Raw genomic sequence first — 102,234 nt, 5'->3', positions numbered from 1 at the left:
CAATCGATGGCTTCCTATGAATCATCCTTCTACGGCGAAGGCTACACGCTTATGCCAGCTCCGCTGTCAACCAGCGCTTCAAGCGATTGCCCTGCTGCTTGACCTGCCTCATTGGCCGCCAACCGGTGGCGATGTAAAGTGCGGCCCCTGATTCTTCCCCTCCTGACCTGGTGACGACGCCTTGGCCGAGCCGAACTTTTTCCTGAACGACATCTGGTACTACGCCATGCCCGGCCGCACCCTGGCCGTGGGCGCCATGCGGGCGCAGACGCTGCTGGGCCAGCCGGTGCTGTTCGGCCGCACCAAGGAGGGCGCCGTCTTCGCCCTGCGCGACATTTGCCCCCACCGCGGCATACCGCTGTCCTGCGGCCGATTCGACGGCAAGGAGGTGGAGTGCTGCTACCACGGCTGGCGCTTCGACCGGGAGGGCAAGTGCACCGACATCCCCTCGCTGGTGAAGGGACAGGAGTTCGACCTGAACCGCATCCGCGTGCGCAACTATCCGGTGCGGGAGATCAGCGGCAACGTCTGGATCTGGATGGGCGCCGGGGAGCCCGACCAGGAACCGCCGCAGCCGCCCGGCCTGCCCGCCGACAAGCAGCCGGACATGGTCATGTCCATGGACTTCCCCTGCCACCTGGACCACGCGGTGGTGGGCCTGATGGACCCGGCCCACGGGCCTTTCGTCCACCAGTCCTGGTTCTGGCGCTCCACCAAGTCCATTCATGCCAAGGAGAAGGCCTTCGGCCCCGGCCCCTACGGCTTCGTCATGAAGAAGCACCGGCCGTCCAGCAACTCCCGCGCCTACACCATCCTGGGCGGCGTGCCGGAGACGGAGATTGCCTTCCGCCTGCCCGGCATCCGGACGGAGACCATCTCCACCGGCAAGCACAATGTCTGGAACCTCACGGCGGTGACGCCGGTGGATGAAGGCAACACCCGCATCACCAACCTGTTCTACTGGACCCTGCCCTGGGCCAACCTGCTGAAACCGGTGCTGCGCCCCATCGCGGAGCGTTTCCTGGGCCAGGACCGCGACGTGGTGGTGATGCAGCAGCAGGGGCTGCGCCACGACCCGACCCTGATGCTGATCAAGGACGCCGACACCCAGGCGCGCTGGTATTACCAGCTGAAGAACGAGTTCCGCCGCGCCCGGGAGGAGAAGCGCCCCTTCGAAAATCCCGTGCGCGATACCGTCCTGCGCTGGCGCAGCTGAGGGGTCGATCCGCTATAGTCATGTCCGACCCGCTCGCTGACGAGAGACCGGACATGACCGCGACCGCTGAAACCACCATCGACCTCGGGACCCTGCCCAACTGGGACCTGTCCGACCTGTACAGCGGGCCGGACAGCCCACGGCTGCGGGCGGACCTGGAGCGGGTGGAGCGCGAGGCCCAGGCCTTCCACGGCCGCTATTCAGGCAAGCTACCCGGTTTGTCGGGCAAGGAACTGGGCCAGGCCGTCGCCACATACGAGGCGCTGGATGAGACGCTGACGCGGATCATGAGCTATGCCGGCCTGCTCTACGCCGGCGACCAGAGCGATGGCGCCATCGCCCGCTTCCACCAGTCCATGCAGGAGAAGGTGACCGCAATCTCGGTCCACCTGCTGTTCTTCACGCTGGAGCTGAACCAGCTGCCCGACAAGGACATCGATGCCAAGCTGAAGGCGCCGGAACTGCGGCGCTACGCCGCCTGGCTGCGCGACGTGCGCATCTTCCGCCCCCACCAGCTGTCGGATGAGCTGGAGCGCTTCCTGCATGAGAAGGCGGTGGTGGGCCGCAATGCCTGGACCCGCCTGTTCGATGAGACCATGGCATCGTTACGCTTCCGTATCGATGGCCAGGATCTGACCTCGGCGGAGGCCTTGAACCTGCTGTCAGCGCCGGACGCCGCCACGCGCAAGGCGGCGGCCATCGAAATCGGCGCCGTGCTGGGCCGCAACATCGAGCTGTTCGCCCTGATCACCAACACGCTCGCCAAGGACAAGGAGATCGAGGACAAGTGGCGCCGCTATGACCAGCCCTGGTCGTCGCGCAACCTGTCCAACCGCGTCGAAGACGCGGTGGTGGAGGCGCTGGTGGGCGCCGTGAAGGACAGCTACCCCGCCCTGTCGCACCGCTATTACAAGCTGAAGGCCAAGTGGTTCGGCGGCGACACCCTGGACTATTGGGACCGCAACGCCCCCCTGCCGGACGTCGCGGAGCGCACCATCCCCTGGGAGGAGGCGCGGGAGATCGTACTGTCTTCCTACGCGCGCTTCAGCCCCGACCTGGCCGGCGTGGGCCGCCGCTTCTTCGACAACGCCTGGATCGACGCCCCGGTGCGACCGGGGAAGAACCCCGGCGCCTTCGCCCACCCCACGGTGCCCAGCGCCCATCCCTATCTGCTGGTCAACTACATGGGCAAGACGCGGGATGTCATGACGCTGGCCCACGAGTTGGGCCACGGCGTGCACCAGGTGCTGGCGGGCGGCCAGGGCCATTTGCAGTCCGACACGCCCCTGACCCTGGCGGAGACGGCCAGCGTGTTCGGGGAGATGCTGACCTTCCGTGGCCTATTGGCCGCCGAGACCGACCCCGCCCGCCGCCGCGCCCTGCTGGCCGGCAAGGTGGAGGACATGCTGAACACCGTGGTGCGCCAGACGGCGTTCTACGATTTCGAGCGCCGCGTCCACAGCGAACGGCGCCAGGGCGAACTGTCCGAGGAGCGGCTTGGCGAAATCTGGCAGGCGGTGCAGACGGAAAGCCTGGGCCCTGCGCTGCGATTCGACGCGGGCTATGCCACCTACTGGTCCTACATCCCCCACTTCATCCATTCGCCCTTCTACGTCTACGCCTACGCCTTCGGCGACTGCCTGGTGAACAGCCTCTATGCCGCGTTCGAGGAAGCGTCGGCCCATAACGGGTCCGAGGCGTTCGCGCGCCGCTATCTGGAGATGCTGGCGGCGGGCGGCACCAAGCGGCATAAGGAACTGCTGGCGCCCTTCGGCCTGGACGCCACCGACCCGGCCTTCTGGCACAAGGGCCTGGGCATGCTGAAGGGCTTCATCGATGAGCTGGAGGCGCTGGGCTGAGCGCCCGCCGGCTTGTCCATTTCCGATTCGGGGCATTCCTCGTGTTACGAAGAACAACAACCATGAACCATCGCATTTCCCGCCTGGGCGTTGGCCTGTTGGCGGCCTTGGCCTTCAGCGCGGTCGCGGGCACAGCGCTGGCGGCCGCCCACCCCAAGCACGAGACGGCCAAGAAGCCGCCCGCCAAGGCCAAGGACCTGAACGGCTGGGGCCAGGTCACCTGGGGCATGACCCACAAGCAGATCCTGGCCGCCTACCCCAAGGCACGCGAGTTCGAAATCGGGAACGGCCCCCATGTCCGCTACCTGTTCGGCCTGGAAAGCGTGCGCCTGGGCGGCTGCGTCTATGCCGTGGATTTCGAGATGAAGAAGAACGCGCTGCGCCGCGTTACCCTCTACGGTCTGGAAGCGTCCAAGGAGTGCGGTGACGGTGCCGACGCGCAATTGGTGAAGCAGCTGGGCGCCCCCGCCGGCCGGCAAAAGGACGCCGAATCGGCCAGTGCCGAATGGAAGGCCGGCCACACCAAGGTCACCCTGCGCCGGAGCATCGGCAAGGCCGTCCGCAAGGTGGCGCCGGTGGTGGAATACCAGCCGAAGTAAGGGCCCGAAGTAGTGGAATATTGAGATTCAGGCCGGTTCGCTGGCCTGAGTTCGCAGGGCAATGATCCCATGCCGCGTCGCCGCCCATTCGTTCCCAGGATAGACGTCAACTGTTATGCGGCGTGCTCGCCCCATAAGTCGTGAGAACCAACCTGTCGGTCGTACCCATTCTTCGCGATTCGAGCGGCCTCTTATGGCTCGCTCAAGCCACACACGATCAAAACCCGCCCACTCTCCCGCCACGTCAAACATGTTGGAGATGCAGACAGGATGGATTTCATCGCAGAGGATGGCGTCCAGTTCGTCGAGGCTGTAAGGCGATTCCGCAAGGATCTTGATCCGCCATTCGCGGGATAGCGAGACATCCGTATCGAGATACATATCCGACAGGGCGCTCCAGACGGGGCGCCGCGCCTGCAGTTGAGCTTCGGAAAACCAGTCGTCTTCTTCGCCCATCAGATTCGCCTGAGCTACGTACGATGCGACAGCGTATAGCCAATCATTCTTAACGCAAAAGGGCGGCCCGATGGGACCGCCCTTTTTCTACTCGGCTGTGTCTTCTGATCAGTGGATCAGTGCAGCTTGCCGGGCAGCTCCTCGATGGCCGAGGCCACCATGGCGTCGCTGCGCGACTGGTCGATGGTCTGGGTCAGCAGCGATTCGGTGGCGGCCAGGGCCACGTCCACGGCCAGGCTGCGCACCTGCTGCAGGGCGGCGGCCTCGGCCTGGGCGATCTTCTCCAGGGCCTGGGCCTCGCGGCGCTTCAGGGTCGCCTCCAGGTCCGCTTCCGCGTGCTGGCGGATGCGGTCGGCCTCTTCGCGGGCGGCGGCGATGATGGCGTCAGCCTCCTTCATCGCGTCGCGCTGCTTCTTCTGATAGGCGGTCAGGGCCGCCTCGGCGTCCTGGCGCAGCTTCTGTGCGGTCTCGATCTCCAGGCGGATCTTCTCGGCGCGAGCGTCCAGGCTCTTGCCCAGAGCGCCGAAGCCGCCCTTCCAGATCACCAGGGCGAAAAAGACGACGAAGGCGACGCCAACCCAGAAAGTGGGATTCTGCAGATCGAACATCACGCACGCTCCTTCAGGGCGGCATCGACGGCGCCATCGACGCCGGCCTGATCGGGCTCGACACCCGCCAGCTTGGCGACGGCAGCGGCAGCAGCCTCGGCGGCCACGGCGCGGACGTTGGCGAGAGCGGTCTGCTTCTGGCCCTCGATGCGGGCCTCGGCTTCCTTCTGCTTGGCGGCCAGACCGGCGACGACATCGGCCGTGCGCTTGGCGGCCGCGGCGTCGGCCGTGGCGGCGGTGTCGTTCAGCAGCTTGTGGGCGCCGGCGCGGGCCTCGGCCACCGCCTTCTCATAGGCGGCGACGATGGCGTCGGTCTCAGCCTTCAGCTGCGTGGCCTTGTCCAGGTCGCCGGAAATCTTGGCCTCGCGGGCCTCCAGAACGGCACCGACGCGCGGCAGGCCGACCTTGGTCACCAGCACGTAGAGCGTGCCGAAGGTGATGGCCAGCCAGAAAATCTGAGACGCGAACGTCTTGGTGTTCAGCTGGGGCAGACCCTTTTCGTCATGCACGCCAGCCTCGTGCTCCACGCTGTCCGTCGCGTGGGCGGTTTCTTCACCCGTCTGCGCGAACGACGGCGTGCCGCCCAGGGCCACCGTCAGGACGGCGGCGGCGGCAAGGCCCTTCAGCCACACCATGAGCCTTGGATTCACCATGAAGATCACCTTGTTTGCGAGATCGCCCGGAAAAGGCTGGCGCTGAAATCGCATCACGGGTGTTGGCCCATGAGGCATCCCGCACCGGGCCATCGCCGGAAATCGGATCGGAACCTGTGAAGCGGGTTGACGATACGGCCGGCCGCATTGGCCCCGAACATGGGCTCAGGGGCGGCGACCGGCATAATACCGGCCCCGCCCCTTCAACCTACTTCAAACGCGGGCGGTCTTCCCCTAAGGGCTGGCCGCCGCGGCCGTTCCATCAAGCCCAGGGTCAGGCTTAGGCGAACAGGATCAGGAAGGCGATCAGCAGCGCGAACAGCGCCACGGCTTCGGTCAGCGCGAAGCCCAGAATGCCGATCGGGAACACGGAGGCGCGGGCGGCCGGGTTGCGGCCCACGGAGGCGATCAGATTGGCGAAGATGTTGCCGATGCCGATGCCGACACCAGCCAGGGCGAACATGGCCAGACCGGCGCCGATGAACTTAGCGGCTTGCGGATCCATTATAGACTTCCTCTGTGTGATGGAACGGTTGAAGGGTGAAGACAGGCCCTACGGTCGGACGATCGCGGCTTAGTGCAGCTCGATGGCGTCGCGGATGTAGAGGCAGGTCAGGATGGTGAAGACGTAAGCCTGCAGGAAGGCGACCATGATCTCGAAGCCGATCAGGGCCACGTTGATCGCCACCGGCACGGCGCCGGCCAGCCAGCCGACGGCGCCCAGGGCCCCGATCATCGTGATCGTGAAGCCGGCGAAGACCTTCAGCATGGTGTGGCCCGCCATCATGTTGGCGAACAGTCGGATGGACAGGCTGACCGGCCGCATCAGATACGAAATGATCTCGATGGGGATCAGGATGGGCGCCAGCGCGATGGGCGCGCCCGAGGGGAAGAAAAAGCTGAAGAAGTGGAAACCGTGGCGGATCAGCGCCACCAGGGTCACGAACACGAACACCAGGGCCGCCAGCGTGAAGGTCACGATGATGTGGCTGGTGAAGGTGAAGGTGCCGGGGATCATCCCGATCATGTTGCCGAACAGCACGAAGGCGAAGATCGAGAACACCAGCGGGAAGTAGGGGCGCGCCTGGGCGCCGGCGTTGTCCCGCACCATGCCCGATACGAATTCGTAGAGCAGCTCCGCCACCGACTGCAGCCGGCCGGGGACCAGGGCGCGCGACGCGGTGCCGGCGACCAGCAGGCCCGTGACAAGCACGGCCGCGACCACCATGTAGAGGGAGGAGTTGGTGAAGGAGACGTCGTGCCCGGCGAGATGCAGAGGAACGATCTGCTCGATGCGAAACTGATGCAGCGGATCAGTGGCCACGATTCCCCTCACCTTCATCCTTGTTGGGGGTGGAGTTGGTTCCGCCCCCTGAGTTGGCGCCCGTGTCCGGTCGCCGATATCCCACCGCGTATCCCATGCCGTTGACGGCCCGGTATACATTCAACATCGCGGCAGCCGACCCGAGGACGAACATCACGATCAGTCCCCAGGGCGACGTGCCCAGCCAGCGATCGATGACCAAACCGCCACCGACGCCGACCACCATCGCCGCGACCAACTCGGCACCGACACGAAACGCGACGCCCAGCATGCCGTTTCCCGCCTCATCCTTCCGCTGTGTGGGGGAGGAAGAGGAAGACTCGGCACCGCGTCGCGCATCCCGCAATCGGGCCTCAAGCTCATCCAAGGAAGGCGGGGGTGTCTGGTCCGTCAAGGTCTAAACCCCTGGAGGTATGCCCCTTCCGCCGCAATGGAGTCGTCGCCATGCGAAAGCGGCGGCACCATACGGGGCGGTACACCCCCTGTCAAGTCGCAAAAGTACAGGGCCAAGCCCATGATTCTAAAGGACTATTTTGGCGCCCCGCGTGGCATGCAAGGGGGTGATGCCACAAGCTCAGCCGCCGCCGCGCGCGCCACCCTGCGTAGCACCGCCAGCCATGCCCGGCTCAGCCCCCGGCGCCAGCACCGTCGCCTCCACCGCCAACGGCGCCGCGGCCTTGAAGCGCAGGGTCAAATGGACGCGCTGCCCAACTTGTAGGGGCTGGGTCAGGCCCATCAGCATGATGTGCGGCCCTTCGGGCTTCAGCGTCACCGTGCCCCCCGCCGGCAGCGCCACGCCATCGGCCAGGGGCCGCATGCGGGCAATTCCGTCCACCACCTCCGCCATGTGGATCTGGGCCACCTTGCCCACATCGGCCTCCACCCCCACCAGCCGGTCGGCCGGCCCCTTGTTGTGCAGGGTGAGGAAGGCGACGCCGGCCCTGGCACCCCGGATGGTGGGCCGCGACCAGGCGGCGGTGGCCTCGATGGCGGGCGCGGGCGCCTCCTGGGCAACGGCCGGCGCGACGGTCATCACCGGCGCGGCGGCGATCATCAGCGACGCGAGAAGGGAGCGGATGCGGACCATGGTTTGCCCCTATTGAGGATGCGACGGGCCCCCTCTGCCCGAACGGGGCCGGATGCCGCAATTGGACAGAAGCGCCCAGCGGCGCCCTACTTCCCAGCCCCTACTTCCCGGCCGCCCCCTTGGCCATGGCCTCGCGGATGCCCTTCACCATGTCCTCCGCCGTGGTGCCCCGGGCGAAGATGGTGGCCAGGCGGTTGTCCGGATCCATGAGGTAGACGTAGGTGGAATGGTCCATGAGGTAGTTTTCCGGATCGTCGCCGGCCACCTTGGCGGCATAGACCCGCCAGGCGCGCGTGGCGGCGGAGACCTGGGCGGCCGTGCCGGTCAGCCCCACCAGGCGGGGATGGAACTGGGCGACGTAATCCGACAGCTGCTGCGGCGTGTCGCGGCCGGGATCGACGCTGATGAAGATGGGCTGCACCTTGTCGCCCTCCGCCCCCAGCTGGTCCATGGCCTGGGCCATGACCTGCAGCTCGGTGGGGCAGATGTCCGGGCAGAAGGTGTAGCCGAAGAACATCAGCCGCCAGGAACCGGCGTAGCTTTTCTCCGTCACCGTCTTGCCGGACTGGTCCACCAGAGTGAAGGGGCCGCCCACGGCTACCCCCGGCACGATCTGGCCGCCGCCGCCCGAGGCCGGGGCAGCACCCGTGCTGCTGGCGCTGGAGGCGGGGCGGGAGGACGGCGGCGCCCCCAGCCACCATGCCACCAGGGCCGCGAAGGCGAGCGCCGGCACCAGGGTGACCAGCAGGCGGATCAGACGTTTCTTGGCCATGGGATGTGCGGCGCCCGTGCGACGGGAAGATGGGTCCCCTTTACCCTAGCGCGCCCCGGCCCTGAAAACAAAGGCGGGCGGCACCCATCGGCACCGCCCGCCCCTGGTTCTAAAGTCTAGGCCACCCGCTTAAAGGACGCCCAGCATGCTGGCCACCAGCGGGTGGCGCACGATGTCGCGGTCGTTCAGGCGGACCACGGCGATGCCTTCCACCGCCTCCAGCCGGCGGGCGATGTCGGCCAGGCCGGACAGCCCGTTCAGCAGGTCGGACTGGTCCGGGTCGCCGGTCAGCACCATGGTGGAGTGCCAACCCAGACGGGTCAGCAGCATCTTGATCTGGCCATAGGTGCAGTTCTGCGCCTCGTCGATCACGACGAAGGCGTTGTTCAGGGTGCGGCCACGCATGAAACCCACCGGCGCGATCTCGATCGTGCCTTCCGCCATCAGGGTGCGCAGCCGCTTGCCGCCCAGGCGGTCGTTCAGCGCGTCATAGAGCGGGCGCAGGAAGGGGGCCATCTTCTCCCCCATATCGCCCGGCAGGTAACCGATGCTCTCACCCGCCTCGATGGCCGGGCGGGAGAGGATGATGCGGTCCACCCGGTTGGCCTCCAGTGCTTCCACGGCACTGGAAATGGCCAGGTAGGTCTTGCCCGTGCCCGCCGGGCCCAGCGCCAGCGCCAGGTTATGGCTGGCGATGGCCTCCATCAGGACCTTCTGGTTGGGGCTTTGCGGTTTGACCTTGCGCACATAGCTCTGATCCCGCCGCTCCTCGATGGGGTCCCAGCTGCCGCTGACGGGGCCGCCAGCGGCCCCATTGGCGGCCCGGGCGGGCATCGCATCGGGGAAAAGCGGGCGCACCTTGTCGGAGCTGGAGCCGCCGGAAGTCACCTTCACTGGACGCTTGGCCATGTCTGTCTCCTCAGTCACACCGAATTGAGCCGCGGGAACGCCCGCGGCCAGGTTACTAGGCAGGCAGGAACCGCGTGCCGGGCGACCCCGGGGGTTGGGACCCCGGGCGCCGGAGACCGGGCACGAAAAAACCGCATCCCCAGGTCAGCGGGGCATGCGGTTTGGAGAGGGCCATCGTGGGGCGCCGGATGGGGCGATCCGCATCCCCTCGCGGGGCCGGATGCCGCGGACCGTGCGATGCGGCGGGACGATGGCGGCCGATTGCGGGTGGCCTCAAGGGTCAACGGCGGCGGGGGCATCGGGGGAAGTCCGTTCCCCCGGCAGGCACACGACAGCACAGGCAGCGGCGCACAGTTTGGCAATACCCCGACCCGTCATTCTTGAGTGACGACCCTGGTATGCACTCTACCGCACCTGCGAGCATCTGTCAGCAGGCCTTGGGGCATACATCAAATATTCATACCACATGTGGTGACCAGAAGACCCCGAGTCGCCGCACCCAGCCAACCGCGAAGACATTCCCGAGTCGGGCCGCCCTTGCCCTTTCGGGATAAGGTGGCGTGAGCCGGTGCGGCCGGCCGGTTTCGGCACCGCGGCGAAAACGCCCCCGCGATTCAAGAGGCTGCCCCTTGGCCGCCCCCCGCCACCCAGGTTCGCACCGGAGGTGCAGGCACCCGAAGGTGCACTAAGACTCAATAAATATTGTGTGGGCTGGCGCTTTCCGCTCAAAATGTGGATCTGAGGATTCCCTTGACGCCTGCGCCCATCTGGTCTTGAAACGCGCCTTCGATGGGTCCGGCCTGGGGCGCCGTCCTGCCGTTCGGCAAGGACGTGCCGTCGCATTTCGAGGACCCTCTGCCCCCCGCGGGCGATCGGACGCAGGCCCCTGCCCCCGGCTGGGGCGCCAAGGGACGTTCCGGCCACGCGCGGACGGGTGATGGTCAGGCAGATTAGGGACTAAGGGGTCAGGGGCGAGATGAGCAACCAGGTGGCATTCCGGGACGCGCCGTTCCAATTGCGCGGCAGCAATTTCACCATGATGGTGCTGAAGGTCTCGGACCCGCATGCCCAGAATTTTTTCTTCGCCCTGTCGGACAAGGTGCGCCAGGCGCCCAATTTTTTCCGCAATGCGCCGGTAGTGCTGGACCTGGATGATCTTCCCCCGGGGCAAGGCTTTGATTTCGAGAATTTCTGCGATCTGCTGCGCACGCTGGGCCTGATCGCCGTGGGTCTGCAGGGCGGCACCCGTGAACAGCAGGAGGCGGCGCTGGCCGTGGGCCTGGCCGTGTTCCCGCAGGGCCGTGCCACGGCGGACGCCCAGCCGGCGACGCCCCGCCCTGTGGCGGTGGCCGACGCACCGGTCGCCGCAGCACCCGTTCCGGCGCCCGCGCACGACCTGCCCTACCAGAAGGCAACCCTGCTGGTGCGGGAGAACGTGCGGTCCGGCCGGCAGCTGTATGCCCAAGGCGGCGACCTGGTGGTCATCGGGTCGGTGTCGCCGGGCGCCGAGCTGGTGGCCGACGGCAACATCCATGTCTATGGCGCCTTGCGCGGCCGCGCGCTGGCGGGCATGGCGGGGGACCACAACGCCCGCATCTTCTGCCAAAGCCTGGAGGCGGAGATGGTCTCCATCGCCGGGCTGTACCGGGTGAGCGAGGATCTGGAGAAATCCGTCCTGCGCCGCCAGGTCCAGATCTACCTGGACCAGGGTTTCCTGCACATCGATCCGGTCACCGTCTGACGCACGGCCGGTTTTCCCAGTAACCTTCTTTTCCAAGGGAGACGTTCTTGGCCAAGATCATCGTCATGACATCGGGCAAGGGCGGCGTCGGCAAGACCACCTCATCCGCCGCCTTCGGCACCGGCCTGGCCTTGCGGGGGTTCAAGACCTGCATCATCGATTTCGACGTGGGCCTGCGCAACCTGGACCTGATCATGGGGTGCGAGCGCCGCGTGGTTTTCGACTTCATCAACGTCATCAATGGCGAGGCGCGCCTCAGCCAGGCGTTGATCAAGGACAAGCGGGTGGAGAACCTGTACATCCTCCCCACCTCGCAGACCCGCGACAAGGACGCGCTGACCGAGCAGGGCGTCGAGAAGATCCTGAACGAGCTCAAGAAAGAGTTCGACTACATCATCTGCGACAGCCCGGCCGGCATCGAACGCGGCGCCCTGATGGCGCTGTACTTCGCCGACCACGCCATCATCGTCACCAACCCCGAGGTCTCCTCGGTGCGTGACAGCGACCGCATCCTGGGAGTCATCCAGGCCAAGTCGCGCCGCGCCGAGAAGGGCGAGGCCCCGGTGCAGGAACACCTGCTGGTCACCCGCTACGACCCGGAGCGGGTGGAAAAGGGTGAAATGCTGAAGGTCGAGGACGTGCTGGAGATCCTGGCCATCCCGCTGCTGGGCATCATTCCGGAAAGCCCCGCCGTGCTGCGCGCCAGCAACGTCGGCATGCCCGTGGTGCTGGACGACAAGTCCAACGCCGGCCAGGCCTATTCCGACGCCGTGGGCCGCTTCCTGGGCGAGAAGATCGAGCACCGCTTCGTCAAAGTGGAGAAGAAGGGCTTCTTCGACCGGCTGCTGCGGAGGACCGCATGAGCATCTTCGATTTCTTCCGCACGCCCAAGAAGGCGTCCGCGGCCGACCAGGCCAAGGAACGCCTGCAGATCGTCCTGGCCCATGAGCGGGCCGGCCGCGACAGTCCCGACTTCCTGCCCCAGCTGCAGAAAGAGCTGCTGGACGTCATCAAGAAGTACGTCTCCATCGACGACGACAAGGTGGCGGTGAAGCTGGACCGGGCCAGCGGCTATTCCACGCTGGAGGTCAACGTGGAACTGCCCGCGCCGGCCAAGGGGGCGGCCCGCGCCGCCGCCGGCGGCAAGGTCGCGGCAGCCGGGAACGCTTGAGTTTTTGTTCCTCAGGCGCCGGCGGCCGCGTCCGCGGCCTTGGCTATCCTCGTTCCGCCCTGCGGTGCTCACTCCGGGGCCAGCGGTCACTGGTCTGAGGAGAGCTGGGCGGATATGAACTCGGCAGAGGCCGGTCCCCGGGGGCCGGCCTTTGTCGTTTCAGGCAGCGTCCGCCTGCACCGCTTGCTGACGCAACTTGGCGGCCAGCGCCGTGGCCTGGGCGTCGTCGAAGCCGTCCAGCGCCTCCAGCACCACCTCGCGCAGGTCGGCATGGCGGGCGGCGCGACGCAAGGCTACCAGGCTGTCGGCATCTACGCCGACATGATCCATGACCGAGGCCAGGGCGGCCACCGTCTCCCGCGTCGGCGCCGCCGTCACCAGTTGCGCCAAGTCGGCGCGCACGGTGGGCCGGCCCAGCCGGCCCAGGGCGCAAACGGCGCCGGTCGCCACCGACCGGTCGGGATCGGCCCGCAACCTTTCCAGCGCGTCGATGACGGGGAATTCCGCCTGGCGCACACACCGGCAGGCCGCCGCCCGGGCGGCGGCGTCCGCCGTGCCCAGCAGGCGCAACAGCACCTTGCGGTCCAGCGCCACCTCCAGCCGCACGGCGGCGGTGAGGGCCGCCACCTCCACCGGGCCGGCCAGCCCCACGCCACCCAGCAGGCCGGCGACGATGGCCGTCGCCTGCGGCCCGCCGATAGCGGCCAGCGCCTCCAGCACCGCCACCGGTTCCCGGCCGCTGAGACCATAGCCGGCCAGCCGCCGCAGGCGCAGGCCCAGCAGAGGCACGGCAGCGGTCAGGCGGCGGCGCCCAGCCTCTGCGATCAGGAGCAGGGCCTTGCTGAGCGGTGCGTCCGGCAGCCGGGCCAGCAGCGCGGCGTCATCCAGGTCGGCTGGCGCCGGTTCGGCGGGTGGGCGGGGACGTAGGGGCGTGGGCGCGTTCACCGCGACCGGGGGCGGCGCACCAAACAAATCCATCTGGTTCACGGCCCCATCCGCCGTCTTGGGCTTGCGCGCCTTCGCCATGATCTTTCCCACCCAGATCGAACAATACAGGAACATACTAGGCACGCCTGTTCCCATTCGTCAATCTCCGGCGGCGTGTCCCATCGCCTTTCGGTAGCCGGCTTTTGCTGACTTATCCCCTTCCGGCGGTCGTGATAAGAGGGATGACCTGCAATGTATGGGAGCGCATCGTGGCCGGCCTGTCCTGGATCAACATGTTCGCGGGGGTCCACCGCCCCATCGTCAGGGGCGCCGCGCTTCTGACCCTGTCCCTGGGCATAGTGCTGCATCCGGGCGCCACCCGCGCCGCCAATTGCGACCAGCCGGCTTCGGAGGAGGAGCAGGTGCAGTGCCTGGGCGCCGACCTGCGCCGTACCGACGCCGAGATCAACCGCGTCTATGGCGAAGTGCGCAGCAAGCTGGACGATGCCGGCAAGCTGGCCCTGCGCAATGAGCAGCGCGCCTGGCTGAAGCGGCGGGATGAGACCTGCGGCCTGGACAACAAGGAAAGCGACCGCGAGAAGTGGTTCCAGGCAATCCTGGCCAACCGTGCCAAGACCGTCTGCGTCGTCCGCTTCACCAATGAACGCTCGGCCCAGCTGGCGGCGGAACAGGCGGGCAAGGCCCCGGCACCGGAGGTACCGGCCGCCACCGCGTCCGGCGACCTTTATGAAATCTGGGGCAAGCCGGTCAGCACCGGCAAGTGGTATGTCGAGGCCACCATCGACATGGGCGCGGTGGCCAAGCGGGCGGAAACCGCCTTGTTCTTCGGCGCGGAAAGCCAGGAGGGCAGCTACGGCCCGCTGATGCAGCTACGCCACAACCGCGCCAATGAACCCAAGCACGTGCTGGGCCTGGCGGTGGATCTGGACGGCGGCTGGCTGTATACGCGCGTGGACGGCAGCTGGGGGAAAAGCGCGCCCGGACAGACGGGCGGCCTGCAGATCCCGGTTCGCCTGCCCACCGTGATGGGGCTGACCTCCAGCGTCTCCATGGCCGGTTTGATCAAGGATGGGCTGGTCAGCGTGAACTTCGGCGAGCGGCCCTTCGTCTACGCCGTCCCGGACGGATACAAGCCCCTGAAGTAAATAAAATATCCTAGGCCTTCGGCCGCTTCTCGGCGAAGGTATGTTCGGGCCCGGGGAAGCGCCGGGCCCGGACGTCGTCGGCATAGGCCTGGGCGGCGGCGCCCACCTGCGTGGCCAGATCGGCGTAGCGCTTCACGAACTTGGGCGTGAAATCGGCGAACAGGCCCAGCATGTCGTCCGACACCAGCACCTGGCCGTCGCAGGCGGCACTGGCCCCGATGCCGATGGTGACCACGGGCACCAGTTCCGTCACCTGGCGGGCCAGCGGCTCCACCACCCCCTCGATCACCAGGGCAAAGGCCCCGGCCTCGGCCACGGCCCGGGCATCCCCCAGGATCTTGGCCTGTTCCGCGTCATTCCGCCCGCGGGCGCGGTAGCCGCCCAGCACGTTCACCGCCTGGGGCGTCAGCCCGACGTGGCCCATGACGGGTATGCCCCGGCGCACCAGGAAGTCAATGGTGGTCGCCATTTCCTCCCCGCCTTCCAGCTTCACGGCGGTGGCGCCGGTCTCGGCCAGGATGCGGGCGGCGACGCGGAAGGCCTGCTCGGGGCTTTCTTGATAACTGCCGAAGGGCAGATCCACCACCACGGCGGCGTGATTGGAGCCGCGCACCACGGCGGCGCCATGGGCCACCATCATGTCGACCGTGACGCCCAGGGTGCTGGGCAGGCCGTACAGCACCATGCCCAGGCTATCCCCCACCAGCAGCACGTCGCAATGCGGGTCCAGCAGGCCGGCCATGGGGGCTGTGTAGGCCGTGAGGCACACCACGGGGGTAGCCCCTTTGCGGGCGGAAATGTCAGGAACGCTCAAGCGTTTCACGGCGGTGGTGGCGCTCATCCCGGTGGCGATCCTCAAGGGAAGGACGTTTTGCGCCGCATCCCTACACCAAAGCGGCGCGCCGCGCCAATGAATGGCGACGCGTCGCAGCCGGCGCACCACTCCCGCCCTCGTTCCGTCACCAGAACTTCGCTATGTTAATCTTTTAGCCCGCCCTCTACGGATGGCGGGCCCGGACCAGAGCCAGGACCAGAAAAGGCGGCGCATGCAGTCGGCGGTGGACGCGAGCAAGGACAAATGGCCCGGCCCCTCGGCGGAGCCCACGGCCGGCGTACCCGTCTCCGGGGGGTTCTGGCGCAAGCTGCTGGCCTTTTCCGGCCCCGGCTATCTGGTGGCCGTGGGCTATATGGATCCCGGCAACTGGGCGACCGACATCGCCGGCGGTTCCCGCTTCGGCTACACGCTGTTGTCCGTGGTGCTGCTGTCCAGCCTGATGGCCATGCTGCTGCAGGCCCTGTCGGTGCGCCTGGGCATCGCCAGCGGCCGCGACCTGGCCCAGCTGTGCCGGGAACGGTATGGCCCCCGCACCGCCGTCCTGCTGTGGATATTGTGCGAAATCGCCATCATCGCCTGCGACGTCGCGGAGGTCATTGGCTCCGCCATCGCGCTGAAGCTGCTGTTCGGCCTGCCCTTGATCGTGGGCGCCCTCATCACCGCGTTCGACAGCCTGCTGATCCTGGCCCTGCAGAACCGGGGCGTGCGCCGGCTGGAGGCCTTCATCCTGGGCCTCATCACCCTGATCGGCCTCTGCTTCCTGGCGGAGGTGGCGTTGAGCCGGCCGGGTGTGGGCGCCGTGCTGGCGGGCTTTCTGCCCACGGCCGACCTGCTGGGCGACCCGGCCAAGCTGTACGTGGCGGTGGGCATCCTGGGCGCCACCGTCATGCCCCACAACCTCTATCTCCACTCCGCCGTGGTGCGCACCCGCGCCTTCCCCCGGGATGAGGAGGGCCGGCGCGAGGCCATCCGCTTCGCCACGCTGGACAGCACGGTGGCCCTGTTCATCGCCTTCTTCATCAACGCCGGCATCCTGATCCTGGCGGCGGCCGCCTTCCACGGCCAGGCGTTGGTGGAGGACATTGAGGAGGCCTACCGCTTGCTGGCCCCCATGCTAGGCGCGCCGCTGGCCAGCCTGCTGTTCGCGGTGGCGCTGCTGGCCGCAGGCCAGAACTCCACCGTCACCGCCACCCTGGCCGGCCAGGTGGTGATGGAGGGCTTCGTCTCCCTGCGGCTGAAGCCGGTGTGGCGCCGGCTGATCACCCGCCTGCTGGCGCTGGTGCCCACCCTGCTGGTGCTGGCCATCGCCGGCGACGCGGCGGCCACCACCCTGCTGATCTTCACCCAGGTGGTGCTGAGCCTGCAGCTGCCTTTCGCCGTCATTCCCCTCGTCCGCTTCTGCGGCGACCGGAGCGTCATGGGACGCCTGGCGGCGCCCCGCTGGCTGCTGGCCCCCGCCTGGGCGGTGGCGGGCGTCATAGTCATCCTGAACGGCGTGCTGATCGTCCAGACGGTCACAGGGTAAGGGCGGCGGCGGAAGGGGCTAAAGCCCGAACAGGCGGCGGAACGCCACCTCCTGCGCCGCTGGCACGCTATGCCGGGCCGCCAGCTCGGCCAAGGCCGCCGCCATGGCCGCCATCGGGCCGGACCAGTCGTTCATGCGCGTCTGGCGGAACAGCCGGGCGGTGGGGTACCAGGGGCTGTCCGTCCGATCGCGCATCCACCGCCAATCCGGCCGGTTGGAAATGAGCAGCCAGACCGGCTTGCCCAAGGCGCCCGCCAAATGGGCGACCGACGTGTCGACGGCGATCACCAGGTCCAGGTTGGCGATGGCCGCCGCGGTCTCGCCGTAGTCGCTCAGGCGTGTGGACAGGTCTGTTATCCGCCCGGCCGGCATCTGCCCCACGTCGGCCGCGCGCGGTCCCACCTGCAGGCTGTACCAGCGCACGCCGGGCACCATCCACAGGGGGATCAACGCCGCCAGCTGATGGATGGACCGATGACGGTCGCCCCGGTGGCCGGGATTGCCGGCCCAGACCAGCCCCACCCGCAGGCCGGGCGCGCGGGTGTCCGCATCCTCCGCCGCGAACCAGGCACGCCAGCGGGCCAAGGCCGCGGCGGGCGGTGTCATATAGGGAACCGCCGCCGGCACCGTCGCCAGCGTGGTGCCCAGCAGGTAGGGCAGGCTGAGCAAGGGGGCATGCACATCACAGGTCGTCGGCACCTCGTCGCCCACCAGCAGCGCGTCGATGCCCGGCACGCTGGCCACCAAATCCGCCAGGCTGCGCGGCGTGCGCAGCACGATGCGGGCCGGTGGGCCCGAGCGTCCCGGTCCGCCCCACCAGCGCCGGTCGGCATAGCGGCTGAACTGGATCAGGTCGCCCATGCCCTGTTCGGTATGCAGCGTCAGGGTGCGCCCGGTCAGGTCCTGGCCCGGGCGCCAAGCCCGTTCGGGCATCACGTCCCACAGCCGGGTCTCGTGCCCATCGCGCAGGCGCCACTCATATTCCGCCCAGCCTTCCTCCAACTGGCCCATCTGCAGGCAGGCCATGCCCAGGTTGACATGGGCGGTGACGAAATCGGGCTTGAGGGCGATGGCCCGGCGCAGCGAGGTCTGCGCCTCAGCCACCCGCCCGGCGTCCAGCAGCACGATTCCCAAGGTGTTGTGCATGTCCGCGTTACGGGGTGCCACCGCCAGGCCGCGGGCGGCGGCGGCGAGCGCCTCTCCGCTACGGTCCAATCCGTGGAGGGTGGCGGCCATCACGCCCAGCGCCAGCTCACTGTCCGGCTGCAGCACCAGCGCCCGCCGGGCCATGTCCAGCGCCTCCTCCAGGCGGTTCTGGCCCTGCAAGGCGACGGCCAGGCAAACATGGGCATCGATCGACTGCGGGTCGCGGGCCAGCGCGCCGCGCCCCAACGCCTCCACTTCCTCCCAGCGCTGCCGCTCCACCAGGCAGCCCGACAGCGCGTGGATGGCGTCGGACTGCCCGGGGTCCAGCGCCACGGCCTGCCGGAGCGAGTCGATGGCGGCGTCCAGCTCCTTCATGTCGCGCAGGGCCACGCCCAGGCAGGTATGGGCCAGGGCCAAATCCGGCCGCAGGGCAAGGGCACGGCGCGCCATGTCCGCCGCCTCCGCCAACGCGCCATCAGCCTGCAGCGCAATGCCAAGGTTGCACCAGTGCCCGGCGTCCTCGGGCGCCAGCTCCACCGCGCGCCGATAGGCGGCGATGGCGTCCCCCACGCGCCCAAGGCCACGCAGGGCGTTCCCCAGGTTGCCCTGGGCGTCGGCATAGTCGGGCGAGAGAGCCAGGGCCTGGGCGTAGGCGTCCAGCGCGGCCTGGGCGTGGCCCGCCGCGAGGTGGGCGTTGCCGATGGCATTCAGCTCGATCGCCTGGTCCCGCCGTCCGTCCGTCTCAGGCGGGCGTGGCTCCTCCTCGGCCGGCGGCGAGGGCGCCTGCAATTCCGCGGCCTGGCGGCGGACGGCCATGGCCTCGTCCTCGCGGCCCGCATCGGCCAGGGCGTTCCCCAGATTGACGAGCAGTTGGGGATTGCCCGGCTGGACGGCCACGGCGGCGCAGTAGACCTCGATGGCCTCGACCAGCTGCCCCTGGCGGTGCAAGGCCACCCCCAGATTGGCCAGCGCGGGCATGAAGTCCGCCCGCACGGCCAGGGCCCGCCGGAAGGCATCCACCGCCGCCTCGGCATAGCCCAGCTGCAGCAGCGCCACGCCCAGGTGGGTCCAGGCCGCGGCGTCATCCGGCGCCGCCGTCACGACCGCGCTATAGTGGGCTGCCGCTTCGGCCCACTGGCCCGCCAGCATCAATTTCCGGCCGTCGTCACTCACGCCCCGCCCCACCCCTAAAGCCGCCCCATCGGACGGCATCCTAAAACGAAAAAGGGCGCCGATGTCACCACCGGCGCCTTCTTACCCCCGAATGAACCGCGCCCGCATGCCGGGCGGGTCAGTCGAACGCCTCGTCCCAGCTGCCGCCGGTGGCGGCCTTGCTGTATTCCGTGGCGCGGTTTTCGAAGAAATTGGCATGTTCCACGCCGTTCAGCATGACGTCCATCCACGGCAGCGGATTTTTTTCCACGCGATAGATGGGCTGCAGCTCCAGCTGCACCAGGCGGCGGTCGGCGATCCAGCGGATGTATTGCTTCACATCCTCGGCCGTCAGGCCCTGCACGCCGCCCATCTCGAACGCCAGGTCGATGAAGGCATCCTCATGCGCCACGATGGTGGAGCAGGCGACGTAGAGATCCTTCTGGAAGGCTTCCGTCCAGATGTCCGGGTTCTCGGCCACGAAGGTGCGGAACAGGCGGATGGCGGACTGGGTGTGCAGCGTCTCGTCGCGCACCGACCAGGTCACGATCTGCCCCATGCCCTTCATCTTGTTGAAGCGCGGGAAGTTCATGAGGATGGCGAAGGAGGCGAAGAGCTGCAGGCCTTCGGTGAAGGCGCCGAACACCGCCAGCGTCTTGGCGATGTTGGCCGGATTGTCCACCGTGAATTCCTGCATGTAGTCGTACTTGTCCTTCATCTCCTTGTAATGGAGGAAGGCGGAATACTCGACCTCGGGCATGCCGATGGTATCCAGCAGGTGGCTGTAGGCCGCGATGTGGATGGTCTCGATGTTGGAGAAGGCCGAGAGCATCATCTGCACCTCGGTCGGCTGGAACACCGCCGCGTACTTCTTCATGTAGCAGTTGTTCACCTCGACGTCGGCCTGGGTGAAAAACCGGAAAATCTGGGTCAGCAGGTTGCGCTCGCCGTCCGACAGCTTCTGGCGCCAGTCCTTCACGTCGTCGGCCAGCGGCACCTCCTCCGGCATCCAGTGCAGGCGCTGCTGCGTCAGCCAGGCCTCATAGGCCCAAGGATAGCGGAAGGGCTTGTAGACGGGGTTCGGGGTCAAAAGCTGGCTGGGCACGGGCGAAATCCGTTCGTCTATACGTCGTTGGTGAAATAATCAGAACCAGCCTGACGACTTGGTCAGCGCCTCGAAGGGCGCCATCATCGCCGCCAGGAATTCATCGGCGGTCACTTTGCCGTCGTGATCGGCGTCCCACTTGTCGAACTTGCGCAGCGACTGGGCGCGCAACTCCTCGCGGGTCACCCGGAAATCGCTGTCGGTGTCGGCCGACATCACCGGATCCAGGCCCACCTGCAGGCGCACGCGGGAGCCCTGGTAGCTGGCGCCATCGGGTAACGCCTCCACCGAATCCGGCTGCACCGCGCGCTCCTGGGCGCCCAACAGGGGCGTCACCGGATGCGGCTGCGCCCGGAAGGGCTGGGTCAGGCGGTACTTCTCCAGCTCGGCCGAGGTGATGCTGCCATCGTGGTCCAGGTCGAACAGGTCGAAACTCCGGTCCGCGTCGGCAATCACCTCATCCCGGGTCAGCACACCGTCGTGATTGGCGTCCGTCTGGTGGAACCAGAGCATCAGCACCGCCTTGTACTGCAGCTGGCTGCCCGAGGGCGGCCCCAGGATCTGCCCCGACGGGCTGACCGGCACCAGCTGCAGGTAGGGATTCACCGGCAGGTCATGCCCCCCGCACCCCGCCAGGCCGAACCCCAGGGCGCCCGTCAAGGCCACCCTGGCCAGTGCCTTCACAACCCGCATGCGACTTCCCCGCCAGCATCAATGGACCGATCGAGGAAGACCGGCCCCTGGAGCCATCGATCGTCGATCAACGGCTCACTGGCAAGCCAGGCATTCCTCATAGTTGTTGGTTTCCACGGCCGCCGGGGCGCTGGCTTTCGCTTCCGTCTTCTTGGCCACGACGGCACCGATGTCGGCCTCCGCGCGCTGGATGGACATGGAGCGTAGATAGTAGAGGCTCTTCACGCCCTTCTTCCAGGCCTGGAAATGGATCTGGTGCAGGTCGCGCTTATGCACGTCGGCCGGCAGGAAGATGTTCAGGCTCTGCGACTGGCAGATGAAGGGCGTGCGATCGGCCGCATGCTCGATCAGCCAGCGCTGGTCCAGCTCGAACGCCGTCTTGAAGACATCACGCTCCAGATCCGACAGGAAGTCCAGATGCTGGACGGACCCACCGTTCAGGGTGATGGACGACCAGGTGTCCTCGTCGTTGCGGCCATAGGTCGCCAGCACCTGCTCCAGATGCTTGTTGCGCACCGAGAACGATCCCGAGAGCGTCTTGTGGTTGAAGGCGTTGGCCGCCGCCGGCTCGATGCCCGGCGAGGCGCCGCCGCAGATGATGGAGATGCTGGCGGTGGGCGCGATGGCGATCTTGTTGGAGAAGCGCTCCTCATAGCCGTAGTCGGCGGCGTCCGGGCAGGCGCCGCGCTCCCGGCCCAGCTTCAGCGATGCCTCGTCGGCCTGGCGCTTGATGTGGGCGAACATGCGCTTGTTCCACACCTTGGCCATCACGCCCTCGATGGGCAGGCCCTGGCTCTGCAGGAAGCTGTGGTAGCCCATGACGCCCAGGCCCACCGAGCGCTCGCGCATGGCGGAATAGCGGGCGCGCTCCATATCGTCCGGCGCCTTCGCGATGAAGTCGCTCATGACGTTGTCGAGGAAGCGCAGCGTGTCCTCGATGAAGGTGGGATGGTCCTGCCACTCCAGGAAATATTCCAGGTTCAGGGACGACAGGCAGCAGACGGCCGTGCGCTCCTTGCCCAGCTGGTCCAGCCCGGTAGGCAGCGTGATCTCGCTGCACAGGTTGGACATCTTCACCGACAGGCCGGCCAGCTTGTGGTGTTCCGGCATGGCGCGGTTCACATGGTCGATGAACAGCAGGTAGGGCTCGCCCGTCTCGATGCGGGCGGTCAGGATGCGGATCCACAAGGACCGCGCAGAGATGCGGCGGATGACCGAGCCGTCCTTGGGGCTGGTCAACGCCCATTCCTCGTCGGCCTCCACCGCGCGCATGAAGGCGTCGGGGATGACCACGCCGTGGTGCAGGTTCAACGCCTTGCGGTTCGGGTCGCCGCCGGTGGGGCGGCGCATCTCGATGAATTCCTCGATCTCCGGGTGCGAGACCGGCAGGTAGGTCGCGGCGGAGCCACGGCGCAAGGATCCCTGGCTGATGGCCAGGGTCAGGCTGTCCATGACGCGGATGAAGGGCACCACGCCGGAGGTCTTGCCGTTGCCGCCGACCTTCTCACCGATGGAGCGCAGGTTGCCCCAATAGCTGCCGATACCGCCGCCGCGCGAGGCCAGCCAGACGTTCTCGTTCCACAGGTCGACGATGCCCTTCAGGCTGTCGTTGCACTCGTTGAGGAAGCAGCTGATGGGCAGGCCGCGCGAGGTGCCGCCGTTGGACAGCACGGGCGTGGCCGGCATGAACCACAGCTTGGAGATATAGTCGTACAGCCGCTGGGCGTGGGCCGCGTCGTCAGCGTAGTAGCTGGCCACACGCGCGAACAGATCCTGGAAACTTTCACCGGGCAGCAGGTAGCGGTCGGTCAAGGTGGCCTTGCCGAAAGCCGTCAGCAGATCATCCCGGGAATGATCCACAACGACCGCCGGACGGTTAGCAACTTGAATCCTGCCGAAAACGTCTCCGTCCCGCATGACTTATCCCCAGGCTGTGTATGAATTGCGCTGTGGATAACCGAGGACCGGATACCACATCTAGCGGCAACGAGCGCTGATCCTACCAAATCGTGACAGTACGCCAACGGATTTTTTGTATCTCCGAAGGGCATTTTTCCGTTGCGTCGGAAAAGCCCAGGGATACTGCGGCCAGCATGGGGTATCCTGCCCGCCAGCCATGGTTAATGAGGGTGCGGACCTGCCCGAAAGGGGGCCGCCCGATGCCCTGGAGGGTCGCCTGATGTTCATCGCGTGCTCCAACCTCATCGTTCCCAACCCCCCTATATCTTGTGCCGGCATCGCGGTGGGGGACATAGATGGTGATGGGCGCTTCGATTTCGTCGTCACCTGCGCCGATGCGCCCAACCGCGTGCTGAGCTGGGACGGCGGCGCCCTGGTGGAGCATCCGGCGGGCCCCCTGGCCGATGCCAGCGCCTGCGCCCGGGCGGCCCTGTTCGCCGACATGGATGGCGACGGCCGGGAAGAGCTCTACATATTGAACGAACCCGTCGCGGCCGGCGCGCTGCCCACGCCGGACCGGCTGTTCGCCTGCTTCGGCAACCGCTGGGTCGACTTGGCCGCCCTGCCGGAGAACTTCGCCGCCGCCAACCGCGCGGCCGGCACGTCGCTGGCCTGCCTGGACCGCCACGGCACCGGCCGCTACAGCATCGTGGTCGGGGGCGAGGGCGTGCCCCTGCAGCTGTTCGAACTGGACCGCCGCGGCCGCCTGCACGAGGTGGCGGAGGAGGCGGGGCTGGACATCGAGGCCGACGCCCGGCTGTTGCTCGGATCCTGCCTCACCGGTTCACTGCCCGATCTGTTCGTCGGCTGCGCCAACGGCCCCAACCTGTTGTTCCGCAACCTGGGCGGCGGCCAGTATGAGGAGATCGCGGACGAGGTGGGGCTGGACGACCCCTTCGCCAACGCCAGCGCCGCCACCATCCTGGACGCCGACGGCGACGGGCTGGTCGATCTGCTGCTGGGCAACGTTCAGGGGCCGCAGCGCCTGTTCCAGCATCGCGCCGGCGGCGGCTTCGTCGACGTGGCGCCGGCGGAGATGGCGCAGCCGGGTCCGGTGCGCGCCGTCATCGCCGCCGATTTCGACAACGACGGCTATGAAGAGCTGTTCTTCCACATGCATGGCCAGCCCAACCGCCTGTTCGCCTGGCGGGAGGATCGATGGGTGTCCATCGACGTGGGCGACGCCGCCGAACCGGAGGGCCTGGGCACCGCCGCGGTGGTGGCCGATATCGACGGTGACGGCCAGTTGGAACTGCTGCTGGGGCATGGCGATGGTGAAGCCCAGCCCCTGTCGCTGTTCCTGGCATCCCCCACCGGCAACAACTGGCTGCGCGTCCTGCCCCTGACGGCCGGCGGCGCGCCGGCGCGGGGCGCCACCGTCTGCCTGACCGCCGGCGGCCGGCGGCAGCTGCGCAGCATCACCGGCGGGTCCGGGGGCCCCTATCAGCGCGAGCCCGTGGCCCATTTCGGCCTGGGTGACCTGACACTGGTCGATCTGCTCGACATCACTTGGCCGGACGGCGCCACACTGCGGGTGGAACAGCCCGACCTCTGCCGCCTGCTGGTGGTCCACCATCCCAGCCTGGGGCAGCAGCCGACGTGCTAGCTTTCGTTGCTCTCAAGCGCCAGCGGCCCCTTCCGGGGCCTTGGCTGATCGCTCACTTTTCAGAAAGTTCCGGCGCCCACCGTCCCGTGATTGTCGCTTCGCTCGGGAAAGCGGGCGCCGGTGACCTCTCCCAGGCCTAGGCCTGGTTGAGCAGCGAGGGGGCGACGCCCTTGGTCTGGCTGGCGGCGCCAGCGAGATCGCTCATCAAGGACTGGACGGCCTCCATCATGGCATCCATGGCGGTGGGGTTGTTCTCACCCTCAGGTCCGCCATGGCGGACCTCGATGGAGGTGCCGTCGGGCAGGTCGGCATGGAAGGTGTCGAGCGTGCGGGACTGTTGTGCGCCACCACCCGAGGCCGGATCGGCGGACGCCTGCTTCGACGGCTGCGCGCCGTCCTGGATGTCCACCTTGCTGAACGCCTTCACCATGTCTTCCAGCGAACTGAGCATTTGGGCGCTGAACCCGCTGAAACCGCCGCCGATATGCGCGATTCCGACAGAGAAGCCGTTGGGAAGGCTCACGCTCAGGGAATCGGTCTCGGTCTTCCCGTCGCCGAGCAGGCCGCTGAAGCTGGCCGACGGGTCGGCCGGGGCCCCGGCCGGGCCGCTCGCGCCGGGCTGGGTGGGCGTGAGGGGGGAATTGCTGATGTTGCTGATGGACATGGGTGACGCACTCCCAAGAAGAAGGTGTGCGCACGAACGCAACCATCGTGCCGATGATTGCAGAACTGCCAAACCCAGGCGTTTCGAGCAGAATTTTCCCGCAATAGGAAATTTATGCCCGGCATTTTCTACCTATAGGAAATACCGCCCCGGCAGAAACCGCCCCTTAGGATGAGGACACCATGACGGTGTGCCGGCGGGTGCGGCCCAAGGTCAGACCGTAGAAACGGGCCAGCATGACAGCGTAGGCCCCCCAGCCCACGCCATAAAGGCCGACGCTGACGACATAGCTGGCGGCGATCTCCACCGGATCGGTCAGGCGGCTGAACAGGGGGGTGACGAAGGCGGGCACCACCGTCAGCAGGCTAAGTGCCGTCAGCCGCACGGACAGGCCGCGCGTGGCGATCCAACCCAGGCGGAAAGAGGCGGCACCACCCACCGCCAGCGGCACCACCCCCACCATGAGGCGGCCGAAAATGCCCATCATGATCAGCACCAGCGGCAGGGCCACCAGCACGAACAGGCCGCCCGCCACCGATTCCGGCATCTCCATGCCCAGCGCCACCAGGGCGCCATCCAGCAGACGCAAGGAGGGCAGCAGGAAGACCAGCACCGGCAGGGCACTGACCATGGCCGCCAGCATCCACCCCAGATAAGCCAGTTCCCGCCGGCCCAGGCTGGGGCTGAGGAAGCCGACACCGTCATCGGCCTGCAACACCCAACGCGCCCACCAAACCTGCATGCGGATGAAGAACCAGGCGTTGAAGGCCATGGGAATGAGATGGAAGGGCAGGACCTCCGCCTCCCACGCCTCCTCCAGCGCAGGGTCCACCGGCCGGGGGTGGGTCAGCGCCAGGATGATATAGAGCACCATCATCACCAGGGCCGGCATGCCGGCGAAACGCACGGTGCGCCCGGGATCGGACAGCACCTCGCGGAACGCGGCCGCCGCCTCGTGCCACACCATCGGCTTGCGCCGCACATCCTCCATAACCAGCCAACCCTCGACTACCGTCCCGCCGCCCGGAGAATGCCGGATCGCGCCGGTCGTGGCGAAGCGTTATGTTGCCGCGCCCCGCCTGTGGCGGCGCCTTTTCCTCAAGGTCTATCCCAATGCCCTCTTCCCCAATGCCCTCGTTGCTAACCGTCCGTGCCGAGACCTTCCCCATCCGCGGCACCTTCCGCATCTCGCGCGGCGCCAAGACCGAGGCGTACGTGGTAGTGGCGGAGGTGACGGACGGGGCGGCCACCGGCCGGGGCGAATGCGTGCCCTATGCCCGCTACGGCGAAACGGTGGCCGGCGTGGTAACGGACCTGGAAGCGCTGGCGCCCGCCGTGGCCGCTGGCCTGACCCGGACGGAGTTGCAGCGCCGGCTGCCGCCGGGGGCGGCACGCAACGCCCTGGACTGTGCCCTGTGGGATCTGGAAGCCAAGCGCACGGGCGTCCCCGCCTGGCGCCTGGCCGGTCTGGCGGCAGCTCCCAGGCCGCTCGCCACCGCCTTCACCCTGTCGGTGGACACGCCGGAAGCCATGGCCGCCGCCGCCCGCGCCGCCGCCCATTGCCCCTTGCTGAAGCTGAAGCTGACCGGCGAGGGCGACCTGGACAGGGTAGCCGCGGTTCGGGAGAACGCGCCCCATGCCCGCCTGATCGTGGATGCCAACGAGGGCTGGAGCCTGGAGCAGCTGGATCGCTACGCCCCGGCGCTGGCGGCGCTGGGGGTGGAACTGCTGGAACAGCCCTTGCCGGCCGGCCGCGACGCCGACCTGGCGGGGTATCAATGCCCCATCCCGCTGGGTGCCGATGAGTCGGTGCACGGGCTGGATAGCCTGGAGGCCCTGGTCGGCCGCTATCAGGTGGCCAACATCAAGCTGGACAAGACCGGCGGCCTGACAGAGGCGCTCGCCCTGAAGGCGGCGTGCGAAGCGGCGGGCCTGCGCGTCATGGTGGGGTGCATGGTCGCGACCTCGCTGTCCATGGCTCCCGCCCACCTGCTGGCCCAAGGCGCGGCCTTCGTCGATCTGGACGGGCCCCTGCTTCTGGCCCGCGACCGAACGCCCGGCCTTCGCTACGAGGGCGCCACCGCGAACCCGCCGGCCCCTGCCTTATGGGGATAGGGAAAGCGATGCGCACCAATGGCTTATGAGGGATACCTTCCCCTTTGGCGTCGCCCCCGCCCCTCTGTCGAACGGCCTCCCCCTGGGGGCCTACGCCCAAGGGCGCACTTCGCTTTTGGCCTAAAAGAGGATTAACTCGGGGCCTGCCAAGTAAAACGTCTGGTTGGGGCCATGTTAAATCGAATTCTGGGCCGGGAACAGGGAGAGCAGCGGGAAGAATTGGCCCGTCTGCGCGCGGAAAACGCCGCCCTGAAGGCGGAAAACGCCTTGCTGAACCGCCTGTCGGCCCCCGCCCCCCTGCTGGCGTTCGTGCAGGACGACGATCTCCGCTACGTCTGGGCCAAGGGGCCCGTGGCGGCCTTCGGCCCCGGCGTGCTGGGCCTGACCGATCTGGACATCCGCAATGGCCGCGGCAAGAGCGCGGAGGGTTTCACCACCCTGCACGCCATCAAAGGCCGCATCCTGGAAACCGGCCGGGGTGAGCGGCACATGTTCCGCCTGGAAATCCCGGGGGAGACCGAAAGCCGGCTGTACGACCTGGTGCTGGAACCCCACCGCGAGCCGGATGGCAGAATCACCGGCGTCGTCGGCCTGGGCCTGGATATCACGGTGGAAACGGCGCGCCGTGGCGCCGTGGCCTTGGCCGAGGCGCAGGCGGTGAAGGCGGAAGCGGAACGGGCCAACCGCGCCAAATCGCGCTTCCTGGCCGCCGCCAGCCACGATCTGCGCCAGCCCTTCCAGGCCATGCGCCTGTTCCTGCATCTGCTGGAAACCCGCCTGACCGACGATCCCCAGCGCGACCTGGCGACCAAGCTGACGGAGTCGCTGGATGCCACTGAGGATTTGCTGAACGCTCTCGTGCAGATCTCCGCGCTGGAGGCCGCGACCGTCACGCCCACACCCACGCGCTTCGCCCTATCAACGGTCATGGAACGGCTGGCGGGTGAATTCCGTCCGCTGGCGGCCGCCAATGGCGTCAACCTGCGCTACATCCCCACCACCGCCCAGGTCAACAGCGACCCCGTCCTGCTGGACCGCATGGTGCGCAACCTGATCGTCAACGCCGTGCGCCACACCCGCAAAGGCGGGATCCTCATCGGCTGCCGGCGGCGGGGCACGACGGTGCAGCTGCAGATATGGGACACCGGCTGCGGCATCCCGGCCGACCAGCTGCCCTTCATCTTCGATGAGTTCTACCGCGGCGAGACCGCCGCCGGCACGCCCACGGCCCAGGGCGGGCAAGCCAAACGCGACGCGCAGCACGGCCTGGGCCTGGGTCTGGCCATCGTCAAGAAGACCGCCACCCTGCTGGGCCTGACGGTCACCGTCGTCTCCACCCCCAACCGGGGGTCCGGCTTCACCATCACGCTGCCGCTGGCCGAGACGGTGCGGGCGCCGGCACCCCGCCCGGTCCTGGTGACCGAGGTGCGGCCGGCGGCGGCCGCCCCCCCCGCGACCGAACCGGTCAAGGAGCCCACCCCCGGCCCGGCCCAGCATCCGGACGTGAAGGAGCCCGGCACCGCGGAACCGCCGGTGAAGGAGCCGTCGAAGGACCAGCCGCCCAGCGGTGTGCTGGTGGCCCTGCTGGAGGATGACCCGCTGCAGTTGGCGGCGCTGGAGGCCATGGTGGAGGATTGGGGCTGCGTTCCCCTGGCGGCATCCACGCCCGAGGCGCTTTTCGAGGGGCTGGACAAGACGGACGCGATCCCGCGCCTGGTCATTTCCGACAACCGCCTACCGGGCAACCGGCGCGGTATGGATGTCATCGCCGAGATCCGCAAGCGCTATGGCGGGGATGTCGGCGGCATGCTGGTGACCGGCGACACCGATCCCCAGCTGATGGAGCAAGCCACCGCCGCCGGCGTCGTGGTGGTGCACAAGCCCATCGCCCCACCCCGCCTGCAGCGCCTGGTGGTGGATGCCCTTCAGAACGGCACCGGGCAGGACGGCACGGGCGCCGGCCAAGGCCGCGCCCCCGCCCCGCCGTCCCCCGGGATCAGTCCCGGAAGTTCTCGTATTGCAGCGGCTGCTCGATCTTGAGGCCCTTCACCAGACGGATGGCGTCCTGAAGGTCATCGATCTTCTTGCCGGTGACACGCAGCTCATCGCCCTGGATGGCGGCCTGAACCTTCATCTTGCTGTCCTTGATGGCCTTGACGATGGTCTTGGCCAGTTCCTTGTCGATGCCCTGCTTCACCTTGACCTCCTGGCGGCGGGCGTCGCCGGCGGCGCGCTGGTCGTCGCTCCAGTCCAGGCAGCCCACGTCCAGCTTGCGCCGGGTCAGGTGCACCTTCAGCATTTCCTGCATCTGGGACAGCTTGGGCGCGTCATCGGCCACGATGGTGATGACGTCGTCCTTGTGCTCGATGGTGCACTTGGCGCCCTTGAAGTCGAAGCGCTGGCCCAGTTCCCGCACCACGCCCGCCACGGCGTTGTCCACCTCGGCTTTGTCGGTCTTGGAAACGATGTCGAAGGACGGCATGGCAGTCAGGCTCCCGCATGAACGATGATGGAATGGCGCCGCGATGGCGGCGCGCCTTCCCCGGTTCTAGCACGCCCCTTTGACGGGGCACACCCCCGGGGCGGCGGCGGGGGCCATGCGGCGGCTTGGGGCCGGCCGGGGCCGTCATCCGGCCGCAACACCTGCCCATGTTTCTCGAGCCTCCCCCCAAGATTTTGTTGCGATACGGCATGGTGCGGGTCAAACATACCGCATGCGGAAAGGTCTGGGCTTTCCGGGCGCGGCGCATGCATCGCATGGTTGCGTCGCGGAACGGCACCGCACGCCAAAGCACGATTCTCAAGCAGTTCATTCGGGCGGATTTAGTCTCATGGATCGCAGGGCCATCCTCCGGCTTGCCGTCGGAATACCGTTCCTGGGCGTCGGCGGTCTTGTCCGCCCAGGACAGGCCGAGCATCTGATCAACGTGGCCGCGCGTCCCACCGCGCTGCGGGCCCCCCGGCTGGTGATGATCGATCCCGGCCACGGCGGCAAGGACCCCGGCGCCATCGGCCACGAAGGCACCTATGAGAAGGACGTGACGCTGGACCTGGCCAAGGAATTGGCCCTGCAACTGCGCAAGACCCAGGGCCTGAACGCCGGCCTGACGCGGGAAGATGATCATTTCCTGGAGTTGGGGGAGCGGGTGGACGTGGCGCGGGAGGCCAAGGCCGACCTGTTCCTGTCCATCCATGCCGACAGCGCCCCCAACGCCAACGCGCGCGGCCTGTCGGCCTATACCCTGTCGGAAAAGGCGTCGGACGCGTTTTCCCAGGCGCTGGCCGACAAGGAAAACTACGCCGACCGCCTGGGCCTGGACCTGAAGCACACCAAGCCGGTGGTGGCCGACATCCTGATGGACCTGGCCACCCGCCACACCAAGGCGGCGTCGCTGGCGGCGCGCCAAGGCATCGTGCACGGGGCGGGACGCGACCTGCGTCTATTGGAAAACCCCATGCGTTCCGCCAACTTCGTGGTGCTGAAGGCGCCGGACATCCCGTCCGTGCTGGTGGAGACCGGATTCCTGTCCAACCGCCAGGACGAGGCGCTGCTGCGCGACCCTGCCCAGCGCAGACGCATCGCCGGCATCCTCGCGCGGGAATTGGCGACGCTGCTCGCCTCCCCTACTTTCGCCTGATTTCCGCCATAGCCTGCCGCCGCGAATTTCTGAAAAACAGGGACCAGGGCACCGTTCATGACCTCCGCGACCATCATCGGCCAGCGCCGCCCCGTCACCGGCCCCCTCCTTCTGCTACTGGCGGGCATGGGCGCGCTTCTGGCCGGGTGCCAGTCCCCGGGCCGCGAATCACCGGAGCTGGCGCGCCAGCGGGCGGAGGCCGCCGCCGAGGCGCCCGCCGTGCCCGATGGCCAGATCGATGAGCAGATTCACCGGCTTTGGAAGGAAAAAAGCCCGGAGATGAACAGCCGCCTGAACGTCACGGTCGACCGGGGCGAGGTGCTGCTGACCGGCAACGCCCGCGACCCTGATATGCGGGTGGATGCGGTGCGCCTGGCCTGGCAGGCCGATGGCGTGCGCAAAGTTCTGAATGAAATCAAGATCGCGGACGAAAGCAGCCTGTCCGACAGCGCCACCGACGCCTGGATCAGCACCAAGCTGTGGGCGGCCCTGCTGCTGGACGGGCAGGTCAGGTCCAGCAACTACAGCATCGAAACCGTCAACCAGGTGGTCTACATCATGGGCGTCGCCCGTAGTGGGGTGGAGCTTGAGGCCGTGCTGCAGCACGCCCGCGAACTGCCCCGCGTCCGCCAGGTTGTGAATTATGTCCGTCGTTGAGCGTGTTGCCGTGGGTGTTGTTGGTCCTCTGGGTCGTTTCCTGGCTCTTTCTGTCCTGGCCGTGACGCTGGCCCTGACGCCGGGGGCGCCGGCCGGTGCCCAGCCCATTCCCGGGCTGGCCGGCAACCAGACGCTGCCCGACGCCCAGGCCATGGCCAATCGCCAGTTCGTCCAGGCGATGGAGTCCATCAAGAAGGCCGACCAGAGCTATGATTTGCAGGAGCAGACCAAGCTGCTGCTGCAGGCGGACAAGCTCCTGTCCAACATCCTGGTGCAAAGCCCGGAAAGCCCCCTGGCGGTGCAGCTGTCCACCAATCAGTTCGTGGGCGACTTCGACTACAATGACTTCAAGTCCCGCATCCGCAGCCTGGCCTGTAACGATGCCCAGTCCACGGGCTGCTTCCTCTACCGTATCGAAGGGCTGATCCAGCCGGTGGACTATCCCATCACCGCCCCGCGCTGGGATTGGCTGTCGCTGGCGGTCGCCCATTACCACCTGGGCGACAAGGAACGCACCAAGCAGATCATCGCCCCCTTCATCGCCGCCTTCCGCCGCGCCCCGCCGGTGACGGACACCGGCCGTGACCTGTTCCTGGGCCGCGCCCTGTCGCTGACGGGCGAGGTGGACATGGCCTTGGACATCACCCGGCGCATCAACGACTGCTCCACCCGCATCTACAACCTGACCGACATCAGCCAGGCGCTGATCTGGAAGGGGGACAAGGGCCAGGCGGGCAAGCTGGTGGAAGAGGCGGCGGAATATGCCCAAGCCAACAACTGCGCCTGGGAACTGGGCCTGGTGGCCGAAGGCTTCTACAAGGCCGGCAACGAGGCCCGCGCCCACACCATGTTCCTGAACACGGTGGAGGAGCAGTTCAGCCGCTTCAAGGACCGCAAGGGCAATTGCTGCGCGCCGGAGCTGGCGGTGGCCGCCGGCGACCTGGGCGACCCCAACCTGGCGCTGGGCCTCTTGCGCACCGTGCAGCAGGAAAGCCCCTGGACCATCCCCGCCGTGCTGGGCCGCCTGGGCGCTCGCGGCGAGATGCAGCTGGCCACCACCTATGCCGAACAGGTTCAGGACACCGACATCAAAGCGGAAACCTTCGTCCAGCTGATGGCCGACGCGCTGAAGACCGGCGACCGCAAGCAGGCGGAGGCCCTGTCCGGCCGCATCGACAAGCTGCTGTCCGCCGGGACCGACCCCAAGCCCCTGATCCTGGCCCAACGGGCCCGCGCCGACAAACTGCTGTTCAAGGACCAGCGCTGGCGCAACACCTACCTGGCCGGCCTGTCGGCGGCGGAACGCAGCAACAGCGGCGACACCCAGCGCAAGGACATCGCCGTGCCCATGCTGGCGGCACTGGTGGAGATCGAGACCGGCACGCCAATGCTGCAGTAACGAAAAAGCCCCCGGAGCACCGCCCCGGGGGCTTTTCCTTAAGCCCACCTCACCCGGCCGTGCGCCGCGCCTCATAGGCCCGCAGATGGGTGGTGGCCAGGGTCAGCAGGGGCAGGTCCAGGCCCAGCTCCCGGCCCCGGCGCAGCATGTCGCCGACGATATGCTCACCCTCCGTGGGGCCGCCCTTCTCGATGTCGCGCATCATCGAGGCGGACAGGCTGCTGTCCTCCTTGGTCAGGTGATAACGGGATTCGGCATCGCGCTCGGCACTGGGCGGATGGCCGGCGGCGGTGGCGACACGAGTGCACTCCTCCAGCAGGCCGGTGATGAAGGCCAGGCCATCCGGCGCCTTAAGGATGGCGCCGATGGGGGCCCGCATCAGGGTGGTGCTGCCCGCCAGCGTGGCCAGGAAATAGAACTTCTCCCACATGTCGTGGACGATGTCCGGGCTGTTGACCACGGTGATGGGGCACTTGGCGTAGGCCTGGGCCAGCGCCTCGGCCAGGGGCGCCTGGACCGGTTGGCGAGCGCCGAAGGTCAGGCGATTGAAGGCGTGCAGGTGGCGGATGGTGCCGTCCGGATCCATGGTGATGGTCAGGTGGCACAGGCCGCCCATCACCCGCTCCGCCCCGAAGGCGGCGTCCAGCCGGTCCAGGTGGTTCAGGCCGTTCAGCACCGGCAGGATGCGCGTCTCCGGCCCCACGGCCGGGCGTATGGTCTCGATGGCCGCGTCCAGGTCGTATGCCTTGCACGACAGCAGCACCAGGTCGAAAGGCTTGCTGACGCGGGTCACCGCCTGCACCGGGCTGATGATGTTGCCCTGGGGGCTGACCACCACCAGGCCGTTTTCCATCAGCTGGGCATGCCGCTTGGGCCGCACCAGGAAGGTGACGTTCTCCCCCGCCTGCATCAGGTGGCCGCCGTAGAAACCGCCGGTGGCACCGGCGCCCAGAACCAGGACACGCATGGTCATCGCTATCATCCCTTCTCGTTCCCCGGCCATCGCCAGGCCTAGTCCTTTTCCGCCAACCAGCCGGCCGCCTTCAGGCGAGGCAGGGCAGTGCGGCTGACCGGCACCACCGTTCCGTCGCTGAGGCGCAATTGCGCCGCCTGGCCACGCACCGTGGCCTCCGCCACCGCCGCGCGCGCCACCCAGAAGGAGCGGTGGACCTGCATCCCCAGCCCTTCCCCCAGTTCGGCGATGGCGTCGCGCAGGCGCATCAGCACAAGCTCGGCCCCGCGATCGGTGTGGATCCGCAGATAGTGGTCCTCCGCCTCCAGCGCCAGAAGCCGTGCGTCGCAAAGACGCGGGCAAGCGCGGGCCAGAAAGGCCGCCGCCACGTCGGGGTCCGGTTCCGGCGCCACCGCAGGCGCCACCGCAGCCAGTGGGAATGCGACCGGCTCGGGCGCCGGTGCCGTGGCCAGGGGCGCCAGCGGGTCCCGGCGGCCCAGGATGACGGCGAAGACCATGCTGGTCACGATCACCTGCGGCCAGGTGCGCCAGAAGTGCAAGGCGCCGAGGGGAACCTTGGCGCACAGGCTGAACAGCAGGATGATCCACAGCGTGGCGGGCAGCGAGGCGATCAGCGCCGACAGCGCGCGCCGCTGCCAGGCGGGCCAGGCGGCCGCGATGGGCCAGCGGCGCAAGCCCGCATGGGCCGTCCGCGCCATGGCCGCGATGCCCAAGGCCGACGCGCACCAGAAGACCACGCGCGACACGCTGTCCATGGACAGGAAGGTGCCGTAGGGCCCGAACATCGCCAGCACCAGGGACAGCGCCACGACGCCGCCCCAACTGCGCACCCAGTCGGGCAGGTCGAAGGCGACGATGCCGGCAAGGCTGCCCGGCGGCCGCTTGTCCGCGACCCCGGCGTCCGCCCCCTGCTGCACCCCGCGTTCCGCCGTCAAGACCGGCCTCATCCGTTCGCGCTTCGTGAACGGCCTTTACCAGCCACTCACGAAATCCGTCAAGCGGACCGCGAAGGGAGCGTTGCCGGGGAAGGGCAGTCCGAGTGAAGGCTAGGCCCATCAATCACTTGGAACACGCCGCCTGGCGCAACATCCCGGAGCCCGCCCCGTCATGGAAATCCTCTCCCGCATCATCAGCCACACCCCCACCTGGATCTTCGCGCTGTTCGCCTTCCTGGTGTTCATGGGGGCGCGGCGCCTGCGGACCACGGTGCAGCAGACCGGCCGCGTCTGGCTGATCCCCGGCGTCTTCATCATCTGGGGCCTGTATGGCCTGGTCACCCGCCCCGGCCCCCTGGGCCCGGTGCTGCTGGACTGGGCCGTAGGCGCCGTCATCGGCCTGGGCCTGGCCAGCCTGACCACCGTCCGGGTGGAGGTGGACCGCGAGCGCGGGCTGGTGCGCCAGCCGGGCAGCTGGGTGCCCCTGGTCCGCAACCTCTTCCTGTTCGGGTCCCACTACGTCCTGAACGTCCTGGCCGCCGCGCGCCCCGACCTGCATGACACCGCCACCGCCCTGGACATCGGCGTGTCGGGCTTCAGCGTCGGCTACTTCGCCGGATGGTCCTGGGGCTTCATCCAGTGCTACCGCCGCGCGCCGGAGGTGGTGCTCGCCGCCAGCTGACGGGCGACCCCAAAACAAAAGCGGCAGGAGGCCTCCCCTCCCGCCGCTTTCGGTTTTTCCAACAGCGGGCCTGAGCCTCACCCCACACTCTTCCCCGTGCAGCTGGCGTACAGGGTTTCCACCACCTGGCGGCTGACGTCGCGGGTGATGAAGACGATGCGGCTGCGGTGGTCGTCGCTGGGCCAGGCGTCCAGCTGCACCGGGGGGTGGAACAGGTGCTGGACGCCGTGGATGACGATGGGCTGGTCGCTCTCCACCACGTTCAGCACACCCTTCACCCGCAGCACGTCGGGGCCGCGCAGGCGGGCCAGCGTCTCCAGGAAGCCCACCAGCTCATCCCACACCAGGGGCTGGGTGAAGGTCAGGCAGAAGGCGCCGATGGCCTCGTCATGGCGGTTGGGGTCGTGATCATGGTCCTCATGCTCGCAATGGCCGTGATCGTGGTCGCAGTCGGCATGGTCATGGCCGTCGTGATCGTGATCATGACCGTGGTGATGGTGATCATGATGGTGCCCGTGGTCGTCATAGGCCTCCGCGCGCAGCCAGCGCTGCACGTCCAGGCTCTTGGTCTCCGGATTATAGAGGCCGGCGTCGAACAGCAGCACGGGCAGCGCCTCGTCCGTCTGGGCGTCCACCACCAAGGCGGCGGGGTTCAGCTCCTTCAGCCGGTGCTTCAGATAATCCACCGCCTCCGGTGTCGCGATGTCGGTCTTGGTCAGCACCAGCCGGTCGGCCACCGCCGCCTGCTTCAGGCTTTCCTCCTGCGCGTCCAGCTGCCCCATGCCGTGGACGGCGTCCACCGTGGTCACCACGCCGTCCAGGCGGAAGCGGGCCGCCACCAGCGGGTCGGTCATCAGGGTGTGCAGGATGGGCGCCGGGTCGGCCAGGCCGGTGGTCTCGATCACCACGCGGTCGAACTCCGGCACCTCGTCGCGCAGGCGGCGCAGGTACAGGTCACGCAGGGTGTCGGCCAGGTCGCTGCGGATGGTGCAGCAGATGCAGCCCGAATCCATCAGCACGGTGTTCTCGTCCGCCTTGGCCACCAGCAGGTGGTCCAGCCCGACCTCGCCGAACTCATTGATGATGACGGCGGTGCGGGCCATGCGCGGGTCGCGGATGATGCGGGACAGCAGCGTGGTCTTGCCGCTGCCCAGGAAACCGGTCAGGACGGAGATGGGCAGGCGGGCGGCTGAGACAGCGGTCACGGCAGGCGTTCCTTGAAGGTCATCGTTGGATCAGGCGGCGATGGTCAGGCCGCCGCTTGGCAGGCCGGGCAAAGGCCGAGGACCTCCACCGTCTGGCGCACGGCGTGGAACCCACGGGCGGCGGCGCCGTTGGTGATGGCGTCGGTCACGGCAGGGTCGTTCAGCTCGGTGGCGTCGCCGCAGCGCTCGCACACCAGGAACTGGCCGGCATGGCTCTGGCCCGGCTCGGGGCAGCCGACATAGGCGTTCAGCGATTCGATGCGGTGGACCAAGCCCTGTTCCACCAGGAAGTCCAGGGCGCGATAGACGGTCAGCGGCGCCACGCGTTTGCCGTCTACCGCCATCTCTTCCAGGATGGCATAGGCGCCCCGCGGCTTGTGGCTGGACCACACCAGTTCCAGCACCCGCTCGCGCAGGGTGGTCAGGCGGGCGCCGCGCGCCTCGCACAGGCTGTGCGCCCGGGTCAGGGCGTCGCCGACGCAGGCCTTGTGGTCATGGGCCTTATGGTCATGACCCTGGGACACTTCGCCACCATGGACATGCGGGCTAGGGCTTTGGGTAGCCACCGGCATTGTTGCTAGCCTTTCTCGAACTGCCATTTCAGGCGAACCATAGCACGGAAGGAAGGGTGTCCGGTTCTTCCGCGTAAACCAAATCATGTTACCGTTCGTATCGGCCCAGAGAACTCGTATCGGCAGAGAATATGGCACCCGGCTGGGCCGAAGCCAGGGCACCACCGCATCGAAGGGAAGCGCGATGCCACATGACACCCTTGCTCCGATCGTCGCCGGACGCGCTCGCCGCGCCGGCGTGGCGTTGGCCCGCGCGGCGCTGATTATTGGCGCCACCTTGATATGGGGCGGCCCACCGGCCCGCGCCAGCACCGCGACACCGCCCGAGCGGGAGGACGCCCCGGCGGCGATGCCGTCGACCCCCGGCACGACGGTGGAACGGTCGCTGGACTTCAGCGCCCATTACGGCCGCGACACGCCCCTGGGCCACCACCGCGTCACGGTGGCCAAGGCGGCCAACGGCGACACGGTCGTGGATGTCGATATCCGTTTCGAGGCCAAGCTGCTGATGATCACGGCCTACCGCTATCATCATGTCAGCCATGAGGTGTGGCATGAAGGCCGTCTCGCCGCGCTGGAGAGCAGCACCGACGACAACGGCGAGAAGGACTGGGTGAAGGGCCATGCGGTGGAAGACGGGTTCGCGGTCGAAAGCTCGCACGGGGCGGTGACGGCGCCGGCCGACATCATCCCCACCAGTTATTGGAACCCGGCCATACTGACGGCGTCGCGCCTGCTGGACACCATCCGGGGCGTGGTCATGGACGTGAAGGTGGAACGCCAGGGGCAGGAGATGATCCGCGCCGACGACGCCACCGTGGCCGCCACGCACTATAGCCTGGGCTTCATCACCAACCCGCCGCCCGCCACCAGCCGGGTGGACTTCTGGTACGACGATTCCGGCCACTGGCTGAAGCTGGCCTTCCATGCCAGGGGGCACGACGTCGCCTATGCCCTGCAGGGACCGTCCAACACCAGCGCGCTGGTCGCCTCCCCCTCAGGGACGGAAGCAGGCCCGCCCGCCCCCGAACGGCGGGACTGACCAGGGACCGAAAGCGCTTGCCCGCCCCCGCCACCCGTCGCTAAATGCCGGGCCATGAGCACGGACACCGCCGCCATGGCCCCGCCCCCCGCCTCTTCTTCCGCTGGCCCCTTGGCCATCGTCCGCACCCCTGCGGACCTGCGCGCCCGCGTCGCCGCCTGGCGCAAAGAGGGGCTGCGAGTCGGCCTGGTGCCCACCATGGGCGCCCTGCATGAGGGGCACCTGACCCTGGTCAAACGCGCGCGCGAACTGGCCGACCGCGTGGTCGCCAGCGTGTTCGTGAACCCCACCCAGTTCGGGCCCAATGAGGACTTCAGCCGCTATCCCCGGGATGAGGCGGGTGACGCCCGCCTGCTGGCCGGCGCCGGCTGCGACCTGCTGTACGCGCCGGGGGTGGAGGCCATCTATCCGCCCGGCTTCACCACCACGGTGGATGTCGGGCCGGTGGCCGTGCCGCTGGAGGGCCACTTCCGCCCCGGCCATTTCCAGGGCGTGGCCACGGTGGTGACCAAGCTGCTGTTGCAGGCCCTGCCTGACGTCGCCTGCTTCGGGCAGAAGGACTACCAGCAGCTGGCCGTCATCCGCCGCCTGGCGGCCGACCTCGACATCCCGGTGCGCATCGAGGGCGTGCCCACGGTGCGCGAGGCCGACGGCTTGGCCCTGTCGTCCCGCAACCGCTATCTCTCGGCGGAGGAACGGCAGCAGGCCATTGCCATCAGCCGTGTCCTGAACCAGTTGCGCGACACCTTGGGTGATGGCAGCCGGCCCGTGGCCCCGGCCATCACCCAGGCGACGGAAACACTGACGGCCGCCGGCTTCACCCGCATCGATTATGTGGCGGTGGTTGACGCCGGGACGCTGGCGCCGCTGGAGCGGGTGGACCGCCCCGCCCGCGCCCTTGTCGCCGCCTTCCTGGGCCGCACCCGCCTGATCGACAACCTGGCGCTGGGGCCGGACACTCCCTGATCGCCCTTTTAAGGCGACAAGCGGCTGGTGGAGGTCGTGACCCAGCCCTGGTCGCGCATGCACGCCAGCACGGCGTCGTGGGCCCGGCCCACGTGCCAGTCGGAAATGGGATAGCCCCGGCCCGAGTCCAGGTCCGCCAGGCGCTCAGGGTCGTTGGCCGCGACGCAGGCGCGCAGGGTCTCAGGAAAATGCTGTTCCTTTTCCCGCACCAGGGCCTGCTGTTGCGCCAGCGAGGGGTGGTCGCGGGTCAGCAGGGCCATGTCCACGTTCCAGCGCCGGTCACCCGTGTAGGCGCATGCGGCCAGCGCCAGGCACATCCCCATCATCACCAGCCGCCGCATCGCCATCCCCTCACACCGCCGCGATATAGCCCATCGCCAGCAGCCACACCGTGGCCAGCAACAGGGATAGCACGGTCATGGGCACGCCGCAGCGGGCATGGTCGCGGAAGCCCAGGGTCACGCCCACCGCCGCCGCCCGCTCCACGGTGATGATGTTGGCCAGGCTGCCGGGCAGCAACAGGTTGCCGGCCAGGGTGGAGAACAGGGCCAGGGCGTACAGCGCCCCCTCCGGCGGGTGGGCCCACACCTTCATCAACAGCACCACCGCCGGCACGTTGCCGATGCTGTTGCTGGCCAGGACAGAGAAGGCGCCCAGGAAGGGCAGCCGGTCCAGCGCCAGGCCAGACGCCGCCAGCTGATCCACCAGCTGGCCGGGAAGCCCGGTGTCGGCCAGGGCGCCCGTCAGGATGAACAGGCCGGCGAACAGGGCCAGCAGGTGCCAGTCGACCAGGCCCAGCATGTCACGGCTGGCGAAGCGGCGGCTGACCAGCATGCAGCCGGCAATGCCCAGCACCGCGACGTCGCGGGGAAAGGGCGTGGTGAAGGCCACCAGCAAGACCACGACCCCGATCAATCCCTTGGACAGCTGCCAGGCCCGGGGCGCGTCCGGGGGTCCTTCTTTACGATCTACAAGGGCCTGGGCCTGGCCGTCCGACAGGCGCCCCCGCCACACCCGCGCCACCACCCAATAGACGATGACCAGCGACAGGAAGGCGGGCACGCCGCAGGCGAACAGGAAGCGCCAGAATCCCAGGTGGCCTAGCTGGCCGATGAGGATGTTCTGCGGGTTGCCGATGACAGTGGCGGCGGACCCGGCGTTGGCGGCCCCCGCCAGGGCGATGAGATAGGGCCGCGCGTCCAGCCCTCGCGCCCGCAGGCCTGCGCACAGCAGCGGCGTCATGGCGAAGACCACCACGTCGTTGGCCAGCAGGGCGGACAGGCCGCCCGCCACCACCACCACGGCGGCCAGCAGCGCCTCGGGCCTCCACGGCACGTTGGCCAGGCGCCACGCGCACCAGTCGTAGAAGCCCGACAGCGCGAACTGCGCCGACAGGATCATGAGCCCCAGCAGGATGAACAGGGTGGGGAAGTCGATGGCCTTGATGGCCGCCCCCTCGGTCACCGCGCCCGCCACCAGCAGTACGATGGCCCCCAGCATGGCGATGCCGGTGCGGTCCACTTTCAGCCGGGGCAGGTGGCCTATGGCCATGCCCAGGTAGACGACGGCGAAGGTGACGATGATCAGCAGAGTCATGGGGCGAAGCGCTACAGCGCGGGCGCCCGAGCGGCAAGCGGGAAATAGGCCTAAGGAATCAGGCAGATGTGTTTAGGCCGCAGCCTCGGCGCCCTTCTTGGGCGTGGCCAGCGCCGCCATGTCCACCTGCATGCCCTCGCGCGCGGCGAAGCACTGCGGCCATTCCTGCTGCGCCTCGGCCTCGATGGCCTTCATGCGGACATCGTCATGGTCGGGATCATGGTGGAACAGGCACAGGCGGCCCACGCCGGCAGCCTGGGCCAGGCGCACGCCTTCGCGCCACGTTGAATGGCCCCAGCCCCGGCGGCCGGCGAATTCCTCATCGGTATAGGAACAGTCGTATGCCACCAGGTCAGCGCCCTGGATCAGGCCCAGGACGTTGGCATCCATGCGGTCGGGGTCGTGCTCGGTATCGGTGACGTAGCAGAAGCTGCGCCCGTCATAGTCGATGCGATAGCCGGTGCCGCCGCCCGGGTGATTCAGGCGGGCGGTGTGGACGGTGATGCCGTCGCCCAGATCCAGGGTGGCGCCGGGGCGGAAATCCTCGAACACCAGCGAGGCGCGCAGTTTCTGCAGCGGCACGGGAAACAGGCAGGAATCCATGGGCTTTTCCATGACGGACTGGATGCAGTGCGCACCCTGGCAGTGGCCCGCCATCACCCGCATGGAAAAGTCAGTGTTGTAGCACGGCTCGAAAAACGGGAAGCCGTTGATGTGGTCTATATGGGTGTGGGTCAGCAGCAACGTGACATCGTTGATGCCGCGTGCGCGCAGGCTCTTGCCCAGCGACCGCAGGCCGGTGCCGGCATCCAGTACGAGCGTCCGGTCGCCCGCTGTCACCTCGATACAGCTGGTGTTGCCACCATACTCAAGATGACTGGCCATCGGACAGGGGACAGTCCCGCGGACGCCCCAGAAGGTAACGGTGAAACCCATAAACCAAAGCCCCGAATTCCATCGCGGCCAAGCTAACCCGTCCTTGAACACCGGTCTGTGACGTCTCGCACAGGAAGGGACGCGCTTGGGCACAAGTGCACAGGGATTGTCAAGTGATGTTCGCCCCGCGAACGCACAACCACACTTTAAGGGGTACCCTTTCCAGCGGGAAAGCCCCCTTGAAATTCAGGCCCTCATCACCGTTTCACCGGCGGCGGGGACGCAGGCGATGGTCCAGCCGCTCATCATCCAGGCCGGCCGGCTCTTGATGGATGGTAACCTCGGCATTGGGAAAGGCAGCGCGCAGGGATGATTCGATCTCATCCGTGATGTCATGCGCCTCTGTCAGCGTCAGATGGCTGTCCAGCTCCAGGTGGAACTCGATGTGCTGGCCCAAGCCGGTGGAGCGCGTGCGCAGATCATGCAGGCCGCGCGACGCCGGATGGGCGTTCACCAGATCGGCAACCCGGGTGCGGTCGACGTCGGGCAGTTCACGGTCCATCAGCACGTCCAGCGCCGTGCGCGAGATGCCGACCGCGCCCCAGACGAGGAAGGCGGCGATGCCCAGGCCGAACAGGGGGTCCCAGAAGGCCTGGCCCGTCCAGCGGCCCAGCAGCAGCGAGACCATGACGGCGGCGTTCAGCAGCATGTCGCCGCTGTAGTGCAGGCTGTCCGCGCCAATGGCCAGCGAGGCCGTGCGGCGGATGACCCAGCGCTGGAACAGCACCAGCACGAAGGTGAGCGCGATGGCGGCGGCCATGACCCACAGGCCCACGCTGATGTCGCCCACCGGCCTGGGTTCGAACAGCCGGCTCAGCGATTCGTATCCCAGGAACAGGGCCGATCCGACAATGAAGGCGGACTGGAAGAGGGCCGCCAGCGGTTCCGCCTTGCCATGGCCGAAACGGAAGGCGGAATCCGGTGGCTTCAGGGCCCGGGCCACGCTGATGAGGGTGATGACGGAGGCCAGCGCGTCCACGCTACTGTCGATCAGCGAGGACAGGATGCTGACGGAATTGGTGGCCAGATAGGCGCCGAACTTGCCGGCGATGAGGATGGCGGCCACGGTGACGCTGGCATAGGTGGCGCCGCGGCGCCACCGTCCGTCCGCATCGCCCTCCCCCGCACCGTCGGGCGATTCAGCTTGCACCTTGGCCGTCACATTCATGGGTAGAGGCGTTCCGTCGTCCAGCCCTTGTCCTCAGCATCCCGAGTATAGACCAAGCGGTCGTGCAGGCGGAACTCCCGATCCTGCCAGAACTCCATCCGCACCGGGGTGACCCGGTAGCCGGACCAGTGCGGCGGGCGGGGAATGTCGCCCTCGCCGAAGCGCGCCGTCTCTTCCGCCACGCGGCGTTCCAGGGTCGCCCGGCTGTCCAGCGGCTGCGACTGCGCCGACGCCCAGGCGCCGATCTGGCTGCCGCGCGGCCGCACGCGGTAATAGTCGTCGGCCTCCTGAGCCGTCACCGGGCTGACGCGGCCGTCCACCCGCACCTGGCGGCGCAGGCTTTTCCAGTGGAAGCACAGGCCGGCAACGGGATGCGCGGCCAGTTCGCGGCCCTTGCGGCTGAGGGTGTTGGTGTAGAAGACGAAGCCGCCGTCATCCAGGCCCTTCAGCAGCACGATGCGCACCGCCGGGATGCCGTCGGCGCCGATGGTGGCCAGCGACATGGCGTTGGGGTCGTTGGGTTCGGTCCGCGATGCCTCGTCCAGCCAGGACTGGAAAAGCGTGTAAGGATCGGGTGCGACAACAAAATCCATGGTGGTAATCCGTGTCATAGATATGCCGGAATTGCCGCCTACCATACGCCACACTACATCCTTGTCCACGCAGGACGCCGCATGGACGACCCGCACGCCATCTTGTGATTTTGGGGTTGGTTGATTGCCCCAGGTCATTGGCGGATGCCCTGATAAGGGGTAGACGCGGGGTATGGTCAGGGATGCGGGACCGGATTTGCGCAAAGCCAGGCCGCCAGAAAGGCGCGGCCGCAGGAGAGGAAAGAAGGACTAACAACCATGAAGAAAGTCATCATCGCGTTGATGGCGTCCAGCGTCCTGTTGAGCGCGTGCGACACCACCGGGGGCAAGAACCAGACGGTGGGCATGCTGGGCGGCGCGGCCGCCGGCGGCCTGATCGGTTCCCAGTTCGGCCACGGCGGCGGCAAGCTGGCCTTGACCGGCCTGGGCGTCCTGCTGGGCGGTCTGGCGGGCAGCTCCATCGGCAAGCGCATGGACGATGCCGACCGTGCCGCCATGGAACGCAACACGCAGATGGCCTACAGCGCCCCCGTGGGCCAACCCATCGTGTGGAACAACCCCAACAACGACCACCAGGTCATTGTGACGCCGGTGCGCGACGGCACCCGCGGCGACGGCGCCTATTGCCGCGAATTCCAGCAGACCATCGTGGTCGGCGGGGAGAAGCAGCAGGGCTACGGCACCGCCTGCCGCCAGCCGGACGGCAGCTGGAAGATCGTCAGCGAGAACTGATCCCGCCGCCCCGTGCGGGCCTTGATGCGAACCCCTGGCCGCGATCGCGCGGCCAGGGGTTTATGCATGGGCCGCCCCGATCCCCAAAATAGCCGGTCCCCGCATGCTTGAAGCCGCGCGCGCGTTGCGCATATTGTGGGGGCAGACCGGCAATAGATAGTGCGACCATGCGCGATCCCTACCAAATCCTTGGCGTCGGCCGCAGCGCCAGCGCTGAGGACATCAAGCAGGCGTATCGCCGCCTCGCCAAGCAGTACCACCCCGACCTGAACCCGGGCCGGGCCGATATCGAGCTGAAGTTCAAGGAAGCCAACGGCGCCTACAGCCTGTTGTCCGACCCGGACAAGCGCGCCCGCTATGACCGGGGCGAGATCGACGCCAGCGGCGCCGAACGGCCGGACCGATCCTTCCGGCGCGCCTATGCCGGCGCCGGGCGCTCAGGCGACTTCGATTACGAAGACGATCCCTTCGCCGATATCTTCGGCGCCGCCCGCAAGCGCGGCGGCAGCGGCGTGAAGGCGCGCGGCAGCGACGTGGCCTATTCCGTCACCGTGCCGTTCACCGAGGCCTGCCTGGGCGCCAAGCGGCGCCTGAGCCTGTCCACGGGCAAGAGCATCGACATCAACATCCCCCCCGGCACGCAGGACCAGCAGAAGCTGCGCCTGAAGGGCCAGGGGCTGGCGGGACTGGGCGGCGCCGGGGCCGGCGACGCCATCGTCGAGGTGCACGTCACGCCCCACCCCTACTTCGTGCGGCGGGAGGACGACATCCACCTGGATGTCCCCATCACCCTGCAGGAAGCGCTGCTGGGCGCCACCATCAAGGTGCCGACCCTGGATGGCGCTGTGCAAGTGAAGGTGCCCAAGCCCGCCAACTCAGGCACCACCCTGCGCCTGAAGGGCAAGGGTGTCGCCAATCCCGAGCGCGGCACCCAGGGCGACCAGTATGTGAAGCTGACCGTGGTCCTGCCCGACCGGCCGGACGCCGAGCTGCAGGCCTTCATCGAGAAGTGGGGCAAGACCCATGAGTATGACGTGCGCCGCAAGGCCGGCCTGATCTGAGGCCGGCGCCTGGGGGAACAGCGAAAAGGGCGGAGCCTCGCGGCGCCCGCCCTTTTCATGTCACCTCAGCGATCCACCATGGCCATGGCACGCTCGACATAACGGGGGCCGGCCACCTGGTAGGTCTCCAGCGCCGCGTCCAGGCGCGCCACATCTTCCGCCGACAATTTCAATGCGTCGGCCGCCAGGTTCTCTTCCAGGTACTTGCGGCGCTTGGTGCCGGGAATGGGCACGATGTCCGGCCGCTTCTGCAGCAGCCAGGCCAGCGCCACCTGCCCCGCCGTGGCGCCATAACCCTGGGCGACGTCGCGCACGAATTCCGCCAGGCGCATGTTGGCGTCAAAATTGTCGCCCTGCAGCCGGGGATCGTTCTTGGAGCGGTAGTCGTTCTCCGGATACTCCTCCGCCCGCTTGGCGATGCCGGTGAGGAAGCCGCGCCCCAGGGGGCTGAACGGCACCATGCCGATGCCCAGCTCGGTCAGCAGGGGCAGCACGTCCTGCTCCAGGTTCCGTTCCCACAGGGAGTATTCGCTTTGCAGGGCCGTGACCGGCTGCACCGCGTGCGCCCGGCGGATGGTGTCGCACCCGGCCTCCGACAGGCCGAAATACAGCACCTTGCCCTCCTGGATCAGGTCCCGGACCGTGCCGGCCACGTCCTCGATGGGCGTGTTGGGGTCGACGCGGTGCTGGTACAGCAGGTCGATACGGTCGGTGCGCAAGCGCTTCAGCGACGCCTCGACGACCTCGCGGATATGCTCCGGCCGGCTGTCGGTGCCGCTCAGCGGGCCTTTGCCTTCGCCGATGACGAAGCCGAACTTGGTGGCGATCTGCACCTGGTCACGCCGGCCTTCCAGCGCGCGGCCCAGCAGTTCCTCATTAGTGTAGGGGCCGTAGACCTCGGCCGTGTCCAGGAAGGTGCAGCCCAGCTCGATGGCGCGGTGCAGGGTGGCGATGGATTCGGCATCGTCCGGGCTGCCGTAGGCGTGGGTCATGCCCATGCATCCCAGGCCCAGCGATGAAACCTCCAGGCCCTGCCGGCCCAGTTTGCGTCGTGTCAGCATGTCCAACTCCCGTTTGTCTTTTTGTCAGGCCGCCGGTCACCGGCCGGCGTTGCCGCGGAACAGATCCAGCGTGCGCTTGCGGGCCAGCTGCGCGTCCTCGAGGTTCGAGTCCGGCCGGCCGTCGTTGTTGAAGCCATGGCCGGAGTTCTCATAGATGTAGACCGGCACGTCCGGGTGCGCCTTCTGAAGGGTCTCAGCCACCTGGTCGGCCGGGATGTGCTGATCCTTGCGGCCGAAGTGGCAGATGGCCGGGCAGAGCGGTGTCAGGTCCACCAAGCCGGCCACGCCGCCGCCGTAATAGCTGGACACCGCCGCCAGGCCCTGGACCGTGGCGGCCGCGCGCCAGGCGACGGTGCCGCCGTAGCAATAGCCCACCAGGAAGACGGGGCCCTTGTCCTTCAGCGCATCGACGCAGGCCTGGACGTCGGCCACTGGATTTTCGGCGCCATTGGCCTGGGCGTATTGGCGACCGACCGCGAAGCCATGCTCGTCATGCCCGGCGACGAAACCCTTCTCCTGGCGGTCGAACATGGAGGGGGCGATGACTTCGAAGCCCAGGGCGGCCCAGCGGGCCACATCCTCGGCCACATAAGAATCCAGGCCGAAAATCTCCTGGATGACAATGACGCCGCCCTGGCGCTCGCCCTCCGGCTCGGCATGCAGGGCGGTGAACTCGAACCCGTCGATGGCGGAGCGCAACGTGATGGTCGTGGCCATGTCGGCCTCCTGTCTGGTGGAAAGACGTATAGGGACTTAGCGTCCCGGGGGCTGGGCCGCCACCCGCATGCGCTCTTCCGCCGCGAGTTGGGCCACCCCGGGTTGGGCAGTCCCCGGCTGGGTCGTCGCCGGCGGCGCGGCGGGCGTGGCATCGGGGGCCAGCAGGTCGGCCAGGGGTGTTTCCATCGCAGCGCCAGCATCGTGCCGCACCTGCTCGAAAATGCCGTGCACCTTGCGCTGCCAGGGGGCCTGCAGATGGCCCACGGACAGGAGGTCACCCCACATGCCGAAGTCCAGCGCCAGGTACAGGTCGCTGAGGGTGGCGTCGTGCAGGTCGCGGGTGGCGACCCAGGCGCCGTCGGCGGTGCGGATGGTCCAGTTGGCGGCGCACAGCTGTTCCAGCATGCCGTCAACCGCCACCGCGCCCACCGGCACCCGGGCGATGACGTCGGCGCGCTTCAGGGCGTGACCGTCGCGGGCGGCCAGCATCAGTTCCCGCAGGATGGCCAGGGCCACCACCAAGCGCTGGGCCGGGGACAGGCCGGCGGGCCCCATCTCGGTGATGCGGCCTGAGCGCCACTCCGGCAGGGCCGCCGTCACCTCCGCCCCGAACAGGATCAGGCACCACACCAGGTACAGCCACAGCAGCACCGTGGGCAGCACCGACAGGGCACCGTAGATGGTGGTGTAGGTGTGGACCTGGCCGATGTAGAGGGCGAAGCCGACCTTCGCCACCTCCATGGCGACGCCGGCCACCACGCCACCCACCATGGCGTCCTGCCATCGCACCGGCCGGGTGGGGATGGCCAGGTAGGTGAGGCCGAAGAAGGCCGTCTCCAGCAGACCGGGCAGCACGCGGCGCACCAGTTCCACCACCACCGATCCCTCCGCACCCAGGTAAGAGACGGCAACGGAGGACAGCGACAAACTGACGCCCAGCAGCAGGGGCGCCATGGTCAGCACCGCCCAGAAGGACAGCAACCGCACCAGCACCGAATGCCGCTCGCGGCTGCGCCAGATGGCGTTGTATGCCCCCTCGATGGAGAAGAAGAGCAGGATGGAGGTGACCGCCAGGCCCAGCACGCCCACCCCCGTCATGGTGCCGGCGTTGCTGACGAATTCATGCAGGCGGTCGTTCAGGTTCTCCCCCACCTGGGGCACCAGGTTCTCCAGCAGCAGCATCTCCGCCTCGGCCCGCAGCGTCTGGAAGGCGGGGAAGGCCTGGAAAATGGCGAAGCCCACGGTGAACAGCGGCACCACCGCCAAGAGGCTGGTGTAGGTGAGCGAGCCCACCGCCTGCAGGCAGTTGTCGCGATAGAAGCGGCGGACGGCGTAGCTGGTGACCCCGACGAAGGCCAGGATGAAGTGCTGCACCGAATACGGCAATCGGTCGGTCAGCCGGGTCCAGGCCGTGGATTGGGTTCGCATTTCAGTCATGGGACGCCGCCCCCACCCAGGCTTCGAAGCGTAAAACTGCCAAGGGAAGACCTTTCGCGCGTGTATTCTAGGTGTGCGCAGATATAGGGCGCCCAGCCTTTGACCGCAAAACCGCTTCGTGTAGGATGCGCGCCTAATTTTCCGGAGAGAGACGGATGACCATTTCGACGGCAACCCCCGCCCCCGGGCCCACCACTGGGACCCTGATGGCCGGCAAGCGCGGCCTGATCATGGGCGTTGCCAATGACCGGTCCATCGCCTGGGGCATCGCCAAGGCGGTCGCCGCCCAGGGGGCCGAGCTGGCCTTCACCTATATGGGCGACGCGCTGGCCAAGCGCGTGAAGCCCCTGGCCGAACAGCTGGGCGTGCCCCACGTCCTGCCCTGCGACGTCACCGACGAAGCCAGCATGGACGCGGTGTTCGCGACCCTGAAGGAACAGTGGGGAACCCTGGATTTCGTGGTGCATGCGATCGGCTTTTCCGACAAGAACGAGCTGGACGGCCTGTACCTGAACACCTCCCGGTCTAACTTCGCATTGACCATGGATGTTTCCTGCTACTCGTTCACCGCCATCGCCCAGCGGGCGGTGCCGATGATGACCAACGGCGGCAGCCTGCTGACCCTCAGCTATTATGGCGCCGAACGGGTGATGCCGCATTACAATGTGATGGGTGTCGCCAAGGCGGCGCTGGAGGCCAGCGTGCGCTACCTGGCGGCGGACCTGGGGCCCCAGAACATCCGCGTCAACGCCATCTCTGCCGGCCCCATCAAGACCCTGGCGGCCAGCGGCATCGGCGACTTCCGCGCCATCCTGAAGTGGAACGAGCTGAACGCGCCCCTGAAGCGCAACGTCACCATCGGTGAGGTCGGCAACTCCGCCCTTTACCTGCTGAGCGACCTGGGCAGCGGCGTCACCGGCGAAGTCCATCATGTCGACAGCGGCTACCACACCGTGGGCATGCTGGCGGTGGACAGCGCCGCGGAGACCTCGGCCCTGCTGCAGAGCCTGGTCAAGTCGGAAGGGTAAGCGGTCATGGCCGGTAACGGCATCGGAACGCAGTTCCGCTTCACCACCTTCGGCGAAAGCCATGGGGTGGCGCTGGGCTGCGTGGTGGACGGCGTCCCGCCCCTGATGGACCTGGACGAAGCCTGGATCCAGGGCTTCCTGGACCGGCGCAAGCCGGGGCAGTCGCGCTTCACCACCCAGCGGCGCGAGCCGGACACGGTGCGCATCCTGTCGGGCGTGTTCGAGGGCAAGACCACGGGCACGCCCATCTGCCTGATGATCGAGAACGAGGACCAGCGGTCCAAGGACTACGGCGACATCAAGGACAAGTTCCGGCCGGGCCACGCCGACTACACCTATTGGGAGCGCTATGGCATCCGCGACTATCGCGGCGGCGGGCGCTCCTCCGCGCGCGAGACGGCGGCCCGCGTGGCGGCCGGCGCCGTCGCCCGCCGGGTGCTGGAGGCGGTGCCGGGTGGCGTGACCATCCGCGGCGCCCTGGTGCAGGTGGGCCCGCATAAGGTGGACCGCACGCGCTGGGACTGGGATCAGGTGGACCAGAACCCCCTGTTCTGCCCCGATGCCGGGACGGCGGAGGAATGGGCCGCCTACCTGGACGGCATCCGCAAGAACGGTTCGTCCGTGGGCGCGGTGGTCGAGGTGGTGGCGTCCGGTGTGCCGGCTGGCCTGGGTGAGCCCATCTACGACAAGCTGGACAGCGACCTGGCCCGCGCCATGATGACCATCAACGCGGTCAAGGGCGTGGAAATCGGCGCCGGCTTCGCCGCAGCCGAGCTGACGGGCGAGGAGAACGCCGACGAGATGCGGGCGGGCCCGGACGGCAAGCCGGCCTTCCTGTCCAATAACGCCGGCGGCATCCTGGGCGGCCTGTCCACAGGCCAGGACGTGGTCGTCCGCTTCGCCGTGAAGCCCACCAGCAGCATCCTCACGCCCCGTCGCACGCTGGATGTGCACGGGAACGAGACGGACATCCTGACCAAGGGCCGCCACGACCCCTGCGTCGGCATCCGCGCGGTGCCGGTGGGCGAGGCCATGATGGCCTGCGTGCTGGCCGACCATTGGCTGCGCTTCAGGGCTTATAAGTAGCTCCCCCAGGCGCCGGGCGACGACGCTCGCCGCCTGGCTTCGCAAGAACAGCAACGGCCCCGCCTGGACGACAGGCGGGGCCGTTCTGTTTGGGGGCTGGACCCTTGCGGGCTTATTTGCCGGCGATGGTGATGGTCAGGGTGTCGCTGTAGCTGCCGGCGATGGCCTGGGCGTTGGCGGGCACCGTCACGGCGACGGTGGCGGTCTTGCCGAACTGGGCGTTGGAGCGGGTGACGTTCACGGTGCCGGTGCCGGACTGGCCGTCATAGATGGTGGTGTAGCTGACCGGCGGCACGGTGGGGCTGGTGCCGCGCAGGCTGCCGCCGTTGGCGGAGGCGACGGTGATGGTGTAGCCGGCACCGTCGTTGCAGGTCTCGACCACGCTGCCGACCGTGACGTTGTTGGAACCGGCCAGGATGTTCAGCTGGGTCTGGGCATCGGTCACCGCCACGGTGCAGGTCTGGGCCACGGTGCCGCTCAGCTTGATGCTGCCCGAGGTGTCGGCCAGGGCCGGGGCGGCGAACAGAACGGCGGCGATGGCGGCAACGGCGGCGAAGCGGATCATGACGGAAGTTCCTATCGGTTCGGCTGGGCTTGTTGCCCGTTTGCTTGATGCTTCCGTTATAAGCAATTCGAGTGCCAAGTTTGCCGGATGTCCAGGCCGGTTCGTTAACACATTGATATTATTTAGATATATAGGATTAATCCCGATGCGCCCCTTGACCCCAATCGAAGCGTCATTGCGATCTGCAATGCCCCATCTTTCAAATGTTCAGCGGAATCAATGCATTAGAATTTGCAATCCGCCAGCATGTGAATACGAAAAAGGGCGCCCCGGCGTGGGGCGCCCTCTTCCGAACCCGTGGTGACCGTCGCTGGCGGCTTACTTGCCGGCGATGGTGATGGTCAGGGTGTCGGCGTAGCTGCCGGCGATGGCCTGGGCGTTGGCCGGAACCGTCACGGAGACGTTGGAGGTCTTGTTGAACTGGGCGCTGGAGCGGGTGACGGCGAAGCTCTGGCCCGAACCGTTGGTGCCGTCGTAGGTGGTGGTGTAGCTGATGGCCTGGGCGCCGGTGGCGGACGACTTCAGCGTGCCGTTGTTGGAAGAGGCGACGGTAATGGTGTAGCCGGCGCCGTCATTGCAGTTCTCGACCACGCTGCCGACGGCGACGTTGCTGGAGCCGGACAGGATGTTCAGGGTGGCACCGGCATCGGTGACGGCCACGGTGCAGGTCTGGGCGACGGAGCTGTTCAGCTGGATGGTGCCCGACGCGCCGGCGGCGGCGAAGGCGGGGGCGGCGGCGAACAGGGCCCCAGAAAACAGGACAGTGGCAGCGGCGGCGGCGGCGATGCGGATCATGATGGGGTTCCTATCGGTTCGGTGGGGGGCTTCAGCGGCCCCGATTGGTTCATGCCTGGTTATAAGCACCCACCGTGCCAAGGCTGGGCCCGAACTTCCCGCCGATCACGACGATCCAATAATTCCAGTATCTTAAGGAGAATTATCACTTGCACCGGCACCTAGCCCATTGTTGTAAGCCTTGCGAGGTACGCCTTATTGATGCATCCCGCATCGCGCCCTTGGGATAGGGTCGCTCGCAATCATTGCATCATACTATGCAAAATGCGTCATGTGAGCCGTACGGCGGCGGCGGCCATGGCTCCGGGCCGACCATCGCCCACCACCTGGCCATCCAGCGCCACCACCGGCCGCACCATGAGGCTGGAGGTGAAGAACACCTCTGTCGCGCGCCGCAGGTCGGCCGGCGCCAGAGTCCGCTCCTCGCCCCCCAGGGCGGCCAGGACCGCCGCGCGCCGGGTACCCGGCAAGGCGCCCGACGGAAGCGGCGGGGTCACCAGGGCGCCATCCACCATCGCGAACAGCGTGGCGGCGGTGGCGCAGGCCACCTGCCCGGCGGTGTTGAGCAGCACGGCGTCGTCCGCGCCACGGGCCGTCGCCTCATTGCGCGCCAGGATTTGGTCCAGGTAGTTCAGGCATTTGACGCGGCTGAGGGGCGAATGCTCATTGCGGCGGGTGACGGTGGCGGTCACCACCCGTGCGGGCGGCAGCGGGGTGCCGCCGGGCGCGGCCGTGACCAGCAGGGTGGGCACCGGAACGGCCGGACGGGGCAAGCCGCGGGCGCCCGGCCCGGCGCTGACCGTCAACCGCAGCGAGCCGTCCTTGAGGTCGTTGGCGACGGCCGTGTCGGCCAGGGCGGCCGCCAGTGTGGCCAGCGGCGGCAGGGGCAGGCCCAGCACGGTCGCCCCCCGGGCCAGGCGGGCAAGGTGGGCATCCAGCCGCACCACGGCCCCGTCCCGCCAGCACACCGTTTCAAACAACCCATCACCCAGCAGGAAGCCCCGATCGGCCACGCCGATGCCGGCGGACGCAGCCGGCAGCAGGGCACCATTCAGCCAGACCAGGCCGGTCATGCCGCCTCGCTCCCCGGTTCCGGCCCAGCCATCGCCCCAGGCGGCGGCCAAGCCATGGCCGGGTCCAGCGCCGTCAGCAGGGCGCGTGCCTTGACCAGGCTCTCTTCATATTCCGCCGCCGGATCGCTGTCGGCAACGATGCCGCCGCCGGCCTGCACCACCACCTGCCCCGCCGCCATGGCCAGGGTGCGAATGATGATGCTGCTATCCATGGCGCCGTCCCAGCCCAGCCACAGGACGGAGCCGCAATAGGGCCCGCGCCGAGCCGGCTCCAGCTCGTGGATGATCTCCATGGCGCGAATCTTGGGCGCGCCGGTGATGGAGCCGCCAGGGAAGGTGGCGCGCAGCAGGTCGACGGCGCCGACGCCGGGCGCCAGCCGCGCCGTCACGACGCTGACCAGGTGATGCACGGTGCGGTAGCTTTCCAGCCCGCACAGCGTGGGCACGGTGACGGAGCCGACCACGGCCACGCGCGACAGGTCGTTGCGCATCAAATCGACGATCATCAGGTTTTCCGCCCGGTCCTTGGCCGAGGCCAGCAGCTCCACCGCCAGGGCGGCGTCCCGTGCGGGATCGGCGTCGCGCGGCCGCGTGCCCTTGATGGGCCGCGTCTCCACCCACCCCTCCGCATCCACCGCTAGGAAGCGTTCAGGTGACACGGACACCACGGCGCGGGCGTCCCCCCCTTTTGGGCCCAGATCGAGCAGCGCGGAGAAAGGGGCCGCCGCACGGGTGCGGAGACGGACGTAAAGGTCCAACGGCGTTACCCCCGGCGCCAGCGTCCCCAGAAAACGCTGGGTGATGTTGGCCTGGTAGATGTCGCCGGCGGCGATGTAGTCCACCGTGCGGGCCACGGCGGCCTCGTGATCCGCCCGGCTCCAGCCCGCGCGCCAGCCGGGGGTGGCCAACCAGGGCCCTTCCCTCGCCGGCACCGCCGGGCCCACGGCCGCCAACAGCTCCCGCCACTCCTCCGCGTCGGCGCGGCGGGCGGAGAAGATCCAGGCGCGGCCGGCGGCGTGGTCGATGGCGACGACGCGGTCGTATATGCCCACCGCCATGTCCGGCAAGGCGATGCCCTCTGCCCGCGGTGTGGGCAACGCCTCCAGCTGTCCGCCCAGCTCATAACCCAGGAAGCCCACCGCCCCGCCCCGGAAGGGCGGCAACTCACCGGCCGGCGCGGCGCCCAGCCGGTTACGGCCGGCCCGCAGCAGGGCGTCCAGCGTGCCCAGGGCGTCGCCCTCGACCGGCCGACCATCCACGGTGACGAGGCCATCCGCACATTCCACCCAGGTCTGCGGATCGGCACCGACATAGCTGTAGCGGGCGCGGGTGGCGTCGGCGGCGCCACCGTCCAGCAGGAAGGGCCGGGGCAGATGGGCCAGCTGGGCATAGACCGACACCGGGTCGGGCGGCGGGATTTCCAGCGCGACGATGCCGTCAGGCGATGCGGGATGGGGGGGCGTCATGAGCGCGGACCTTACCCCTTCCTTCCTCGCTTCGCCAACGCCGGCCTCGGCCGAAAGGCCGAAAGGGTGGGCATAGACATGAAGGCACAGAAGATCAGGGGTCCGCCTAAGCGGCCCTACCGCCCGGCCGCCTTGGCAAGGCTCACGCGCTGTGGTGGTATGGCAGCCGGATTTTACGGCTTCCAGGAACCGCGTTCATGCGTTTCATCGTCCGGTTGTTCGCCCTTATCGGCCTGTTCGGGGTCCTGCTGACGGCGGGATTGATCCTGTTGGCCATCAAGGCGAAGGACAAGCAACCCACCCTGCCCCAGTCCGTGGTGCTGGAGTTCAACTTCGAACGCCCCCTGGCGGAGGCGCCGGGCGAGGACGGCTGGTCCAGCCTGCTCACCAGCCGTCGCGGCAGCGTGCGCGAGGTGATCGACGCGCTGGAACAGGCCGGCCGCGACCCCAAGGTCAAGGGCCTGGTGGCCAAGGTCGGCAACGCCAGCCAGGGCATCGGCACCACGCAGGAACTGCGTGACGCCATCGCCCGCTTCCGCGCCACCGGCCGCTTCGCCTACATCCATGCCGAAAGCTACGGCGACGCCGGCAGCGGCATGACCCCCTACTACCTCGCCAGCGCCTTCGATCAGGTGTGGCTGCAACCGGTGGGCACGGTGGGCATCACCGGCATCGCCGTCACCCAGACCTTCTTCCGGGGCGCCTTGGACAGCATCGGCGTGCAACCGCAGATCTCCAAGCGCGCCGACTACAAGACGGCGGCCGAGATGTTCGCCGAGAAGCAAGCCACCCCCGCCAACCGCGAGATGACGGAAAGCCTGGCCGGCGACATCTATGACCAGATGGTGCTGGGCATCGCCGATGGCCGCCATCTGAACGCCGACGCGGTGAAGGCCGCCATCGACCACGCCCCCCTGCTGGACAGCGAGGCGCTGGCGTCCAAGCTGGTGGACAAGCTGGGCTATTTCGATGAGGTCGAAGCCGCCGCCAAGGAGCGGGCGGGCGGCAAGGCCGCCGGCGCCGACACGGTCGACCTGCTGACCTACGGCAAGATCGCCGGCAGCGCCTACACCCAGGGCCCCACCGTCGCCCTGATCGTGGGCGAGGGCGAGATCGTGCGCGGTGGCAAGGACGGCGGCGCCTTCAATGACGAGCCGTCGTTCGCCGCCAACCGCATCGCCGACGCCTTCGACACCGCCATCGAACAGTCCAACGTCAAGGCCATCCTGTTCCGGGTTAACAGCCCAGGCGGCAGCCCCGTTGGATCGGAGACCGTGCGCCACGCCGTGGACCGGGCCCGCAAGGCCGGCAAGCCGGTCGTCATCTCCATGGGCGACGTGGCGGGGTCCGGCGGCTATTGGGTCGCCATGGATGCCGACCGCATCGTCGCCCTGCCGGCCACCCTGACCGGGTCCATCGGCGTGCTGGGCGGCAAGTTCGTGGCCAAGGGCCTGGCCGACAAGCTGGGCGTGGGCGTGGACCAGGTGACGCGCGGCGCCAACGCCACGATCTGGAGCCCGGCCAGCCCCTATACCGACAGCGAGGCCGCCCGCCAGGACGCCATGCTGGACGCCATCTACGCCCAGTTCACCGAGGGCGTGGCCAAGGGCCGCAAGCTGGACATTGAGAAGGTGCGCGAGCTGGCCAAGGGCCGCGTCTACACCGGCCGCCAGGCCAAGGACCTGGGCCTGGTGGACGCCCTGGGCGGCTACGACATAGCCCTGCAGCAGGTGCGACAGGTGGCGGGCATTCCCGGCAACGCCGACCTGCACATCGTCCAGTTCCCCCGGCCCAAGAGCGGGTACGAGATGGTGCTGGACCTGTTCAACGGCAAGGCGGCGGCGGAGATGGCCAGCGTGGCCCAGGCCCGCGGAGCGGAGAAGGTGCTGGCCGACTATGGCCCCCTGCTGGACATGGTGCAGCCCATGGTCCGCGCCGCCAAGCGGCAGGAACAGGTGCTGATGATGCCGGACCTGAGCGTCAACGGTCCCGCCCGCTGACGATGATGAGAAGCAAACCCCCGGCCTGGACACCTGGGCCGGGGGTCTTCTTTTGAATTCATGCGACTTGGCCTGGCAGGTGCGACAAATCGTCCCTATCTGACAAGCTCACAACGAACAGGCCCATTGATGGACTTCCTTGCCGATCCCGGCGTCTGGCTCGGGCTCTTGACCCTGGTCTCCCTCGAGGTCGTCCTCGGCATCGACAATCTGGTCTTCATCGCCATCGTGGCCGACAAGCTGCCGGCGGAGCAGCGCAACCGCGTGCGCCTGGTGGGCCTGTCGCTGGCGCTGATCATGCGCCTGCTGCTGCTGTTCTCCATCTCCTGGATCGTGACGCTGACCCAGCCGCTGCTCAGCGTGGCCGGGTTCGCCTTGTCGGGACGCGACCTGATCCTGGTGCTGGGCGGCGCCTTCCTGCTGGCCAAGGGCACGATGGAGCTGCATGAGCGGCTGGAGGGGGCTGCGGGGCACAACGCCCCCAAGCCCAGCGCCGCCGCCAATGCCTTCTGGCGGTCGGTGGTGCAGATCGTGCTGCTGGACGCGGTGTTCTCGCTGGACAGCGTCATCACCGCGGTGGGCATGGTGGATGAGCTGCCCATCATGGTGGCGGCCGTCTGCATCGCCATGGGCGTCATGCTGGTGGCGTCCAAGCCGCTGATGGCCTTCATCTCCCGCCACCCCACCGTCATCATCCTGGGCCTGGGCTTCCTGCTGATGATCGGCTTCAGCCTGGTGGCGGAGGGTCTGGGCCTGCACATCCCCAAGGGCTACCTCTACGCCGCCATCGGCTTCTCCATCCTCATCGAAGCCGCCAATCAGATCGGCCGGCGCAAGCAGGCCAAGCCAGAGGCCGCCGGACGCGAGGCGCTGCTGCGGGGCCTGCGTGACACGCCCGATGGAAGGGTGACCATCACGGATGCCCAGGGCCAGGTGCGGGTCACCGCCTCCACGGCCGACGCGCTGGCGCTTCTCGATCCGCACTGAGCACGTCAGCGATGGCGCGTCAGTCGCGCCGGGCGCCGATCAGGAATTCCTTGTTGCCCTCGGGGCCCAGGATGGGGCTGGGGTCCACGCCCAGGACCGTCCAGCCGGGGCGGGCGGACAGCCAGGCGACCACGGCGTCGCAGACCTCCTGGTGCAGTTCGGGTTCCCGCACCACGCCGCCCTTGCCCACGCGGCCCTTGCCCACCTCGAACTGCGGCTTGATCAGGGCCACCAGCCGGCCACCGGGCCGCACCAGGTCGAGGGCCGCCGGCAGCACGGTGGCCAGACCGATGAAGCTGGCGTCGCACACCACCATGCCGATGGGGTCGGGAATCTCATTGCTGGTCAGGTGCCGGGCGTTGGTCTTTTCCATGACCACCACGCGCGGGTCGGTGCGCAGCTTCCACGCCAGCTGGCCGTGGCCTACGTCCACGGCATAGACCTTGGCCGCCCCGCGCGTCAGCAGCACATCGGTGAAGCCGCCGGTGCTGGCGCCCACATCGATGGCGGTGACACCCGTTGGATCGAATCCGAAATGATCCAGGCCATGCACCAGTTTCAGCCCACCCCGCGACACCCAGGGATGGTCCTGGCCCTTCAGGGTCAGGGGCTTGTCGGCAGGGATGGTCTGGCCAGGCTTGTCGATGCGCAAGGTGTCAGCATAAACCAGGCCGGCCAGCACCAGGGCCTGGGCCCGGGCGCGGCTTTCCACCAGGCCGCGTTCCACCAGGGCCTGGTCCACGCGGATTTTCCCCGGCTTCTGGGCCTTCTGAGGGGTCTCGTCCGACATCAGGCGTTGGGCGTCCGCGCCGCCGCCTGGTTTCCCAGCGCCTTGAGCACGGTATCGACGATGCCGTTGGCGTTGAGGCCGGCCTCGTCATACTGCTTGGCCGGGTTGTCGTGTTCCTGATAGCGGTCGGGCAGCACCATGGGACGGAACTTCAGGCCGCTGTCGAACAGCCCTTCCTCCGCCAGGAACTGCATGACCTGCGCGCCGAAGCCGCCCACCGAGCCTTCCTCGATGGTCACCAGCACCTCGTGCTCAACCGCCAGACGGCGCACCAGTTCCCGGTCGATCGGCTTGGCGAAGCGCGCGTCCGCCACCGTCGTCGACAGGCCCCGCGCCGCCAGATCCTCGGCCGCCTTGCACGCCTCGCCCAGGCGCGTGCCCAGGCTCAGGATGGCCACCGTGTTGCCCTCGCGGACAATCCGGCCCTTGCCGATGGGCAGAACCTCGCCCTTCTCCGGCATCTCCACGCCCACGCCCTCGCCACGCGGATAGCGCAGCGCGATGGGGCCGGCGTCATAGGCAACGCTGGTCGCCACCATGTGCACCAGCTCCGCCTCGTCCGCCGCCGCCATCACCACCATGTTGGGCAGGCAGCACAGGTAGGCCAGGTCGAAGGCGCCGGCGTGCGTCGCCCCGTCCGCCCCCACCAGCCCCGCCCGGTCCATGGCGAAGCGCACGGGCAGGTTCTGGATCGACACGTCGTGCACCAGCTGGTCGTACCCGCGCTGCAGGAAGGTCGAGTAGATCGCCACGAAGGGCTTGTACCCCTCCGTCGCCATGCCGGCCGCGAACGTCACCGCGTGCTGCTCCGCGATGCCCACGTCGAAGGTGCGCGTCGGGAAGGCCTGGCCGAACAGGTCCAGCCCCGTGCCCGACGGCATCGCCGCCGTGATCGCCACCACCTTGTCGTCGGCCTTGGCCTCCTTCATCAGGGCGTCGGCGAACACACGGGTGTAGGTCGGCGCGTTCGCCTTGGCCTTGGCCTGGGCGCCCGTCACCACGTCGAACCGGCCCACCGCGTGCAGCTTGTCGGCCGAGGCCTCGGCCGGCGCGTAGCCCTTGCCCTTCTGCGTCACCGCGTGGATCAGCACCGGGCGGCCGTTCGGCTCATCCCGGATGTTCTCCAGGATGGGCACCAGCTGGTCCAGGTCATGACCGTCGATGGGCCCGACGTAGTAGAAGCCCAGCTCCTCGAACAGCGTCCCGCCCATGACCATGCCCCGGGCGTATTCCTCCACCCGCCGCGCCGCGTTCTGCAGCGGACGGGGCAGGTGTTCCGCCACCTGGCGGCCGATGTCCCGCAGGTGGCGGTACTGGCTGCTGCTGACCAGCTTGGCCAGGTAGCCAGACACGGCACCCACCGGCGGCGCGATCGACATGTCGTTGTCGTTCAGGATCACCACCAGGCGCGAGCCCAGGGCCCCGGCGTTGTTCATGGCCTCATACGCCATGCCGGCCGAGATCGACCCGTCGCCGATCACGGCGATGACGTGGTTGTTCCCGCCCGCCAGGTCGCGCGCCACCGCCATGCCCAGCCCGGCCGAGATGGAAGTGGAGCTGTGCGCCGCACCGAACGGGTCGTACTCGCTCTCCGACCGCCGGGTGAAGCCCGACAGCCCGCCGCCCTGGCGCAGGGTGCGGATGCGGTCACGCCGGCCCGTCAGGATCTTGTGCGGGTAGGCCTGGTGCCCCACGTCCCAGATGATGCGGTCCGCCGGCGTGTCGAACACGTAGTGCAGCGCCACCGTCAGTTCCACCACGCCCAGGCCCGCACCCAGGTGCCCGCCCGTCACCGACACCGCGTCGATGGTCTCGGACCGCAGCTCGTCCGCCACCTGCCGCAGCTGCTCAGGGCGCAGCGCGCGCAGGCGCTCAGGCGTCGGACACTGGTCCAACAACGGGGTCTTCGTCGCCATTCATCGGCTCCCAATCAAACTTTTCTTTTAAGACCGCCGATCCACAACGAAGCGCGCCACCGCCTGCAACATCGACGCCCGGCCCTCGAAAATCTCCAGATGCCGCGTGGCCTGGTCGGCCAGCCGGCCGGCCTGGTCGCGGGCCCGTTCCAACCCCAGGATGGACACGAAGGTTGCCTTGCCCGCCGGCTTGTCGCGGCCCACGGACTTGCCGGTCTCAGCCTCCGTCCCTTCCACGTCCAACAGGTCGTCGGCAATCTGGAAGGCCAGGCCCAAATCGTGGGCGTAGGCCTGCAAGGCATGGAACTGCGGCGGCGAGGCCCGGCCCAGGATGGCGCCGGCCGTGGCGGCGAAGGCGATCAGCTCGCCCGTCTTCATCCGTTGCAGCCGGGTGATGGCGCCGATGTCCAAGGGCTGGGTTTCCGCGATCAGGTCCAGCATCTGGCCGCCCACCATGCCGCGCGGGCCGGAGGCCTTGGCCAGGGCGGAGACCAGGGCGCAGCGCACCCGGGGATCCTCATGCGTCTCCGGGTCGGTCATGACCTCGAACGCGGCGGTCAGCAGCGCGTCGCCCGCCAGGATGGCCGTGGCCTCGTCGAACTGGCGGTGCACCGTGGGCCGGCCGCGCCGCAGGCTGGCGTCGTCCATGGCCGGCAGATCGTCGTGGATCAGGGAATAGCAGTGGACGAATTCCACCGCCGCCGCCACGCGCAGGGCGCAGGCCGGACTGACACCGAACAGGCGGGCGCTTTCCATGACCAGGAAGGGCCGCAGCCGCTTGCCCCCGCCCAGGCAGCCATAGCGCATGGCCTCATACAGCTTGGCCTCCGCCATGCTGCTGCGGGGCAGCAGGATGTCGATGGCGGTTTCCACCTGTTCGACGGTGTCCGCCATGGCGGCGGTAAGGGTTTTGGGCAGGCTGGGCATCAGGGCACACTCGGGCGAAAGGGTACGGGCTTAATCGATGCGGGCCGGTTCCGTGCCCACCGTTCCGTCACCGCCCAGGGTGATGCGGTCGACCTTTTCCTGGGCCTCCCGCAGCTTCCCTTCGCAATGGCGCTTCAGCAGGGTGCCGCGCTCATAAAAACCGATGGCGTCGTCCAGCTTGGCCTTGCCGTCCTCCAGCTGGCGCACGATGCGCTCCAGCTCACCCAAGGCGTCCTCGAAACTCATGGCCTTGATATCGGCCGGCAGGGTCAGTTCAGTCATAGGGTGTCCACATCAACGCTTGGAACGGCAAAACGGCAACGGCGCCAGCGGCGCCGTAAATCACAGGCAGGCGACTGTAGGACCGGGCGGCACCCCGCCGCAAGCATCCTGGCCGGGAGGCTGTCCTATCACGGGTGGGGACTTGGCGTCCCGCCTCCTCACACCTCCATCAGCGTGCCCACATGGGCGGCGACGCAGGACGCCAGCGCCGTCGGATCATAGCCCCCTTCCAGCGAGGAGACCAAGCGGCCCCGGCAACGACGGTCGGCGATGGCCGCGATTTCGGCCGTCGCCCAGGCGAAATCATCCTCGACCAAGGCGAGGTCGGCCAGCGGGTCGGCCCGGTGGGCGTCGAAACCGGCGGAAATGAAGATAAGTTCCGGGGCGAAAGCGTCCAGGGCCGGCAACAGCCGCGACGTCATGCCGGCGCGAAATTCCGCGCCGGTGGAACCCGCGCGCAACAGTACGTTCACCACCGTGCCGTAATCCCCCCGGTCGCCCAGGGCCCCGGTGCCGGGATAGAGGGGCCATTCATGGGTGGAGCCATAGAACAGGTCGGGGTCATGTTCCGCCAGGGTCTGGCTGCCGTTGCCGTGGTGCACGTCGAAATCGACGATGGCGACGCGGCGCAGGCCGTGGGCGAAGCGCGCATGCTCCGCCCCGATGCCGACATTGTTGAACAGGCAGAAGCCCATGGACTGCCCCGGCTCCGCATGGTGCCCCGGCGGGCGGATGGCGCAAAAGGCGTTGCGCACCTCGCCCGCCATCACGGCGTCCACGGCGGCGCAGACGGCCCCGGCCGCATGCAGCGCCGCCTCGAACGAGCCGGGGGACAGGACGGTGTCGCCGTCCAGCGACACGATGCCGGTGATGGGGGTCGCGGCCTGCAGGCGGGCCACCAGGTCGGGGGTGTGCACCCGTTCCACCTGGTCCAGCGTGGCGCGCGGCGCCTGCCGGCGGTCCAGGTATTGGAAACGCTCGGCGTCCAGCGCACGCAGCACGGCCGACAGGCGGCCGGGGTTTTCCGGATGGCCCGGCCCCGTCTCATGTTCCAGGCAGGACCAGTGGGTGAACAACGCCGTCGCCATGGTGACCGTTTCCTCGCATGCCCGCTTATTATTAAGCCGGCATCATCACCGATGCGGCCGGCCGGCCGCCAGTGCCTTACCGGCAGCCGTTACCGAAGAATGATCCAGATCAGGCCGGACCAGCCCGGCGTATCGTGAAGGTCAGCACCCCGTCCACCTCATCGGCGGACAGCAGGGCGTGGCCGGCCGACTGGCAGAAGGCGGGCACGTCGCGCCGGGCGGCCTGGTCGGTCGCAAGCAAGGTCAGGATATCCCCCGGCGCCATGGCCATCAGGGCCTTGCGCGCCCGCAGGACCGGCAGGGGGCAGACCAGGCCCTTGGCGTCCAGGCTGCGATCCCCGCTCATCGCGGCGCCTTCACGGCGGCGGCGGCCAGGAACAGCCAGCCCAGGATGAAACTGAAGCCGCCCAGGGGCGCCACGGCCCCCAGCGCGCTGGGCCCCCACCACCCCAGACCATAGAGCGCGCCGCCGAACAGCACGGCCCCCAGCAGGAACAGCCAGCCGGCGACGGCCGCAAAAGATCGGTGGAGCAGATGCCCGCCCAGCGTGGCGGCCACGGCGGCTGCGACATGCATCAGTTGATACTGGCTGGCGGTCTGCCACAGGCCCACGGCATGGGTGTCGCGCACGGCCGCCAGGCCATGGACGGCATAGGCGCCGGCGGCCACCGCCAGCGCGCCGATGACACCCGCGATCGCCACCCGCAGCCGGGCATCCGCAGTGAGCATTCCCCTATCCCCTTCGCATTCAAGATGGTGGGCAGGATATGAGACGGCGGTGCCGGAACCGCAAGCGATCCTTGAAAAAGCGAACGGGCCGCCCCGGTAAGGGACGGCCCGCCGTTGAATTGAACAGTCTGAGCCAGACCGATCAACCGGCCAGCTTGGCGGCGATGCCAGCCACGTGGGTGCCCTGGAAGCGGGCGCCGGCCAGCTCGTTCTCGCTGGGCTGGCGCGAGCCGTCGCCGTTGGCGATGGTGGTGGCGCCATAGGGGCTGCCGCCCGTCACCTGGGAATTGTCGGTCTGGCCCTGGAAGCTGTAGGGCAGGCCCACGACCACCATGCCCTGGTGCAGCAGCGTGGTGTGGAAGGACAGGATGGTGCTTTCCTGGCCGCCATGCTGGGTGGCGGAGGACACGAACACGCTGCCGACCTTGCCGATCAGGGCGCCCTTGAACCAGAGGCCGCCCGTCTGGTCCAGGAAGCTGCGCATCTGCGAGGACATCATGCCGAAGCGGGTGGGGGTGCCGAAGATGATGGCGTCGTACTGCGGCAGCTCATCCACCGTGGCGATGGGGGCCTCCTGGTCCAGCTTCACGCCCGCCTTCTGCGCCACGTCCAGCGGCATGGTCTCGGGCACGCGCTTCACCACCACCTCGGTGCCGGCCACCGACTTGGCGCCCTCGGCCACGGCCTTGGCCATCGTCTCGATGTGGCCATAGCTGCTGTAGTAGAGAACGAGAACCTTGGCCATTGCCATCTCCATCAATCGGTTGAGCCGGGGGCGGTTGGGCCGGGCGTCCGGTGCGTTTCGGATCGCGCGGCGTTGCGATACAGGAACCATAACCGTGTTCCGAGTTGCGGATAATCCGGTGACTGGGCATAAAATTGTTCCGCGCCCCGCAACAATCCTGGCACCGCCTCCTGAGGACTGACGCATGGACCGCCCCACATGGACCGCCTAGACGACATGGCCCTGTTCGCCCGCGTGGCGGAGACCCGCAGCTTCACCGTGGCGGCGGCGAGGCTGGGCCTGTCCCGTTCCGCAGCCAGCCGGCGCATGACGGAGCTGGAGGCCCGGCTGGGCGCCCGGCTGCTGAACCGCACCACCCGGCGCATCAGCCTGACGGAAGCGGGGGAGACCTATCTGGTCCGGGTGCAACAGATCCTGGCCGACGTGGATGAGGCCGACCGCTCGGTCGCCAGTCTGCAGGCGGCGCCGCGGGGTGTCTTGAAGGTTGCCGCCCCCATGAGCTTCGGCATGCAGCACCTGGGGCCGGCCATCGCCGACTTCCTGTCCGCCTTCCCGGACATCGAGGTGGAGATGGACCTGAATGACCGCTTCGTCGACCTGGTGGACGAGGGGTACGACGTGGCGGTGCGCATCGGGCAGTTGAAGGACAGCTCGCTGGTGGCCAAGCGCATCTGCCCGGCGCGGGTGGTGCATGCCGCCAGCCCGGCCTATCTCACCCGCCGGGGGGTGCCCCGCGCGCCCGAGGATTTGGCCCAGCATGACTGCCTGATCTACACCAACATCCCGCAGGGGGCGCAGTGGCCGTTCCGCGTCACGCCGCTGACCCCCGGGGCGCCGCGGGGCGGCAACCACGACTCCGACGCCGCCACCCGCCTGGTGAAGGTGAACGCCCGCCTGCGTGCCAACAACGGCGACGTGCTGCTGGAGGCCGCCTGCGCCGGCGTCGGCATCGTGGCGCTGCCCACCTTCATCTGCGGCAAGGCACTGGCGGAGGGCCGGGTGGTGCCCATCCTGCAGGAGTGGGCGGTGACGCGCAGCGCCATCAACGCCGTCTTCCCCGCCAACCGCCACCTGTCGTCCAAGGTGCGCGTGTTCGTCGACTTCCTGGCCGACCGCTTCGGCCCCAACCCCTACTGGGATGTGGGTTTGAAGCTGGGTTGAATAAAATTGAGAGCCGCCGGAGCGAAGCGACAAGCCCGCGCCCCGATTTAAACATAAGGGGGGCGCCGGACCTTTTCGGGGAGCGTAGCGGACTGAAAAGGGAGGAGAAGCCAAGCGGGCGGATGCCCGCGCCCGGCGCCTGAGGGGCGCACAAACAAACCCTCAAAATTAAAAACGGCGGATCAGGTTTGGGCCCCTGGGGGCATCCATCCTGGTCCGCCGTTTTTTCTCAGTCGGATGGGCAAAAGCCTCGAAACCGCATCCAGGGCGGCCGCTTTGCCGCGATAGATCCGACCGTGTTTCCGGACGTCCCACCATGCCGGGGGTTTCGTTCGGTTCAAGCGCGGGCTATGCCGCCCGCCTCCTGGAAACAAAGCCTGCGCTTAGGGGCCCACGAGGTCAAACGCCCATCGGTCATGCCGCACAGCAGCGGCCGCCCGCCCAGGACATACCGGGTTAACAGCCACCCGACCGCACCCTTGACCTTACGCCTTCGGGGTACTCCGCCCACGAACCCGCTATTGCTGCAACCCGCCCATCCGGGCGGTTCATATGCCGCAAAACATCCTCGCTTGACATGGAAAGGGGAGTGGCTACTTAAAGGGTACTGATTTGGTCCGGATTGCCCGGGCCAGATTTTCACCCAGGCGCAGGACCCCAAAACACGTGATCCGGCTGAGCAAATTGACGGACTACGCAGTCGTGGTGATGACCGCGATGATCCAGGGCGACGGCGGCCCGCATACCGCCATCTCGCTCGCGGAGCGTACCGGCCTGCCGGCCCCCACCGTGTCCAAGATCCTGAAGCTGCTGGCCCGCGACGGCCTGATGGCCTCGCACCGGGGGGCCACCGGCGGATACCGCCTGGCCCGCGCGCCCGATGCCATCAACGTGGCCCAGATCATCGCCGCCATCGACGGCCCTATCGCCCTGACCGACTGTGTCGAGGGCGCGCCCGGGGCCTGCGGGGTGGAGAGCCTGTGCCCCCGCCGGGGCAATTGGGACCGGGTCAACCGCGCCGTCCGCGGCGCGCTGGAAGGCGTCAGCCTGGCCGACATGGCCCGGCCGTCGTTCCCCGATCCCGTCCTGCCCAAGGCGGCGCCGGCCCTGCCGGCCACCGCCGACGCTATTTGATTTCGAGGAAGAGCGAAAACATGGCCGCCACCGAACAGACCGTCGAACAGGTCCGCGCCGTCACGGAGCAGAAGTACAAGTATGGCTTCACGACCGAGATCGAGTCCGACCTGGCGCCCAAGGGCCTGAACGAGGACATCGTCCGCTTCATCTCCGCCAAGAAGGGGGAGCCGGAGTGGCTGCTGGAATGGCGCCTGCAGGCCTACCGCCACTGGCTGACGATGGAAGAGCCGACCTGGGCCATGGTCGACTTCCCCAAGATCGACTATCAGGACAGCCATTATTATGCCGCGCCCAAGGCCGCCAAGGACAAGCCCAAGTCCCTGGACGAGGTCGATCCCGAACTGCTGGCCACCTATGAGAAGCTGGGCATCCCGCTGAAGGAACAGGCCATCCTGGCCGGCGTCGAGGGGGCGGGCGAGATGCCGGCCGTGGCCGTCGACGCCGTGTTCGACAGCGTGTCGGTCGCCACCACCTTCAAGAAGAAGCTGGAGGAGAAGGGCATCATCTTCTGCTCCATCTCCGAAGCCATCCGCGAGCATCCGGAGCTGGTACGCAAGTACATGGGCTCGGTCGTGCCCTACTCCGACAACTACTACGCCACGCTGAACTGTGCGGTGTTCACCGACGGATCGTTCGTCTACATCCCCAAGGGCGTGCGCTGCCCCATGGAGCTGTCGACCTACTTCCGCATCAACGCCTCCAACACCGGGCAGTTCGAGCGCACGCTGATCATCGCCGACGAGGGCAGCTACGTCAGCTATCTGGAGGGCTGCACCGCCCCCATGCGCGACGAGAACCAGCTGCACGCCGCCGTGGTGGAGCTGGTGGCCATGGATGACGCCACCATCAAGTATTCCACCGTCCAGAACTGGTACCCGGGCGATGAGAACGGCAAGGGCGGCATCTATAACTTCGTGACCAAGCGCGGCGCCTGCCGCGGCAAGAATTCCAAGATCAGCTGGACGCAGGTGGAGACGGGGTCCGCCATCACCTGGAAGTACCCCAGCTGCATCCTGCAGGGCGACAATTCGGTGGGCGAGTTCTACTCCGTCGCCATCACCAACAACTACCAGCAGGCCGACACCGGCACGAAGATGATCCACATCGGGAAGAACACCCGGTCGACCATCGTGGCCAAGGGCATCTCCGCCGGCAAGGCGCAGAGCACCTATCGCGGCCTGGTGCGCATCCTGCCCAAGGCCGAGGGTGCGCGGAACTACACCCAGTGCGACAGCCTGCTGATCGGCGACAAGTGCGGGGCCCACACCGTGCCCTACATCGAGAGCCGCAACCGCACCGCCCGGGTGGAGCATGAGGCCACCACCGCCAAGATCAGCGAGGATCAGCTGTTCTACTGCCGCGCCCGCGGCCTGTCGGAAGAGGACGCCGTGGGCCTGATCGTCAACGGCTTCTGCCGGGAGGTCCTGAAGGAGCTGCCCATGGAGTTCGCGGTCGAGGCGCAGAAGCTGGTCGCCATCAGCCTGGAAGGCAGCGTGGGCTAAGGGCGCCGCAACCGCCCCCACCCACCTAAGCTGCACACGACATTCGGTTTCAAGGAACGTTTCAAGATGCTGGAAATCAAGAACCTGCACGCCACCGTCGACGGCAAGGAAATCCTGAAAGGGATCAACCTGACCATCAACCCGGGCGAGGTGCACGCCATCATGGGCCCGAACGGTTCGGGCAAGAGCACCCTGTCCTACGTGTTGTCGGGCCGCGACGGCTATGAGGTGACCGAGGGTTCCGTGACCTTCCAGGGCAAGGACCTGCTGGCCATGGAGGCTGAGGAGCGGGCGGCGGAGGGCGTGTTCCTGGCCTTCCAGTACCCGGTGGAAATCCCCGGCGTGTCCAACACCACCTTCCTGAAGACGGCGCTGAACGCCGTGCGCAAGCACAAGGGCCTGCCCGAGCTGGACGCCATGCAGTTCCTGAAGCTGATCCGCGCCAAGGCCAAGGCCTTGAACATGAACGACGACATGATCAAGCGCGCCGTCAACGTCGGCTTCTCGGGCGGTGAGAAGAAGCGCAACGACATCCTGCAGATGGCCATGCTGGAGCCCAGCTTCGCCATCCTGGACGAGACCGACAGCGGCCTGGACATCGACGCCCTGAAGCTGGTGGCCGACGGCGTGAACAGCCTGCGCAGCCCCGAGCGCTCCATGCTGGTCATCACCCATTACCAGCGCCTGCTGAGCTACATCGTGCCGGACCACGTGCACGTGCTGGCCTACGGCAAGATCGTGCGCAGCGGCGGCAAGGAGCTGGCGCTGGAGCTGGAAGCCAAGGGCTACGCCGAATTCGGCTCGCCCGAAGCCGCCTGAGGGGAACGCGCGCCATGGCCGCCATCGCCACTCTGAAAGACCTGTACGAGACCCTGAGCCCCGGCCTGCCCGGCGCCGGTGCCGCCGGCCTGGACCGGCTGCGCGCCGACGGCTATGCCCGCTTCCTGGCCGACGGCATCCCCACGCCCAAGGTCGAGGGCTGGAAGTACACCAACCTGCGCGACCTGGCCGGCGTCAGCCTGGCCCCCGCGCAATCGGCCGCCAACACGGACCTCGCCCTGCCCAGCGTGGCTCCGGGCGAGACGCATCGCCTGGTGTTCGTGGACGGCCGGTTCAACGCCGCCCTGTCCGCCGTGGGCACCCTGCCCCCGGGCGTGACCCTGGACAGCCTGCGCGGCCTGATCGAGGCCTCCCCCGCGTACGCGGCCGAGGTGCTGGAGCGGTTCCCGGCGCCCAAGGCCGACACCGGCCTGCGCGTCGGCCCCAACCCCGGCCGTGGCCAGTCCGGCGGCTTGGTGGGCCTGAACGGCGCCTTCCTGGCCGAAGGTGCTGTGCTGACCGTGGGTGAGGGCGTGAAGCTGGCCCAGCCGGTGGAGTTCGTCTTCATCGCCACCGCCGCCGACGGCGCCTGGCACCCCCGCCTACTGATCGACGTGGCCGCCGGCGCCGAGGTGACCGTGGCCGAGCACCATGTGGCCCGGGGTGGCGGCGCCACTTTCGCCAACATCGTCAGCGGTGTGCGCGTCGGCGAAGGCGCCATCCTGCGCCACGCCAAGTTCCAGGAGGAGGCGGAGACGGCCCTGCACCTGGCTAGCGTCACCGCCACGGTGGCGGCCTCGGCCACGTACGAGACCTTCGTGCTGACCACCGGTGGCCGCCTGGCCCGCACCGACGTCCAGGTCCGCCTGGAAGGGTCGGGTGCCCAGACCCGCGTCTCCGGCGCCTATGGCGTGGATGGCAGCCGGCACGCCGACTTCACCAGCCTGATCGACCATGTCGCCGCCAACTGCACCAGCCGCGAGGTGGTGAAGGGCGTCATCGACGGCAAGGGCCGCGCCGTGTTCCAGGGCAAGATCATCGTGCGGCCGGACGCGCAGAAAACGGACGGCCACCAGCTGAACCGCGCCCTGCTGCTGTCCGACACCGCCGAGATCGACGCCAAGCCGGAGCTGGAGATTTACGCCGACGACGTGAAGTGCAGCCACGGCGCCACCGCCGGCGAACTGGATGAGGAGGCGCTGTTCTACCTGCGCGCCCGTGGCATCCCCGCCGACACCGCCCGCGCCCTGCTGATCGCCGCTTTCCTGGACGAGGTGGCGGAGGAGATCGGCGACGAGCACCTGCGCGGCTATGCCATGGCGCGCATCCAGGAGCGCATCGGCCGTCTGACGGGCATCACAGTCGACACCGACGCCACGGTGTTAGGGGAGTGACCTCATGGACACCCGGATTCTGACGAACGCCCCGTACGATGTGGAGAAGGTCCGCCAGGACTTCCCCATCCTGACGCGCCTGGTGCATGAGAAGCCGGGCCGTCCGGGCAAGCCCCTGGTCTATCTGGACAATGCCGCCAGCGCGCAGAAGCCGCGCGCCGTCATCGACGCCATGGCCAATTTCATGGCGCACGACTACAGCAACGTCCATCGCGGCGTGCACTACCTGTCCCAGGTGGCGACCAACCTGTATGAGGCGACGCGCGTCAAGACGGCCACGTTCCTGAACGCGCCCTCGCCCGACACCATCGTCTTCACCCGCAGCGCCACCGAGGCCTTCAACCTGGTGGCCAGCAGCTGGGGCGGCGCCCACCTGAAGGCGGGTGATGAGATCATCCTGAGCGTGATGGAGCATCACGCCAACATCGTGCCCTGGCAGCTGCTGCGCAGCCGCACCGGCATCGTCATCAAGGTGGCGCCGGTGCTGGACGACGGCACCCTGGACCTGGAGGCGCTGGCCCGGCTGCTGGAAAGCCCCAGGGTCAAGCTGGTGTCCATCACCCACGGCAGCAACGTGCTGGGCACGGTGACGCCGGCGGCGGAGATCGCCCGCATGGCGCATGCGGCCGGCGCCAAGGTGCTGTTCGACGGCAGCCAGGCGGCGGTGCACATGCCGGTGGACGTGCAGGCCATCGACGCCGACTTCTACATCATGACCGGGCACAAGCTGTACGGGCCCACCGGCTTCGGCGTGCTGTACGGCAAGGCCGAGCTGCTGGAGTCCATGCCCCCCTACCAGGGCGGCGGCGACATGATCCAGACGGTGACCTTCGAGGAGACCACCTTCCGCGAGATGCCGCACCGGTTCGAGGCCGGGACGCCGCCCATCGTGGAGGGCATCGGCTTCGGCGCCGCCATCGACTATGTGACCGCGCTGGGCATGGGCGCCATCCACGCCCATGAGCAGCGCCTGCTGGCCTACTCCACGGAGAAGCTACAGGCCATCGACGGCCTGCGCATCATCGGCACCTCGCCCACCAAGGCGGCCATCCTGTCCTTCACCATCGAGGGCGTGCACCCGCACGACATCGGCACCCTGGTGGACCGGGCCGGTGTGGCGGTGCGGGTGGGCCGGCACTGCGCCGAGCCGCTGATGGACCGCTTCGGCGTGGGCGCCACGGCCCGCGCCAGCTTCGCCCTGTACAACACCGAGGCCGAGGCCGACGCCCTGGTGGACGCCGTCCGCGCGGTGAGGGAGTTCTTCAACTGATGTTCGACGATCTGCGCGACCTGTACCAGGAAGTGATCCTGGACCATGGCAAGCATCCCCGGAACTTCGGCAAGCCCGAAAGCTTCAACCGCATGGCCCGGGGCGAGAACCCGCTGTGCGGTGACAAGATCAACGTCTACCTGACCATCGGGCCTGACGGACTGGTCAATGATGCCCACTTCGACGGCCGCGGCTGCGCCATCAGTCAGGCCAGCGCCTCGCTGATGACAGAGACGCTGAAGGGCAAGACGGAAGCGGAGGCCGAGGCCCTGTTCGGCCACTTCCACGACATGTGCACCAAGGACGACCACGAACACACCGACCACGGGCACCTGGACCCGGAGGCGGTGGAGAAGCTGGACGTGCTGTCGGGCGTGCGGGAATTCCCCATGCGCGTGAAGTGCGCGACCCTGGCCTGGCACACCATGAATGCCGCCATCCACGGCGATGAAAAGACGACGACGGAGTAAGCGAGATGTCTGGAGCCGAACGACCCATCGCGCCGGATATTACGCTGCAGGCGCCGGCCACCATCCCGGATGAGGACAAACTGCCCCCGGACGCCCCCCTGGCGGATCGCGTGACGGAGGCGCTGAAGACCGTCTACGACCCCGAAATCCCGGTGAACATCTATGAGCTGGGCCTGATCTACCGCTGCGACATCGACGCGGAAGGCCAGGTCGAGATCGACATGACCCTGACCGCCCCCGGCTGCCCCGTGGCGGGCGAGATGCCGGGCCAGGTGCAGGGCGTCGTCGGCAGCGTCGACGGCGTGAAGGATGTGATCGTGAACCTGGTCTGGGAACCCGCCTGGAACCCCAGCCTGATGTCCGACGAGGCGCGCGTCGCCCTCAATATGTTCTGACGTGTGGAGAGAATCATGAGCCGCATGGAACGCCCGAAAGCGATGAGTCTGACCGACGCCGCCGCGACCCGCGTCAAGGAGATCATGGCCCAGCGTGAGACGCCGGCCGTGGGCCTGCGCGTCGGCGTGAAGGCGCGCGGCTGCTCCGGTCTCAGCTATTTCGTCGAATACGCCGACGCCAAGAAGCCCTTCGAGGAAGTGGTGGAGGAGAAGGGGGTCACCCTGCTGCTGGACCCCGCGTCCACCATGTTCCTGCTGGGCACGGAGATGGACTACCAGGAGGACAAGTTCCAGTCGGGCTTCGTCTTCACCAACCCGAACGAGAAGGGCCGCTGCGGCTGCGGCGAGAGCTTCACGGTCTGACCGGCGGGGCACCTCCGCCAACGCGACTTCAGATCGGTCACCAGACGGGCGCCAGGGGCGCGGATGGGCGTGAAAGCCCGCCGCGCCCTTTTGCTATCCACCGCGAACCCCTCCAGGCGTCGGCTGGCAAGGATAGTTCAGCCGAAGAATTATTCCATTAGCATGAATAGTTAATATAAATTGATATTCATTCTCATTTTCCAATACTAATGATCATCATTGAGCCGCGTTATCATACATATCGGTACATTCTCCTTTCCACACCATCGATATATACGAAAGATAGGCCATGATCACTTCATCAAGTCTTCATCATTAAGGTGTCGTTAAGCACCAGTGCGGCAGGTTGACGCATCCTTTCCGGGGTACATCGCGTAGGAGAATTTCGATGATCCGCTGGTTCGCTAACCTGAAGCTGGTTCTCAAACTGACCGTGCCGCTTGGCATGATCGCCCTCGTGTCCATTGGCCTGGTCACGCTGGCGGAAAACGGGCTGGTGCGCCTGCGCGACACCACCACCCACGTTGTGGATGTTTCCGCCGCGCGCCTGACCCTGGTCCTGGAAACGGAAGCGCTGCTGAACAGCGCCTCCATCGCGGCCAAGAACCTGATCTTGGTGACCTCGGACGAAAATAATGCTCTGTTCTTAAAGGGTTACCGATCGGATATGGCGACCGCGGCGGCCAACATCGATAAGCTGATCGCCGTAGCCGATACACCGGAGCGGCGCCAGATCAACGAACACCTGAAACAGCTTTTCCAAGCATACGCGGACGCCAATGAGCCGTCCGTGCAGGCCGGCATAAAAAATGAAAATGACGTCGCCATCAAAATCTCCCTCGGGCCCGCCCGGGAGGCTCGCCAGAACCTGGTGGCGGCGTTCAAGGAGCGGGTGGAGCGCAACCGGGCGGAACTCGCCCAGGCGAAACGGGATGCGGAGGCGCTGGCAGACCACCTGAATTCCACCCTGCTGACCATGGCGGGGGCGGGCTTGACCTTGGCCTTTGGCCTGACTGCCGTCATCGTGCTGTTCCTGACCGTCCGGCCCATCAACCGCGTCACGGCCGCCATGGGGGCGATCGCCGATGGCCGACTGGAGACGGAGGTAACGGGCGCGGAGCGCCGGGACGAGGTGGGTGCGCTGGCCAAGGCCCTGCTGGTCTTTAAGGACAACGCCCTGGCCGTCCGCCGGCTGGAGGCCGAGCAGACCGCGGCCAAGACCCGCGCCGAGGCGGAGAAGCGCCAGGCCATGGAACGCCTGGCCGGCGATTTCGAGCGCACCGTCATGGGCGTGGTCAACGGCGTCACCACCTCTTCCTCCGAGATGCAGCAGGCCGCCCAGAGCCTGTCCGCCACCGCCGAGCAGACCACCCGCCAGGTAACCTCCGCCGCCAGCGCGGTGGAAGAAGCCTCGCAAAGCGTGCACACCGTGGCCGCCGCCGCCGAGCAGCTGACCGCCTCCATCAACGAGATCGGCCAGCAGGTCACCCGCTCCACCGCCATCGCCGGCGAAGCGGTCGAGGAAGCCAGCCGCACCCAGGCCAAGGTCGAGTTCCTGGTCCAGGCTGCCAACCGCATCGGCGAGGTCATGACCCTGATCTCCACCATCGCCGGCCAGACCAACCTGCTGGCCCTGAACGCCACCATCGAGGCCGCCCGGGCGGGTGACGCCGGCAAGGGCTTCGCCGTCGTGGCGTCGGAGGTCAAAAGCCTGGCCAACCAGACCGCCAAGGCGACCGAGGAAATCTCCGCCCAGATTTCCGCCATCCAGTCCGCCACCGGCGACGCCGCCACCTCCATCACCAGCATCACCAGCACCATCGTCCGCATCAACGAGATCGCCAGCACCATCGCCTCGGCAGTGGAGGAACAGGGTGCGGCCACGCGGGAGATCGCCAGCAACGTCCAGCAGGCCGCCGTGGGCACCACGGAGATCGCCTCCAACATCTCCGGCGTCACCGAGGCCGCAACCCACACCGGCGGCGCCGCGACGCAGATGCTGGGCACCGCCGAACGCCTGTCCACCGACGCTGGCGCCCTGCGCGCCCAGGTGGACGGCTTCCTGTCGGTACTGCGCGCCGCTTGACGGCGGCACGCCCGAAACCAGTTCGCGTGGGGAGAGCCGGCCATCGCCGGCCCTTTTCCTGTGCGCTGAGGGCTGGTCCGGTCAGGGCTGGTTGGCGCTGCCCAGATTGCTGACGGCCATGTCCAGCTCGCCCAGGTCGACGGCCGCCATCTCGACCACGACATAGGAAGCGGGCGGGAAACGGGCCATCAGCTTGTTGCGGAAGTCGCGGGGACCGGCGGCGTAGCCGTGGACGACCCGTGCGCCGCTCTTGCCACCGCCCAGGCCCGTCACCAGACTGATCCGCGCCTCGAACAGGGTGTCGCCCTGCGACCAGGCCTGGGAGAACAGGTTCAGGTGGCGCGGGATGACCTGTTGCAGCGTGCCGCGCCGGGCCTCGACATCGCGGGCGCGGACGGATATCTCCTCCAGCTCCCCATCCAGGTCCTGCAGCGCGGTGCGCAATTCCCCTTCCTGCAGGCGGGCCTGCCGCAGGCTGGCGGCCGCCTTGTTGCGCTCCTCCACCGCGGCGCTGACGCGCCGCTCGGTCTTGCGCACCTCGGTGATCAGCCGCTTCAGCGACCAGGCCATGATGGCACCGCCCACCGCCAAGGCGCAGACGTGGCCGGGGCTGGGGTTGGCGTAGGCTTCCGCCAGGGCGTCGGACAGCATCATGGGATAGTGTTCCTCAAGGGGTCGCCTCAGCTCGGTCGCACAACGCCGCGCTGCGCGCCGGGAGCGCCCGAGCCCTGGACCTGCCGCACGTTGGTGACGCTGTAGCCGTCGGCCAGGGCGAATTCCTGCTGCAGGGCGGTGCGGGCCTCCATCTCCGTGCGGGCCCAGACGCGGGCACGGTGCAGGTGACGCCACAGCGGGCAAATCGATTCCATGCCCGCGACCACGCCGTTGGTCAGCGCGCTGTTGCTGATGTCGGCGGAATAGAGCGCCAGGCCGCTGGCCGAGGGCCCGCCCAGATCGTGCCAGACCTCCACCCGCCGCCGCTCGAACTCCTCACATTCCTTCTCCAGGCGTTGGAGGTTGCTGGTCTCGCGAAAGCGCAGGGCGATGCGCGCATCGCGCACCCGGGCGGTATCCCGGTTGGCTGCCGCCACCTTTTCCGCCGTGCGCCGGATCTGGTCGATTTCCTTTTTCACCTTGGCGTGGCGGGCAATCATCTCATAGACGTCGTTGATGACCAGGCGCAGCAGTTCCAGCAGCACCACCCCCGCCAGGATGGCGCCCACGATGGCTATGATCACCAGATCCGGTTTCTCGATGTGCACCAGGGCCTCGGATGTCGGGGAATGAGCGGTCGCGCTATCGTATGGAAGTCCACTTCAAGGTTGTACGGTCAATTAGCCGTTAACGGGCCCTAAATCCGAAATTTTAAATAAAATCTTCCGTATAGGACCCGTCACACTTTGTCAGAAGCAACCTACGCGGCGGCCGCGTGGGCCACGTCGCGGATGTCGGCCACCAGCTGGTCCACCCGCTCCGGCTGGGTATCCCAGGCGAACATGAAGCGGGCGCCGCCGCCGATGAAGGTGTAGAAGCGCCAGCCGCGCGCCCGCAGGCCCTCCAGCACCGCCGCCGGGGCTGTCAGGAACACGGCGTTGGCCTGCACCGGGAACAGGGGCGCCACGCCCGGCACCCCCGCCAGGCCCGCCACCAGACGCTGGGCCCCCGCGTTGGCATGGGCGGCGTTGCGCAGCCAGGCGCCATTTTCCAGCATGCGCACCCACGGGGCGGACAGGAAGCGCATCTTGGACGCCAACTGGCCCGCCTGCTTGCAGCGGTAATCGAAATCCTCCGCCAGGGCCCTGTCGAAGAAGAGGATGGCCTCACCCACCGCCATGCCGTTCTTGGTGCCGCCGAAGCACAGCACGTCCACCCCGGACTTCCAGGTCATCTCCGCCGGGGAACAGCCCAGGCTGGCGCAAGCGTTGGCGAAGCGGGCGCCATCCATGTGCAGGCGCAGGCCCAGGTCACGGCAGACGGCGGAGATGGCGCGGATCTCATCCAGGCTGTAGACCTGCCCAGTCTCCGTCGGTTGGGTGATGGTGACGGCGCGGGGCTTGGGGAAATGAATGTCCGACCGGCCGGTGGCCAGCGCCCGGATGGCATCCGGCGTCAGCTTGCCATCCGCAGTCTGCGCGACCAGCAGCTTGGATCCGTTGGAGAAGAACTCCGGCGCCCCGCACTCATCCGTCTCCACATGGGCGGAGGCCGAACAGATGACGCTGTGGTAGGACTGGCACAGCGAGGCCAGGGCCAGCGAGTTGGCGGCCGTGCCGTTGAAGGCGAAGAACACGTCGCAGGGGGTGCCGAACAGCTGGCGGAAGGCGTCGGCGGCCTTCGCCGTCCACACATCCTCGCCATAGGCGGCGGCGTGCCCGCTGTTGGCCTCCGCCATGGCGGCCCAGGCCTCCGGACAGACACCGGAATAATTGTCGCTCGCGAACTGCTGGGCGGCGAATTGGGCGGGTAGCGTATCGGTGGTCATGGGGAACGCAGCCTTCATGGTCTCAAGTCTCGACCAAGAGCGAAACGGACTCACGTGGCTGCTTCCCGTTCATTGCCGGATCGGCCACATCCTTCCCCTCTGGGGGAAGCGCCACCTTGCCGGGTACAGCAGGTTGGCGTTGAGCGTCAGCTCAACTCTTGATGCACGGGGCAGAGGGATAACCGCTGGCGGCGGCGGACGCAAGCCCCCTGAGGCGGCTGCAGTGGCATGGGTGATCTTCGGCGCCGGATGATCGCCCAGCGGGACCTGCGGCCCGCGCGGCCTCAGCCGCCGGCGACCGGAGCGGGGGTCAGGCCCATGCCGCGTGGCATGCCCTGCATCGCGGCGGGCGGGCGCACCGGCAGGGGCTTGGGCCCGGCGAGAGCCGGCGATTCCGCCGCCGCGCCATCCCCCGCCACATCGCCTCCCACCAAGTCACCAAGGGGCTCATCCTCCGCCGGCGGTTCCACCGGCGCGACGCCGGCGCCGTCAAGGGCGGGCCCCTCGTCACCCAGCGAGATGGGCAGCACGCTGCTGATGATATAGCCACCCTCATTGGCCAGGCGGTTGGTGACCAGCGCGCGGAAATCGGCCTCGGTGGGGGCGTAGCCGTGCACCACCCCGGCCTCGGCCATGCCGCCCGCGGTGCGGCCCCCATGGCCGCCGACATGGCGGGGCGCCACCACGTTGCGCAGGTGCGCCTCATACAGGTGGTCGCCCTGCGCCCACTCCAAGGAAACCAGGTTCAGCGGCCGGGGCGTGGCCTGGCGCAGCACCGCCATGCGGTTCTGCACCTCCTCCGTCCGGCGCGCGATCTCGCGCAGCGCCTCCTCCCCCTCCTCCAGGGCCTGGAGCAGTTGCTCTTCCTGCTGGCGGGCGACCCGCAAGTCGGCGGCGGCTTCGTTCTTCTCATCCACCGTGGCGGCGATGCGCCGCTCCGTTTCCCGGATCTTGAACAGGATGCGGCGGACGGAGAAGGCCAGGAAGGCCCCGCCGATGGCCAGGATGATGAAGACCATGAAGTTGAGGTTGCTGTAGCCGCCCGTCATCAGCGCACCATGCGCCGGTGCGGTCGCACCAGGCGGGACTGCGCCGCCGACCGGCCGGCGGCCGCCGCCTCCGCCACCGCCTTGAAGCCTTGGGCGGCGCGCAGATTGTTGACGGTGAAGCCATCCTTGGGACTGAAGGCCAGCAGAAGGCGGGAACGGGCCTGCCGCTCATTCCCCGCCCATACCCGGACGCGGTGGGTGTAGCGCCAGATGGGACAGATCTCCTCCATCCCTGCCGCCGCCCGTTCCATCAGGCTGCGGCAATTCAGATCCGCCAGATAGAGCTGGTCGTCCAGGGTGGCGTCACCCACCTCATGCCACACCTCCACCCGCCGCCGCTCCAGCTCCTCGCGCTCCTGCTCCATGCGGTGCAGGATGGTGTTGAGGCGGAAGCGCTCGGCGTTGCGCCGGTCGCGCAGGGCGGCGTTGGCCCGGTTGGTCGCCCACAGGTTTTCCGTGGTACGGCGGGTCTGCTGGATCTCGTATTTGATGCGACGGTATTTCGCCGCCCATTCGTAGATGTCCACGATTACTAGGCGCAGCACTTCCAGCAGCGCGATGGCGGCCACAACGGCGCCCGCGACCGACAACACCACCAGATCCGACTGCACGACCTGCACGGGGACCTACCCTGACTTACCTCTCCCGCTCATGTCCGAACGATACAGCCTAAGGCCGTAGGCGGCCTGCCCAAAATACCCGTCTAAGTCATCAGGACAGGCCCCCTGCCCAACCGGGGAGGGCGGATGATTCGGGTCACCGCCGGCGCCCGCAGGATGCCCCATCGCCCCCCTGGACGAAGGGGGGTTGGCGTCGTGCGGCCCCCTCCCCTATCCTGGCCGCCAACCATAATTCCAACGGAAACCCACCCCATGGACAGCCGCCTCGACACGGCCACGCCCCACGCCATCCACCTTCGCGATTACGCCCCGCCGGCGTGGCTGATCGACACGGTGGACCTGCATGTCGATTTGCGGGAAGAGGCGGCCACCATCCGCTCCACCCTGTCCGTGCGGCGCAATCCGGCCTCGGGGCCGGCCTCGGGGCCGGCCTCGGGGAACGCCGCCGCCGCGCTGGACCTGGACGGCCAGGAACTGGAACTGCTGGCGGTGCGCGTGGACAACCGCCTGCTGGGACCCGACGATTACACCCTGACGCCCGAACGGCTGACCCTGGCCGGCCTCGCCGACCACGCCACGGTGGAAATCACCACCCGCACCCGGCCGCAGGACAACACGGCGCTGGAGGGGCTGTACAAGTCATCCGGCAACTACTGCACCCAGTGCGAGGCAGAAGGCTTCCGCAAGATCACCTATTTCCTGGACCGCCCGGACGTGATGGCGCGCTACACCACCACCATCGAGGCGGAGCGGGCGCGCTATCCCGTGTTGCTGTCCAACGGCAACCTGACGGCCAGCGGCGACAGCGCGACCGAGGCCGGGCGCCATTGGGCGCGGTGGGAGGATCCCTGGCCCAAGCCCTGCTACCTGTTCGCGCTGGTGGCCGGCACGCTGGTGCACATCGAGGACCGCTTCACCACCCGCTCCGGCCGCGAGGTGGCGCTGCGCATCTATGTCGAGCCGGGGAATGAGGCCAAGTGCGGCCATGCCATGGAGTCCCTGAAGAAATCCATGAAATGGGATGAGGACGTCTATGGCCTGGAGTACGACCTGGACATCTTCAACATCGTCGCCGTGTCCGACTTCAACATGGGGGCGATGGAGAACAAGAGCCTGAACGTCTTCAACACCAAGTACATCCTGGCCCAGCCGGAGACAGCCACCGACACCGACTTCCTCGGCATCGAGACGGTGGTGGCCCATGAGTACTTCCATAACTGGACGGGCAACCGCGTCACCTGCCGCGACTGGTTCCAGCTGAGCCTGAAGGAGGGCCTGACCGTCTTCCGCGACCAGGAATTCTCCGCCGACATGAACTCCGCGCCCGTGAAGCGCATCCAGGACGTGCAGCGCCTGCGCCAGGTGCAGTTCAACGAGGACGCCGGCCCCACCGCTCATTCCGTGCGGCCGGAGAGCTATATCGAGATCAGCAATTTCTACACGCCCACCGTCTATGAGAAGGGGGCGGAGGTGCTGCGCATGTACCGCACCCTGCTGGGCCACGCGGGATATCGCAAGGGTATCGACCTGTACTTCGCCCGCCATGACGGCCAGGCGGTGACGACGGACGACTTCCTGGCCGCCATGGTGGAGGCCAACGGCCAAAAGCCCACCGACCCGCTGTGGGCGCAGTTCCAGCGCTGGTATTCCCAGGCCGGCACGCCGGTGGTGTCGGGCGAGGGCCGGCACGATGCCGCCGCCGGCACCTACACACTGACCTTGCGCCAGGCGGTGCCGGCCACGCCGGGCCAGCCGGACAAGCTTCCCCAGGTCATCCCCGTGGCCCTGGGCCTGGTGGGCCCGGACGGCAAGGATATGCCCCTCACCCTCCAGGGCGAAACCGAAACCGGCGCCACCACCCGCACCCTGGCCCTGACGGAGGCAGAGCAAAGCTTCACCTTCACCGGCGTCCCGCAGGCGCCCGTGCCCTCCCTGCTGCGCGGCTTCTCCGCCCCGGTGCGGCTGGACCTCAAGCAGGATGACGCCGCACTGACCTTCCTGATGGCGCACGACAGCGACGCCTTCAACCGGTGGGAGGCGGGGCAGACCCTGGCCACCCGCCTGATCCTGGCCGACGTCGATGCCCGGGCCAGCGGCGCCGAAGCCGCCGTGCCCCGGGCCTACATCGACGCCACCGCCCAGACCCTGGCGCGGGCGGGGGAGGACCGGGCGTTCGCCGCCTTGGCGCTGGCCCTGCCCACGGAGGGTTATCTGGGCCAGCAGCGCGCCACCGTGGACGTGGACGGCATCCACGCCGCCCGCCTGGCCTTGCGCCGCACCCTGGCGCGCGAGCTGAACGGCGCCTTTCGTAAGGCTTATGACGGCAACCGCACCGATGGCGCCTTCACCATCACGCCCGACGCCATGGGCCGGCGCGCGCTCAAGAACGCCGCCCTGGCCTACCTGATGGCGCTGGACGACGCTCCGGCCCGCGCCTTGTGCCTGGCGCAGTACCAGGGCGCCACCACCATGACAGATGCCATCGCGGCGCTGGCGCTGATCGCCGACAGCGCCATGGATGAGCGGGCGGGCTGCCTGGCGGACTTCGCCGATCGCTGGAAGCATGAGGCGCTGGTGATGGACAAATGGTTCGCGGTGCAGGCGCTGAGCGACCGGCCGGACACGCTGGACCGGGTGCGGGGCCTGATGGACCACCCGTCCTTCTCCATCCGCAACCCCAACAAGGTCTATGCCCTGGTGGGCAGCTTCGCCGCCAACCCGTCCAAGTTCCATGCCGCCGACGGCAGCGGCTACGCCTTCCTGGCCGATACGGTGCTGACGCTGGACAAGCTGAATCCCCAGGTGGCCAGCCGCATGGTGAAGCCCCTGGCCCGCTGGCGCCCCTACGATTCCGGCCGGCAGGAACACGCCAAGGCGGCGCTGGAGCGCATCGTGGGCACCACCGGCCTGTCGCGCGATGTCTATGAGATCGCGTCGAAGAGCTTGGCCGGCTGATGCCTCAATGCGCGAGTAGGACCGGCAGGGCGGCGTTGTACAGCACGTGGCGGGTGACGCCCCCCAGAATCATCTCGCGCAGACGGCTGTGCCCGTAACCGCCCAGCACCATCAGATCAGCACCCGCGTCCGCCGCGGCCGCCAGCAGCAAGGCCCCCACCGGCCGCCCCTCCGCCATGGGCTGCCGCACCTGGGCCTTGATGCCGTGCCAGGCGAGGTAGCTGGCCAAGTCGCGTCCGGCCGCGCCCTCGGTCTTGTCCGTCTCGACCGCGATGACGGTCACCGCCTCCGCCGCCTTCAGCAGGGGCAAGGACTGGGCCACGGCCTGGGTCGATTCGCGGCTGCCATTCCAGGCGAGAAGGATGCGGCGGCCCAGGCCCGTTTCCGCCCGGAAGGCGGGCGGCACGATCAACAGGGGCCGGGCGCTGGCCAGCAGAATGGCCTCCAGCATCAGCAGAGCCTCACCCCCCACCGTCTCGCCCACCTGCGCCATGACGCTGATGTCCGCCAGGCGGGCCTCGACGACGGCCACATCCTCCTGGCTGCCAACGACTTCGCGGAAGTCGCCGGTCAGGGAAGCATCGGGGGCAGCATCCGGAGTTTCGGCGAGGGTGGCGCCGGCCTCTGCCAGGGCAGCGTCGAAGGCCTGGCGGGCGCGGGTGCGGTGGTTGCGCGACTCCTGCTCCACCATGGTCATGATCTCCTCGACCAGGGCGCCCGACACCCCTTCGCCCAGGGCCGGCACCGCCTCGCGCGGGTCGGGGTTGGGCACCAGGCCCAGGACGTGGCCGCCGGCCGGCCGGGCCAGGGCGAAGGCAGCCGCCAGGGCGGCGCGGTCACCGGCGCCGCCGGTCAGCACGGACAGGATCTTGGCATAAGCCACGGGGGCAGCCACGGGGGCAGCCACGGGGGCATTGGACATGGGGCCGTTCTCCTCTTGTCATCCGCGCCCGCGCGGGCCGGAACATCATGGAGAAGCTTCACCGTTCGGGCGGGCGCCCGCATTGACGTGCCTCAAGCGTGGACCCGCGGCCGCGTAGGCGCAAGGGCCGAAGGCGGCGGCTCAGGCGTCGGGCCGCCAGGGCTCCGGCCGGGCCAGCTGGCTCAACAGGCGGCGGGCCACGTCGGCGGCGGAGCCCAGCACCGACAGGATGTCCCAACGCATCTCTCCCAGGCCGCGGCCGCCACGCTCCCCTTTGGGGCGGCCTTCATCGGCCGCCTGCTGCTGGTTCAGGACCAGCCACAGGCCCAGGAAGGGCACGGGTGCGGCATGGGCCACCGCCTCGATATCCGCCCGCTGGTCCGGCCGGGCATACACGGCATCCGCCACCACGGCATGACCCGCCTCCAGCACCAGTCCGGCGCGTCCCGCCATCTCGCCATAGACGCGGGTGGTCACCGCCTCGCTGTAGCCGGACGCCGCCAGCGTCCCCTCCTCCGGCGCGTCCAGCAGGCGGCGGCGCAGCGCCTCGGACTGCAGGATGATGGCACCGGGAATGGGCCCGATCTCCGGTGCCAGCATGCGGGCCAGGGTGGACTTGCCCGTCCCCGGCAGGCCGCCGATGGCGATCAGGCGGGGCGCCCGGGGATTGAGGGCGGACAGGGCCAGGTCCAGGTAGGCCGCCGCCTCGCGCCGGAAGGAGGCGCCCGCCCCCACCGGCCGCCGGGCCGCCGCCGTGCTGGCCGTCATGTGGGCGCGGATGGCGGCGCACAGGCTGATGAACAGGGGCAGCAACGCCAAGCCGGCGAAGTCGCCCGTCTGTTCCAGATAGCGGTTCAGCACCAGGTTGGCGAAAGGCCGCAGCCGGCGGTGCTCCAGATCCATCAGCAGGTAGGCGAGGTCGTGGAAGACGTCGATGACCGCCGGGCCGCCGTCCACCACCTTCCCGTCCCAGGGGGCGCTAGCTTCGTCCAACAGGATGGCGGCGCCGAACAGGGTGGGCTGGCCGCCCCATAGACAGATGTTGCCCAGCTGCAGGTCGCCATGGCAGGGCCGGACATAGCCGGAGCGACGGCGGCGTTCGATCAGCCATTCCTGACGGGCCACGGCTGTCATCAATCCACGCTCCAGCCGGTCCAGCGCTGGAGGATCGAACAGGTCGGGATGCTGGCGCAACGCGCCCAGGGCGCCGGTCACCGCCGCCCGCACCACTTCCACCCCGCCGGGGTGCGGCCCCCCGGCGCGCCCGGCGCCCTCGTCGTGGGCGCTCTCATGCAGGGCGGCAACGGCGTCGGCCACGGCCCGCATGCTGTCGCGGGTCAGCAACCCGGCCTCCGCCTGGCGGTCGAACAGACTGGATTCGGCGAAGCGGCGCATGACCACCACCCAATCGACCGCCGCCCAGTCCGCCGCCCCCCAGTCCGTTGGCGTCGTGCCGACACCGGAACCGGCGGGCGCCAGCACCAGGCGGCCGTGGGGCCCCGGCACCACCGCCAGCACGCCCTCATACAGACCCGGCGCCGTGCGCCGGTTGACGGCGACCTCGGCCAGGGCCACGCGGCGCCGGCGATCAGGCGTGGACAGGTCCAGATGGGGGAAGTGGACGGCGCGCCGTATCTTGTAGGCGCGGTCCCCGGCCAGGAAGATGATGGCGCTGTCGGTATCGATTCGCTCCACCGCCAAACCCTGATGGGTCGCCGGATCGCCTAGCAGGGCGATCGTGGCGGCCTGGTCCATCAGGGTCGGGTTCGCGGGCGCCGGACACAGATCCATGTCCTGATTTTAAAGGCGTTTTATGACAGGCTATCGTGCGCCCCACGCCGATTTTTCCGGCCTGTGATGCCCGACATCGCCCCCACCCCCACCTTGCGGCCTATACCCCTGATATTGTGCAGCCGCGAAACCATATAAGGTGAGGGCATTGCGCCTATGCGGCGCACCTTCATGAAATCGTAACTGGGACGCCCTATCAAGGCGACGCCCAGGGTGTGCGTATGGCCTTGCGCGTGTGTAGCCTGGGTGGCTGAACGCCTGTTTGTCGCATATGCGCAACAGTCGTCGGCTATGCGAGGCAAAAGGTAGCGGTCACTGCTTTGGTCGTTGAGTTGCCTGGCCTATTCGGGAATCATCCTGAAAACTTCTTAATAAGGATCGCGGTCGTGATACGGCGTCTTCTGAAGTCCACGGTATTGGCGTTGGGGCTGGTCACAGCCGCGGCGCCGGCGTTCGCCGAGGACACCCCCAGCTTCCTCAGCTTCGGCATCGGCGAGTACGACGTGCTGCGGACCGGGCCGAAGCACAACACGACCGACTATCGCGTCGAGTACCGCCCCAACACCTCGCTGTTCAGCAACAGCTGGATCCGCATCAGCCCGTGGGTGGGCGGTGAATTCACCGGCCAGGGCGGCGCGTATGGCGTGGGTGGCATCCTGTTCGACATTCCGCTGGGCAGCTCCTTCGACTTCACGCCCAACTTCGGCGTCGGCGTCTACGGCACCGGCAGCGGCAAGAACCTGGGCAGCTGGGTGGAATTCCGGTCCACCGCCGAGATCTCCTACAAGTTCGAGAATCAGAGCCGCGTGGGCCTGTCCTTCGGCCATATCTCCAACGCCGGCATCGGCGAAGTGAACCCTGGTTCCGAGATCGTGACCCTGTACTACCACATCCCCACCAGCTGGCTGTTCGGCGGCTGGTAAGCCGGTCGAGGCCATCAGGTCGCGATGGATCAGAAGGGCGCCTCCGGGCGCCCTTTTTCGTTTGGCGAATTCAGGTGTGCGGCCGTCCCCTTGGCAGGCGCGCTCGACGCACATGCGAAAACGCCCTCTATCCCGACGGGACAGGGCGTCTCATGTCAGCGATGCGAGGATTTAAGAGGAGTGGTGGGTGTACAAGGACTCGAACCTTGGGCCCGCTGATTAAGAGTCAGCTGCTCTACCAACTGAGCTATACACCCGCCCCTCATGAGCCGCCGCCGTGGCGCCGGCCGCCGGGTCTTGCGTCCCGGTGAGGCGCGCTTTGTAGCGTCCCGCCGCAGGCTTGTCGACAGAAAAATGACAGGAAAAATGCTATGCCGCCCGGCGCGGGCGAATGGCACCCATGCGGGTTCGACAGCTGGAAGTATAGGGAATCTTAAAGGCTTAGCGCGAGCCCAAACGCCAACAGCCCAGCCTTGGAGGCCCGGCGCGCAAAGACGGCGATGTCATGGGGAAGAGGAGTGGTGGGTGTACAAGGACTCGAACCTTGGGCCCGCTGATTAAGAGTCAGCTGCTCTACCAACTGAGCTATACACCCGCCCCTCGAAGGCCGCCGCCGTGGCGCCGGCCTGCCGGGTCTTGCGTCCCGGTGAGGGCGGTTTCATACGGCGATAGCCGGCGCTTGTCGATAGAAAAATGCATCGGCGCATCGACATGGCGCCCTTGCAGGAACAAAGGGGACGGCAAGCGGGTGCCGTGCCCCTCCCCGCCGGGATGGTCAGAAATCACTCATGCCGCGGCGGGACATGCGCACGTCCCGATGTACATGGACGCACAGCAGCAGGCCGAAGCCGATCATGACCGTCAGGGCCGACGATCCGCCATAGGAGATCAGCGGCAGGGGCACGCCCACCACGGGGATCAGGCCCATGACCATGGCGATGTTGATGAACATGTACAGGAACAGGTTCACCGTCAGCCCCATGGCCACCAGGCGGCCGTACTGGTGCCGGCAACGCATGGCGATGACGTAGCCGTAGACCAGCAGCAGGGCATACATCGCCAGGAACACCAGCGCGCCCACCATGCCCATCTCCTCCGCCAGCATGGTGAAGATGAAGTCGGTCTGCTTTTCCGGCAGGAAGTTCAGGTGGCTTTGCGACCCCATGAGGAAGCCCTTGCCGAACATGCCGCCGGAGCCCAGGGCGATCTTGGACTGCATGATGTGGTAGCCATGCCCCAGGGGATCGTTCTCGGGGTTCAGGAAGGTGTTCACCCGGTTCTTCTGATAGTCGTGCATGAAATGCCAGATGACCGGGATGGCGGCCAGGACGCTGCCGATGACCAGGGCGAACTTCCACAGCCGTACGCCCACCAGCCAGAAGATGGCGCCCGACACCATCAGCAGCATGAGCGAGGTGCCCAGGTTGGGTTGCAGCAACACCAGGCAGACGGGAGCCACGATCATGACCAGGGCCGGGATCAGGAAGGTGATGCGGCCGGTGTCCTCCAGCGAGGCGCCGTGGAAATAGCGCGCCAGCGCCATCACCAGCGTCACCTTCATCAACTCGGACGGCTGCAGCTGCATGAAGCCCAGGTCGATCCAGCGCTGGGCGCCCATGCCGACATGGCCCATGACCTCGACCACGATCAGCAGGAAAAAGGCGATGCCGTAGAGGAAGTAGGAAAACTTCAGCCAGAGGCGGATGTCGATCAGCGCCACCACCAGCATCAGCACCAGGCCCACGGCAAAGCGCATGATCTGGCGCGTGGCCCAGGGGTCGAAGTTGCCGTTGGCGGCGGAATAGAGCATGGCGAAGCCGATGCAGGCCACGGCCGTGATCAGCAGCACCAGGCTCCAGCTGATCTGGCCCAGCTTCTCCCCCAGGCTCATGTTGGATTGGGGGTCCAGACCCATGTCGAGATTGATCATCGCGGCGTTCCTTCCCCCGGCATGACGGGGGCGGCTGTGACTTGGGTCGGTGTGGACGGGGTGGCGGCCGCCGCGCCATCGCCCGCGGGGGCGGCGGCACCGGCATCGGCCTGCTGGGCCCGGGCCGCTTCCATCAGCTGGATTTCCAGCAGCAGGTCGCGGGCGATGGGGGCGGCCACCGAGCTGCCGCCCACACCGTGCTCCACGATGATGGCGCAGGCGTAGCGCGGCGCCTGCACCGGCGCAAAGGCGATGAACAGGGCGTTGTCGCGGTCCTTCCAGGGGCGCTCGGCCTTCAGCAGGCCGGCGTTGCGCTCCGCCATGGTGATGCGCTTGACCTGGGCGGTGCCCGACTTGCCGCCCATCTCGAACCCCGGCTGGGTGATGCGGGCGGCGTAGGCGGTGCCGCCGGCCGAGGTGACGCCCGCCATGCCGGCCAGCACGCGCTGGATGAACTCCGGCTTCACCCCGATGTCGGGCCAGGCCGTCTGCTCGGTGTATTCCTGCTCCACCGCCTTGGTCAGGTGGGGCTTCACCGCCTTGCCGCCGCTGGCCAGGCGGGCGCACATCACCGCCAGCTGGATGGGGGTGGCGGTGACGTAGCCCTGGCCAATGGCCACGCTTAACGTTTCGCCATCGTACCAATTTTCCTTGTAGGTACGGCGCTTCCACTTGGTGTCGGGGATGATGCCCGTCTTCTCACCCGGCAGGTCCAGGTCGGTGCGGTCACCCAGGCCGAAGCGGCGGGCCATGTCGGCGATGCGGTCAACGCCGATGCGCCGCGCCAAGTCGTAGAAATAGACGTCGCAGGACATGCGGATGGCGTCGTGCATATCGACGGAGCCGTGGCCGCCCTTCTTGTAGCAGTGGAAGGTATGGCCGCCGAAATCGTAGTGCCCCGGGCAGAAGACCCGGTGGGTGGGGTCTACCCCAGCCTCCAGGCCCGCCAGGGCCGTCATGGGCTTGAAGGTGGAGCCAGGGGCGTAGTGGCCGGCCACCACCTTGTTGGTCAGGGGCGAGGCCTCGTTCTTGATCAGGCTGTCATAGAGGTCCTGCGGGATCCCCATGGCGAACTGATTGGGGTCGAAGCTGGGGTGAGAGGCCAGCGCCAGGATGCCGCCAGTCTGCACGTCCAGCACCACGGCGGCGGCACTCTCATGCTCCGCCAGGCGCTGCTGGGCGTAGTACTGCAGCTTGGCGTCGATGGTCAGCGTCACCTGGTGGCCCGGCTGACCATCGTTGCGCGCCAGCTCGCGCACCACCCGGCCCACGGCGTTGACCTCCAACTGGCTGGTGCCGGCGGTGCCGCGCAGGGCCAGGTCGTGCTTGCGCTCGATGCCGCTCTTGCCGATGCGGAAGCCCGGCAGGGACAGCAGCGGATCGCGGGCGTTCTGCAGTTCCTGCTCCGACACCACGCCGACATAGCCCAGGATGTGGGCCGCCTGCTCCCCGAAGGGATAGGAGCGCACCTGCCCTACTTCGATGGAGACGCCGGGCAGGTCGGGCAGGTTCACCTCGATGGCCGAGACCTGGTCCCAGGTCAGGTTCTCACGCAGGGTCACGGGCGCGAAGGAGCGCAGGCGGTCGACATCGCGCAGGATGCGGCGGCGGTCCGCATCGGTCAGCGGCAGCAGCTTGACCACCTTGTCCAGCGTCTCATCCACGTCGTCGGTGCGCTCGGACACCAGCACGGCGCGGAAGTTCTGCTCGTTCACCGCCAGGGGCACGCCGCTGCGGTCGACGATGATGCCGCGCGACGGCGCCAGCAGGCGCAGGGAGATGCGATTGTCCTCGGCCAGCGTGGTGTAGTGGTCGCCTTCCAGGATCTGCAGGTAGTAGAGGCGCGCCACCAGGGCGGACAAGGCACCGGCCTTCAGCCCGCCCAGCACCAGCGTGCGGCGGTTCATGACGCGCTGGCGCTCGGCGTCCCTATCGATCGCATTGAACATAAGTGGGTACCGTTCCCTAAAACGCCGGGCGCCCGCTTCCGCGGGCTTGGCTTCCTCAGTTCAAGAGCGGCATCGCCGCTCTAAAACTTCCGGCGGCCCTTTCACCTAAATGATGGGTCGCGTCCTAAAAAATACAAAGGCCGCCAATTCAGCTCAGCAGGCTGCGGTGCAGCTTGCTGAAGCACCAGGCCGGCAGCGGGAACAGCACGATGGCCAGCAGCGCCTGGGCGATCACATTGCCCGGGGCCACCAGGTGCGCGGTCATCAGGCTGTAGGCCAACCACTGCACGGCCCCCGCCCCCACCGCCACCAGGGCGAAGCCCAGCCACAGGAACCAGAAGGAGTTCCCCAGGAAATAGCGCCGCTGGGTCAGCACCAGCCAGTAGGCCAGCACATAGACCAGCGCGCTCATGCCCAGGGGCGACCCGGCCAGAAGATCCTGCAGCACCCCGATGCCGAAGGCCATATAAGGCTTCAGCAGGTCGGGGCGGTAGATCGCCCAGTAGTAGATGGCCATCAAGGTGAGGGGCGGCGCCACGAAGGAATAGTCGGGCAACTGCAAGGGCATCATCCCGACCAGCATGGCCGCCACCGTGGTGCTGAAGGGCACCGAGTTCCGTCCGGCCTGGTCCAGCCGCTGCCAAATGCCAACCGCCATGGCGGCGTTACTGCATGGCGCCGGGCTGGGCCGCCTCAGCCGCCAGTCCGCCGGGAATGCCGAAATCGACCAGCTGCACATATTCGATGCGCGACAGGTCGACGATGGGGGTCACCCGCGTCTCCCCATCATGGGTGGCGGCGACGATGCCCACCGGCAGGCCGGCGGGGAACAGGCCGCCGTGGCCGGAGGTGAACACCCGCTCACCCACCGTCGGCTCCACCCCGCGCGGGATGTACATCAGGCGCGGCTGGTCGGAGTTGTCGCCCGACAGCATGGCGCGCTGGCGGGTGGTTTCCAGCACCACGGGAATGCGAGCGTTCAGGTCGGTGACCAGCAGGATGCGCGACGACCATTCGCCCACCTGCACCACGCGGCCGATGACGCCCTGGCCGGCCATGGCGGCCTGGCCCCGGCGCACGCCGTCGCGCTGCCCCGCCATCACCACCAGGGTGCGGACGAAGGCCCCGCCGGGATCGGCGATGACGCGGGCGGTGATGTAGGAAGCGGCGGGGTCGGGCTTGTAGGCCAGCAGGCCGCGCAGGGAGTTGTTCTCCGCCTCCAGCCGCAAGGCCGTCTGCTGCCACTGGCGCAGGCGCTCATTATCCTCGCGCAGGCGCTGGTTTTCGGCATAGAGCGCCGTCAGCTGGTGGCCGGACTCCAGCACGCTGGCCACGGCGCCGGCGGGGCGGGCGATGAAGCCCAGGATGGGGGCGAAGGCGTCGGTGACACGGGCGCGGGCGGCGTCGATAAACACAGGGTCGGCGCGCGTCATCATCATCAGCCCGATGGCGGCCAGCACCATCAGCAGAAATGAGAATCGCTGCAGCAGCGCCCGCATGGGTGCTGCGATCCTGAGCGCGGTGCCACCGCTGCGCGTCTTCACAGGCAGTCCCCGTCCCGCTACAGGGGGCCCGGCAATGCATCCGGTTTGGATACGATGCCGGCCCCGTCCCACAAAAACGTCCCAGGCGCCCATGTGGGCGCCCGGAGGCCCTTGGTCAATACATGCTGATCAGCACGTTGCGCAGGGTCTTCATCTCCTCCAGCGCCCGGCCCGTGCCCAGCGCCACGCAGGACAGGGGATCGTCGGCGATCGACACCGGCAGCCCCGTGGCATGGCGCAGGACGAAGTCCAGGTTGGACAGCAGCGCGCCGCCACCGGTCAGCACGATGCCCTTGTCCACGATGTCGGCCGCCAGTTCGGGGGCCGTGTGTTCCAGCGCGACCTTGACGGCCTCGATGATCTGGCTTACCGGCTCCGCCAGGCTTTCGGCGATCTGGCGCTCGCTGATGATGAGTTCCTTGGGAACCCCGTTCATCAGGTCACGGCCCTTTATCTCCATCACCCGGCCCTCGCCATCCTCGGGCGGGCAGGCGGAACCGATTTCCTTCTTGATGCGCTCGGCCGAGCCTTCGCCCACCAGAAGGTTATGGTTGCGGCGGATGTAGCCGATGATGGCCTCATCCATCTTGTCGCCGCCCACGCGGACCGAGCGGGAATAGACGATGCCGCCCAGCGACAGGACGGCCACCTCGGTGGTGCCGCCACCGATGTCTACCACCATGCTGCCCGTCGGCTCGGTCACCGGAAGACCGGCGCCGATGGCGGCGGCCATGGGCTCCTCGATCAGGAAGACGCGGCGGGCGCCGGCGGCCTCGGCCGATTCCTGGATGGCCCGGCGCTCGACGGCGGTCGAGCCCGACGGCACGCAGATGATGACCTGCGGACTGGCGAAGCTGCGGCGGTTGTGCACCTTGCGAATGAAATGCTTGATCATTTCTTCCGCAACTTCGAAGTCGGCGATGACACCATCGCGCAACGGACGGATGGCCTGAATGTTGCCCGGCGTACGGCCCAGCATCAGTTTGGCCTCGTCACCGACGGCCAAGACCTGCTTCTTGCCGCGGACGTTCGCAATCGCGACCACGGACGGTTCGTTCAGGACAATACCGCGACCCTTGACGTAGACCAGTGTATTGGCCGTGCCGAGGTCGATCGCCATATCGGCGGAGAAAATGCCAAGCAAGTTCGTAGGACATCGGTTAGTGGGTTGCGGGAAGGTGGCCCTGCGCACCGCGGTTTCCGCGTGGGAAACGAGCATCGCACCGCCATAGGGGTTGCATAGAACAGAATCGCTAGGTCGCTCAAGCCCTGATGACAGCCCACCCGTGATTTTATCGCCGCGGCGCGGAATGCTTGCAGACCAAGGGACGCCCGGGGGGCGGTTCCGGTGCCCCCGGGCACCTTCACCGCTCACCGGCCCCGTCCCGGCAACCTGCGGGCGCACTAGCGTGCCGCCTGCACCGCCCCATCGCCCAGCCCCGCGCGGGACTCGGGATTAAGCGGTTAATAAATGTATCTCCTCAGGCGCTGATCGCGGCCGGCGCCGTCTTCTGCCGCTTGACCAGCAGCTTGTTCAAAGCGTGCAGGTAGGCGCGGCAGGAGGAGACCAGGGTATCGGCGTCCGCCCCCTGGCCGTTCACCGTCTTGCCGCCCTCTTCCAGGCGCACGGTCACCTCGGCCTGGGCGTCGGTGCCGGCCGTCACGGCGTGCACCTGGTAAAGTTGCAGCCGGGCCTCGTGCGGGAACACCTGCTTGATGGCGTTGAACACGGCGTCCACCGGGCCGTTGCCGAAGCTGACCACCGGGGGCACGGCCTCGCCCCCCACCGTCACCTCCAGCACCGCGTGCTGCGGCCCGCGCGACCCCGCCACCACCTGCAGCGAGACGAACTGGATGTGGTCGTGCTGGCGGCCCACCTCGTCATCGATCAGGGCGATGATGTCCTCGTCGAACACATCCTTCTTGCGGTCGGCCAAATCCTTGAAGCGGCGGAACGCCTCGTTCACGGCGTTGTCGCCCATGTCCTCGTAGCCCAGCTCCTTCAGCTTGGCGCGGAAGGCGGCGCGGCCGGAGTGCTTGCCCATCACCAGGGTGGAGCGGTTCAGGCCTACCGATTCCGGGGTCATGATCTCATAGGTGCCGGCGTGCTTCAGCATGCCGTCCTGGTGGATGCCGGACTCATGGGCGAAGGCGTTGGCGCCGACGATGGCCTTGTTGGGCTGCACCACGAAACCGGTTATGGTGGACACCAGGCGCGAGGCGCGGGTGATGGCCTCGGTCTTGATGCCGGTCTTGTACGGCAGATAGTCGGCGCGGGTGCGCAGCGCCATCACGATCTCTTCCAGGGCGGCGTTGCCCGCGCGTTCCCCCAGGCCATTGATGGTGCATTCCACCTGCCGCGCACCGCCGGCGACACCCGCCAGGGAGTTGGCCACGGCCAGGCCCAGGTCGTTGTGGCAGTGGACGGAGAAGATGGCCTGGTCGCTGTTGGGCGTCTTTTCCCGCACGGCGCGGATCAGCGCGCCGTACTCCTCCGGCACGGCATAGCCCACGGTGTCCGGGATGTTGATGGTGGTGGCACCGGCCTTGATGGCGGTTTCCACGCAGCGGCAGAGGAAGTCCAGCTCGGTTCGGGAGCCGTCCTCGGCCGACCACTCGACGTCCTCGACATGGTTGCGGGCCAGGGTCACGCTGTCCCAGATGGCCTGGACCACGGCGTCCGGCTCCATCTGCAGCTTGTACTTCATGTGTAGCGGGCTGGTGGAGATGAAGGTGTGGATGCGCTGGCGCGCCGCCCCCTTCAGCGCTTCGGCCGCACGCTCGATATCGTTGCGATGGGCGCGGGCCAAGCCGGCGATGGTGGCGTTGCGCACCACCCGGCCCACCTCCCGCACCGCCTCGAAGTCACCATTGGAGGCGGCGGGGAAGCCCGCCTCGATCACGTCCACCCCCATTTCCTCCAGCGTCTGGGCGATGCGGATCTTCTCTTCCAGGTTCATGGAGGCGCCGGGTGACTGCTCACCGTCGCGCAAGGTGGTGTCGAAGATGATGACGCGGTCGGAAGACGGGTGGGTCATGGCGAAAAATCCTGCGCTGCCGCCGCCGGGTGCGGACGGGACGGATAGGGGGACTGACAACAAGCCAAGCCGGATTCGTCTGATCTACGCCGCAATCCGGCCGGTGGCAACGGCGGACAGGCGTTTTGTTGCCGCAGGACAGATCCTGCGGAAACGAATGCGCAAAATATGCTGCACCAGCGAAATGAAAAAGCCGGCACCCCGCAGGCACCGGCTTAATCTTCTGGAAGGTCCCCTCGGTCGCCAGGCGCGGCCATCCGGCCGCTTGGCTACCGGGTGGTAAGACCCGCTTAGTTGCGGCTCTTGTCCACCAGCTTGTTGCTGGCGATCCAGGGCATCATGGCGCGCAGCTTGCCGCCCACTTCCTCGATCGGGTGCTCGGCCTCACGGCGGCGGGTGGCCTTGAAGCTGGGCAGGCCGGCCTTGTTCTCCAGCATCCAGTCGCGGGTGAAGCGGCCGGACTGAATGTCGTCCAGCACGCGCTTCATCTCGGCCTTGGTCTCACTGGTGACGATGCGCGGACCGGTGACGTAGTCGCCATACTCGGCCGTGTTGGAGATGGAGTAGCGCATGTTGGCGATGCCGCCCTCGTAGATCAGGTCCACGATCAGCTTCACCTCGTGCAGGCACTCGAAGTAGGCCATCTCCGGGGCGTAACCCGCCTCGACCAGGGTCTCGAAGCCGGCCTGGATCAGCTTGGTCAGGCCGCCGCACAGCACGGCCTGCTCACCGAACAGGTCGGTCTCGCACTCTTCCTTGAAGGTGGTCTCGATGATGCCCGAGCGGCCGCCGCCCACGGCGGAAGCGTAGGACAGCGCCACTTCCAGGGCGTTGCCCGAGGCGTTCTGGTGCACGGCCACCAGGCAGGGGACGCCGCCGCCCTTCTGGTATTCGCCGCGCACGGTGTGGCCGGGGCCCTTCGGCGCGATCATGAACACATCCAGGTCCGGCCGCGGCTCGATCAGGCGAAAGTGCACGTTCAGGCCATGGCCGAAGGCGATGGCGGCACCCTGGCGCAGGTTGGCGGCCAACTCGTCACGGTACAGGTCGGCCTGCAGCTCGTCCGGGGTCAGGATCATGACGACATCGGCCCAGGCGGCGGCCTCGGCCGGGGTGACCACCTTGAAGCCGGCGCCTTCGGCCTTCTTGGTCGTAGCCGAACCGGCGCGCAGCGCCACCACGATCTCCTTCACCCCGCTGTCGCGCAGGTTCTGGGCGTGGGCGTGGCCCTGGCTGCCGTAACCGATGATGGCAACCTTCTTGCCCTTGATCAGGTTAACGTCGGCGTCACGATCATAATAAACGCGCATGGGTCTCAGCCTTTTGTTGGTTGCGCCCGCCAACCCTTGGGGGCGCGCTCTCATGGATTGTCGCCGTCCCGGTCACCCGGGAAAAGCGGTTTGGAAAAAACCGGTCAGATGCCGCCGGGGCCGCGGGACATGGCCACCACGCCGGTGCGCGACACGCCCACCAGGCCCAGTTCGGCCATCAGGCCGATGAAGCGGTCCAGCTCCTCACCCTGCCCCGTGATCTCGAAGACGAAGCTGGTGATGGTGGCGTCCACCACCCGCGCCTTGAACACGTCGGCCAGGCGCAGGGCCTCCACCCGCTTCTCGCCCGTGCCGGCCACCTTGACCAGCGCCGTCTCGCGCTCGACGAAGGGGCCTTCCAGGGTCAGGTCGTGCACCCGGTGCACCGGCACCAGGCGGCCCAGCTGCGCCTTGATCTGTTCGATGATCATGGGCGTGCCGCTGGTGACGATGGTGACGCGCGACAGGGTGGCGTCGCGGTCAACCTCCGCCACCGTCAGGCTTTCGATATTGTAGCCACGGCCCGAGAACAGGCCGATGACGCGGGCCAGCACGCCCGGCTCGTTATCCACCAGGATGGAGATGGTGTGGCGCTCGATGGCGGTGCTGGCGAAGGGCGAAGGACGGGCGGTCAAGATGGGCTCCGGTCAGGCAAGGTGTTGGACGTGGCGGCGAAGGGAGGGACGGCGCTCATACCAGCACCATGCCGTCCTCCGGCGTCGCGTTCTCCACCTTCTCGTCCGGGCCCAGCAGCATTTCGTTGTGGGCGCGGCCGCCGGGGATCATGGGGAAGCAGTTTTCCTTCTGGTCCACGCACATGTCGACGATGACCGGGCGCTTCACCTTGATCATCTCGGCGATGACGTCGTCCACCTGGCTGACCTCGGTCGCCCGCAGGCCCACGCCGCCGAAGGCGTCGGCCAGCTTCACGAAGTCGGGCAACGCCTCGGAATAGCTTTCCGAGTAGCGGCCGCCGTGCAGCAGTTCCTGCCACTGGCGGACCATGCCCATGTACTGGTTGTTCAGGATGAAAACCTTGACCGGCAGGCGATACTGCAGGGCGGTCGCCATCTCCTGGATGTTCATCAGGATGCTGGCCTCGCCCGCCACGTCGATGCACAGGGCGTCGGGGTGCGCCACCTGGGCGCCGATGGCGGCCGGCAGGCCATAGCCCATGGTGCCGAGGCCGCCGGAGGTCATCCAGTGGTTGGGCTTGTCGAAGGGCAGGAACTGCGCCGCCCACATCTGGTGCTGGCCCACCTCGGTCGTGATGTAGACATCGTCCCGGCCGGAGATGGCGGCGCGCAGGCGTTCCAGCGCGTACTGCGGCTTGATGATCTTAGGAGTCTTATCGTAGCGCAGGCAGTCGCGCGCCCGCCAGAACTCGATCTGCTCCCACCATTCGGCCAGCGCCGCCTTGTCCGCCTGCTTGCCGCGCGCCTTCCAGATGCGGATCATGTCCTCCAGCACATGGGCGGCGTCGCCGACGATGGGCACGTCCACGCGCACATTCTTGTTGATGCTGGACGGGTCGATATCGACGTGGATCTTCACCGAGTTGGGCGAGAATTCCGAAACCTTGCCGGTGACGCGGTCGTCGAAGCGGGCACCGATGCAGACCATGACGTCGCAGCCGTGCATGGCGAGGTTCGCCTCGTACGTGCCGTGCATGCCCAGCATGCCCAGCCACTGCCGGTCGGACGCGGGATAGGCGCCCAGGCCCATCAGGGTGGTGGTGCAGGGATAGCCCGCCATGCGGACGAACTGCGTCAGCAGCTGGCTGGCCACGGGGCCGGCATTGATGACGCCGCCGCCGACGTAGAAGATGGGCCGCTTGGCCTTGGCCAGCAGGTCGATGGCCTCTTCCACCCGGTTCAGGTCCGGCTTCACCTGCGGGCGGTAGCTCTTGGGCATGCTATCGGCCGGGGAGCGGTAGGTCCCCTCCGCGAACTGCACATCCTTGGGGATGTCGATGACGACGGGACCCGGGCGGCCGTTCTTGGCCACGTAGAAGGCCTCGTGCAGCGTGCGCGCCAAGTTGTTGACGTCCTTCACCAGGTAGTTGTGCTTGGTGCAGGGACGGGTGATGCCCGTGGTGTCGCATTCCTGGAAGGCGTCGTTGCCGATCAGGTGCGTGGCGACCTGGCCCGACAGGCAGACGATGGGAATGCTGTCCATCAGCGCGTCGGTCAAGCCGGTGACGGCGTTGGTGGCGCCAGGACCGCTAGTGACCAGCACGACACCGACCTTGCCCGTGGACCGGGCATAGCCCTCGGCCGCATGCAAGGCCGCCTGTTCATGGCGGACCAGGATGTGGCGGATGTCGTTCTGCTGGAAAAGCGCGTCGTAGATGGGAAGTACGGCACCGCCCGGATAACCGAAAATGACCTCTACGCCCTGGTCCCGCAACGCCTTCAGGACGATGTCGGCACCGGTCAGACTGGTCTCGTTCGTGGCAGCACTCATTTCCCAAAAATCCTGGTTTCCAGTCACCCCGTCAGGCCCGCTCACCGGACCCGCTCGGGAATACCCCAGCCCCCTTCGCAAACGCGAAAGCCGGGCGGATCGGGACCGTAGACGGAACTGTACCCAGGGTCAACCGGTTTTGCGAATTATCGCAAAGATTTCACTCAACAGACTTTCGATTAATTTCTCATAACCGGTATGCGTCTGACTGAAACCGGGATCAACCCGGCGGGCTTCCGCCATTTGGTGACGGAACCAGGTGGTCTGTCGCTTCGCGTAATTGCGCGTGTGGCGCTGCGCCAAGGCCACCGCCTCTTCCAACGACAGCGCACCGGAAAGGTGGGCCGCCAGTTCCGGCACACCCAGCGCCTTCATGGCCGGCAGGTCGGGGTCGAGGCCCAGATCCAGCAAGGCCCGCACCTCATCCAGCGCCCCCTGCTCCATCATGGCCAGGAAGCGCGCATCGCCATTGGCGTAGAGGCGGTCACGCGGCGTATCGACCACGATGGTGTGGAAGGCCAGGTCGGCCGGCGCCGTAGACTCGGCCGCGCGCTGCCAGTCCCCCAGGGTGCGGCCCGTGCCCACCACCACCTCCCACGCCCGCACCAGACGCTGGGTGTCGCCGGGGGACAGCCTCGCCGCCCCCTCCGGATCCCTGGCCGCCAGATCCTGGTGAAAGGCGGGGCCGCCCAGTTCCGCATGCAGGGCCTTGGCTTGATCCCGTACCGCGTCGTCGATGGCGGGGATGTCGGCGATGCCGCTCATGAGGGTGCGCAGGTAGAGGCCGGTGCCGCCCACCAGGATGGGCCGCTCGGCCGCCCGCACCTCCGCCAGCGCCAGGTCGCGCCAAGCCGCCGCCGACATGCGCAGCGACGGCGGCACGGCGCCATAGAGGCGGTGGGGCGCCTGGGCCAGGTCGTCCGGGCCGGGCTGGGCGGTCAGCAGGGCCAGGCCCCGGTACACCTGCATGCTGTCGGCGTTGATGACGGTGCCGCCCAGGCGCACCGCCAGGTCCAGGGCCAGGCGCGACTTGCCCGAGGCGGTGGGGCCACCGATGACGATCACCACCTTGGGGGCGGGCTTGGGTTCATTTGTTACAAGATCCGGGCCCGCAACAGCACTGATCGCAGGGGCCGGATGCCCCACTGCGTCTTGCCTGTCGGCCCCGCCCCCCGTATCAAGACCGGCGGAAGCCCCCTCAAACCCTTCGGACATGCCATGACCCATGTGGTGACCCTGATCGCCGGCGCCCCCCTGACAGAGGCGGAGGCCGCGGCGGCGACGCTGGACGATAGCATGGTCCGGGCGGCGCGCGCCGCCCTGCAGGCGCTGGGGGCGGAAACCAGCACACCCGATTGGCTGGCCCCGGGCCGCGCCTGCGACATCGCCTTCGCCGGCCTGCATCCCGACCAGGCCCAGGCGGCCTGCGCCCAGGCCCTGCTGGGCCAGCCGGTGGACGCCGTCACGCAGGAGTCGGCCGGCCGGCGCAAGGCCGTGCTGGTGGCCGATATGGAATCGACCATCATCCACCAGGAGATGCTGGACGAGCTGGGCGCCCTGATCGGCCGGCGCGACACCATCGCCGAGATCACCCGCCGCGCCATGAACGGCGAGATCGACTTCAAGGGCGCGTTGCGTGAGCGCGTGGCCCTGCTGGCCGGCATGGATGCGGCGGTGATCGAGGAACTGAAGGGCATCGTCACCCTGATGCCGGGGGCCAAGTCCCTGGTCGCCACCATGCGCAAGCACGGCGCCTATTGCGCCCTGGTGTCCGGCGGCTTCAAGCCGTTTACCGCGTATGTGCGCGGCATCCTGGGCTTTGACGAGGACCAGGCCAACGATCTGGTGATCCAGGAGGGCAAGCTGACCGGCCAGCCGGTGGAACCCATCCTGGACAAGGATTCCAAGGCCGCGGCCCTGACCCGCATCTGCGCCCAGCGGCGCGTGGCCTTGACCGCCGCCGTCACCGTGGGTGACGGCGCCAACGACCTGCCCATGCTGCTGGCCGCCGGCCTGGGCATCGCCTTCCACGCCAAGCCGGCGGTGGCGGCGGCCGCGCGGGCCAAGGTGGACCACGGCGACCTGACGGCCCTGCTCTACGCCCAAGGTTATCGGGAAAGCGAGATCGTGGCCGGCTGACGCCACGATCTCAAACCTGCTTTCACGCCGCCAGCGGCTTGGCGCCATAGGTGTTGGCCACACCTGGCAGGATATCGACGATCTGGAAGTAGCGATCCCAGAACGGGGTGTCGCGCAAATCCTCTACCAGCCGCTGATAGGCCTGGTGGCTGCGGGCCTCCCAAATCCAGACGTCGGTGACATTGGCGGAATAGAACTCGACATCATAGAAGCGGACGCGCACCTCATCCTGGTAGCGGGCCAGCACCGGCTCGACATGGCGGGCCAGCGCCTCGTGCCGCTGGTCGCCCGGTATGGCCAGCCATTCGGGCAGACTCTTCACCAGCATGAATACGGTGAGGACGGGCTGGAAGGCTTCAGGGGGCTGAGTGGTCATTTTGTTCGCCTTTGCAATAGGTTGCGATGGCGTCAGTATGCGGGGAGACGTCCCCCGCCCCTACTCGCATCCCCATGAGCAAGACACCCGACCTGAAACCCCGGAAATCCCCCACCCAGGCCCGCGCGGCGGAGACGGTGCGCATCATCCTGGAGGCCGCTGCTCGCATTCTGGAGACGCGGGGGCTGGAGGGGTTCAACACCAACGCGGTGGCGGAGCGGGCGGGCGTCAGCGTCGGCTCGCTCTACCAGTATTTCCCGGGCAAGGACGCCCTGACCGCCGCCCTCATCGAGCGGGACGGGGAAATGCTGCGGACGGATGTCGCGGCGGCGGCGGTCCTGCCCGATCCCCGCGACGCCCTGTCTGGGATGATCGCAGCGGCCGTGGCCCACCAGATGCGCCGTCCCGCCCTGGCCCGGCTGCTGGACGCGCAGGAGACCCGCCTGCCCCTGGGGCCGGCGCAGCATGACCGGGTGACAGAGCTACAGGCCTTGCTGGCCCAGGTGCTGGCGCGCACGCCCCTGCCCGCCGGCCTGGCGCCGGAAACGGCCCAGGCGGACATCTTCGCCATGGTGCGCGCCATGACCGACAGCGCCGGCGAGCGGGGCGAAACAAACGCGCCCGACCTGCAAAAGCGGATCGGGCGCGCCGTGCTTGGATATCTGGGGCTGGCCTAGGAAGACTTATTCCAGCGGCAGGGCCACGAACAGCAGGTCGCCGGCGCGTTCCACCAGCAGCAGCACCGCCTTCTGGCCGTTGTCCTTGGCCTTGGCCACGCGGGTGGCGACGTCATTGGGGGTGCTGACCTCCTCCTGGCCGACCTCGACGATCAGGTCGCCGGCCTTGATCTCGCGCTTGGCGGCCGGGCTGTTGGGGGCGACGCGCACCACGGCCACGCCCTGGGCATCGTCGCGCACGCTGAACTTCTGCCGGACCTTGGGGCTGAGCGCGTCCAGGGTCAGGCCCACGCTGTCGATGGTGCCCTCGGCCTCGGCCGGCCCGTTGCCGGTGGCCGCGGTCGCGGCCCCGCCCTCGGTATCCTCCTTCAGCTCGCCCAGAGACACGGTCACGTTGGTCTTGCCGCCCTTGCGCAGCACCACCAGGGCCGCCTTGTGGCCCACCGGCTCCTCCGCCACGATGCGGGGCAGCATGCGGCCGTTGGTGACGTCCTTGCCGTCGATGCTGATGATGACGTCGCCCTGTTTCAGGCCGGCCTGCTCGCCCGGCCCGCCGGGGCTGACCACGGCCACCAGGGCGCCACGCTGCTGCTTCAGGTTCAGGGTGTCGGCGATGTCGGGCGTCACGTCCTGGATCTGCACGCCCAGCCAGCCGCGCCGCACCTTGCCGGTCTCGCGCAGCTGCTGCACCACGTTCTTGATCACCACCGCCGGAATGGCGAAGCCGATGCCGACCGAGCCGGCCTCCCCCTCGTTGGACCCCGGGGAGAAGATGGCGGTGTTCATGCCGATGACCTCGCCGTTGAGGTTGATCAGCGGGCCGCCGGAATTGCCCAGGTTGATGGAGGCGTCTGTCTGCAGGAAGTCGTCGTACTTGCCGGCGCCGATGTCGCGGCCGCGGGCGGAGATGATGCCAGCGGTCACCGTGCCGCCCAGGCCGAAGGGGTTGCCGATGGCCACCACCCAGTCGCCCACCTTCAGCGCGTCGCTGTTGCCCCACACCATGGCGGGCAGCTTGGTCGACGGTTCAACCTTCAGCAGGGCGATGTCGGTGGCCTTGTCGGTGCCCACCAGCGTCGCCTTCATCTGGGTGTCGTCCTGCAGGCGCACCGTGATCTCGTCGGCGCCCTCGATGACGTGGTTGTTGGTCACCACATAGCCGGACGCGTCGATGATGAAGCCCGAGCCCAGCGAGGTGGCGCCGCCCTTGTCGTCACCGCCGCCCTGGTCATTCTCCTTCTGCCGCTGCTGGTAGTCGCGGAAGAAGTCGCCGAAAGGCGAGCCGGGTGGGAACTCCGGCATGGGCAGCTGGCCCTGCTTCTTGTTCTTCA

General features: G+C 67.9%; 98 protein-coding genes, 2 tRNA genes and 1 riboswitch (1 of these 101 running past the window's edge). Of the genes, 37 read left to right on the top strand and 63 right to left on the bottom strand.

The genetic code is table 11. From position 1 onward, the window contains the following. The first annotated feature begins 181 nt into the window (after positions 1–181). The 3 genes from FBZ88_RS18500 to FBZ88_RS18490 all read left to right on the top strand — a co-directional run bounded on the left by FBZ88_RS18500 (position 182) and on the right by FBZ88_RS18490 (position 3,674). Positions 182–1,216 (top strand): aromatic ring-hydroxylating oxygenase subunit alpha, encoded by a 1,035-nt coding sequence (locus FBZ88_RS18500; RefSeq protein WP_211102716.1) that lies wholly within the window; start codon positions 182–184, stop codon positions 1,214–1,216. Between the two features lie 53 nt (positions 1,217–1,269). Continuing rightward, the gene (locus FBZ88_RS18495) at positions 1,270–3,075 is read left to right on the top strand and encodes a M3 family oligoendopeptidase (protein ID WP_145618648.1); all 1,806 of its coding nucleotides are present in this window, start codon (positions 1,270–1,272) and stop codon (positions 3,073–3,075) included. Between the two features lie 62 nt (positions 3,076–3,137). Next, a complete protein-coding gene (locus FBZ88_RS18490) occupies positions 3,138–3,674 on the top strand; it encodes a hypothetical protein (RefSeq protein WP_145618647.1) in 537 nt (178 codons plus the stop codon). A 27-nt stretch (positions 3,675–3,701) separates the two neighbouring features. On the opposite strand, the gene FBZ88_RS18485 is transcribed toward FBZ88_RS18490, so the two are convergent. The 9 genes from FBZ88_RS18485 to FBZ88_RS18445 all read right to left on the bottom strand — a co-directional run bounded on the left by FBZ88_RS18485 (position 3,702) and on the right by FBZ88_RS18445 (position 9,483). Then, positions 3,702–4,130 (bottom strand): DUF7079 family protein, encoded by a 429-nt coding sequence (locus FBZ88_RS18485; RefSeq protein ID WP_145618646.1) that lies wholly within the window; start codon positions 4,128–4,130, stop codon positions 3,702–3,704. Positions 4,131–4,246: 116 nt separating this feature from the next. Next, entirely contained in the window at positions 4,247–4,738 is a 492-nt protein-coding gene (locus FBZ88_RS18480; protein WP_145618645.1) for a F0F1 ATP synthase subunit B family protein, read from the bottom strand. After that, on the bottom strand, positions 4,738–5,391 hold the full coding sequence (locus FBZ88_RS18475; protein WP_186464476.1) for a F0F1 ATP synthase subunit B family protein: 654 nt from the start codon (positions 5,389–5,391) through the stop codon (positions 4,738–4,740). The genes FBZ88_RS18480 and FBZ88_RS18475 overlap by 1 nt, the downstream gene beginning before the upstream one ends. Positions 5,392–5,671: 280 nt before the next feature. After that, positions 5,672–5,896: an ATP synthase subunit C family protein gene (locus tag FBZ88_RS18470; protein WP_088870973.1), complete on the bottom strand. Its 225-nt coding sequence runs from the start codon at positions 5,894–5,896 to the stop codon at positions 5,672–5,674. Between the two features lie 69 nt (positions 5,897–5,965). Beyond that, positions 5,966–6,733 carry a F0F1 ATP synthase subunit A gene (locus tag FBZ88_RS18465; RefSeq protein ID WP_088870972.1) on the bottom strand — a complete coding sequence of 256 codons (768 nt, stop codon included), beginning with the start codon at positions 6,731–6,733 and terminating at the stop codon, positions 5,966–5,968. After that, entirely contained in the window at positions 6,705–6,986 is a 282-nt protein-coding gene (locus FBZ88_RS18460; RefSeq protein ID WP_246138734.1) for an AtpZ/AtpI family protein, read from the bottom strand. Before FBZ88_RS18460 ends, FBZ88_RS18465 begins: the two co-directional genes overlap by 29 nt. A gap of 303 nt (positions 6,987–7,289) precedes the next feature. Beyond that, positions 7,290–7,802, bottom strand: a complete 513-nt coding sequence (locus FBZ88_RS18455; RefSeq protein ID WP_145618642.1) for a copper chaperone PCu(A)C — start codon at positions 7,800–7,802, stop codon at positions 7,290–7,292. 100 nt (positions 7,803–7,902) lie between these two features. Then, positions 7,903–8,574, bottom strand: coding sequence for an SCO family protein (locus tag FBZ88_RS18450; RefSeq protein ID WP_246134638.1), 672 nt, complete (start codon positions 8,572–8,574; stop codon positions 7,903–7,905). A gap of 129 nt (positions 8,575–8,703) precedes the next feature. Next, positions 8,704–9,483 carry a PhoH family protein gene (locus tag FBZ88_RS18445; RefSeq protein WP_040847915.1) on the bottom strand — a complete coding sequence of 260 codons (780 nt, stop codon included), beginning with the start codon at positions 9,481–9,483 and terminating at the stop codon, positions 8,704–8,706. A gap of 976 nt (positions 9,484–10,459) precedes the next feature. Between FBZ88_RS18445 and minC the strand changes: the two genes are divergently transcribed. From minC to minE, 3 genes are read left to right on the top strand one after another with little or no spacing between them, the layout of a single operon-like run. Next, positions 10,460–11,224 carry a septum site-determining protein MinC gene (gene minC, locus FBZ88_RS18440; RefSeq protein WP_145618641.1) on the top strand — a complete coding sequence of 255 codons (765 nt, stop codon included), beginning with the start codon at positions 10,460–10,462 and terminating at the stop codon, positions 11,222–11,224. 47 nt (positions 11,225–11,271) lie between these two features. Beyond that, a complete protein-coding gene (gene minD, locus FBZ88_RS18435; protein WP_088870968.1) occupies positions 11,272–12,087 on the top strand; it encodes a septum site-determining protein MinD in 816 nt (271 codons plus the stop codon). Next, positions 12,084–12,395 (top strand): cell division topological specificity factor MinE, encoded by a 312-nt coding sequence (gene minE, locus FBZ88_RS18430; RefSeq protein WP_145618640.1) that lies wholly within the window; start codon positions 12,084–12,086, stop codon positions 12,393–12,395. The genes minD and minE overlap by 4 nt, the downstream gene beginning before the upstream one ends. A 159-nt stretch (positions 12,396–12,554) precedes the next feature. Here the strand turns inward: minE and FBZ88_RS18425 are convergent, their stop codons facing one another. Beyond that, positions 12,555–13,421 carry a hypothetical protein gene (locus FBZ88_RS18425; RefSeq protein WP_145618639.1) on the bottom strand — a complete coding sequence of 289 codons (867 nt, stop codon included), beginning with the start codon at positions 13,419–13,421 and terminating at the stop codon, positions 12,555–12,557. A 143-nt stretch (positions 13,422–13,564) separates the two neighbouring features. Between FBZ88_RS18425 and FBZ88_RS18420 the strand changes: the two genes are divergently transcribed. Next, positions 13,565–14,488 carry a lysozyme inhibitor LprI family protein gene (locus FBZ88_RS18420; RefSeq protein WP_145618638.1) on the top strand — a complete coding sequence of 308 codons (924 nt, stop codon included), beginning with the start codon at positions 13,565–13,567 and terminating at the stop codon, positions 14,486–14,488. A gap of 10 nt (positions 14,489–14,498) precedes the next feature. Here FBZ88_RS18420 and panB read toward each other — a convergent pair whose 3' ends face one another. After that, a complete protein-coding gene (gene panB, locus FBZ88_RS18415; RefSeq protein ID WP_145618637.1) occupies positions 14,499–15,329 on the bottom strand; it encodes a 3-methyl-2-oxobutanoate hydroxymethyltransferase in 831 nt (276 codons plus the stop codon). Between the two features lie 205 nt (positions 15,330–15,534). Between panB and FBZ88_RS18410 the strand changes: the two genes are divergently transcribed. Then, a complete protein-coding gene (locus tag FBZ88_RS18410) occupies positions 15,535–16,848 on the top strand; it encodes an Nramp family divalent metal transporter (RefSeq protein WP_088870964.1) in 1,314 nt (437 codons plus the stop codon). Positions 16,849–16,866: 18 nt separating this feature from the next. Here the strand turns inward: FBZ88_RS18410 and FBZ88_RS18405 are convergent, their stop codons facing one another. The 4 genes from FBZ88_RS18405 to FBZ88_RS18390 all read right to left on the bottom strand — a co-directional run bounded on the left by FBZ88_RS18405 (position 16,867) and on the right by FBZ88_RS18390 (position 22,861). Beyond that, positions 16,867–19,167, bottom strand: a complete 2,301-nt coding sequence (locus FBZ88_RS18405; RefSeq protein ID WP_186464475.1) for a tetratricopeptide repeat protein — start codon at positions 19,165–19,167, stop codon at positions 16,867–16,869. A 118-nt stretch (positions 19,168–19,285) separates the two neighbouring features. After that, entirely contained in the window at positions 19,286–20,251 is a 966-nt protein-coding gene (locus FBZ88_RS18400; RefSeq protein ID WP_145618635.1) for a ribonucleotide-diphosphate reductase subunit beta, read from the bottom strand. 39 nt (positions 20,252–20,290) lie between these two features. Continuing rightward, positions 20,291–20,944, bottom strand: coding sequence for an EF-hand domain-containing protein (locus tag FBZ88_RS18395; protein ID WP_145618634.1), 654 nt, complete (start codon positions 20,942–20,944; stop codon positions 20,291–20,293). A gap of 75 nt (positions 20,945–21,019) precedes the next feature. After that, positions 21,020–22,861: a ribonucleoside-diphosphate reductase subunit alpha gene (locus FBZ88_RS18390; protein ID WP_145618633.1), complete on the bottom strand. Its 1,842-nt coding sequence runs from the start codon at positions 22,859–22,861 to the stop codon at positions 21,020–21,022. A gap of 262 nt (positions 22,862–23,123) precedes the next feature. Between FBZ88_RS18390 and FBZ88_RS18385 the strand changes: the two genes are divergently transcribed. Beyond that, positions 23,124–24,509, top strand: coding sequence for a CRTAC1 family protein (locus FBZ88_RS18385; protein ID WP_145618632.1), 1,386 nt, complete (start codon positions 23,124–23,126; stop codon positions 24,507–24,509). A gap of 136 nt (positions 24,510–24,645) precedes the next feature. Here FBZ88_RS18385 and FBZ88_RS18380 read toward each other — a convergent pair whose 3' ends face one another. Together FBZ88_RS18380 and FBZ88_RS18375 are read right to left on the bottom strand one after the other, a co-directional pair. After that, positions 24,646–25,173 (bottom strand): hypothetical protein, encoded by a 528-nt coding sequence (locus FBZ88_RS18380; RefSeq protein ID WP_145618631.1) that lies wholly within the window; start codon positions 25,171–25,173, stop codon positions 24,646–24,648. Positions 25,174–25,339: 166 nt separating this feature from the next. Then, entirely contained in the window at positions 25,340–26,155 is an 816-nt protein-coding gene (locus tag FBZ88_RS18375; RefSeq protein ID WP_145618630.1) for a hypothetical protein, read from the bottom strand. A gap of 146 nt (positions 26,156–26,301) precedes the next feature. Here FBZ88_RS18375 and dgcA point away from each other — a divergent pair, with 146 nt between their 5' ends. Beyond that, positions 26,302–27,288 carry an N-acetyl-D-Glu racemase DgcA gene (gene dgcA / locus FBZ88_RS18370; RefSeq protein ID WP_145618629.1) on the top strand — a complete coding sequence of 329 codons (987 nt, stop codon included), beginning with the start codon at positions 26,302–26,304 and terminating at the stop codon, positions 27,286–27,288. Positions 27,289–27,459: 171 nt separating this feature from the next. Continuing rightward, positions 27,460–29,328, top strand: a complete 1,869-nt coding sequence (locus FBZ88_RS18365) for an ATP-binding response regulator (RefSeq protein WP_145618628.1) — start codon at positions 27,460–27,462, stop codon at positions 29,326–29,328. Here the strand turns inward: FBZ88_RS18365 and FBZ88_RS18360 are convergent. Next, positions 29,285–29,770 carry a YajQ family cyclic di-GMP-binding protein gene (locus FBZ88_RS18360; protein ID WP_145618627.1) on the bottom strand — a complete coding sequence of 162 codons (486 nt, stop codon included), beginning with the start codon at positions 29,768–29,770 and terminating at the stop codon, positions 29,285–29,287. The genes FBZ88_RS18365 and FBZ88_RS18360 overlap by 44 nt on opposite strands. Before the next feature lie 349 nt (positions 29,771–30,119). On the opposite strand from FBZ88_RS18360, the gene FBZ88_RS18355 reads away from it, so the two are divergent. The 3 genes from FBZ88_RS18355 to FBZ88_RS18345 are packed head-to-tail and all read left to right on the top strand — an operon-like array spanning position 30,120 to position 32,982. Beyond that, entirely contained in the window at positions 30,120–30,926 is an 807-nt protein-coding gene (locus FBZ88_RS18355; RefSeq protein WP_145618626.1) for an N-acetylmuramoyl-L-alanine amidase family protein, read from the top strand. Between the two features lie 57 nt (positions 30,927–30,983). Beyond that, a complete protein-coding gene (locus FBZ88_RS18350; protein WP_145618625.1) occupies positions 30,984–31,583 on the top strand; it encodes a BON domain-containing protein in 600 nt (199 codons plus the stop codon). Beyond that, positions 31,570–32,982, top strand: coding sequence for a hypothetical protein (locus tag FBZ88_RS18345; RefSeq protein ID WP_246138733.1), 1,413 nt, complete (start codon positions 31,570–31,572; stop codon positions 32,980–32,982). Before FBZ88_RS18350 ends, FBZ88_RS18345 begins: the two co-directional genes overlap by 14 nt. A gap of 49 nt (positions 32,983–33,031) precedes the next feature. Here the strand turns inward: FBZ88_RS18345 and panE are convergent, their stop codons facing one another. Together panE and FBZ88_RS18335 are read right to left on the bottom strand one after the other, a co-directional pair. After that, positions 33,032–33,955 carry a 2-dehydropantoate 2-reductase gene (panE, locus tag FBZ88_RS18340; RefSeq protein ID WP_246138732.1) on the bottom strand — a complete coding sequence of 308 codons (924 nt, stop codon included), beginning with the start codon at positions 33,953–33,955 and terminating at the stop codon, positions 33,032–33,034. A gap of 38 nt (positions 33,956–33,993) precedes the next feature. Continuing rightward, the gene (locus tag FBZ88_RS18335; protein WP_211102715.1) at positions 33,994–34,890 is read right to left on the bottom strand and encodes a LytTR family DNA-binding domain-containing protein; all 897 of its coding nucleotides are present in this window, start codon (positions 34,888–34,890) and stop codon (positions 33,994–33,996) included. Positions 34,891–35,062: 172 nt separating this feature from the next. Here FBZ88_RS18335 and FBZ88_RS18330 point away from each other — a divergent pair, with 172 nt between their 5' ends. Beyond that, positions 35,063–35,572, top strand: coding sequence for a DUF6622 family protein (locus FBZ88_RS18330; RefSeq protein WP_145618624.1), 510 nt, complete (start codon positions 35,063–35,065; stop codon positions 35,570–35,572). Between the two features lie 77 nt (positions 35,573–35,649). Here the strand turns inward: FBZ88_RS18330 and FBZ88_RS18325 are convergent, their stop codons facing one another. Further along, a complete protein-coding gene (locus FBZ88_RS18325; RefSeq protein WP_145618623.1) occupies positions 35,650–36,777 on the bottom strand; it encodes a CobW family GTP-binding protein in 1,128 nt (375 codons plus the stop codon). Positions 36,778–36,821: 44 nt separating this feature from the next. Further along, the gene (locus tag FBZ88_RS18320; protein WP_246138731.1) at positions 36,822–37,301 is read right to left on the bottom strand and encodes a Fur family transcriptional regulator; all 480 of its coding nucleotides are present in this window, start codon (positions 37,299–37,301) and stop codon (positions 36,822–36,824) included. A 232-nt stretch (positions 37,302–37,533) separates the two neighbouring features. Between FBZ88_RS18320 and FBZ88_RS18315 the strand changes: the two genes are divergently transcribed. Next, positions 37,534–38,391: a DUF6134 family protein gene (locus tag FBZ88_RS18315; RefSeq protein WP_145618621.1), complete on the top strand. Its 858-nt coding sequence runs from the start codon at positions 37,534–37,536 to the stop codon at positions 38,389–38,391. Between the two features lie 75 nt (positions 38,392–38,466). After that, entirely contained in the window at positions 38,467–39,357 is an 891-nt protein-coding gene (gene panC, locus FBZ88_RS18310) for a pantoate--beta-alanine ligase (RefSeq protein ID WP_145618666.1), read from the top strand. Positions 39,358–39,365: 8 nt separating this feature from the next. On the opposite strand, the gene FBZ88_RS18305 is transcribed toward panC, so the two are convergent. From FBZ88_RS18305 to pdxH, 5 genes are all read right to left on the bottom strand, one after another. Next, a complete protein-coding gene (locus FBZ88_RS18305) occupies positions 39,366–39,698 on the bottom strand; it encodes a hypothetical protein (RefSeq protein ID WP_145618620.1) in 333 nt (110 codons plus the stop codon). 10 nt (positions 39,699–39,708) lie between these two features. Next, positions 39,709–40,953: an ArsB/NhaD family transporter gene (locus FBZ88_RS18300; protein ID WP_145618619.1), complete on the bottom strand. Its 1,245-nt coding sequence runs from the start codon at positions 40,951–40,953 to the stop codon at positions 39,709–39,711. 72 nt (positions 40,954–41,025) lie between these two features. Further along, positions 41,026–41,889: an MBL fold metallo-hydrolase gene (locus tag FBZ88_RS18295; protein ID WP_145618618.1), complete on the bottom strand. Its 864-nt coding sequence runs from the start codon at positions 41,887–41,889 to the stop codon at positions 41,026–41,028. Between the two features lie 205 nt (positions 41,890–42,094). Next, a complete protein-coding gene (locus FBZ88_RS18290; RefSeq protein WP_145618617.1) occupies positions 42,095–43,057 on the bottom strand; it encodes a cation diffusion facilitator family transporter in 963 nt (320 codons plus the stop codon). Beyond that, positions 43,054–43,650 carry a pyridoxamine 5'-phosphate oxidase gene (gene pdxH, locus FBZ88_RS18285; RefSeq protein ID WP_145618616.1) on the bottom strand — a complete coding sequence of 199 codons (597 nt, stop codon included), beginning with the start codon at positions 43,648–43,650 and terminating at the stop codon, positions 43,054–43,056. Before pdxH ends, FBZ88_RS18290 begins: the two co-directional genes overlap by 4 nt. Before the next feature lie 258 nt (positions 43,651–43,908). Here pdxH and FBZ88_RS18280 point away from each other — a divergent pair, with 258 nt between their 5' ends. Then, complete coding sequence (locus tag FBZ88_RS18280; RefSeq protein WP_088870945.1) at positions 43,909–44,382, top strand: RT0821/Lpp0805 family surface protein; 474 nt, start codon at positions 43,909–43,911, stop codon at positions 44,380–44,382. Between the two features lie 167 nt (positions 44,383–44,549). After that, entirely contained in the window at positions 44,550–45,443 is an 894-nt protein-coding gene (locus tag FBZ88_RS18275; RefSeq protein WP_145618615.1) for a DnaJ C-terminal domain-containing protein, read from the top strand. A 65-nt stretch (positions 45,444–45,508) separates the two neighbouring features. On the opposite strand, the gene FBZ88_RS18270 is transcribed toward FBZ88_RS18275, so the two are convergent. From FBZ88_RS18270 to FBZ88_RS18260, 3 genes are read right to left on the bottom strand one after another with little or no spacing between them, the layout of a single operon-like run. After that, the gene (locus FBZ88_RS18270) at positions 45,509–46,504 is read right to left on the bottom strand and encodes an aldo/keto reductase (protein WP_145618614.1); all 996 of its coding nucleotides are present in this window, start codon (positions 46,502–46,504) and stop codon (positions 45,509–45,511) included. A gap of 36 nt (positions 46,505–46,540) precedes the next feature. Further along, on the bottom strand, positions 46,541–47,221 hold the full coding sequence (locus tag FBZ88_RS18265; RefSeq protein ID WP_145618613.1) for a dienelactone hydrolase family protein: 681 nt from the start codon (positions 47,219–47,221) through the stop codon (positions 46,541–46,543). A gap of 36 nt (positions 47,222–47,257) precedes the next feature. Then, positions 47,258–48,658: a YihY family inner membrane protein gene (locus tag FBZ88_RS18260; RefSeq protein ID WP_145618612.1), complete on the bottom strand. Its 1,401-nt coding sequence runs from the start codon at positions 48,656–48,658 to the stop codon at positions 47,258–47,260. Positions 48,659–48,813: 155 nt separating this feature from the next. Here FBZ88_RS18260 and fabI point away from each other — a divergent pair, with 155 nt between their 5' ends. Together fabI and aroC are read left to right on the top strand one after the other, a co-directional pair. Then, positions 48,814–49,686: an enoyl-ACP reductase FabI gene (gene fabI, locus FBZ88_RS18255; protein WP_211102714.1), complete on the top strand. Its 873-nt coding sequence runs from the start codon at positions 48,814–48,816 to the stop codon at positions 49,684–49,686. Between the two features lie 6 nt (positions 49,687–49,692). Beyond that, the gene (gene aroC, locus FBZ88_RS18250; protein WP_145618611.1) at positions 49,693–50,772 is read left to right on the top strand and encodes a chorismate synthase; all 1,080 of its coding nucleotides are present in this window, start codon (positions 49,693–49,695) and stop codon (positions 50,770–50,772) included. 112 nt (positions 50,773–50,884) lie between these two features. Here the strand turns inward: aroC and FBZ88_RS18245 are convergent, their stop codons facing one another. The 4 genes from FBZ88_RS18245 to pabB form a co-directional block, all read right to left on the bottom strand. Next, complete coding sequence (locus FBZ88_RS18245) at positions 50,885–51,337, bottom strand: hypothetical protein (RefSeq protein ID WP_145618610.1); 453 nt, start codon at positions 51,335–51,337, stop codon at positions 50,885–50,887. 318 nt (positions 51,338–51,655) lie between these two features. After that, complete coding sequence (locus tag FBZ88_RS31380) at positions 51,656–52,132, bottom strand: Csu type fimbrial protein (protein WP_145618609.1); 477 nt, start codon at positions 52,130–52,132, stop codon at positions 51,656–51,658. Between the two features lie 269 nt (positions 52,133–52,401). Continuing rightward, positions 52,402–53,205 (bottom strand): aminotransferase class IV, encoded by an 804-nt coding sequence (locus tag FBZ88_RS18235; RefSeq protein ID WP_145618608.1) that lies wholly within the window; start codon positions 53,203–53,205, stop codon positions 52,402–52,404. Beyond that, entirely contained in the window at positions 53,202–54,671 is a 1,470-nt protein-coding gene (gene pabB, locus FBZ88_RS18230) for an aminodeoxychorismate synthase component I (protein ID WP_145618607.1), read from the bottom strand. Before pabB ends, FBZ88_RS18235 begins: the two co-directional genes overlap by 4 nt. Before the next feature lie 197 nt (positions 54,672–54,868). On the opposite strand from pabB, the gene sppA reads away from it, so the two are divergent. Together sppA and FBZ88_RS18220 are read left to right on the top strand one after the other, a co-directional pair. Then, complete coding sequence (gene sppA / locus FBZ88_RS18225; RefSeq protein WP_145618606.1) at positions 54,869–56,671, top strand: signal peptide peptidase SppA; 1,803 nt, start codon at positions 54,869–54,871, stop codon at positions 56,669–56,671. A gap of 129 nt (positions 56,672–56,800) precedes the next feature. Next, positions 56,801–57,658 (top strand): TerC family protein, encoded by an 858-nt coding sequence (locus FBZ88_RS18220; protein ID WP_145618605.1) that lies wholly within the window; start codon positions 56,801–56,803, stop codon positions 57,656–57,658. A gap of 19 nt (positions 57,659–57,677) precedes the next feature. Here the strand turns inward: FBZ88_RS18220 and FBZ88_RS18215 are convergent, their stop codons facing one another. The 8 genes from FBZ88_RS18215 to wrbA form a co-directional block, all read right to left on the bottom strand. After that, entirely contained in the window at positions 57,678–58,448 is a 771-nt protein-coding gene (locus FBZ88_RS18215) for a TlyA family RNA methyltransferase (protein WP_145618604.1), read from the bottom strand. Continuing rightward, the gene (gene dxs / locus FBZ88_RS18210) at positions 58,448–60,364 is read right to left on the bottom strand and encodes a 1-deoxy-D-xylulose-5-phosphate synthase (RefSeq protein WP_145618603.1); all 1,917 of its coding nucleotides are present in this window, start codon (positions 60,362–60,364) and stop codon (positions 58,448–58,450) included. The genes FBZ88_RS18215 and dxs overlap by 1 nt, the downstream gene beginning before the upstream one ends. 27 nt (positions 60,365–60,391) lie before the next feature. Then, complete coding sequence (locus FBZ88_RS18205) at positions 60,392–61,291, bottom strand: polyprenyl synthetase family protein (RefSeq protein ID WP_145618602.1); 900 nt, start codon at positions 61,289–61,291, stop codon at positions 60,392–60,394. A 30-nt stretch (positions 61,292–61,321) separates the two neighbouring features. Next, positions 61,322–61,573 (bottom strand): exodeoxyribonuclease VII small subunit, encoded by a 252-nt coding sequence (locus FBZ88_RS18200; protein ID WP_040845047.1) that lies wholly within the window; start codon positions 61,571–61,573, stop codon positions 61,322–61,324. Positions 61,574–61,731: 158 nt separating this feature from the next. Further along, a complete protein-coding gene (locus FBZ88_RS18195) occupies positions 61,732–62,661 on the bottom strand; it encodes a histone deacetylase family protein (RefSeq protein WP_145618601.1) in 930 nt (309 codons plus the stop codon). Positions 62,662–62,770: 109 nt separating this feature from the next. Beyond that, positions 62,771–63,007, bottom strand: a complete 237-nt coding sequence (locus FBZ88_RS18190; RefSeq protein WP_145618600.1) for a sulfurtransferase TusA family protein — start codon at positions 63,005–63,007, stop codon at positions 62,771–62,773. Further along, a complete protein-coding gene (locus FBZ88_RS30330; protein WP_186464474.1) occupies positions 63,004–63,390 on the bottom strand; it encodes a DUF423 domain-containing protein in 387 nt (128 codons plus the stop codon). The genes FBZ88_RS18190 and FBZ88_RS30330 overlap by 4 nt, the downstream gene beginning before the upstream one ends. Before the next feature lie 142 nt (positions 63,391–63,532). Then, a complete protein-coding gene (wrbA, locus tag FBZ88_RS18180; protein ID WP_145618598.1) occupies positions 63,533–64,135 on the bottom strand; it encodes an NAD(P)H:quinone oxidoreductase in 603 nt (200 codons plus the stop codon). A 198-nt stretch (positions 64,136–64,333) separates the two neighbouring features. On the opposite strand from wrbA, the gene FBZ88_RS18175 reads away from it, so the two are divergent. The 10 genes from FBZ88_RS18175 (at position 64,334) to FBZ88_RS18130 (ending at position 74,732) form a co-directional block, all read left to right on the top strand. After that, positions 64,334–65,296 carry a LysR family transcriptional regulator gene (locus FBZ88_RS18175; protein ID WP_145618597.1) on the top strand — a complete coding sequence of 321 codons (963 nt, stop codon included), beginning with the start codon at positions 64,334–64,336 and terminating at the stop codon, positions 65,294–65,296. 666 nt (positions 65,297–65,962) lie between these two features. Further along, positions 65,963–66,430 carry an SUF system Fe-S cluster assembly regulator gene (locus FBZ88_RS18170; protein WP_145618596.1) on the top strand — a complete coding sequence of 156 codons (468 nt, stop codon included), beginning with the start codon at positions 65,963–65,965 and terminating at the stop codon, positions 66,428–66,430. A gap of 20 nt (positions 66,431–66,450) precedes the next feature. Further along, the gene (sufB, locus tag FBZ88_RS18165) at positions 66,451–67,935 is read left to right on the top strand and encodes a Fe-S cluster assembly protein SufB (RefSeq protein ID WP_004272932.1); all 1,485 of its coding nucleotides are present in this window, start codon (positions 66,451–66,453) and stop codon (positions 67,933–67,935) included. Positions 67,936–68,001: 66 nt separating this feature from the next. Then, on the top strand, positions 68,002–68,754 hold the full coding sequence (gene sufC / locus FBZ88_RS18160; protein ID WP_145618595.1) for a Fe-S cluster assembly ATPase SufC: 753 nt from the start codon (positions 68,002–68,004) through the stop codon (positions 68,752–68,754). 14 nt (positions 68,755–68,768) lie between these two features. Beyond that, positions 68,769–70,148 carry a Fe-S cluster assembly protein SufD gene (gene sufD / locus FBZ88_RS18155; RefSeq protein ID WP_145618594.1) on the top strand — a complete coding sequence of 460 codons (1,380 nt, stop codon included), beginning with the start codon at positions 68,769–68,771 and terminating at the stop codon, positions 70,146–70,148. A 4-nt stretch (positions 70,149–70,152) separates the two neighbouring features. Then, complete coding sequence (locus tag FBZ88_RS18150; protein WP_145618593.1) at positions 70,153–71,418, top strand: cysteine desulfurase; 1,266 nt, start codon at positions 70,153–70,155, stop codon at positions 71,416–71,418. Further along, positions 71,418–71,888: a Fe-S cluster assembly sulfur transfer protein SufU gene (sufU, locus tag FBZ88_RS18145; RefSeq protein ID WP_145618592.1), complete on the top strand. Its 471-nt coding sequence runs from the start codon at positions 71,418–71,420 to the stop codon at positions 71,886–71,888. The genes FBZ88_RS18150 and sufU overlap by 1 nt, the downstream gene beginning before the upstream one ends. A 5-nt stretch (positions 71,889–71,893) precedes the next feature. Continuing rightward, positions 71,894–72,283, top strand: a complete 390-nt coding sequence (locus FBZ88_RS18140) for an SUF system Fe-S cluster assembly protein (RefSeq protein ID WP_145618591.1) — start codon at positions 71,894–71,896, stop codon at positions 72,281–72,283. Positions 72,284–72,298: 15 nt separating this feature from the next. Continuing rightward, entirely contained in the window at positions 72,299–72,646 is a 348-nt protein-coding gene (locus FBZ88_RS18135) for a HesB/IscA family protein (protein ID WP_145618590.1), read from the top strand. Between the two features lie 388 nt (positions 72,647–73,034). Continuing rightward, a complete protein-coding gene (locus tag FBZ88_RS18130; RefSeq protein WP_145618589.1) occupies positions 73,035–74,732 on the top strand; it encodes a methyl-accepting chemotaxis protein in 1,698 nt (565 codons plus the stop codon). Between the two features lie 81 nt (positions 74,733–74,813). Here the strand turns inward: FBZ88_RS18130 and FBZ88_RS18125 are convergent, their stop codons facing one another. The 5 genes from FBZ88_RS18125 to FBZ88_RS18105 all read right to left on the bottom strand — a co-directional run bounded on the left by FBZ88_RS18125 (position 74,814) and on the right by FBZ88_RS18105 (position 78,883). Continuing rightward, a complete protein-coding gene (locus FBZ88_RS18125; RefSeq protein WP_145618588.1) occupies positions 74,814–75,386 on the bottom strand; it encodes a hypothetical protein in 573 nt (190 codons plus the stop codon). 26 nt (positions 75,387–75,412) lie between these two features. Beyond that, positions 75,413–75,994, bottom strand: coding sequence for a hypothetical protein (locus tag FBZ88_RS18120; protein WP_145618587.1), 582 nt, complete (start codon positions 75,992–75,994; stop codon positions 75,413–75,415). Positions 75,995–76,146: 152 nt separating this feature from the next. Further along, a complete protein-coding gene (locus tag FBZ88_RS18115) occupies positions 76,147–77,214 on the bottom strand; it encodes a threonine aldolase family protein (protein ID WP_145618586.1) in 1,068 nt (355 codons plus the stop codon). A 58-nt stretch (positions 77,215–77,272) separates the two neighbouring features. Further along, positions 77,273–77,384, bottom strand: a riboswitch (SAM-I-IV-variant riboswitch). Positions 77,385–77,498: 114 nt separating this feature from the next. Beyond that, on the bottom strand, positions 77,499–78,263 hold the full coding sequence (locus FBZ88_RS18110) for a hypothetical protein (protein WP_145618585.1): 765 nt from the start codon (positions 78,261–78,263) through the stop codon (positions 77,499–77,501). Further along, the gene (locus FBZ88_RS18105; RefSeq protein ID WP_145618584.1) at positions 78,263–78,883 is read right to left on the bottom strand and encodes a hypothetical protein; all 621 of its coding nucleotides are present in this window, start codon (positions 78,881–78,883) and stop codon (positions 78,263–78,265) included. The genes FBZ88_RS18110 and FBZ88_RS18105 overlap by 1 nt, the downstream gene beginning before the upstream one ends. A gap of 252 nt (positions 78,884–79,135) precedes the next feature. Between FBZ88_RS18105 and pepN the strand changes: the two genes are divergently transcribed. Beyond that, entirely contained in the window at positions 79,136–81,838 is a 2,703-nt protein-coding gene (gene pepN, locus FBZ88_RS18100) for an aminopeptidase N (RefSeq protein ID WP_145618583.1), read from the top strand. 4 nt (positions 81,839–81,842) lie between these two features. Here pepN and FBZ88_RS18095 read toward each other — a convergent pair whose 3' ends face one another. Both FBZ88_RS18095 and FBZ88_RS18090 read right to left on the bottom strand, forming a co-directional pair. Further along, entirely contained in the window at positions 81,843–82,760 is a 918-nt protein-coding gene (locus FBZ88_RS18095) for a universal stress protein (protein WP_145618582.1), read from the bottom strand. Positions 82,761–82,901: 141 nt separating this feature from the next. After that, on the bottom strand, positions 82,902–84,551 hold the full coding sequence (locus FBZ88_RS18090; protein WP_246138729.1) for a bifunctional aminoglycoside phosphotransferase/ATP-binding protein: 1,650 nt from the start codon (positions 84,549–84,551) through the stop codon (positions 82,902–82,904). A 386-nt stretch (positions 84,552–84,937) separates the two neighbouring features. Between FBZ88_RS18090 and FBZ88_RS18085 the strand changes: the two genes are divergently transcribed. Then, positions 84,938–85,474 (top strand): acyloxyacyl hydrolase, encoded by a 537-nt coding sequence (locus FBZ88_RS18085; RefSeq protein ID WP_186464473.1) that lies wholly within the window; start codon positions 84,938–84,940, stop codon positions 85,472–85,474. Positions 85,475–85,655: 181 nt separating this feature from the next. Here FBZ88_RS18085 and FBZ88_RS18080 read toward each other — a convergent pair. From FBZ88_RS18080 to miaA, 12 genes are all read right to left on the bottom strand, one after another. Continuing rightward, positions 85,656–85,731, bottom strand: a tRNA-Lys gene (locus FBZ88_RS18080). Positions 85,732–85,993: 262 nt separating this feature from the next. Next, positions 85,994–86,069: transfer RNA gene (locus tag FBZ88_RS18075), tRNA-Lys, on the bottom strand. A 180-nt stretch (positions 86,070–86,249) separates the two neighbouring features. Continuing rightward, entirely contained in the window at positions 86,250–87,404 is a 1,155-nt protein-coding gene (rodA, locus tag FBZ88_RS18070) for a rod shape-determining protein RodA (RefSeq protein WP_145613255.1), read from the bottom strand. Then, positions 87,401–89,353 carry a penicillin-binding protein 2 gene (gene mrdA / locus FBZ88_RS18065; protein ID WP_246138728.1) on the bottom strand — a complete coding sequence of 651 codons (1,953 nt, stop codon included), beginning with the start codon at positions 89,351–89,353 and terminating at the stop codon, positions 87,401–87,403. Before mrdA ends, rodA begins: the two co-directional genes overlap by 4 nt. Before the next feature lie 148 nt (positions 89,354–89,501). Further along, positions 89,502–90,011: a rod shape-determining protein MreD gene (mreD, locus tag FBZ88_RS18060; RefSeq protein WP_145618580.1), complete on the bottom strand. Its 510-nt coding sequence runs from the start codon at positions 90,009–90,011 to the stop codon at positions 89,502–89,504. A gap of 7 nt (positions 90,012–90,018) precedes the next feature. Beyond that, complete coding sequence (gene mreC, locus FBZ88_RS18055) at positions 90,019–90,897, bottom strand: rod shape-determining protein MreC (RefSeq protein WP_145618579.1); 879 nt, start codon at positions 90,895–90,897, stop codon at positions 90,019–90,021. 115 nt (positions 90,898–91,012) lie between these two features. After that, entirely contained in the window at positions 91,013–92,041 is a 1,029-nt protein-coding gene (locus tag FBZ88_RS18050) for a rod shape-determining protein (protein WP_040849683.1), read from the bottom strand. Between the two features lie 337 nt (positions 92,042–92,378). Beyond that, positions 92,379–93,935, bottom strand: coding sequence for a 2-isopropylmalate synthase (locus FBZ88_RS18045; protein WP_145613258.1), 1,557 nt, complete (start codon positions 93,933–93,935; stop codon positions 92,379–92,381). Positions 93,936–94,225: 290 nt separating this feature from the next. Beyond that, on the bottom strand, positions 94,226–95,245 hold the full coding sequence (ilvC, locus tag FBZ88_RS18040) for a ketol-acid reductoisomerase (protein WP_145613259.1): 1,020 nt from the start codon (positions 95,243–95,245) through the stop codon (positions 94,226–94,228). Positions 95,246–95,349: 104 nt separating this feature from the next. Continuing rightward, positions 95,350–95,880, bottom strand: coding sequence for an acetolactate synthase small subunit (gene ilvN, locus FBZ88_RS18035; protein ID WP_050898675.1), 531 nt, complete (start codon positions 95,878–95,880; stop codon positions 95,350–95,352). A 55-nt stretch (positions 95,881–95,935) separates the two neighbouring features. Further along, positions 95,936–97,711 carry an acetolactate synthase 3 large subunit gene (locus FBZ88_RS18030; protein WP_145618578.1) on the bottom strand — a complete coding sequence of 592 codons (1,776 nt, stop codon included), beginning with the start codon at positions 97,709–97,711 and terminating at the stop codon, positions 95,936–95,938. Positions 97,712–97,840: 129 nt separating this feature from the next. Beyond that, a complete protein-coding gene (gene miaA / locus FBZ88_RS18025) occupies positions 97,841–98,779 on the bottom strand; it encodes a tRNA (adenosine(37)-N6)-dimethylallyltransferase MiaA (protein ID WP_246138726.1) in 939 nt (312 codons plus the stop codon). A gap of 150 nt (positions 98,780–98,929) precedes the next feature. Here miaA and serB point away from each other — a divergent pair, with 150 nt between their 5' ends. Beyond that, entirely contained in the window at positions 98,930–99,850 is a 921-nt protein-coding gene (gene serB / locus FBZ88_RS18020) for a phosphoserine phosphatase SerB (RefSeq protein WP_145618576.1), read from the top strand. A gap of 22 nt (positions 99,851–99,872) precedes the next feature. On the opposite strand, the gene FBZ88_RS18015 is transcribed toward serB, so the two are convergent. Beyond that, entirely contained in the window at positions 99,873–100,226 is a 354-nt protein-coding gene (locus FBZ88_RS18015; RefSeq protein WP_145618575.1) for a darcynin family protein, read from the bottom strand. 74 nt (positions 100,227–100,300) lie between these two features. On the opposite strand from FBZ88_RS18015, the gene FBZ88_RS18010 reads away from it, so the two are divergent. Further along, positions 100,301–100,903, top strand: a complete 603-nt coding sequence (locus FBZ88_RS18010) for a TetR/AcrR family transcriptional regulator (protein ID WP_145618574.1) — start codon at positions 100,301–100,303, stop codon at positions 100,901–100,903. A 6-nt stretch (positions 100,904–100,909) separates the two neighbouring features. Here FBZ88_RS18010 and FBZ88_RS18005 read toward each other — a convergent pair whose 3' ends face one another. Next, positions 100,910–102,234 carry the 3' portion of a DegQ family serine endoprotease gene (locus FBZ88_RS18005; protein ID WP_145618573.1) on the bottom strand. Its footprint extends 232 nt past the window's final position, so only the last 1,325 of its 1,557 coding nucleotides appear in the window; its start codon lies beyond the right edge, outside the window; it ends in the stop codon at positions 100,910–100,912.

Origin of the sequence: Nitrospirillum bahiense (assembly GCF_007828025.1) — a bacterium.
Taxonomy (GTDB): domain Bacteria; phylum Pseudomonadota; class Alphaproteobacteria; order Azospirillales; family Azospirillaceae; genus Nitrospirillum; species Nitrospirillum amazonense.
This window is presented reverse-complemented; position numbering and strand designations above follow the sequence as displayed.

What these genes read in the sequence shown, in the direction of transcription:
- FBZ88_RS18235 (WP_145618608.1), bottom strand. Translation starts at nt 53,205, where the DNA reads ATGACCGGCCTGGTCTGGCTGAATGGTGCCCTGCTGCCGGCTGCGTCC.
- FBZ88_RS18275 (WP_145618615.1), top strand. Translation starts at nt 44,550, where the DNA reads ATGCGCGATCCCTACCAAATCCTTGGCGTCGGCCGCAGCGCCAGCGCT.
- FBZ88_RS18095 (WP_145618582.1), bottom strand. Translation starts at nt 82,760, where the DNA reads ATGTCCAATGCCCCCGTGGCTGCCCCCGTGGCTGCCCCCGTGGCTTAT.
- FBZ88_RS18140 (WP_145618591.1), top strand. Translation starts at nt 71,894, where the DNA reads ATGTCTGGAGCCGAACGACCCATCGCGCCGGATATTACGCTGCAGGCG.
- FBZ88_RS18380 (WP_145618631.1), bottom strand. Translation starts at nt 25,173, where the DNA reads ATGTCCATCAGCAACATCAGCAATTCCCCCCTCACGCCCACCCAGCCC.
- sufD (WP_145618594.1), top strand. Translation starts at nt 68,769, where the DNA reads ATGGCCGCCATCGCCACTCTGAAAGACCTGTACGAGACCCTGAGCCCC.
- FBZ88_RS18115 (WP_145618586.1), bottom strand. Translation starts at nt 77,214, where the DNA reads ATGACCACCGATACGCTACCCGCCCAATTCGCCGCCCAGCAGTTCGCG.
- sufC (WP_145618595.1), top strand. Translation starts at nt 68,002, where the DNA reads ATGCTGGAAATCAAGAACCTGCACGCCACCGTCGACGGCAAGGAAATC.
- minE (WP_145618640.1), top strand. Translation starts at nt 12,084, where the DNA reads ATGAGCATCTTCGATTTCTTCCGCACGCCCAAGAAGGCGTCCGCGGCC.
- wrbA (WP_145618598.1), bottom strand. Translation starts at nt 64,135, where the DNA reads ATGGCCAAGGTTCTCGTTCTCTACTACAGCAGCTATGGCCACATCGAG.
- FBZ88_RS18490 (WP_145618647.1), top strand. Translation starts at nt 3,138, where the DNA reads ATGAACCATCGCATTTCCCGCCTGGGCGTTGGCCTGTTGGCGGCCTTG.
- FBZ88_RS18360 (WP_145618627.1), bottom strand. Translation starts at nt 29,770, where the DNA reads ATGCCGTCCTTCGACATCGTTTCCAAGACCGACAAAGCCGAGGTGGAC.
- mreD (WP_145618580.1), bottom strand. Translation starts at nt 90,011, where the DNA reads ATGGCGGTTGGCATTTGGCAGCGGCTGGACCAGGCCGGACGGAACTCG.
- FBZ88_RS18045 (WP_145613258.1), bottom strand. Translation starts at nt 93,935, where the DNA reads ATGACCCACCCGTCTTCCGACCGCGTCATCATCTTCGACACCACCTTG.
- FBZ88_RS18365 (WP_145618628.1), top strand. Translation starts at nt 27,460, where the DNA reads ATGTTAAATCGAATTCTGGGCCGGGAACAGGGAGAGCAGCGGGAAGAA.
- FBZ88_RS18015 (WP_145618575.1), bottom strand. Translation starts at nt 100,226, where the DNA reads ATGACCACTCAGCCCCCTGAAGCCTTCCAGCCCGTCCTCACCGTATTC.
- FBZ88_RS18350 (WP_145618625.1), top strand. Translation starts at nt 30,984, where the DNA reads ATGACCTCCGCGACCATCATCGGCCAGCGCCGCCCCGTCACCGGCCCC.
- FBZ88_RS18195 (WP_145618601.1), bottom strand. Translation starts at nt 62,661, where the DNA reads ATGGCGACGGCGTTGTTCACCCACTGGTCCTGCCTGGAACATGAGACG.
- pdxH (WP_145618616.1), bottom strand. Translation starts at nt 43,650, where the DNA reads ATGGATTTTGTTGTCGCACCCGATCCTTACACGCTTTTCCAGTCCTGG.
- ilvC (WP_145613259.1), bottom strand. Translation starts at nt 95,245, where the DNA reads ATGCGCGTTTATTATGATCGTGACGCCGACGTTAACCTGATCAAGGGC.
- FBZ88_RS18395 (WP_145618634.1), bottom strand. Translation starts at nt 20,944, where the DNA reads ATGCGGGTTGTGAAGGCACTGGCCAGGGTGGCCTTGACGGGCGCCCTG.
- FBZ88_RS18200 (WP_040845047.1), bottom strand. Translation starts at nt 61,573, where the DNA reads ATGACTGAACTGACCCTGCCGGCCGATATCAAGGCCATGAGTTTCGAG.
- FBZ88_RS18125 (WP_145618588.1), bottom strand. Translation starts at nt 75,386, where the DNA reads ATGATGCTGTCCGACGCCCTGGCGGAAGCCTACGCCAACCCCAGCCCC.
- FBZ88_RS18450 (WP_246134638.1), bottom strand. Translation starts at nt 8,574, where the DNA reads ATGGCCAAGAAACGTCTGATCCGCCTGCTGGTCACCCTGGTGCCGGCG.
- FBZ88_RS18470 (WP_088870973.1), bottom strand. Translation starts at nt 5,896, where the DNA reads ATGGATCCGCAAGCCGCTAAGTTCATCGGCGCCGGTCTGGCCATGTTC.
- FBZ88_RS18090 (WP_246138729.1), bottom strand. Translation starts at nt 84,551, where the DNA reads ATGGATCTGTGTCCGGCGCCCGCGAACCCGACCCTGATGGACCAGGCC.
- panB (WP_145618637.1), bottom strand. Translation starts at nt 15,329, where the DNA reads ATGAGCGCCACCACCGCCGTGAAACGCTTGAGCGTTCCTGACATTTCC.
- sufU (WP_145618592.1), top strand. Translation starts at nt 71,418, where the DNA reads ATGTTCGACGATCTGCGCGACCTGTACCAGGAAGTGATCCTGGACCAT.
- FBZ88_RS18205 (WP_145618602.1), bottom strand. Translation starts at nt 61,291, where the DNA reads ATGCCCAGCCTGCCCAAAACCCTTACCGCCGCCATGGCGGACACCGTC.
- dgcA (WP_145618629.1), top strand. Translation starts at nt 26,302, where the DNA reads ATGCCCTCGTTGCTAACCGTCCGTGCCGAGACCTTCCCCATCCGCGGC.
- FBZ88_RS18175 (WP_145618597.1), top strand. Translation starts at nt 64,334, where the DNA reads ATGGACCGCCTAGACGACATGGCCCTGTTCGCCCGCGTGGCGGAGACC.
- FBZ88_RS18315 (WP_145618621.1), top strand. Translation starts at nt 37,534, where the DNA reads ATGCCACATGACACCCTTGCTCCGATCGTCGCCGGACGCGCTCGCCGC.
- FBZ88_RS18135 (WP_145618590.1), top strand. Translation starts at nt 72,299, where the DNA reads ATGAGCCGCATGGAACGCCCGAAAGCGATGAGTCTGACCGACGCCGCC.
- FBZ88_RS18455 (WP_145618642.1), bottom strand. Translation starts at nt 7,802, where the DNA reads ATGGTCCGCATCCGCTCCCTTCTCGCGTCGCTGATGATCGCCGCCGCG.
- FBZ88_RS18475 (WP_186464476.1), bottom strand. Translation starts at nt 5,391, where the DNA reads ATGGTGAATCCAAGGCTCATGGTGTGGCTGAAGGGCCTTGCCGCCGCC.
- FBZ88_RS18130 (WP_145618589.1), top strand. Translation starts at nt 73,035, where the DNA reads ATGATCCGCTGGTTCGCTAACCTGAAGCTGGTTCTCAAACTGACCGTG.
- FBZ88_RS18215 (WP_145618604.1), bottom strand. Translation starts at nt 58,448, where the DNA reads ATGTCGGACGAGACCCCTCAGAAGGCCCAGAAGCCGGGGAAAATCCGC.
- FBZ88_RS18390 (WP_145618633.1), bottom strand. Translation starts at nt 22,861, where the DNA reads ATGCGGGACGGAGACGTTTTCGGCAGGATTCAAGTTGCTAACCGTCCG.
- FBZ88_RS18150 (WP_145618593.1), top strand. Translation starts at nt 70,153, where the DNA reads ATGGACACCCGGATTCTGACGAACGCCCCGTACGATGTGGAGAAGGTC.
- FBZ88_RS18345 (WP_246138733.1), top strand. Translation starts at nt 31,570, where the DNA reads ATGTCCGTCGTTGAGCGTGTTGCCGTGGGTGTTGTTGGTCCTCTGGGT.
- sppA (WP_145618606.1), top strand. Translation starts at nt 54,869, where the DNA reads ATGCGTTTCATCGTCCGGTTGTTCGCCCTTATCGGCCTGTTCGGGGTC.
- FBZ88_RS18295 (WP_145618618.1), bottom strand. Translation starts at nt 41,889, where the DNA reads ATGGGTTTCACCGTTACCTTCTGGGGCGTCCGCGGGACTGTCCCCTGT.
- FBZ88_RS18110 (WP_145618585.1), bottom strand. Translation starts at nt 78,263, where the DNA reads ATGACGGGCGGCTACAGCAACCTCAACTTCATGGTCTTCATCATCCTG.
- FBZ88_RS18270 (WP_145618614.1), bottom strand. Translation starts at nt 46,504, where the DNA reads ATGCTGACACGACGCAAACTGGGCCGGCAGGGCCTGGAGGTTTCATCG.
- pepN (WP_145618583.1), top strand. Translation starts at nt 79,136, where the DNA reads ATGGACAGCCGCCTCGACACGGCCACGCCCCACGCCATCCACCTTCGC.
- FBZ88_RS30330 (WP_186464474.1), bottom strand. Translation starts at nt 63,390, where the DNA reads ATGCTCACTGCGGATGCCCGGCTGCGGGTGGCGATCGCGGGTGTCATC.
- FBZ88_RS18355 (WP_145618626.1), top strand. Translation starts at nt 30,120, where the DNA reads ATGGATCGCAGGGCCATCCTCCGGCTTGCCGTCGGAATACCGTTCCTG.
- FBZ88_RS18190 (WP_145618600.1), bottom strand. Translation starts at nt 63,007, where the DNA reads ATGAGCGGGGATCGCAGCCTGGACGCCAAGGGCCTGGTCTGCCCCCTG.
- FBZ88_RS18330 (WP_145618624.1), top strand. Translation starts at nt 35,063, where the DNA reads ATGGAAATCCTCTCCCGCATCATCAGCCACACCCCCACCTGGATCTTC.
- minC (WP_145618641.1), top strand. Translation starts at nt 10,460, where the DNA reads ATGAGCAACCAGGTGGCATTCCGGGACGCGCCGTTCCAATTGCGCGGC.
- panC (WP_145618666.1), top strand. Translation starts at nt 38,467, where the DNA reads ATGGCCCCGCCCCCCGCCTCTTCTTCCGCTGGCCCCTTGGCCATCGTC.
- FBZ88_RS18300 (WP_145618619.1), bottom strand. Translation starts at nt 40,953, where the DNA reads ATGACTCTGCTGATCATCGTCACCTTCGCCGTCGTCTACCTGGGCATG.
- serB (WP_145618576.1), top strand. Translation starts at nt 98,930, where the DNA reads ATGACCCATGTGGTGACCCTGATCGCCGGCGCCCCCCTGACAGAGGCG.
- mrdA (WP_246138728.1), bottom strand. Translation starts at nt 89,353, where the DNA reads ATGTTCAATGCGATCGATAGGGACGCCGAGCGCCAGCGCGTCATGAAC.
- FBZ88_RS18280 (WP_088870945.1), top strand. Translation starts at nt 43,909, where the DNA reads ATGAAGAAAGTCATCATCGCGTTGATGGCGTCCAGCGTCCTGTTGAGC.
- pabB (WP_145618607.1), bottom strand. Translation starts at nt 54,671, where the DNA reads ATGACGCCCCCCCATCCCGCATCGCCTGACGGCATCGTCGCGCTGGAA.
- FBZ88_RS18290 (WP_145618617.1), bottom strand. Translation starts at nt 43,057, where the DNA reads ATGAATGTGACGGCCAAGGTGCAAGCTGAATCGCCCGACGGTGCGGGG.
- dxs (WP_145618603.1), bottom strand. Translation starts at nt 60,364, where the DNA reads ATGGCGACGAAGACCCCGTTGTTGGACCAGTGTCCGACGCCTGAGCGC.
- FBZ88_RS18260 (WP_145618612.1), bottom strand. Translation starts at nt 48,658, where the DNA reads ATGACTGAAATGCGAACCCAATCCACGGCCTGGACCCGGCTGACCGAC.
- FBZ88_RS18485 (WP_145618646.1), bottom strand. Translation starts at nt 4,130, where the DNA reads ATGGGCGAAGAAGACGACTGGTTTTCCGAAGCTCAACTGCAGGCGCGG.
- FBZ88_RS18030 (WP_145618578.1), bottom strand. Translation starts at nt 97,711, where the DNA reads ATGAGTGCTGCCACGAACGAGACCAGTCTGACCGGTGCCGACATCGTC.
- FBZ88_RS18420 (WP_145618638.1), top strand. Translation starts at nt 13,565, where the DNA reads ATGACCTGCAATGTATGGGAGCGCATCGTGGCCGGCCTGTCCTGGATC.
- FBZ88_RS18425 (WP_145618639.1), bottom strand. Translation starts at nt 13,421, where the DNA reads ATGGCGAAGGCGCGCAAGCCCAAGACGGCGGATGGGGCCGTGAACCAG.
- FBZ88_RS18460 (WP_246138734.1), bottom strand. Translation starts at nt 6,986, where the DNA reads ATGCTGGGCGTCGCGTTTCGTGTCGGTGCCGAGTTGGTCGCGGCGATG.
- FBZ88_RS18385 (WP_145618632.1), top strand. Translation starts at nt 23,124, where the DNA reads ATGTTCATCGCGTGCTCCAACCTCATCGTTCCCAACCCCCCTATATCT.
- panE (WP_246138732.1), bottom strand. Translation starts at nt 33,955, where the DNA reads ATGACCATGCGTGTCCTGGTTCTGGGCGCCGGTGCCACCGGCGGTTTC.
- FBZ88_RS18245 (WP_145618610.1), bottom strand. Translation starts at nt 51,337, where the DNA reads ATGATCCGCTTCGCCGCCGTTGCCGCCATCGCCGCCGTTCTGTTCGCC.
- FBZ88_RS31380 (WP_145618609.1), bottom strand. Translation starts at nt 52,132, where the DNA reads ATGATCCGCATCGCCGCCGCCGCCGCTGCCACTGTCCTGTTTTCTGGG.
- FBZ88_RS18305 (WP_145618620.1), bottom strand. Translation starts at nt 39,698, where the DNA reads ATGCGGCGGCTGGTGATGATGGGGATGTGCCTGGCGCTGGCCGCATGC.
- FBZ88_RS18445 (WP_040847915.1), bottom strand. Translation starts at nt 9,483, where the DNA reads ATGGCCAAGCGTCCAGTGAAGGTGACTTCCGGCGGCTCCAGCTCCGAC.
- FBZ88_RS18010 (WP_145618574.1), top strand. Translation starts at nt 100,301, where the DNA reads ATGAGCAAGACACCCGACCTGAAACCCCGGAAATCCCCCACCCAGGCC.
- FBZ88_RS18410 (WP_088870964.1), top strand. Translation starts at nt 15,535, where the DNA reads ATGCAGTCGGCGGTGGACGCGAGCAAGGACAAATGGCCCGGCCCCTCG.
- FBZ88_RS18480 (WP_145618645.1), bottom strand. Translation starts at nt 4,738, where the DNA reads ATGTTCGATCTGCAGAATCCCACTTTCTGGGTTGGCGTCGCCTTCGTC.
- FBZ88_RS18265 (WP_145618613.1), bottom strand. Translation starts at nt 47,221, where the DNA reads ATGGCCACGACCATCACGTTGCGCTCCGCCATCGACGGGTTCGAGTTC.
- FBZ88_RS18495 (WP_145618648.1), top strand. Translation starts at nt 1,270, where the DNA reads ATGACCGCGACCGCTGAAACCACCATCGACCTCGGGACCCTGCCCAAC.
- fabI (WP_211102714.1), top strand. Translation starts at nt 48,814, where the DNA reads ATGACCATTTCGACGGCAACCCCCGCCCCCGGGCCCACCACTGGGACC.
- FBZ88_RS18220 (WP_145618605.1), top strand. Translation starts at nt 56,801, where the DNA reads ATGGACTTCCTTGCCGATCCCGGCGTCTGGCTCGGGCTCTTGACCCTG.
- aroC (WP_145618611.1), top strand. Translation starts at nt 49,693, where the DNA reads ATGGCCGGTAACGGCATCGGAACGCAGTTCCGCTTCACCACCTTCGGC.
- FBZ88_RS18465 (WP_088870972.1), bottom strand. Translation starts at nt 6,733, where the DNA reads ATGAAGGTGAGGGGAATCGTGGCCACTGATCCGCTGCATCAGTTTCGC.
- sufB (WP_004272932.1), top strand. Translation starts at nt 66,451, where the DNA reads ATGGCCGCCACCGAACAGACCGTCGAACAGGTCCGCGCCGTCACGGAG.
- rodA (WP_145613255.1), bottom strand. Translation starts at nt 87,404, where the DNA reads ATGATCAATCTCGACATGGGTCTGGACCCCCAATCCAACATGAGCCTG.